At 39.1% G+C, this 115,343-nt stretch carries 96 protein-coding genes and 4 tRNA genes (2 of these 100 cut by a window edge); 38 read left to right on the plus strand and 62 right to left on the minus strand.

Annotated features, from left to right (window positions below; genetic code table 11):
- From DPX34_RS06845 to DPX34_RS06905, 13 genes are all read right to left on the minus strand, one after another.
- Positions 1-161: the start of a DM13 domain-containing protein gene (locus DPX34_RS06845; RefSeq protein ID WP_111977668.1), read on the minus strand. Its footprint begins 997 nt before the window's first position; only the first 161 of its 1,158 coding nucleotides appear in the window; the start codon lies at positions 159-161; the stop codon falls past the left edge of the window.
- Positions 162-248: 87 nt separating this feature from the next.
- Positions 249-1,619 carry an oxygen-independent coproporphyrinogen III oxidase gene (gene hemN / locus DPX34_RS06850; protein ID WP_111977669.1) on the minus strand — a complete coding sequence of 457 codons (1,371 nt, stop codon included), beginning with the start codon at positions 1,617-1,619 and terminating at the stop codon, positions 249-251.
- 126 nt (positions 1,620-1,745) lie between these two features.
- Complete coding sequence (gene moaE, locus DPX34_RS06855) at positions 1,746-2,195, minus strand: molybdopterin synthase catalytic subunit MoaE (protein ID WP_111977670.1); 450 nt, start codon at positions 2,193-2,195, stop codon at positions 1,746-1,748.
- Positions 2,196-2,444 (minus strand): molybdopterin synthase sulfur carrier subunit, encoded by a 249-nt coding sequence (gene moaD / locus DPX34_RS06860; protein ID WP_111977671.1) that lies wholly within the window; start codon positions 2,442-2,444, stop codon positions 2,196-2,198.
- Between the two features lie 9 nt (positions 2,445-2,453).
- Positions 2,454-2,933: a cyclic pyranopterin monophosphate synthase MoaC gene (gene moaC / locus DPX34_RS06865; RefSeq protein WP_111977672.1), complete on the minus strand. Its 480-nt coding sequence runs from the start codon at positions 2,931-2,933 to the stop codon at positions 2,454-2,456.
- 1 nt (position 2,934) lies between these two features.
- On the minus strand, positions 2,935-3,477 hold the full coding sequence (gene moaB / locus DPX34_RS06870) for a molybdenum cofactor biosynthesis protein B (RefSeq protein ID WP_111977673.1): 543 nt from the start codon (positions 3,475-3,477) through the stop codon (positions 2,935-2,937).
- A 34-nt stretch (positions 3,478-3,511) separates the two neighbouring features.
- On the minus strand, positions 3,512-4,072 hold the full coding sequence (gene mobA, locus DPX34_RS06875) for a molybdenum cofactor guanylyltransferase (RefSeq protein ID WP_111977674.1): 561 nt from the start codon (positions 4,070-4,072) through the stop codon (positions 3,512-3,514).
- 14 nt (positions 4,073-4,086) lie between these two features.
- Positions 4,087-5,343: a molybdopterin molybdotransferase MoeA gene (gene moeA / locus DPX34_RS06880; RefSeq protein WP_198673646.1), complete on the minus strand. Its 1,257-nt coding sequence runs from the start codon at positions 5,341-5,343 to the stop codon at positions 4,087-4,089.
- A 409-nt stretch (positions 5,344-5,752) separates the two neighbouring features.
- Entirely contained in the window at positions 5,753-7,153 is a 1,401-nt protein-coding gene (locus DPX34_RS06885; protein WP_111977675.1) for a sugar porter family MFS transporter, read from the minus strand.
- Positions 7,154-7,516: 363 nt separating this feature from the next.
- Positions 7,517-9,241, minus strand: a complete 1,725-nt coding sequence (locus DPX34_RS06890) for a tetratricopeptide repeat-containing sulfotransferase family protein (protein WP_111977676.1) — start codon at positions 9,239-9,241, stop codon at positions 7,517-7,519.
- Between the two features lie 150 nt (positions 9,242-9,391).
- Positions 9,392-11,923, minus strand: coding sequence for a TonB-dependent receptor (locus tag DPX34_RS06895; RefSeq protein WP_111977677.1), 2,532 nt, complete (start codon positions 11,921-11,923; stop codon positions 9,392-9,394).
- A 505-nt stretch (positions 11,924-12,428) separates the two neighbouring features.
- A complete protein-coding gene (locus tag DPX34_RS06900; protein ID WP_111977678.1) occupies positions 12,429-12,860 on the minus strand; it encodes a DUF3859 domain-containing protein in 432 nt (143 codons plus the stop codon).
- Positions 12,861-12,954: 94 nt separating this feature from the next.
- Positions 12,955-15,297, minus strand: coding sequence for a Tex family protein (locus tag DPX34_RS06905; RefSeq protein WP_111977679.1), 2,343 nt, complete (start codon positions 15,295-15,297; stop codon positions 12,955-12,957).
- Between the two features lie 112 nt (positions 15,298-15,409).
- Here DPX34_RS06905 and greB point away from each other — a divergent pair, with 112 nt between their 5' ends.
- Positions 15,410-15,886: a transcription elongation factor GreB gene (gene greB, locus DPX34_RS06910; protein WP_111977680.1), complete on the plus strand. Its 477-nt coding sequence runs from the start codon at positions 15,410-15,412 to the stop codon at positions 15,884-15,886.
- Between the two features lie 485 nt (positions 15,887-16,371).
- Here the strand turns inward: greB and mpl are convergent, their stop codons facing one another.
- Positions 16,372-17,754, minus strand: coding sequence for a UDP-N-acetylmuramate:L-alanyl-gamma-D-glutamyl-meso-diaminopimelate ligase (gene mpl, locus DPX34_RS06920; protein ID WP_111977681.1), 1,383 nt, complete (start codon positions 17,752-17,754; stop codon positions 16,372-16,374).
- A gap of 306 nt (positions 17,755-18,060) precedes the next feature.
- On the opposite strand from mpl, the gene DPX34_RS06925 reads away from it, so the two are divergent.
- The gene (locus tag DPX34_RS06925) at positions 18,061-18,474 is read left to right on the plus strand and encodes a hypothetical protein (protein WP_111977682.1); all 414 of its coding nucleotides are present in this window, start codon (positions 18,061-18,063) and stop codon (positions 18,472-18,474) included.
- A gap of 31 nt (positions 18,475-18,505) precedes the next feature.
- Here the strand turns inward: DPX34_RS06925 and DPX34_RS06930 are convergent, their stop codons facing one another.
- The 4 genes from DPX34_RS06930 to DPX34_RS06945 all read right to left on the minus strand — a co-directional run bounded on the left by DPX34_RS06930 (position 18,506) and on the right by DPX34_RS06945 (position 23,210).
- The gene (locus tag DPX34_RS06930) at positions 18,506-20,194 is read right to left on the minus strand and encodes a two-component system response regulator (RefSeq protein WP_111977683.1); all 1,689 of its coding nucleotides are present in this window, start codon (positions 20,192-20,194) and stop codon (positions 18,506-18,508) included.
- A 9-nt stretch (positions 20,195-20,203) separates the two neighbouring features.
- The gene (locus DPX34_RS06935) at positions 20,204-20,632 is read right to left on the minus strand and encodes a response regulator (protein ID WP_111977684.1); all 429 of its coding nucleotides are present in this window, start codon (positions 20,630-20,632) and stop codon (positions 20,204-20,206) included.
- The gene (locus tag DPX34_RS06940; RefSeq protein WP_111977685.1) at positions 20,625-22,169 is read right to left on the minus strand and encodes a sensor histidine kinase; all 1,545 of its coding nucleotides are present in this window, start codon (positions 22,167-22,169) and stop codon (positions 20,625-20,627) included. Before DPX34_RS06940 ends, DPX34_RS06935 begins: the two co-directional genes overlap by 8 nt.
- A 150-nt stretch (positions 22,170-22,319) precedes the next feature.
- Entirely contained in the window at positions 22,320-23,210 is an 891-nt protein-coding gene (locus DPX34_RS06945) for an aspartoacylase (RefSeq protein ID WP_332872824.1), read from the minus strand.
- A gap of 228 nt (positions 23,211-23,438) precedes the next feature.
- Here DPX34_RS06945 and DPX34_RS06950 point away from each other — a divergent pair, with 228 nt between their 5' ends.
- The 11 genes from DPX34_RS06950 to DPX34_RS07000 all read left to right on the plus strand — a co-directional run bounded on the left by DPX34_RS06950 (position 23,439) and on the right by DPX34_RS07000 (position 36,748).
- On the plus strand, positions 23,439-26,237 hold the full coding sequence (locus DPX34_RS06950; RefSeq protein ID WP_111977687.1) for a PAS domain-containing hybrid sensor histidine kinase/response regulator: 2,799 nt from the start codon (positions 23,439-23,441) through the stop codon (positions 26,235-26,237).
- Positions 26,230-26,568, plus strand: a complete 339-nt coding sequence (locus DPX34_RS06955) for an Hpt domain-containing protein (protein WP_111977688.1) — start codon at positions 26,230-26,232, stop codon at positions 26,566-26,568. Before DPX34_RS06950 ends, DPX34_RS06955 begins: the two co-directional genes overlap by 8 nt.
- Entirely contained in the window at positions 26,565-27,782 is a 1,218-nt protein-coding gene (locus tag DPX34_RS06960; protein ID WP_111977689.1) for a response regulator, read from the plus strand. Before DPX34_RS06955 ends, DPX34_RS06960 begins: the two co-directional genes overlap by 4 nt.
- Before the next feature lie 20 nt (positions 27,783-27,802).
- Positions 27,803-28,039: a hypothetical protein gene (locus DPX34_RS06965; RefSeq protein ID WP_232824684.1), complete on the plus strand. Its 237-nt coding sequence runs from the start codon at positions 27,803-27,805 to the stop codon at positions 28,037-28,039.
- A gap of 243 nt (positions 28,040-28,282) precedes the next feature.
- On the plus strand, positions 28,283-29,344 hold the full coding sequence (locus DPX34_RS06970; protein ID WP_111977691.1) for a LacI family DNA-binding transcriptional regulator: 1,062 nt from the start codon (positions 28,283-28,285) through the stop codon (positions 29,342-29,344).
- 88 nt (positions 29,345-29,432) lie between these two features.
- Entirely contained in the window at positions 29,433-30,794 is a 1,362-nt protein-coding gene (locus DPX34_RS06975) for an MFS transporter (protein ID WP_111977692.1), read from the plus strand.
- A gap of 12 nt (positions 30,795-30,806) precedes the next feature.
- The gene (locus DPX34_RS06980) at positions 30,807-31,967 is read left to right on the plus strand and encodes a glycoside hydrolase family 26 protein (RefSeq protein WP_111977693.1); all 1,161 of its coding nucleotides are present in this window, start codon (positions 30,807-30,809) and stop codon (positions 31,965-31,967) included.
- Between the two features lie 86 nt (positions 31,968-32,053).
- Positions 32,054-32,773: a phytanoyl-CoA dioxygenase family protein gene (locus DPX34_RS06985; protein ID WP_111977694.1), complete on the plus strand. Its 720-nt coding sequence runs from the start codon at positions 32,054-32,056 to the stop codon at positions 32,771-32,773.
- A gap of 424 nt (positions 32,774-33,197) precedes the next feature.
- The gene (locus DPX34_RS06990; protein ID WP_157964641.1) at positions 33,198-34,136 is read left to right on the plus strand and encodes a hypothetical protein; all 939 of its coding nucleotides are present in this window, start codon (positions 33,198-33,200) and stop codon (positions 34,134-34,136) included.
- Positions 34,130-34,660 (plus strand): polysaccharide biosynthesis/export family protein, encoded by a 531-nt coding sequence (locus DPX34_RS06995; RefSeq protein WP_111977696.1) that lies wholly within the window; start codon positions 34,130-34,132, stop codon positions 34,658-34,660. Before DPX34_RS06990 ends, DPX34_RS06995 begins: the two co-directional genes overlap by 7 nt.
- Before the next feature lie 3 nt (positions 34,661-34,663).
- Positions 34,664-36,748, plus strand: coding sequence for a GumC family protein (locus DPX34_RS07000; RefSeq protein WP_111977697.1), 2,085 nt, complete (start codon positions 34,664-34,666; stop codon positions 36,746-36,748).
- A gap of 371 nt (positions 36,749-37,119) precedes the next feature.
- On the opposite strand, the gene rodA is transcribed toward DPX34_RS07000, so the two are convergent.
- The 8 genes from rodA to leuS are packed head-to-tail and all read right to left on the minus strand — an operon-like array spanning position 37,120 to position 45,781.
- On the minus strand, positions 37,120-38,223 hold the full coding sequence (gene rodA, locus DPX34_RS07005) for a rod shape-determining protein RodA (RefSeq protein ID WP_111977698.1): 1,104 nt from the start codon (positions 38,221-38,223) through the stop codon (positions 37,120-37,122).
- Positions 38,220-40,127 carry a penicillin-binding protein 2 gene (mrdA, locus tag DPX34_RS07010; RefSeq protein WP_111977699.1) on the minus strand — a complete coding sequence of 636 codons (1,908 nt, stop codon included), beginning with the start codon at positions 40,125-40,127 and terminating at the stop codon, positions 38,220-38,222. The genes rodA and mrdA overlap by 4 nt, the downstream gene beginning before the upstream one ends.
- Positions 40,128-40,147: 20 nt before the next feature.
- Positions 40,148-40,618 carry a 23S rRNA (pseudouridine(1915)-N(3))-methyltransferase RlmH gene (rlmH, locus tag DPX34_RS07015; protein ID WP_111977700.1) on the minus strand — a complete coding sequence of 157 codons (471 nt, stop codon included), beginning with the start codon at positions 40,616-40,618 and terminating at the stop codon, positions 40,148-40,150.
- A 15-nt stretch (positions 40,619-40,633) separates the two neighbouring features.
- Positions 40,634-40,951, minus strand: coding sequence for a ribosome silencing factor (rsfS, locus tag DPX34_RS07020; protein ID WP_111977701.1), 318 nt, complete (start codon positions 40,949-40,951; stop codon positions 40,634-40,636).
- A gap of 48 nt (positions 40,952-40,999) precedes the next feature.
- Complete coding sequence (nadD, locus tag DPX34_RS07025; protein WP_111977702.1) at positions 41,000-41,635, minus strand: nicotinate-nucleotide adenylyltransferase; 636 nt, start codon at positions 41,633-41,635, stop codon at positions 41,000-41,002.
- 1 nt (position 41,636) lies between these two features.
- The gene (gene holA / locus DPX34_RS07030; protein WP_111977703.1) at positions 41,637-42,680 is read right to left on the minus strand and encodes a DNA polymerase III subunit delta; all 1,044 of its coding nucleotides are present in this window, start codon (positions 42,678-42,680) and stop codon (positions 41,637-41,639) included.
- A gap of 8 nt (positions 42,681-42,688) precedes the next feature.
- Complete coding sequence (locus tag DPX34_RS07035) at positions 42,689-43,189, minus strand: LPS-assembly lipoprotein LptE (RefSeq protein WP_111977704.1); 501 nt, start codon at positions 43,187-43,189, stop codon at positions 42,689-42,691.
- Entirely contained in the window at positions 43,190-45,781 is a 2,592-nt protein-coding gene (gene leuS, locus DPX34_RS07040; protein WP_111977705.1) for a leucine--tRNA ligase, read from the minus strand.
- 315 nt (positions 45,782-46,096) lie between these two features.
- Here leuS and DPX34_RS07045 point away from each other — a divergent pair, with 315 nt between their 5' ends.
- Positions 46,097-46,570 carry a zinc ribbon-containing protein gene (locus tag DPX34_RS07045; RefSeq protein ID WP_111977706.1) on the plus strand — a complete coding sequence of 158 codons (474 nt, stop codon included), beginning with the start codon at positions 46,097-46,099 and terminating at the stop codon, positions 46,568-46,570.
- Positions 46,571-46,611: 41 nt separating this feature from the next.
- On the opposite strand, the gene lnt is transcribed toward DPX34_RS07045, so the two are convergent.
- From lnt to DPX34_RS07080, 7 genes are all read right to left on the minus strand, one after another.
- On the minus strand, positions 46,612-48,150 hold the full coding sequence (gene lnt / locus DPX34_RS07050) for an apolipoprotein N-acyltransferase (RefSeq protein ID WP_111977707.1): 1,539 nt from the start codon (positions 48,148-48,150) through the stop codon (positions 46,612-46,614).
- 60 nt (positions 48,151-48,210) lie between these two features.
- Positions 48,211-49,092, minus strand: coding sequence for a CorC family transporter (locus DPX34_RS07055; protein WP_111977708.1), 882 nt, complete (start codon positions 49,090-49,092; stop codon positions 48,211-48,213).
- A gap of 131 nt (positions 49,093-49,223) precedes the next feature.
- Positions 49,224-49,688 (minus strand): rRNA maturation RNase YbeY, encoded by a 465-nt coding sequence (gene ybeY / locus DPX34_RS07060; protein ID WP_111977709.1) that lies wholly within the window; start codon positions 49,686-49,688, stop codon positions 49,224-49,226.
- Positions 49,688-50,746 (minus strand): PhoH family protein, encoded by a 1,059-nt coding sequence (locus tag DPX34_RS07065; protein ID WP_111977710.1) that lies wholly within the window; start codon positions 50,744-50,746, stop codon positions 49,688-49,690. The genes ybeY and DPX34_RS07065 overlap by 1 nt, the downstream gene beginning before the upstream one ends.
- An 11-nt stretch (positions 50,747-50,757) precedes the next feature.
- Positions 50,758-52,191: a tRNA (N6-isopentenyl adenosine(37)-C2)-methylthiotransferase MiaB gene (gene miaB / locus DPX34_RS07070; RefSeq protein ID WP_111977711.1), complete on the minus strand. Its 1,434-nt coding sequence runs from the start codon at positions 52,189-52,191 to the stop codon at positions 50,758-50,760.
- Between the two features lie 411 nt (positions 52,192-52,602).
- Positions 52,603-55,362, minus strand: coding sequence for a ligand-binding sensor domain-containing protein (locus DPX34_RS07075; protein WP_157964642.1), 2,760 nt, complete (start codon positions 55,360-55,362; stop codon positions 52,603-52,605).
- A gap of 28 nt (positions 55,363-55,390) precedes the next feature.
- On the minus strand, positions 55,391-55,825 hold the full coding sequence (locus DPX34_RS07080) for a hypothetical protein (protein WP_111977713.1): 435 nt from the start codon (positions 55,823-55,825) through the stop codon (positions 55,391-55,393).
- Between the two features lie 73 nt (positions 55,826-55,898).
- On the opposite strand from DPX34_RS07080, the gene DPX34_RS07085 reads away from it, so the two are divergent.
- Both DPX34_RS07085 and DPX34_RS07090 read left to right on the plus strand, forming a co-directional pair.
- The gene (locus DPX34_RS07085; RefSeq protein WP_111977714.1) at positions 55,899-57,089 is read left to right on the plus strand and encodes an FAD-dependent monooxygenase; all 1,191 of its coding nucleotides are present in this window, start codon (positions 55,899-55,901) and stop codon (positions 57,087-57,089) included.
- Between the two features lie 34 nt (positions 57,090-57,123).
- The gene (locus tag DPX34_RS07090; RefSeq protein ID WP_232824685.1) at positions 57,124-57,507 is read left to right on the plus strand and encodes a hypothetical protein; all 384 of its coding nucleotides are present in this window, start codon (positions 57,124-57,126) and stop codon (positions 57,505-57,507) included.
- Between the two features lie 90 nt (positions 57,508-57,597).
- On the opposite strand, the gene DPX34_RS07095 is transcribed toward DPX34_RS07090, so the two are convergent.
- The 4 genes from DPX34_RS07095 to DPX34_RS07110 form a co-directional block, all read right to left on the minus strand.
- Positions 57,598-57,672, minus strand: a tRNA-Gln gene (locus tag DPX34_RS07095).
- 26 nt (positions 57,673-57,698) lie between these two features.
- Positions 57,699-57,773, minus strand: a tRNA-Gln gene (locus tag DPX34_RS07100).
- A gap of 11 nt (positions 57,774-57,784) precedes the next feature.
- Positions 57,785-57,869 (minus strand) — tRNA-Leu (locus tag DPX34_RS07105).
- 13 nt (positions 57,870-57,882) lie between these two features.
- Positions 57,883-57,959 (minus strand) — tRNA-Met (locus DPX34_RS07110).
- Positions 57,960-58,909: 950 nt separating this feature from the next.
- On the opposite strand from DPX34_RS07110, the gene DPX34_RS07115 reads away from it, so the two are divergent.
- Complete coding sequence (locus tag DPX34_RS07115; RefSeq protein WP_111977716.1) at positions 58,910-59,458, plus strand: DUF1415 domain-containing protein; 549 nt, start codon at positions 58,910-58,912, stop codon at positions 59,456-59,458.
- A 374-nt stretch (positions 59,459-59,832) separates the two neighbouring features.
- Here DPX34_RS07115 and ychF read toward each other — a convergent pair whose 3' ends face one another.
- Genes ychF through DPX34_RS07135 form a run of 3 tightly spaced genes read right to left on the minus strand, consistent with a single transcriptional unit; the run spans position 59,833 to position 62,157 of the window.
- Positions 59,833-60,924: a redox-regulated ATPase YchF gene (ychF, locus tag DPX34_RS07125; RefSeq protein ID WP_111977717.1), complete on the minus strand. Its 1,092-nt coding sequence runs from the start codon at positions 60,922-60,924 to the stop codon at positions 59,833-59,835.
- Positions 60,925-60,939: 15 nt separating this feature from the next.
- A complete protein-coding gene (pth, locus tag DPX34_RS07130) occupies positions 60,940-61,527 on the minus strand; it encodes an aminoacyl-tRNA hydrolase (RefSeq protein ID WP_111977718.1) in 588 nt (195 codons plus the stop codon).
- Between the two features lie 15 nt (positions 61,528-61,542).
- Positions 61,543-62,157: a 50S ribosomal protein L25/general stress protein Ctc gene (locus DPX34_RS07135; RefSeq protein ID WP_438938510.1), complete on the minus strand. Its 615-nt coding sequence runs from the start codon at positions 62,155-62,157 to the stop codon at positions 61,543-61,545.
- 573 nt (positions 62,158-62,730) lie between these two features.
- Here DPX34_RS07135 and DPX34_RS07140 point away from each other — a divergent pair.
- Together DPX34_RS07140 and DPX34_RS07145 are read left to right on the plus strand one after the other, a co-directional pair.
- Positions 62,731-63,036, plus strand: coding sequence for an STAS domain-containing protein (locus DPX34_RS07140; protein ID WP_111977719.1), 306 nt, complete (start codon positions 62,731-62,733; stop codon positions 63,034-63,036).
- A gap of 22 nt (positions 63,037-63,058) precedes the next feature.
- Complete coding sequence (locus tag DPX34_RS07145; RefSeq protein WP_111977720.1) at positions 63,059-64,750, plus strand: ATP-binding SpoIIE family protein phosphatase; 1,692 nt, start codon at positions 63,059-63,061, stop codon at positions 64,748-64,750.
- 64 nt (positions 64,751-64,814) lie between these two features.
- Here DPX34_RS07145 and DPX34_RS07150 read toward each other — a convergent pair whose 3' ends face one another.
- Positions 64,815-65,219 carry an MAPEG family protein gene (locus DPX34_RS07150; protein WP_111977721.1) on the minus strand — a complete coding sequence of 135 codons (405 nt, stop codon included), beginning with the start codon at positions 65,217-65,219 and terminating at the stop codon, positions 64,815-64,817.
- 134 nt (positions 65,220-65,353) lie between these two features.
- Here DPX34_RS07150 and DPX34_RS07155 point away from each other — a divergent pair, with 134 nt between their 5' ends.
- From DPX34_RS07155 to DPX34_RS07170, 4 genes are all read left to right on the plus strand, one after another.
- Positions 65,354-65,818, plus strand: coding sequence for a Spy/CpxP family protein refolding chaperone (locus tag DPX34_RS07155; protein WP_111977722.1), 465 nt, complete (start codon positions 65,354-65,356; stop codon positions 65,816-65,818).
- Positions 65,819-65,928: 110 nt separating this feature from the next.
- The gene (locus tag DPX34_RS07160) at positions 65,929-66,633 is read left to right on the plus strand and encodes a response regulator transcription factor (RefSeq protein ID WP_111977723.1); all 705 of its coding nucleotides are present in this window, start codon (positions 65,929-65,931) and stop codon (positions 66,631-66,633) included.
- Positions 66,618-67,901 carry a sensor histidine kinase gene (locus DPX34_RS07165; protein ID WP_111977724.1) on the plus strand — a complete coding sequence of 428 codons (1,284 nt, stop codon included), beginning with the start codon at positions 66,618-66,620 and terminating at the stop codon, positions 67,899-67,901. Before DPX34_RS07160 ends, DPX34_RS07165 begins: the two co-directional genes overlap by 16 nt.
- Positions 67,902-68,310: 409 nt before the next feature.
- On the plus strand, positions 68,311-68,811 hold the full coding sequence (locus tag DPX34_RS07170) for a hypothetical protein (RefSeq protein WP_111977725.1): 501 nt from the start codon (positions 68,311-68,313) through the stop codon (positions 68,809-68,811).
- An 81-nt stretch (positions 68,812-68,892) separates the two neighbouring features.
- On the opposite strand, the gene DPX34_RS07175 is transcribed toward DPX34_RS07170, so the two are convergent.
- Positions 68,893-69,447: a hypothetical protein gene (locus DPX34_RS07175; RefSeq protein WP_111977726.1), complete on the minus strand. Its 555-nt coding sequence runs from the start codon at positions 69,445-69,447 to the stop codon at positions 68,893-68,895.
- Between the two features lie 157 nt (positions 69,448-69,604).
- Between DPX34_RS07175 and dgt the strand changes: the two genes are divergently transcribed.
- Positions 69,605-70,996: a dGTP triphosphohydrolase gene (dgt, locus tag DPX34_RS07180; RefSeq protein ID WP_111977727.1), complete on the plus strand. Its 1,392-nt coding sequence runs from the start codon at positions 69,605-69,607 to the stop codon at positions 70,994-70,996.
- Entirely contained in the window at positions 70,989-71,780 is a 792-nt protein-coding gene (locus DPX34_RS07185) for a hypothetical protein (RefSeq protein WP_111977728.1), read from the plus strand. Before dgt ends, DPX34_RS07185 begins: the two co-directional genes overlap by 8 nt.
- A 67-nt stretch (positions 71,781-71,847) precedes the next feature.
- Here DPX34_RS07185 and DPX34_RS07190 read toward each other — a convergent pair whose 3' ends face one another.
- The 4 genes from DPX34_RS07190 to DPX34_RS07205 all read right to left on the minus strand — a co-directional run bounded on the left by DPX34_RS07190 (position 71,848) and on the right by DPX34_RS07205 (position 80,448).
- A complete protein-coding gene (locus DPX34_RS07190; protein WP_111977729.1) occupies positions 71,848-74,421 on the minus strand; it encodes a carbohydrate-binding protein in 2,574 nt (857 codons plus the stop codon).
- Between the two features lie 197 nt (positions 74,422-74,618).
- Entirely contained in the window at positions 74,619-75,902 is a 1,284-nt protein-coding gene (gene fucP, locus DPX34_RS07195; RefSeq protein ID WP_111977730.1) for an L-fucose:H+ symporter permease, read from the minus strand.
- 71 nt (positions 75,903-75,973) lie between these two features.
- Positions 75,974-77,929, minus strand: a complete 1,956-nt coding sequence (locus tag DPX34_RS07200) for a vanadium-dependent haloperoxidase (protein ID WP_111977731.1) — start codon at positions 77,927-77,929, stop codon at positions 75,974-75,976.
- 17 nt (positions 77,930-77,946) lie between these two features.
- Positions 77,947-80,448, minus strand: a complete 2,502-nt coding sequence (locus DPX34_RS07205) for a glycoside hydrolase family 3 protein (RefSeq protein ID WP_111977732.1) — start codon at positions 80,446-80,448, stop codon at positions 77,947-77,949.
- 542 nt (positions 80,449-80,990) lie between these two features.
- Here DPX34_RS07205 and DPX34_RS07210 point away from each other — a divergent pair.
- The 8 genes from DPX34_RS07210 to DPX34_RS07245 all read left to right on the plus strand — a co-directional run bounded on the left by DPX34_RS07210 (position 80,991) and on the right by DPX34_RS07245 (position 92,064).
- Positions 80,991-83,348: a TonB-dependent receptor gene (locus DPX34_RS07210; RefSeq protein ID WP_111977733.1), complete on the plus strand. Its 2,358-nt coding sequence runs from the start codon at positions 80,991-80,993 to the stop codon at positions 83,346-83,348.
- A gap of 5 nt (positions 83,349-83,353) precedes the next feature.
- A complete protein-coding gene (locus DPX34_RS07215; protein ID WP_111977734.1) occupies positions 83,354-85,027 on the plus strand; it encodes a CRTAC1 family protein in 1,674 nt (557 codons plus the stop codon).
- Between the two features lie 35 nt (positions 85,028-85,062).
- A complete protein-coding gene (locus DPX34_RS07220; RefSeq protein ID WP_111977735.1) occupies positions 85,063-87,588 on the plus strand; it encodes a cellulase family glycosylhydrolase in 2,526 nt (841 codons plus the stop codon).
- Positions 87,589-87,770: 182 nt separating this feature from the next.
- Complete coding sequence (locus tag DPX34_RS07225; RefSeq protein WP_111977736.1) at positions 87,771-88,784, plus strand: LacI family DNA-binding transcriptional regulator; 1,014 nt, start codon at positions 87,771-87,773, stop codon at positions 88,782-88,784.
- A 63-nt stretch (positions 88,785-88,847) separates the two neighbouring features.
- Positions 88,848-90,002 (plus strand): MFS transporter, encoded by a 1,155-nt coding sequence (locus DPX34_RS07230; protein ID WP_111977737.1) that lies wholly within the window; start codon positions 88,848-88,850, stop codon positions 90,000-90,002.
- 547 nt (positions 90,003-90,549) lie between these two features.
- The gene (locus tag DPX34_RS07235) at positions 90,550-90,990 is read left to right on the plus strand and encodes a hypothetical protein (RefSeq protein ID WP_111977738.1); all 441 of its coding nucleotides are present in this window, start codon (positions 90,550-90,552) and stop codon (positions 90,988-90,990) included.
- A 55-nt stretch (positions 90,991-91,045) separates the two neighbouring features.
- Positions 91,046-91,573, plus strand: a complete 528-nt coding sequence (locus tag DPX34_RS07240) for a TlpA family protein disulfide reductase (RefSeq protein ID WP_157964643.1) — start codon at positions 91,046-91,048, stop codon at positions 91,571-91,573.
- A 158-nt stretch (positions 91,574-91,731) separates the two neighbouring features.
- Positions 91,732-92,064 carry a PBPRA1643 family SWIM/SEC-C metal-binding motif protein gene (locus tag DPX34_RS07245; protein ID WP_111977740.1) on the plus strand — a complete coding sequence of 111 codons (333 nt, stop codon included), beginning with the start codon at positions 91,732-91,734 and terminating at the stop codon, positions 92,062-92,064.
- A gap of 717 nt (positions 92,065-92,781) precedes the next feature.
- Here DPX34_RS07245 and norR read toward each other — a convergent pair.
- Complete coding sequence (norR, locus tag DPX34_RS07250) at positions 92,782-94,446, minus strand: nitric oxide reductase transcriptional regulator NorR (protein ID WP_111977741.1); 1,665 nt, start codon at positions 94,444-94,446, stop codon at positions 92,782-92,784.
- A gap of 227 nt (positions 94,447-94,673) precedes the next feature.
- Between norR and DPX34_RS07255 the strand changes: the two genes are divergently transcribed.
- The 4 genes from DPX34_RS07255 (at position 94,674) to DPX34_RS07275 (ending at position 100,005) form a co-directional block, all read left to right on the plus strand.
- Entirely contained in the window at positions 94,674-95,876 is a 1,203-nt protein-coding gene (locus tag DPX34_RS07255; protein ID WP_111977742.1) for an NnrS family protein, read from the plus strand.
- A 271-nt stretch (positions 95,877-96,147) separates the two neighbouring features.
- The gene (locus DPX34_RS07260) at positions 96,148-96,603 is read left to right on the plus strand and encodes a CreA family protein (protein WP_111977743.1); all 456 of its coding nucleotides are present in this window, start codon (positions 96,148-96,150) and stop codon (positions 96,601-96,603) included.
- An 857-nt stretch (positions 96,604-97,460) separates the two neighbouring features.
- A complete protein-coding gene (locus DPX34_RS07270) occupies positions 97,461-98,804 on the plus strand; it encodes an MFS transporter (protein WP_111977745.1) in 1,344 nt (447 codons plus the stop codon).
- Between the two features lie 55 nt (positions 98,805-98,859).
- Positions 98,860-100,005 (plus strand): DNA alkylation repair protein, encoded by a 1,146-nt coding sequence (locus DPX34_RS07275; protein WP_111977746.1) that lies wholly within the window; start codon positions 98,860-98,862, stop codon positions 100,003-100,005.
- A gap of 304 nt (positions 100,006-100,309) precedes the next feature.
- Here the strand turns inward: DPX34_RS07275 and DPX34_RS07280 are convergent, their stop codons facing one another.
- The 3 genes from DPX34_RS07280 to DPX34_RS07290 form a co-directional block, all read right to left on the minus strand.
- Positions 100,310-101,740, minus strand: a complete 1,431-nt coding sequence (locus tag DPX34_RS07280; protein ID WP_157964644.1) for a hypothetical protein — start codon at positions 101,738-101,740, stop codon at positions 100,310-100,312.
- A 66-nt stretch (positions 101,741-101,806) separates the two neighbouring features.
- Entirely contained in the window at positions 101,807-102,316 is a 510-nt protein-coding gene (locus DPX34_RS07285; RefSeq protein WP_111977748.1) for a hypothetical protein, read from the minus strand.
- Between the two features lie 425 nt (positions 102,317-102,741).
- Positions 102,742-103,752 carry a phosphotransferase gene (locus tag DPX34_RS07290; protein ID WP_111977749.1) on the minus strand — a complete coding sequence of 337 codons (1,011 nt, stop codon included), beginning with the start codon at positions 103,750-103,752 and terminating at the stop codon, positions 102,742-102,744.
- 231 nt (positions 103,753-103,983) lie between these two features.
- Here DPX34_RS07290 and DPX34_RS07295 point away from each other — a divergent pair, with 231 nt between their 5' ends.
- On the plus strand, positions 103,984-106,698 hold the full coding sequence (locus DPX34_RS07295) for a hypothetical protein (RefSeq protein WP_111977750.1): 2,715 nt from the start codon (positions 103,984-103,986) through the stop codon (positions 106,696-106,698).
- 84 nt (positions 106,699-106,782) lie between these two features.
- On the opposite strand, the gene DPX34_RS07300 is transcribed toward DPX34_RS07295, so the two are convergent.
- The 12 genes from DPX34_RS07300 to urtC all read right to left on the minus strand — a co-directional run.
- On the minus strand, positions 106,783-107,586 hold the full coding sequence (locus DPX34_RS07300) for a sulfite exporter TauE/SafE family protein (RefSeq protein WP_198673647.1): 804 nt from the start codon (positions 107,584-107,586) through the stop codon (positions 106,783-106,785).
- A gap of 282 nt (positions 107,587-107,868) precedes the next feature.
- On the minus strand, positions 107,869-108,057 hold the full coding sequence (locus DPX34_RS07305) for a hypothetical protein (protein ID WP_111977752.1): 189 nt from the start codon (positions 108,055-108,057) through the stop codon (positions 107,869-107,871).
- 15 nt (positions 108,058-108,072) lie between these two features.
- Complete coding sequence (gene ureG, locus DPX34_RS07310; RefSeq protein ID WP_111977753.1) at positions 108,073-108,705, minus strand: urease accessory protein UreG; 633 nt, start codon at positions 108,703-108,705, stop codon at positions 108,073-108,075.
- Positions 108,706-108,713: 8 nt separating this feature from the next.
- Complete coding sequence (locus DPX34_RS07315; RefSeq protein ID WP_232824686.1) at positions 108,714-109,502, minus strand: urease accessory protein UreF; 789 nt, start codon at positions 109,500-109,502, stop codon at positions 108,714-108,716.
- The gene (ureE, locus tag DPX34_RS07320; protein WP_111977754.1) at positions 109,492-109,965 is read right to left on the minus strand and encodes an urease accessory protein UreE; all 474 of its coding nucleotides are present in this window, start codon (positions 109,963-109,965) and stop codon (positions 109,492-109,494) included. The genes DPX34_RS07315 and ureE overlap by 11 nt, the downstream gene beginning before the upstream one ends.
- Positions 109,966-109,979: 14 nt before the next feature.
- Complete coding sequence (gene ureC / locus DPX34_RS07325; protein WP_111977755.1) at positions 109,980-111,683, minus strand: urease subunit alpha; 1,704 nt, start codon at positions 111,681-111,683, stop codon at positions 109,980-109,982.
- Complete coding sequence (locus DPX34_RS07330) at positions 111,683-112,042, minus strand: urease subunit beta (protein ID WP_111977756.1); 360 nt, start codon at positions 112,040-112,042, stop codon at positions 111,683-111,685. Before DPX34_RS07330 ends, ureC begins: the two co-directional genes overlap by 1 nt.
- 41 nt (positions 112,043-112,083) lie before the next feature.
- The gene (locus DPX34_RS07335) at positions 112,084-112,386 is read right to left on the minus strand and encodes an urease subunit gamma (protein WP_111977757.1); all 303 of its coding nucleotides are present in this window, start codon (positions 112,384-112,386) and stop codon (positions 112,084-112,086) included.
- A gap of 97 nt (positions 112,387-112,483) precedes the next feature.
- Positions 112,484-113,449: an urease accessory protein UreD gene (locus DPX34_RS07340; protein WP_232824687.1), complete on the minus strand. Its 966-nt coding sequence runs from the start codon at positions 113,447-113,449 to the stop codon at positions 112,484-112,486.
- Position 113,450: 1 nt separating this feature from the next.
- Positions 113,451-114,146: an urea ABC transporter ATP-binding subunit UrtE gene (urtE, locus tag DPX34_RS07345; RefSeq protein ID WP_111977758.1), complete on the minus strand. Its 696-nt coding sequence runs from the start codon at positions 114,144-114,146 to the stop codon at positions 113,451-113,453.
- A 1-nt stretch (position 114,147) separates the two neighbouring features.
- On the minus strand, positions 114,148-114,954 hold the full coding sequence (urtD, locus tag DPX34_RS07350) for an urea ABC transporter ATP-binding protein UrtD (RefSeq protein WP_198673648.1): 807 nt from the start codon (positions 114,952-114,954) through the stop codon (positions 114,148-114,150).
- On the minus strand, positions 114,954-115,343 hold the final stretch of the coding sequence (urtC, locus tag DPX34_RS07355) for an urea ABC transporter permease subunit UrtC (protein ID WP_111977760.1). 774 nt of this gene lie beyond the right edge of the window; the window shows 390 of its 1,164 coding nt (coding positions 775-1,164); its start codon lies beyond the right edge, outside the window; its stop codon occupies positions 114,954-114,956. Before urtC ends, urtD begins: the two co-directional genes overlap by 1 nt.

Raw genomic sequence — 115,343 nt, forward strand, 5'->3', positions numbered from 1 at the left:
GGCGGCATAGTGTCGCTTGGCGTTTCAATCGGGGCTTCAGTTAGCGTGTCGTTTACATTAGCATTATTATCCGCAACGGGTGTTGGCGCATTGCCAGAGCCACCACAACCAACTAACAAAAGACCAATGAGTAAAGTAAAAAAGTAAGCTATTTTGTTCATATCTAAATTCTTATATTTATTGCGTCTGAATAATAGACAGGCCAAAAACAAGAATCATTTCAATTTTATAAATTAAATACTCAATAATTAAATAACTCGTGAAAAACGCTGTTGATTAATATGTTGCTGCATATAGGCATCAAAACTCATTGCAATGTTACGTACAAGTAATCGTGCTTGTGCTTTTATTTCAATCGCTTGCGCTGTGTTCAACATCAATTCGTCATCAATAAAGGTCGTTAACGACTTTTGCTCTGCGATAAAGTAAGCATCAAAATCAATACCATATGTCTTACTAATGCGTTGCTTATCCACGTATAAATTGCACATAATAGATTTAATAACATCGCCTCTGATCACATCATCCAAGGTTAACATCAATCCTTTTTCAAGCGCGTGCTCATGTTCATCTATCGCTTGATAATATGCTTTAAGATCTTTTTTGTTTTGGCTGTAACTTTGCCCTATTGCACTAATTGAAGAGACGCCTAAACCCAGTAAATCACACTCAGCGGACGTCGTATAACCTTGAAAATTTCGGTGTAAATGGCCAGATCTTTGGGCGATGGCAAGTTCGTCATCTGGCTTAGCAAAATGATCCATACCAATTAACTCGTAACCATAGGCGGTTAAGGTTTCAATCGCCTGCTGCATCAAAGCAAATTTTAATTCACTGCTAGGCAGCCATTCATCTTTCAATTTGCGCTGAGCCGCAAAACGTTGTGGTAAATGGGCATAGCTAAATAATGAAATACGGTCTACATCCATCCCCTTCACCGCCGCTAATGTGTTAGCAAAGGTTTGTGAGGTTTGATGGGGTAAACCATAAATAAGATCCACATTAACCGATTTCATGCCAACTTGTTTAGCTCGTTGTATCAATTGAGCTACAAACTCGGTTGATTGAGTACGGTTTATGGCCGTTTGGACTTTTTCATCGATATCTTGCACACCAATACTTAAGCGGTTAAAACCAAGAGAGGCCAGTTGATTAATATAATCCAGTTCAATTTCTCGGGGATCGATCTCAATACTCATTTCCAGCTGCAAATTAAAATCAAACTCTTGTTTTAAAACGGTTATTAAACGCGTCATTTGTTCTATTGTTAAAAAACTAGGTGTTCCCCCACCTAAATGTAACTGCTTTATTTTATAACTCGAAAACAAAGGCGCTTGAGCGCTGATTTCACGAATAAGGTAATCAATATATTGATCGGCTTTGTGACGATGACGCGTAACGATTTTATTACAGCCGCAGTAATAACAAAGACTATGACAAAATGGAATATGCAAATATAACGATAAATCGGTTGTATTTGAGCCACCAACAGCGGCCAACAAATCAAGTTGTTGAAAATCAGAATGAAACTCTAACGCGGTAGGATAAGAGGTATAACGCGGGCCACTGGTATTATATTTTTTTAATAATTCGGGGGCAAAAATGCTCTGCGTCAACATGTTAAATCCTTTGTTTTTACGGCCTAATAAACAGGGCATTATAAACAAGCAAAGAATTTAAATGTTGATCAAGCGCAAAGGTAGGTTAATGAACCTAATCGAAACAAATGTCAACAAAGAATAGGGTTACAACCAACGCTGTGCGCTAATCGTGTCTTTGTTATTAGCGTCAACCCAATGTTCATCGCCTTTTTCCGTTTCTTCTTTTTTCCAAAAAGGCGCTTGGGTTTTCAAAATATCCATTAAAAATTGCGCCGCGGCAAAGGCATCTTCGCGGTGCTGACTACTAACGGCAACAAATACAATTTGTTCATTTAGCGTTAAACGCCCGACTCTGTGTATCAATCGCACCCGATCTAAACTCCAACGAGATCGGGCTTGCTGCACAATATCTTGCAGTACTTGCTCTGTCATCGCGGGGTAGTGTTCTAATGTAAGCGCATTCACTTTTTTATTTTGATTAAAATCTCGCACCAAACCCACAAAAAAAACAACGGCACCGGCCTTAGTATTACCGCGAGTCATTGCGGCATATTCTTCAGCAACACAAAAATCAGACTCTTGAACTTTTATCATTTACCCACCTGTAACCGGCGGAAAAAATGCAACTTCGTCACTGTCACATAGCTTTTCATCATCTTGTACCATGGTTTGGTTAACCGCACATAATACTTTGCCATTAGAAAAAGCCTGTTGCCATGAATCCCCCTTTGACATTAAAAAAGCTTTCAAGTCTGCAACCGTCGCGCTTTCATCGTGCGGTACTTCTGTGCCTGCACTGCCGAGTGTTTCACGTAATTGCGCAAAAAATAAAACTCTGATCATGTTGTTATCCTATGAGTTTGCTTGCCAGTGGCCCGTTTTGCCACCTTCTTTAGTTAATACACGTGTACCGGTAATAACCATTGCAGGATCAACCGCTTTACACATATCAAACAAGGTTAAAGCGGCAACGGATGCGGCCGTTAATGCTTCCATCTCGACCCCCGTTTGACCGGTTAATTTACAAGTACTGATGATCCGTATGCGCTGGTTATCGGCATCTACTTCAAAGTCAACTTGCACTTTACTCAGCATTAAGGGGTGGCATAACGGGATCAGCATTGACGTTTGCTTAGCCGCTTGTATGCCTGCAATGCGTGCAGTGGCAAATACATCCCCTTTGTGATGACCGCCCGAGACAATTAATGCCAATGTTTCAGCTGACATTTCTATAAATGATTCCGCACTTGCGACACGTTTACTTTGTTGCTTATCCGAAACATCAACCATATTCGCTTCGCCACTTTGGTTAACGTGAGAAAATGAACTCATATTAACCTCGACTCTTACAGGCTACAGCGTCAGACTTTTTAAGTTGCGCAACAAAATTACACGGTCCTTGCTTAGCATCTAACTGGGGTTGAATAATAGATTGCCAGCCTGTTTTGCATGCATTAGTTGAACCGGGCAAACAAAATAACACCGTACCATTAGCTAAACCCGCGACGGCACGTGATTGAATAGTAGACGTGCCAATTTCATTAAATGAAATTTGCCTAAACAACTCACCAAAGCCATCGATTGATTTATCAAATAATGGCGCAACCGCTTCTGGTGTTGAGTCTCTTCCTGAAAACCCAGTGCCGCCGGTTACAACAACAGCTTGAATATGTTCAGATGCGATCCAATTAGATAATGCAGCACGCATTTGATAAATATCATCAATGACAATTTTTTTATCTGCGAGCACATGTCCGGCTTCAGTTAAAGCACTCACCAGATATTGACCTGATGTGTCAGTCTCTTCGGTACGCGTATCCGATACGGTTAATACCGCCATGTTTAAAGGTACAAATTGCTTTACGGCTTTACTCATTTTTTTCTCTTTTTTTCCTAATTATGTATAGGGCTTAAATTCGTCCAATAGCTTGCCGCCATTGTTCAGGCGTATTGGTACTGATCAATTTTTCTGGATATTCGGTATCAAGCGTTTTGGCTTGTATGTGTTTTAAAAAAGCCCGAATTGAATTGTTAGTTTGCGATGCGAACACTTGAGCTAAATGACTGGCATATTCGGGTTGATTAATTAATGCTAACGGCAACATCTGCTCTTGAAAATAAACAGGCTCTTGTTTTAATTCCGCTTCGTTTAACAACGCATGGATCAAATCAACATTCAGCAACGGCATATCAACGGGCACAAACAAAAGAAGTTCATTATGCTCACACGCTTTAAGTCCAGCATGAATACCAGCTAACGGCCCTTGATGTACATACTCATCATTTAAAAAGCCCGTTTTATTTCGATTCACCAAAATGGTTTCAGCGCCAGCTTGCCTGACTATTGAAGTCATCAATTCAAGTAGCGTTTGACTGGGCTCACCATGGCGACGAGGTAAGCGTAAATCAGCCTTATCTTGCTCCATCCGGCTTGACCGACCGCCAGCTAAAATAACCGCAGTAAACTTCATAAAACCTCCGAAAACTAACTTATGTATTTATCGAATGGTAAAATATCAACTACGGCACCGGCTTCAACATGGCCTTGGTCTTGTGCTAACAAGATATAACAATTCGCTTGGCAAATAGACGTTAACATACCCGAACCTTGTGCGCCGGTACTGGTGACTTCAATTTCACCTTGCGCGTTAACAGTGTAATTACCGCGTTGATAATCCATCCGCCCTGGACGTTTTTTAAGTTTAGTTTGAGTTTTGGCTGCTAGGGTAATTTGTGCTGATTTTTTTTCGCCCATCAATGTTAATAACGCTGGAAAAACTAACTGATGACACGTGACAAATGAAGATACAGGGTTACCTGGCAATCCAAAAAATAAAGTTGGCTCGGTTCGAGTTGCACTTTGTATTTGACCAAATGCAAAGGGTTTACCCGGTTTTATGGCGAGTTTCCAAAAGTTTACTTGACCAATTTCATCTAACACGGTTTTAGTAAAATCAGCTTCGCCAACCGATACACCGCCACTAGTAATTAAGACATCCACTTTTTCTGCTGCGTTTGTTAATGTAGTTCGTAATAAATCAATATCATCCGCTAGGCAGCCAAAATCAATAATTTTGACATCAAGCCGTTGCATTAAGGCGACTAAAAAATAGCGGTTAGAATCATAAATTTGACCCGCTTTTAGTGGTTGCCCCAGTGCAATGAGTTCATCACCCGTCGAAAAAATACCAACGGTGATATTACGTTTAACTTGCAGCTTGGCGATGCCTAATGATGCAAGCAAGCCTAAATGCCCCGGTTGAATTCGTGTACCCGCACTCAACACAACTTGCGAAATGGCGATATCTTCACCTGCATAACGCACATTAGCCCCCTTGTTAGGTACGGCTAATAATTTGATACCTGCAGGTTCAACCATTACATTTTCTTGCATTTGAACGGTGTCAGCACCTTGTGGTAAAGGCGCGCCTGTCATAATACGAACACATTCACCCGGCTTTAATTCATCACTAAAATAATCGCCTGCAAAGACTTTACCCACTAACGTTAAATGCGTGAATTCATCAAGTCTTTCACTTGAAAACGCATAGCCATCCATTGCTGAATTATCAAAATGAGGGACCGCCATCGGCGAGATAACCGATTGTGCTAATACGCGATTTAACGCGCCCGATAACTCGACACATTCCGTTGTCGTTACACTTGAGATCGTATTTAACATTTGTGCCATTGCATCAGCAACGGGCATTAAGCCAGGGGCATCGCAGCAAGTCACCGCCATGAAAATATTCCTAAAAAACAATTTGGTTAAGCTTAACATAATTTATAAGCGGCAAAATCTGCTGTTACGCTATATCTGACAACATTATGATATAACTCAAATTTTCATGTGGTGAATAAGGTTTTATCCGTTTGTTTATTGGTTTTGTTTTATCGCTTTACTTAAACCCCAAATAATGACAAAACACGGCAGGTGAATGCTGGACAAACAAATAAGGCTCATCAATTGATGAGCCTTATTTTATACCCAAGCCACTTGGGTATAGTCAAAGCGATCGGGTTTTAGGGGAAGCAGTCAAGCTTCGAGACCCCATGAGCATATGCTCTATTATGTGATTGGGGCGAGTAAGCGCTGACAATGAACCATAAAACCTGAGCGAGAAGACTATATAAACGTTATCTAATAAAAACTAGCCTTGCATATCTTCAAGCTCAATGCCTTTTGTTTCGTGCACCAGTTTAAGTACAAAGAAAACAGAAATAAGCGCGCATATAGAATAGAAGCCATAAGCCCCCGCTAAACCGATTGACGTTAACATAATAGGGAATGTCATCGTGATCGCAAAGTTAGCCACCCATTGTGCTAAACCGGCAATAGCCAAACCAGAACCGCGAATTTGATTTGGAAACATTTCACCTAACATAACCCACATCACCGGCCCCCAAGATAAATTGAAGAAGAATACATACGCATTAGCCGCAATTAAAGCTAATGTGCCCAATGAGCCTAATATTAAATTACCAGAACTATCAACATCGGCATTAGCAAAGGCAAATACCATCGTCGCTAATGTGACCGTCATACCAATAGAGCCAACAACTAAAAATGGCTTGCGGCCTACTTTGTCAATTAAGAACATGGTGATCACACAAGCCGCAATACTCACCGCCCCTGAAATTACATTGATTAACAAGGCGTCGGTTTCTGAAAACCCAACGGCTTGCCATAAAACCGCACCATAATAAAATACAACATTTATACCAACCAGTTGTTGAAAAACAGCTAAGCCAATGCCAACCCAAACAATAGGTCTGACTTTGCCGGCCACCTTATCCAGTAAATCACCTAATCTTGGCGTATGATCAGCATCTAACGATTGAGCTATTTCAGCCACTTTTTCATCCGCAACATCACTATTATACAAACGCGCTAAAACGTGTTTGGCTTTATCGCGTTGGCCTGAAGAAACCAAAAAACGTGGGCTTTCGGGGATAAAAAATAAAGCGACAAAAAAGATAATCGCAGGGGCTAGTTCAATCCAAAACATCCAACGCCAAGCTTCATAGTTTAGCCATAATATATTTGAAGAGGCACCCGCAAAATCAGCCAATAAATAATTGCTCACAAAAGCCATAAACAAACCAAAAATAATAGCGACTTGTTGAATGGTGGTTAACATACCTCGGTATTTAACCGGTGCTATCTCACAAATATAAGCAGGCGCCATCACACTGGCCGCACCCACCGCTAAACCACCGAGAATACGATACACAATAAACTCAGCCGACGTGGTAGCGATACCCGAGCCCCAAGCGCTGACAATGAAAAAAGCGGCAGCAACAATTAATAATGTGCGGCGGCCAAACTTATCAGCTAACTGCCCCGCAAAAAAAGCACCAATTGCGCAACCTAATAACATTGAAGCCACGTTAAACCCCGTGCCCACGCTGTCAGAATTAAAAGCGGCTTGCAAGCCATCAACCGTGCCGTTTATTACGCCACTATCAAATCCGAATAAAAAGCCACCAATAGTGGCAACACAACTGATGAGTACAACAAATAAAAAATTGCTGCTGTCTGGGTTTTTCATTTTTTCGTCCTGTTTTTATAATAATAATGTCTCACTGAGGCTTCTTTAATTTTGTTATAAAAGTAAACCGCCAGTCTTTTTTACATGTGTGAGTATTGTTTTTTTATGTTTATTAAAAGTAAAAACGCAATACGATGTGCAGTAAACAATGAGCCTGTTTAATTTGCAATCACTAAATGTTACAGCGGCGTTAATAAATTGCGCAAGCAATGTCAAAATGCATGTTAAATCTATAGAAATGCGAAAACCGTCACTTGGCTTTTATACCCATCACCGTTAATAAGTGATCAAGGTTAGCGTAAGAAAGGAGCTTGAGGACAAAGTGATCAACAATTAACGGCGATGGATAAACAACGATGGGGATTAGTAAGGAATGCCAGCTTGCTGCAGTATCTGCTTAACAGGCGATAACACGGCATTGTATTTTTGCCAACGACCAATCGAGCGAGTATTAATCGGTTCTCTCACTTGTATGGCACTGGCTGTTGCTACGGGAGATTGATTGGTTTCAATTTGAAAGCAAGATGCTTCGGTTGATAAGCCACAGGTATTTAATAACGCCGTAATTTGGTTCTGCGGATCACGGACTAATTGCTCATAATTCACTATTTTAAAGTGCTGTGGAAATGCCTTTTGCCAATGATGAGCTAATTTATAAAACTCAACATAGTAATTCGCTAAGCTGATTAGATCATAAGCATAATTATAAAAAGAATAATTAACCGCAAACAACTGACGGTAGTTTCCCACAATCGTATCCAACGGGTTACGCAACAAACACACAACTTGAGCATGGGGCAAGGCTTTAATAATATGTCCCACATACAATAAATTTAGCGGCATTTTATCAATAAATAAGTCGGCATCTTGTGCATAAATTTGCGTACTGTTTAAGTATGCTTGCCCAAGTTGCGCATAATCAATGTTATTGGCTTGCATTAAAGTATCTTGATCCAACAAATCAGGCGTTGTGCTGCCCGACATTTTTTTTAATAACCAACCAAACTGTTGTAACTCACCAGCCGAATTCACCGTTGAATGATTAGACAATATCCGCTCGACCAACGTTGTGCCACTACGAGGCATACCAACAACAAAAATGGGCTTTGCAGGCGATATGTTAGATTGGTTTTGGCTTGGATTTTGACTTAGGTTTTGATTCAGATATTTATTTTCAGTTTCGATTTGAGCAGATCGCGAAGGTGAAGGCTTGCTCATTGATTTTAACTGTTTAAATAATAACTGGTCGCTTGAAAAATGATAATCAATTGCTGTTAATTGCGCTTTTTTACCTTGCTGTAATAGCGTAAAGGCCGTTATAGGTTGCTGTAACTTCTCAAAATAGAGCGCCAAACTGTGCGCTAAAAAAAGCTGACTTTCTGCCGTTTTAGCGTTTTCTAACTTTAATTGTAGTTGATCAATCCAAGCTTGATAATCGGTCTGGTGTAGGGTTAAAGCAGCGGTTTCAATGCCATCGATTTGTCTTTCATTCACGCGGTCATTTGTTTTTTCATGAATGGCGGCAAGGTGCTGGCAACGGATCGTCGCTAAAGCATATTCGGCTTTATAAAATTCAGGTTCAATAGCTAAAACATGCTGATAATGCACACTCGCTTGTAAAAACGCCCCTATAAATTTATAAGCCGCCGCTAAATTAAATTGAAATTGCGCATTATTAGGTTGTTGCTTAACGGCTCGTTCAAAGCACGTTACGGCATTTTTATGTAAGCCAATTTTACTGTATGTCACACCGAGCGTATCATGCGTTAATGCTGAAAGATCGGGTTGGTCCCTTGCATCATCCGCATATTTTTTAGCTTGCACAACATCATATTCATAAGCATAACACTTTGCTAAATGCGCTTGATACTCAGCATTATTTGGTGAAAATTTTAATGCACGGTGGATCACATCAATTGCTTTTTGATTATTCGAAAAAGTAAACGCAATCATCGCCAATAAAAAATAAGCATCTGCAAAATCAGGTTGCTGCTGCAATATTTGAATACAACATTGATGCGCTTCTTGATATTTTTGCTGATTTAAGAAAGTTTGCGCTTGTTGATGTAATCGAGAGATGTCGTGCATTCAATACTCTAGCTTTAAATAAGTTGGCTTTAAATAATTTGGCTTCAAATAATGTTGCTTCAAATAAGTGTAGCGAGAGTATTACGTAAATAAAAAGGGCTTAACAGCCCTTTTTATTAATATGTACTTTAGCCTGTGAATGATGGCGAGCTAAAAACTATCAAATTGATAATCAAATTTAATACCCATCATCCGCGGTTTTACTAAAAAATGGCCGTAGTTACGCTGAATTTCGCTACCGTGACTATTAAAGTCACTATATCGAGCTTCACCAATATCGCCTTTATCACGACGAACCCCTGTGTAAGCATAAGTGTCAAATAAGTTATCAATATAAAAAGTCACGCCCCACACATCACTTGATACTCGCGCCGAGATATTCGCCAAAGCATAGCTTGGTAATTTTTCGCCATCGGCTCTTATCCCAACTTTGCTATAAACATTACCCTGCCCAGTGTAACCAAAGTTCACATCAAGCATTAACGCCGAATTTAAATCAGTGCTGTATTGCCCACCTAAAGAATATTGATATTTTGGCGCTCCCGGCAAGCGATCACCCGCTTTACCATCGTACCAATCTTGTGTTTCGTCAGTCGCGACGTTAAATAAGTAAGGCGCATCATCTTTTAATTCAGCTTCGGTGAATGCAAATGTGGCATAAAGAGATAGCTCGTCGGTAATTAAACCACGACCGGCTAGCTCAAATCCTCTACTTTTAGCCCCGCCCGCATTGCTTGTAATGGGTTGTTGGCCACTTGCTGTCGCGCCTCCAATTTGAGCATCTTGCCAATCAACATAAAAAAGCGCGGCATTTAAGTGGAAGCGATTACGCAGCCAAGTCGACTTAAAGCCAAGCTCATAATTAGTGGTAGTATCAGGCTCAAATTGCATTTCATCATCTGTCGCGCACGTAACTTGTAAGCCTTTTTCTTGTTGTTTTTTAATTACAGGATCATCACATGATGGCACCACATTTGAACCACCAATACGATAACCTTCACTGATGGTAAAATAGGTTAACGCATCATCGGTTAAATCATAACTCAGGTTAATTTTGAATAGTGAGCCTGAATTTTTCGCTTGTTCCCATTCTTTATTGGCTAAATTAATCAAATTTTCATGGGGCGCTCGCCCATCATTATCAGGATCAATCGTTGTATACAATAATGGATAATCGACTTGGGCTTTCGTTTTAAGGTTATACCGATATAATCGAACCCCCAAAGTTGCAGAAAAGTCATGGGTTATTTGATAAGAAATTTCACCAAACAACGCCGATTCTTTTTTCTTTTCTTCGTTAGCCGAAAAATACTCTAAAGCATCAGGTCGAGGAGCACCTGTAACGCCCCACTCATTAATAGCAAACAGATCAAAGTTAGGCGTAAACTCTTTGCTGGTAGCCGAAAGATCTTTATTATAATAAAATGCGCCGGCAATCCAGGTTAAATTAGAATCGCTGGTTGAGACTAATCGAAGCTCTTGGGTAAAGATGTCGGTATCGGCGTTTTCTCGCGTAAAAGCGGTTAATGCTGGGAATTCTTCATAACCATAATCTAGGCGTACCAACAAATCAGTTTGGTCACGCGCGCCCGTGCTGTCACTCGCCGATATTGCGGTAGAAGAGGTTAATTCGGCAAACCCTAAGTCAGCAATCACATCTAAATTGGTTAATAAGTCTTCTCGTTCTAAGGGTTCGGCCACTCGATAAGCCGATTCATATTCACCGATTGTTGACGCTAAACCATGATCATCAGCGAGGCCTTGGCGATGTACGATAGAACGGCCGCCAATATCTTGTTTTTGAAAATGAACAGACAGTGTTGCATCTACTTTATCAGTAGGCAGCCAACGTAAAGAAGCTCTTGCGGTTAAGGTTTCTTCGGTGTTTGCGCCACGTATCGATTGTGTATGCTCACTCACTTGTGCTGCATCGCTCCAATCGACATCAGGCAAAGACACACCTGGTTTTTTCACCGTATAAGCGTAATCAACATAACCTGGCGCTTCGGTATAAGCAAAAGCGGTACGCAACGCTAATGTATCGTTAATTAAGGGTACATTAATAACAAATCCAGCATCCGAACCTAACTCGGTACTCGGCGCGTCAGAGACAAAACGCGAAACATCAAAATATGCAGAACCGTCGAGTGTATCCATTTCAGGTTTATTCGGTATATAACGAATAGCGCCACCTAACGTACCTGCGCCATATAAAGTGCCTTGTGGGCCAATCAAGACTTCTACGCGTTGTAAATCCAGAGGCTTTAAATCAATCAGTAAAGGCGTTTCGCCCAAATAGGTTGCAACCGTTTCTGCGTTAGCCCCAGGCCCCGATGAATTGGTATTTAAACCGCGCAATATAATGGGTTGATCGCTTCTTCCACCTTGGTCTGCAATACTTAAACCCGGCACCCAGCGAGCAATATCACTCAGTTCAGTTAAATTTTGCTTTTCTATTAAGTCGGCATCAATGGCCGAAACATTGATAGGTAAATCTTGGATAGAGCCTGTGCGTCGTGTCGCTGTTATTTGTATAACCTCTAACGACTTAGGTTTATTATTGTTTTTATTTTGATTATTGGTTTCGAGTGATTCATCCGCCAATGCCGATACAGAAGTACTAAGTGCAGCCGTAACCGCTAAGTTAATTGAATTCTTTTTAAATGACGAAGCAAATGACATGTGTTTAATTCTCCACGTTAGTCTTCTTATCTTTATAACCATCCTTTGGTTAATTTAGCGAACCACTAAATCGCAAAGCCCTGCGGCTTATCAATTAGATTAATCCTTGATTTTTTAAAGATTTACAGTTTCTTAAGTGCAACAACTGTTCTCATTGTAGTCATATAAAATTAAAATGTCTCAGCTGGTTATTAAGCACAAAATAGCACAAAGCGACAGACTCACCTTAGCGGTATAAACCCTAAATTTAACTCACTACAATCTGTACAAAATACAAACAATAATCGATAAATAAACACCTATTTATCATATTTAATCATAAATAGATTTTATATACTTTTTGGAAATAACTTAGTTTAAGGAATAAATAAAGCGAAGAAGTGGGTTTTAAATAGCGTTTTAACACATATACCGTATGTGATAACCCCGAGTAATTTTATACCCAGTGGAACAAGCTAATTTAAAAATGAGTTAGTGAAACGATCGTAACGTAAACACAAACGATTTAAAAACCACGTTTTTTCCAAAACATCGCTTCATTATTTTGCTCAGCAAAACCAACATTAAATGTTTTTTCAGCCAAAATCTGATCATCATGACTTATAGTCATACGCCACGGACCGGTTTTATTGTCGATAGGCAGCCATATAGTATCGCCTAAATAAAAGTCCCAATTATTCGTTCGTACATGAGCGATACCGGTAAAAGGAGCCATAACTTCACCGTCTTCATCAGGGATATCAGGGTGGTAAATGGTATAAACGAGTTTTTTACCTTTGGCTTTTTGGGCATTAAAAACAAAACCAAATTCGATATCTTCTTCAGCAGGGATCTCGGTCGTAAACTGCCGAATTTTAGGTAAATCTTTTGATTTAGCATCCCATTTGGTATAAATACCATGACTTACAATTGTATAAATAGACTTTAATTTAGACAAAATAATACCTGTATTAAAGGTTAAAACCAGAGCTTGCGCTCTGGCTTTGTCAACCTAAATGAATTGAATAAACCGTAGCGATAAATTAACCGTGCTATTTCTTTTTAGCTTTAGCAAACGCGTCTGCAAATGCATTTCCCATGGCAGGCGCGCCCGTATTTCCACCACCAAAGCTGGTTTTAGCTGGACGATTTGAATGATGACGAGCCGGACGAGATTGGCGGTTTTGCGTTGGATTAGCCGCGCTTTTTGCCGGGGCTTGAACATCGTCATTCAAACGCATGGTAAACCCAATACGTTTACGCGGCACATCGACTTCTGTGACTTTAACCTTAACAATATCGCCCGCTTTTACCACTTTACGTGGGTCATCAATAAACGTTTCAGACATCGCGGATATATGCACTAAACCATCTTGATGTACGCCTACATCAATAAAAGCCCCAAAGTTGGTTACATTCGTCACCACGCCTTCGAGCTTCATACCGACGGTTAAGTCACTGATCGTATTTACGCCATCTTTAAATGTAGCGGTTTTAAATTCGGGGCGTGGATCTCGTCCTGGTTTTTCTAACTCTTTAAAAATGTCAGTTACCGTCGGTAAACCAAATTTTTCATCGGTATAGTCGTTAGCATTTAACGCCGCAAGCTTAGTGCCATTACCAATAATATCGTTTACCGCAACTTGATTCGTCTCAACTATTTTTTTCACCACAGGATAAGCTTCAGGGTGAACAGATGAAGCGTCGAGAGGGTTATCGCCGTTACTGATTTTTAAAAATCCTGCACATTGCTCAAAAGCTTTTGGCCCTAAACGTGATACTTTTTTAAGTTGAGTACGGTTAGTAAAGCGACCTTCTATGTCTCTAAAATCAACAATGTTTTGCGCTAAGGTTTTATTAAGCCCTGAAACTCGCGCTAATAAAGGAGCTGAAGCCATATTTAAATCAACACCAACCGCATTTACACAATCTTCGACAACCGCATCCAACGCACGTGCGAGCATACTTTGGCTTACGTCATGTTGGTATTGCCCTACACCAATCGATTTAGGTTCAATTTTAACTAACTCGGCTAACGGGTCTTGTAAACGACGTGCAATTGAAACCGCACCTCGTAACGAAACATCCATATCAGGAAACTCAGCAGCCGCAGTCTCACTCGCAGAATAAACCGAAGCACCCGCTTCACTTACCATCACTTTTGTTAGCTTTAACTCAGGTTCCGCTTTAATTAATTCTGCAACCAGTTTATCGGTCTCACGAGAGCCCGTACCATTACCAATGCTCACTAATGAAACTTTATGTCTAGCCGCTAGATTAGCCAGTGTACGTTTTGATTTATCCCACGCTTTTTGCGGTTCATGTGGATAAATAACCGCGGTATCTAAAACTTTACCGGTGTTATCAACAATCGCAACTTTAACCCCGGTTCTAATGCCCGGATCTAAGCCCATTGTCGCTTTTGCTCCCGCCGGTGCTGCCATCAATAAGTCTTTTAAATTGGTGGCAAACACCGAAATTGCACTTTCTTCCGACACTTCTCTTATTTGTGAGAACAGCTCGGTTTCCATATGCGTGCTTATTTTTATGCGCCAAGTCCATTTAATAACTTGTTTTAACCATGCTTCGGCCGCTAAACCTTGCCACTGGTAACCTTGATGTTCTGCAATCATAATTTCGATTGCCGACGTTAAAACGCCCTCTTCACTTTGCGGATCGGCATTTAACGTTACATTTAGCACACCTTCATTACGGCCACGGAAAACGGCTAATGCACGATGCGAAGGTATTTTATTTAACGCTTCGGAAAATTCGAAATAATCAGAAAATTTGGCCCCTTCATTTTCTTTACCTTTCACGACAGCGCTTTCAATCGTGCCATATTGCCATAAATACTGACGAATTTTTTTCAGTAGCTCAGCGTCTACGGCAAAGCGTTCCATCACAATAAATCGAGCGCCATCAAGTGCATCTTTGGCTTCATTAATACCGGCATCAGTATTTAAATAATTTGCCGCAAGTTGCTCAGGGTCTTGTGATAAATCGGCTAACAATCCATCAGCTAAAGGCGCTAAACCAGCCTCTATTGCAATTTGACCTTTAGTGCGACGCTTAGGTTTGTAGGGTAAATATAATTCTTCTAAATCGGTTTTACTGCTGGCGTTAGCAATTGCATTAGCCAAAGCAGGGGTTAACTTTTCTTGTTCTGTGATATTTTTTAATATAACACTGCGACGATCGTTTAATTCACGTAAATAAATCAAACGCGTTTCAAGGGTTCGTAAATGGCCATCATCTAATCCACCGGTTACCTCTTTACGATAACGGGCAATGAAAGGCACCGTTGCACCTTCATCTAATAAAGCAACTGCGGATGCAACTTGCTTTGGCTGTACGTTTAACTCAGCAGCGATAAGTTGTACTATTTCTGACATCATGGGGTCCTAAATCGAATACCTGCCGTATTTCGACAGCAAAACTGGAAATTATGGATAATCACGAGTATATATGGGCGAAGATTTAATAATGCTAGTCTAAAAATAAAAAATGGTAAGAAGTAATCATATTACCCGCGATGGTTGGGAAAAGTTAGAGCAAGAATTACGCTATTTATGGAAAGAGGAGCGCCCTCGAATAACGCGTTCAGTTTCAGAAGCCGCCGCGCAAGGCGATAGAAGTGAAAACGCAGAATATATTTATGGTAAACGCCGTTTGCGTGAAATAGATCGTCGCGTGCGCTTTTTATCAAAACGCTTAGATGAATTGCAGGTTGTGTATCCTAACCCACAACAAGAAGGTAAAGTTTATTTTGGTGCTTGGGTGAGTCTGGAAGATGAAGAAGAAAACACATTTTGTTATCGGATCGTGGGCTCAGATGAGTTTGACCCTAAAGTTAATTTTATTAGCATTGATTCGCCCATGGCCCGCGCATTAATTGGCAAAAGAGTGGATGACGAAATTACCGTTAAAACGCCCAACGGTACAAAAATCTACTACATTACTCAGATCCGTTATCGTGAATAAGTTTTATATACAGCGAGGAGTAAATCACGCTGAGTAGCTAACCTTGTTAGCATAATACTAATCCGTAATAATAAGTGCCCACTCAGCGAGCGTTTAAATGCGCTTAAATAAAAGAATAGTGGTGTTCTTTTGAGTTCGAGCAACACAGAGTAAGCGCATTTAAAACTCGCCTGAAAGGAATGCCCCAGCGGCTTTTGACCTGCGTTATCGGTATTTGAAAGGGAACAACCATTCCTGTACACCGACGCCTTGTTCAAAAACCGCTGGATGCATTCTGAGAGATCACTTATTTATATGAATTGGTATATAGTCTTCTCGCTCAGGTTTTATGGTTCATTGTCAGCGCTTACTCGCCCCAATCACATAATAGAGCATATGCTCATGGGGTCTCGAAGCTTGACGGCTTCCCCTAAAACCCGATCGCTTTGACTATAACACATCAAAAAAGCCGCTAAATTAGCGGCTAGTAAAGCTTGCACAGTGAGTTAGACAAGCGAATCGAGTAATTTTTGGTGGATCCCCGCAAAACCGCCATTACTCATCACTAAAATAACATCGCCTTTATCTGCATCATTAACAACAGCTTGTACGAGTTCATCAATGTTTTGATATAAATAAGAAGGTTGCTTGTTTTGCTTACACACTTCATCCAAAGACCAACCTAAGTTTTCAGGTTGAAATAAATAAACCGCATCGGCATCACTTAAAGAATCACTTAACGTGGCGGCATGAACGCCGAGTTTCATCGTCGCAGAACGAGGTTCTAATACGGCAATAATGCGCCCTATTTGTCCTTGCGTCAGTAAACTATTTTTCATACCATCAAGTGTTGTGGCGATCGCAGTCGGATGGTGAGCAAAATCGTCAAATACCTTCACTTGATTAACTTCACCTTTTAATTCTAACCGGCGTTTAACATTTTCAAATTTGGCTAAAGACGCGATCGCATCTTGCGGCCTTACGCCGACATTACGCGCGGCAGCAACGGCCATTTGCGCGTTATTAGCGTTATGCTCACCCACTAAATTCCAATTAACGGTTCCTTGATATTCATTTTCAAACATAATATCAAATTCAGAATAATCGGCTTTATGCGCTCGTAATTGCCAATCGGCCGAGATAATGGTGTTTTCACCCACTAAACCGGTTGTTTGCTTTTCGCACCAACACCCCATATCAATAACCTGCTCTAATGCTTTATCGGATTCTGGCAGCAATACCATGCCATTGCTTGGCACAGTACGCATAAGGTGGTGAAACTGTTTTTGAATTGCCGGTAAATCAGCAAAAATATCAGCATGGTCAAACTCTAAATTATTCAAGATCAACGTGCGAGGGCGATAATGAACAAACTTGCTACGCTTATCAAAAAAAGCCGAGTCATATTCATCCGCTTCAATGCAAAAGAAAATAGAATCGCCTAAGCGTGCCGATACCCCTAGATTATTAGCAACTCCGCCGATCAAAAAGCCTGGTTTTAAACCGTTATCTTCTAATATCCAAGTTAACATGCTAGTAGTGGTGGTTTTTCCGTGAGTGCCCGATACGGCTAATACCCACTTATCTTTCAACACATGTTCAAGCAACCATTGAGGCCCTGAAACATAGGGGATATTTTGATTTAACACGGCTTCAACCGCCTCATTGCCACGAGACAACGCATTGCCAATAATAACCAAATCAGGTTTAGGGTTTAAATGCTCAACTTTATAGCCTTCTAATAAATCTATTCCGAGTTCAGTTAGCTGTGTGCTCATTGGGGGATAAACATTCGCGTCAGACCCCGTTACTTTATAACCCAGCTCCTTAGCTATAACCGCTAAGCCCCCCATAAACGTGCCACAAATACCTAAAATATGTATATGCATAAAACCCAAGCATTCAAAAGTAATAAAATTGTCACTAGGCTAATTTAATCTTGACCTGAGTACAACTAAGCACAACAAATTAAATAATTTAAGCTTAAAAACCGAGCAATTAACCTTGATTAATTTAGGGCTTTTACTATAAATAAAGTAAGCAACGGAATGCCTATCTATACTCAAGTGACTTCAAAGTACGCGTTTCTACGCTTGGAAATGACTTGGGTCTATAAGAATACAGATGTCGTGAATAAGCAGTGTTAGCTGCGTTTATAAATCTATGTGAGCAAGGGCTTTATAAAAGGAATTTATATGAAAACATCAGCATTAAAAAAAATATTGCTAGTGAATACCAGCTTAATTTTAATAGCAGGTTATTACTGTGTTTTTATCGATAACTATGTTGAACCCAGTTGGCTTATATTAGCGATAGGTTTAACCAATTTAGTCTTGTTTACTACATTTTATGGCATTCAGCGGTATCAAACATATCAAAATCCATTTGAACATATCAAAATAGAGCAAAACCTGTTTTATTTAGATAACCATGTTTTTCCGATAGCTGACATTAACGTCATAATCGTTAATCAAGTTGATGGCCGAGGCTTATTGCAATTGCCTTACATAGACGATGGCAAAGTATCTTATCAATTCGATCCGGCTTATATACGTAAATTACAACAATTTATCGCAAAAAAGCTCCCTCAAGCTGAGTTAGTCATATAAAAACCAATGATGATGCGGATTAACGCACGGTTTAGCTAAAAAACGTTTGTTTTAAAACCGAAAGCGGCTGTGGTTTTGATAAATAAAAGCCTTGTAAGCGTTCAATGTTTAACAAATCACATAAAGACACCGTTTCGGGATTATCAACACCTTCTGCGACGATATCCATATCTAACGAATGGATCATAAACGCAAGTCCATGGATTAATTTATTTTGTCGCTCTGATTGCGAACTCAACATAATCGATTTATCAATTTTAACTGTATTTATTGGAAAATCGATCAAATGCGAAATTGAAGAAAAACCGGTACCAAAATCATCTAATGCGATAGAAAAACCAATATCCGATAATTGTTCTAACGTATCTAAGCTTTCTTCTGTATTAACCATCAATGCAGTTTCTGTTATTTCGAGCTCAATATGCTTAGGTCGAAGATCATGCTTTATTAACTCTTGTACAATATGACCCGCCAACTGCTGATCAGTCAGTTGAACCGGTGAGATATTAATACTTAATACAAGTTCGTCATTATTCGTTTCATTAATTAATTGCTTAAATTTATCCATCGCGGCATGAAGTACCCAATAACCAATATCATTGATAATCGTACTTTCTTCTGCAATAGGAATAAATTCATCAGGCGGGATAAACTCGCCCTCTTTAATCCAACGAATTAACGCCTCAACACCAACAACGTCTTTTTTTACGTTAAAAACAGGCTGAAAGTAAATATCAAATTCATTGTTGTCTAACGCGGAGTGCAGCGCTATTTCTATAGCATATCGTTTATCAAAATAAGCTTGCATTTCGTCTTCGAAATAACAAAGGCGATTGCGACCGGAATTTTTAGCTTTAAACATCGCAATATCAGCACATTTGAGTACATCTTCTGATTTTGCATTGCCAAACGGAACAACCGCGACGCCGATACTAACTGAGGTAATAAACTCAATACCATTAACTTTGACACGATTAATATCATTGAGTAGAGATTTCAATTCAAGATCGATTGATTGCTGATGCTCATTGCATTTAAGTAAAATGCCAAATTCATCACCACCAATTCGCGCGATCAAGAGATTATCAGATATTAATTTAGAAATGTGCATGGCGACCTGGATCAGCAACTGATCACCAACATCATGACCATGACTATCGTTAATGTGTTTAAAATGGTCTAAATCAACGATAGCAACGGCAAGATGAGTATGAGCATGACCATTTAGACTCAATTCATCACGCAATGTTTGCTCAAAATGTCGTCGATTGGCGAGTCCAGTTAGACTATCTCTTTCAGCTAAATATTTGACTTGGCTAAAGCTATCAATAAGCTGCTTGCGTAATTTTAAACGTGCTTGCGAATGATATATAGCTTGCTTAAGGCGAGCAGGCGTAATTTCGGTTTTTGTTAAGTAATCTTCTGCCCCTGCCTCGACACATTGAATAGCGACATCCGGGTTTGCTTCATGGCTTAATACCACAATGGCTACTTCGTCTTCACCAAATTCGTGTTTGAAAGTCGTTATAAACTCCAACCCAGTTTGATCCGGTAAATAAAAATCTAACAAAATGATATCAAAAGCATCTTTTTTAAACAGCGTAAACGCCTCTTCAGATGTTGATGCTTTAACTAACCTAAACTGCATCGAACTTTTAGAAAAAGCGCGCTTAAGAATTTCAAAATCAAGCAAATCATCTTCTATGACTAAAATATCCATATTTAGCCTTCAATTGATATTATTAGTTGGTAAATATACAAGCTGCCAATAGCCATCGAGTAGCGATATTAACTCTAAAAATTGCTGCCCTGTTGACCCTTTAACAAAATACCCCGCCACAAATTTGTCATAACTTTGCATTATATCTTTTTCATCATCAGAAGATGTAAGCACAAAAACAGTCGTCTTACGCAAAGTGGCATCATGACGAATATAATCAAGAAATTCAAAGCCATTCATCACCGGCATGTTCAAATCGAGTAATACGATATAGGGCTTTGACTGCAAATCATTTTGCATTAATGTAATTGCTTCTTGGCCATTTACCACACGAATAATTTGATTACCAATTTTTTGCTTACGAATAGAGCGCTCAAATGACATCGCATCAATATCATCATCTTCAACTAATAAGATCGTTATTTCATGTTTATTCATTGATGGTCTCGACATTCAAATTAGTTAGCCACGATGTTTTAATTGTAGTGCCTTTAATGCCATTGGATATGACATTTAATTCACCACCATAAAATTCAACCGTTTTTTTAATTAACGCCAACCCCATGCCGCTACCTTCTACCTGATCTTTAGGTTTTAAAGTCGTAAACATTTCAGTTACTCGTTGCTGAAATTGTGAAGGTATACCAGGACCATTATCGGTAACTTCAATAATATTAAAGTTGCCTTCTTGATAACAATTAAGCATTAACTCAAGACGATCTTCTTCTATATGTTTGATTGCGTTAGAAATAATATTGCGCATGACCAACTCAAAAGAAACGCGGGGCAAACGCATTTGCGTTAGCGAACCAGCAGAAAAATCAACGCTAATTTTTTTATTGGACGCCATCAAACTAACAACATCTTGCACAAAGAGTGATATATCCAACAATTCTGGTTCGCATACACTCATATCTAAACGCGCATAATTAACTAAATCATCTAACAAATTTCGCATTCTTAAAATACGACCTTGCATTGTTTTTAAATAATCGAGTGCTTCTCCGGGTAATTGCTCAGCATGATCTTCCTCAATCCAACTCGCTAGATTATAAATACCATTTAACGGCGAACGTAAATCATGAGAGGCCACTTGAACAAATTTTGATAACTCATGATTAGAGCGTTCTAACGCTTTGCGTTCACGAGTTTGTTCGGTCGTATCCCAATTAGCCCCTAAAATGCGTTCAGCTTGTCCAGATTCATCAGAAAAAACAGAGCCGAGCATGCGGACTGTTTTTAACTTGCCTTTGGCAGTAACCACTCTAAAACTCGATTCAAAGTCATCATTTTTGGACAATGCACTGTTAAACTCAGCTAAAACGCGTTCACGGTCATCAATATGCAACATATTAATCCAAACAGCATGTGGAACATCACCTTGAATACCGTCCAACTCATACGTTTCGAACATTTCAGCATTCCAATATTGATGTTCAGCATGGCAATGCCATTCCCAAATGCCAATATTTGATGCTTTAATAGCAAGATCGGCTATTTCATTTTTTCGACTCAGCGACTCAGATAAGTTTTCAAGTTCTGATTGTGTTTGCAAAAGTTGAGTAATATTAGAATGAGCGCCCAACATTCGAATAGGTTTACCCAAATCATTACGAATAATTAAGCCACGACAACGCACCCAAACAACACTGCCATTTTTATGTTTATATTTTACGACTTGATCGTATGGGTGTTGCGGATCGGCTAAATATTTATTGTAATTATCAATCACACGATTTTTATCTTCACTAAATAAATGTGATTGCCACCAATGCGCTAATAGTGGTACTTCACCTTCTTGGTAGCCAAGCGTACTTAGCAGTGTAGGGCTAAACCATTCGTTATCTGGGTTTTCGAGATCGCGATACCACAAGCCATCCAAAACGTGATGGTCTATCCAATCAAAAATTTCACTATTTTCATTTAGTGCAATTTTTAATTCTTGTTTTAAATAATCAGCAGTCTGAGTGGGCATATAAGCTTATTAATATTTAAAGGTGTAAGGCTATTAATATTTAAAGGTGTAAGGCTATTAATAAGTGTAGTAAAAGGTGGGGAAATAACAAAAAGATAATAGGGCAAACAATAAAAATTGCCCAACGAACGTTGAGCAATTTAAACGAGTTTAATCAACCTGCGTTATGGTTACTTTTTCCATAAGCGACATCGCAAGATTATTATCATAATAAGCGGCTTCGTTTACAAACGCGGTATAAACCGTTTTATCACCTTGGTAATAAACCGTATCACCACTAAACAACTGAAATAAAGGGTCACCAGGGTTTAACGTCGTGAAATCGTTGTCTTGAATATTTTTATGCACCATGCCTAAACGCTCACCTTCTTGATTTAGTGGCAATTGTAAGCTCTTCAAAAAACGATAAGCCTCTGTTTTTTCGGGCAACATGGGCAAACTATCGGTATTGTAAGCCTCTGCAAAATCTAAAATATGCTGAACCATCATCTCGCTTTGCTCAAATACATCATGGCGTAAAACAGCTTGCGGTACAGGCCCAACTTCAACAATAACACCATAACGCCCGGTTGTAGCCAATAAATGATGCTCATCATTATCTTTATGATCTTCATCACGGAAAATAGTGACGTCTGGCATATTTAATTTTAAATACGCCGCTAACTGATTATAAAACCGACCGGCTTGTGGCATTAATAATGTTGGTCCCATATTACTCGTCGTCGTATGCAAATCGATAACCAAATCGGTTTTCGATGCGCCTTTAGGACCGAGCTCTTCATTAATCACTTTTGCACGGTTTTGCTCATAACCGCCTAATGTGGGATCCGTTAAATTCTTGCTTGCAAACTGGCGATTTAAATCTTGATCGACATAGCGACGGTTAATTTCAAACGCTTTAGGGTTAGCCAGTAGTGTTCGAGTGATAAAACTATCTCGTTTAATTAATTCAGGTGCTGCCTGCCATTTTTCTAACAGATAATAACCTGTTATTTCATTTCCGTGTGTGCCACCAACGACTGCGACTTGTTTTATCGACACAATAAAGCCTCGTGATTTTTAAAGTACCTTAATATGTGACGTAATTTAACAGAATAACAAATGGGATTTTAATCACATATCGACATATGATAGTTCGACTCTCTAACACTTCTTAAATGAAAAACGTTTTTGTCTAACAATAAGGTTCAATTTACTCTCTTTTTTATTTATTCATCTATACTGACACTAACAAAATATTAACGTTAATTTTTGATGAGTTAATTTACGATGGCCGAATCAGCTAGCCCAAGTATCAAAACATATACAAGCATACTCGTTGATGCACAAGGCAATATTCTGTCTGATTTAAATGAAATAAATAACCCAATCCTACACAATTTAATCGACCAAAAAGATTTAAAGAAAGCGGAAAAACAACTTACTTTACATCAAATCATAGGCTTACAAACGGCAACTGATTTACTGCTATCACCTGATGAACAAATAATCCCTATCCCTGTAGAAAATCATAAAGACAATGGCATCAAAGCATCGGCATTGTTTGCTTCTGCACAAGCAATATTAATCGGCAAAAAACCTATTTATATTATTCGATTTTTTGACCAAACCGATGCACACACACCTTTAACCGACTTTTCAGACACTCAATCTAAATATAAATTAGCAACCGATAGTATTAATTTAGGTGTTTGGGATGTTGATTTAATTCAAGTGGCTGATGAAAATTCAGCTGAACCGCTTGACCGTTTTTTACAAAGCACAGCGGTGTTTTTTTCTAATACCACAAAAACACTACTGGGTTTAAACAATGAAACATTAACCTGCTGGCAAGATTTAAAAAAATATATGCACCCACATGACCGGCCTATTTTTGATTCAGTTGTGAGTAATCACTTATCTTTTCAAACGGCCATGCATATTGAATGTAGATTAATTGATAAAAGCAAAGACTATCAATGGTTTGAAATAAAAGGCGAGTCAGTTAGAGATAAATATGATAGTGCAAAACAAGTTACAGGCAGTATTCAAAACTGTACAGCGCAAAAAGAAATGCTACAAGCGGTATTAGAATCTGAAGAAGCAAAAAAAATGGCATTAGACGCCGCTAATATCGGGATCTGGACGGGTAACTTACTCGACAGTACTTGGACATGGGATGAAAAAGTTGATGCCATATTCGAATTCACACCAGAGCAACAAGGAAATATGGACATTTGGAAAGACCGGATGCACTCAGAAGACCGAGAGATCGGCAGTAATGCACTGGATAACGCACTTAATGAAGCAATCCCCTTTGATGTAAGCTATCGAATTAACACGCCTTCTAACCAAATTAAACACATTGTCGCTAAAGGCATGGTTACTCAAAATGTGTTTGGTGATTTAGTGCGCATTGATGGCATTTGTTACGACAACACCATTGAAATGATTGCCAAAGCGAAAATGGAAGAAATAAAAGAAGATTTGGAAGAAAGAGTGCAGCAACGCACTAAAGAACTCGAAGCATCACGTGATTTAGCCGAAGCGGGTAGTAATTCCAAATCTAACTTTTTAGCGATGATGAGCCATGAAATCAGAACACCGATGAATGGTGTTATTGGTGCGCTTGATTTGGTCGATCAATCATCTTTAGATTCGGAACAGAGAGAACTCATTACAACGGCTCAGAATTCTGCCTTAAACCTTGTTAGTATTCTCAATGACATACTCGATTTAAACAAAATAGAAGCGGGTAAGTTACAAATTGAAAACATCGATATATCCGTCTCAAGCATCATTGATAATATCGTTAGCATGTATGCACCTATTGCACAAAGCAACGGCTTAGAATTTGAATTGATAGAGCAATTGGATTATATCGATCGTGTCAATTCAGATCCGGTACGCATTCGCCAAATCATCAGCAACATCGTAAGCAACTCGGTTAAATTTACCGAAACAAACGAAAACACCCATGGCAAAGTCACATTAACCGTACGTTTAAACCCTGAAAAATCATTGGGTCCAGTTCAACAAATTGAGTTTATTATTGAAGACAATGGCATTGGTATGAAACCCGAAGCGGTCGAAAAACTATTTACCCCTTTTACTCAAGCAGAGGACTCAACGACTCGAAAATATGGGGGTACAGGGCTTGGCCTTTCGATATGTGGGCGTTTAAGCGATATGCTTGGCGGGGAGATAAAGGTAGAAAGTGAATATGGTCAAGGTTCGAAATTTATTATTGGTTTACCTTTATGGCCAGCAAAAGAAGAAGATGAAGCTAACTTGTCTTTATTATGTGGAGAAGAGTTTACTATTATAAATCCATTTTTGGATTCAGAGCATTGGGTAACCGAACTGCTAGACCAGCAAGGTGCATTCTTAGAAAACGAGGACTATGACTCATTTTTAGCAAATGGATCCGATTTGGATCAAAGTGGCTTTATCATTATTAATGCACTCAATCTTGATAAATCAAAAATCCAAGCCTTAATTGAACACTTTAATGCAAATCAACTTAACCATACTTTTATCTTTATCGATAAAAGCATGCGTACTTGGTTATATAAATTAACAAAACATATAAATAAAATTATATCACCGCCATTAACCAGCTATAAAATTAAAAATATTTTAACCGATAAAGCGTATCCCGAGGTTGAAGAAACAAGAGAACAAGCACCTTCAAAACCGCTTTGTTCAACCAGTGACGATGCTAGTGTATTAATAGTAGAAGACAATCCACTTAATCAAAAACTATTAACCAAACAAATAACGCAGCTGGGTTATAAAGCCGACTTAGCCAGCAATGGACTTGAAGGGATCTCATTATTTAACAAACACCGCTATAAAATAATTTTAACTGATTGCCATATGCCAGAAATGGACGGCTACAGCATGTCACGAAATATACGCCAACAAGAACAAAAAACAGATGCTAATTCAACGCCTATTGTCGCACTTACCGGGGCAGCAATGACAGGCGATAAAGAAAAATGTTTAGAGGCCGGCATGGATGACTTTATTACCAAACCTATTCAAACCCATCAATTAAAAGCAATATTGGAGAAATGGCATGCCTAATGATTGCGCTATTTATGATCCAGCAATTCTCAGCAGTTTAATCGGTAACGAAGAGGATTTGATCAATGAATATAAACAAGAGTTTATTAAACAGAGTATCACCTCTCTCAAAACCATAGCTTTGAACTATAATAAACATGACTATCATGCAATGAAAGAAGATGCTCACTATTTAAAAACATCAGCAAAAGCACTAGGCGCTCTACAGTGTGCCCAGCGTTTACAAGCAATAGAAAATGCAGCGTTAAAGGAAGATAAAAATTTATTAAAACAACTAGTAATGGAATTAAAAACTGATGTGCAAAACATTAAAAAGGTATTTAAACCATGAAACCAGGTAAATCATTAGCATCCAGACACCCAAAAGTTATGCTATTGCACGAGCATGAACAAGATAGTGGTGTTTCTTCATTAATAAGCAGCCATATACAAGATTTTCGTGCATTTAAAATAACCGATGAAGCGATTGAAGCCATCAAAGAGTTTAAACCGAAAATTTTATTGCTAGAGACCGATACCATAGCGGATGCTTTACGCCATTATTTAACCATGGTTAAAGAATTTGAATTATTACAACATCCACATCAAGTTATTATTTTGTGCTCCAATAAAGAGGTAGGAATAGCTTATGATGTTTGTGCGCAAGGTATTTTTTATGACTATTTTGTCACAAAACCTATGTATGAAAAATTTCGACTCAAAGCCATTTTAAATAATTTAGCGTTATTATTTGATCAGGCCGATCTGCTGCTCGAAACGACCAATAAACATATCGATAATATGGATGTCGATTTAGTCGATTTAGTCGAAGAAGCTCAAGAGTTTAATGATAGTTTACAAGCTTCAATTGATGATTGTAAAACAGCACTGGCGGATTCAGAACAAGAAACGAGTAGCACGAGTACTGATGCGAATTTAGCGGATATTTTAAACCCAATTATTCACCAGATAGAATCTAATATCCATCAAAACTTATCTCAAATCCTACAAGGCTTAACTCAACATCAGCAAAAAAACATCGATACAAAAAGTCTATTGGCATCCGCTTTACAAACTCAAAATTCAGTAGATGCGTCGATTGACAAAGCACAAACAATGCAAAGTGACAATGCAGCAAACAATCAAGGTATATCACAAGACCTACCGCCTAAAGAAGAACAAAAAAAACAATACAAGGTACTGTTAGTCGAAGATAATCATATATACCGCGATATGATTAAGCGGATATTAGAAAATGCAAACTATCTAGTTAACGAAGCTGCCGATGGCATCGAAGCCCTAAAAGAAATTAAAAAAGATAAATATGACCTCGTTATCATGGACTTGTTTATGCCTAAGCTAGATGGTTTAAATACCACTAAACAATTTAGAAAAATATCAAATAAAAGTGACTTACCTATCATCGCGTTAACCAGCAATAAAAATAAAGATCTCGTTAAAAAATGGGTCGCCTATGGGATCAACAGTTACATTATGAAACCATCCAAAAAAGAACAAATCATTAGTGCCGTTGAAAGTGCGTTAGGCATTACAGAAACTAATTAATTCAATAAATGGAGAAGATAATGCAACATATAAGCAAATTAGTGGTGTTAACTAGCACTGTATTGATTATTAGCTGTGGCCCAGCCCCAGTGCCAAAAAGTGATTGCGCAAAAGTAGTCGCGCACGCAAAAAACGTTTTAGGCGATAAAGCCCCCAGCGCTAATAAATTATTAACTCAGTGCCAAGAAGGAAATGACGAGCAGCGAGGCTGCGTTATGGCCGCAGATAAACCCATGAAAATATTACAATGCATGTAATTATTTATAACTAAACGCAGTTGCTGCCCCCCACAAATTCACTTTTTAAATAGGCAAAATTTATCGTGAGATGTCTTTTGCCTTTATTTCTTGTTTTGTATACACAGGTAAGAAAAAGCTTACCCCAAATGCGTCACACGTGAATATTCCCCTAACATAACAAAAAAGTACACACAAGCATCCTTATATGCTACATTTGTTAACGATAACATATCGGGTTAATAATTAAAAAGTAGGTTTAGCATGAAAAATTCAGGAGAACGCTCAACAATACAAGATGTAGCTAAACTTGCTGGTGTTTCAACCATGACGGTTTCTAGGGCGCTTGCGCCTAATGCCAGTATTAGCATAAAAAGTCGCTTAAAAGTTGAATCCGCAATCAATGAATTGAATTATCGTCCCAATGTATCAGCAAGAAGACTTGCCAGTGATAAATCATTTTTTATAGGTCTACTCTATGACAACCCAAGTGCAGCTTATGTAAGTCAGTTTATTAGTGGTGCGATGCGTAAATGTCGACGACTTGGCTTCCACCTCGTTGTCGATGAATGTAATGGCGATGATGAAAACATCTTAGCAACCGCTAAAAATTTGCAAGATGAACTCGCACTCGATGGTGCCATATTACTGCCGCCATTATGTGATAATGTTAAACTGGTTGACTATTTATTAAGTCGTTCAATTTCGGTTGTGCGTATCGCCCCAGATATTGATATTAACCGCACCCCTTATATTTGTATAAATGATTACGAAGCCGCTTTCAAAGTCACTGAACATTTAATAAAACTCGGTCATCATAAAATTGCGTTTATTAAAGGCGACCCCAAAATTGGAGCCAGTCGCTTAAGACTACAAGGCTACATTGATGCAATGCATTCGCAAAATTTGACCATTGCTGACGAATACATCCAATACGGGGCATTTACTTATAAATCAGGCCTAATAGCCAGTGCAAACTTGCTCAACCTCTCAACGCCTCCTACGGCTATTTTTGCAGCGAATGATGATATGGCAAGTGCCGCTATTGCGACGATTAACCGCCTCGGGTTTTCAGTGCCTGAAGATATTTCAGTTGTCGGTTTTGATGATTCGCCTATTGCCACTACGATGTGGCCAAGTTTAAGCACAGTGCAGCAGCCTATGACAGATATGTCAGAAAAAGCCATCGAGTTATTTAGCCAAGGTAAGATCAATCCTGAAGCGTTAACAACCGACCGTATACGCAACGTTTTAAACTTTACCATTATGCAACGAGAATCCATTGCGCCTGCGCCCGCTTTGCTAGATCAAAAAAAACAGCCATAAAAAATAGATTTCATAATCACACATTTGCATAAAAGGCGCTAACATTAACAATTAGTTATCGATAACAATACTGAGTTGAGTGTAATTTATGTTGTCATTCAAAAGAAAAGTAGGCTACGGTTTAGGCGATACAGCGAGTAACATTGTATTTCAAACCGTTGCTAACTTTATGTTGATTTTTTATACCGATGTGTTTGGTATATCAGCCGCTGCCGCTGGCACACTTATGCTTGTTGTCCGTTTATTTGATGGGTTTACCGACCCTGTTATGGGCGGTATAACCGATAGAACGCGCACCAAATGGGGAGTGTATCGCCCTTACCTTTTATTTTTGGCCGTACCTTATGCACTATTAGCCGTTCTCGCGTTTACAACACCTGATTTTAGTGAAAGCAATAAACTGATTTATGCTTACATTACCTACGCTGTATTAATGACGGCTTACACGGCGATTAATATACCCTACTCAGCCTTGGGCGGGGTGATGACAAGCGACCCAAAAGATCGCGCTTCATTACAATCATATCGATTCGCGATGGCGATGGCTGGCGCCGCGGTTGTCGTTTGGGCCGTTCCTGAATTAGTGATTAAATTAGGACAAGGCGATGAGGCATTAGGTTATCAACTCACGATGGCCTTTTTAGCCATGATTGCACTTATCTGTTTTGTTGCTTGCTTCTATTTAACAGAAGAAAAAATCCAAACAAAAGTCAGCAGTGATGAAAGTATGTTCAGCGACTTTATCTCACTATTTAAAAATGACCAATGGCTTATCATTGCTGCAATTACGGTATTACTCCTCAGTTTAGTCGGTATGCGATCAGCGGTTACCCCTCATTACGTAAAGTATTATATGGGGGATGAGTCATTAACCAGTTCATTTTTATTACTCGCCACCTTAGCTTCTTTTATTGGTGCTTTATCCGTTAGTTTTTTCTCGAAAATAGCAGAAAAACGCACTTTACTCTTTATAAGTGCTTTAGGTACTGCTTTATTTAACACCTTACTTTTTGCATTGCCTGGCGACCTCACCGCTTTAATATTCAGTTGTAATATGGCGGCTAGTTTTTGCCAAATGATCATGGTGCCAATCATTTTTTCTATGGTTGCTGATACAGTCGATCACGGCACGTTAAAAACAGGCAAACGCATTATGGGAATGACATTTTCAGGTCATTTATTGATGGTTAAGTTAGGGTTTGCACTTGGAGGTGCCGGCGCAGGTTGGATTTTAAGCGCTTACCATTATATGCCCAATCAGGCTCAAAGCACCGAAGGATTAAATGGAATAATACTCGCTTTTGCCATACTCCCTATTGTCTTCTCCGGGCTTTGTGCTGTACTCAGCTTGTTCTACAAATTAGATAACAACCGAATAACGACAATACAAAAGACACTAAATCAGCAACAGAACTTGGTCAAACAACCTCGTTTTAGCCACCACGAATAGCAGGAAATGACAATGAAATTACGATTATTAATTATTTTATCACTTGCTACAGCCATTATAAGTTGTGCAGCAACTTCCGATTCAAATTTTATTTCAGGTAAGTTTACGCCGCCTGATGGTAAAATTTTACTGTTTATTGGACAAGATTCAGACACGATCACTGATTATATAAAGTCAGTACCCGAAGATAATATTGAAGGCATCACTCTTTATAGTAGTTTGAAACATGCTGAACCTAACAAAACATTAAAAGCCATGTTCAAAAAAGATAATTGGGGGTCAGGCGATGTTGATTTTGCATTATCTTTACAAGAGTCTAACCAAGCAGCACTCGCTATTGGTTTAGCCTTTGATTCCTGTAATCAACCTCAACATGGGCAAGCGATAACAAAAGGCGAGTATGATAAATCCATCGATAAAATGCTGGTTTATTTGTCTTCATTAAGCCCACGCAAAGTATTTTTACGCATCGGGTATGAATTTGATGGGCCTTGGAATTGTTATAAACCAACCAGTTATATCAGTGCGTTTAGGCATATCGCCCTAAAAATAAAAGCAAAAAAAATAGAAAACATCACCACTGTTTGGCAATCTGCAACTTGGCCCGAAGCCAGTATTGCCGGTGAAAATACTCACCTTTACGATCATGCAGATCCTGAACACTTAAATAAATGGTACCCAGGCGATGATGTCGTTGATTGGATTTCAGTTTCGGTCTTTTATCGCGATAAATCGCAATGGTTATATCCGCCAGCCATTGATCCAGCACTCGCTCAAGAAAAATTACTCACATTTGCACGTCTGCATAATAAACCGGTCATGATTGCCGAATCGGCACCTCAAGGTTATCGAACAGGTGTCGCGACTAAAAGCCCGATCCATATGAACCAACAAGAACAAGTCGATGCAGAATATATTTGGCAAAACTGGTTTCAAGCCTATTTTGATTTTATCTACGCTAATAACGATGTCATCAGAGCCGTTGCTTACATTAATACCCACTGGGAAGCTCAGCCCATGTGGCAGTGTGAACCCAAAATACCGGCCGGCAGCCAAGGATGCGCTCAAGGAAATTGGGGTGACTCTAGAGTGCAAAGTGATCCCGAAATAAAAAAACGTTGGTTAGCAGAAATAACAAATGAAAAATATTGGATCCAAACAAGCCAATATTAATAAAGACTATACCCAAGAAACTTAAAAAATAATTAAACCTATTAAGCTAATTAGGGTATATAAAACACACGATAAAAGGCTCAATTATGAATTATCAAACATTAGCAGAACAGTTTTGGCAAGAAGGTTACCTTGTACTAGAAAATTTTTTTAGTGATGAAATAATGGACCGATTTAATACACAAATATTTGATTACTTTGGTGAAAACCCTGAATTTTTTCATAATGAAGAATTTCTAAAAAAGGCTAAAACTGAAGTAATCCCCTGGTTCCCGCAACGAGAAGGTGTAAAAGAATTTGACTATTTCGATACACATTCTGAATTGGTTAACTTATCAAAAGCAATTTTAGGTGAAAACTGGTCATCACTTTACAGTATGGTCATGTTTTCAAAGAAAGGCACAACAGGGCAATCTTGGCATCAAGATTGTCCACCTGAAGATAGTCGTCAATTTAATCTGAATCGTCTGATTTATACAATGGATATCACTGAAGATATTGGAGGTTACACGCTAGTTGTTCCTGGAAGTCATAAAAGCGGCCCTGTTCCAGCATCTGAAGAAACCGACACATTCTATGAAGGGCAAGTTGTCATTCAACCTAAAAAAGGGACCTTAGTTTTATTACATGGCCATGCTTGGCATCGAGTTGAACCCGTCATAGGTAAATATCGAATTTCAACAAATTTTAGAGCGATCCCTCAGGGAGTCCCGGAAGATGTGACCGATATTTGTGTTTATCCGACGATGCGCTATCAATTTACTACCAATACGGTAATAGAAGATAGGCTTTTACAAAAAGCATAACAAACAAGTCTCAATAGCCAACGCAGCGAACTCACCGGTCATATAATGAGTTCGCTCTGCATTATAGCCAAATCATTTGACTATATATTCTCTACGTAAAAAATTTAGTCGGTAATTAACCACTTAATTTATACCTATTCTAATCAATATCTATTTTTATGATGAATCATGGTGCAAAATCTAATAAAATGCATCGCTTAATAATTCACTAACATAATAATAAAAAGAGCATAACTTGAATAAAACATTCATATGCTGCTTATGGCTAATGTTGTTAAGTAACAAGGTAAGTGCAAACACTGTTTGGGATAAGGAAATCAATACTTTAGTTAGTTCTCTAACATTTGATCATAGTAGTAATATATACAATCACCCCAAAGATAAAATCAGCGATCAAAGTAATAAACTTTTGGTTAATTACTCATTGCTTAAACTTTTTGAAGGCTATGGCCTTAAAATACCCCTTACTTATACACGAAGTAATTTTGTAAACGAATCTCATTTAAATTCAAGTCAATATGCACTGACACCTCAATTGCGTATTTTTTTATCTGATTACTCTAATGTTAATGTTCATTTATCTAAACAAGTTAACTATAGCTTACCAGGTCAAAATAATGCGGAGTTTGTTAGCAATAAAGCGTTGAGTCAGATCGAAACACAAACATCAGGTGTAAACTTAAAGCTTGGGCGTTCACCCAATCAACGCTTTATTGATGTTAGTCTCGATCAAGCTAATCGAGTACTCAGCAACCCTGCACAAATCAAGAGTGAAATAAGCTCGTTGGGCATCGATTTTTTATATGGACATAAAGTCTCAGAAGACACCTACTTACTCGTTGATCTAGGGTCAAGTACAGAATCAAGAGCTGACTCCAAGTCAAATATAGATAAAATCGGCGGCGGTTTTTTGACTAAAGCAGGTGGTAATCACCAATTACATTTTTTAGCGGGGGGATTTGATCGCACTGGAGACAGCAAACAAAGCGGACATTACTGGCAAGTAACTGATAAATGGAACATTTATGAATACTTGGCATTAAACCTGCAGACCTATAAACGATCAGAAGTCGCGTACTCTCAAGAAACATTAACACAAATAAGAACACAACACAGTGCAAGCCTCATCACAAAACTCAGTAGTGATCATCAATTAAGTATGAACCTAGAGGTTAATAAGATTATTTTTGACAACAATCAAAGAGGCATTAAACGCCAAGCTATTCAATTAAATTGGCATTGGCAAATATTGGACTATTTAACGAGTACCTTAAATATAGAAAATTCAACATTTGATGATAGCCACTTAAATAGCCGCAGAGATCAAAATAAGGTCAGCTTTAATTTGGGCTGCACATGGTAAAAAATAGATTATTAATCTGCTTTTTGTGGCTCTGCTTTTGCTCGACTGCGATATCGGCTGATGAATTAGGTCACCGTTATCAATTTGGTCCGGGAGATCACCTTAAAATTAAAGTCTATCAAGAAACTGATCTCGCATTTGATGGCCAAATAAGCCAACAAGGAAAAATAGACTTTCCGTTACTGGGCAGTGTTCACATAGCCGGATTAACTCAATTTAATGCCAAAGAGATGTTAGAAAACTTGTTAAAAAACGGCTATTTAGTGACACCTAATGTCTCTATACAGGTAACCGATTACCGCCCGTTTTTCATTTACGGTGAAGTGCGCAACCCTGGAAGTTATAAATACCAACCCGATATCACATTAGAGCAAGTCGTCGCACTGTCTGGCGGGTTAAAAGACAGAGCATCGCGCACTAAGTGGACAATTCAACGAGGAACCGATAAACAAACCTTTACCGCAGATGCGAATACGATAATTTTACCTGGTGATATAATTAAAATTGATAAGAGCTTTTTTTAAGCCATGAATCAGTACGAAGGCAACTTTAAACATGCAGACGATGAAATTGACTTATCGGAGTTAATCTCTTACCTGTGGATAAAAAAGTGGTTTATCTTACTGATCACCTCAGTGGTATTTGCAGCGGGTTTGGTCGTATTACAAAAACTGCCAACCGTATACCAAGCCACCACCACGATTATGGTTAAAAGTGACAAGGGCGTTAATCCACTTAAATCATTATTACCGAGTATGGGATCCGATAATAATGAAATGGATACCATCATAAAGCTATTAAAATCACACCAATTTGCCAACGAAATAGCCGAGCTAATAAAACCGCCACTCAGCTACCACCCAAATACACCATCAAGCACTTGGCACAGTGGCACGATCCAAAACAACCTAAGTGTCAACTTAAGCAAGGGCAGTAATTTAATTGAGCTTTCATTCCAAAGCCATGACCCTGAGTTTACTGCGATTGTCGTTAACCGTATTGTTGAGTATTTTATTTCTTACCAAGCTAAAATGATGCAACCACGCGGTGAGAAAAATAGTGATTGGCTAGATGCAAAAATTGCCGAAGTTAAAGCTAATGTCCAAATAAAAGAAGATGTACTTAACGCTTTAAAAAATAAAAATGGCGTAGTCGATATCACTAGCTTTGTTTCACAGCTTAAACGAGAGATACAACTATTACACAATGAATTACGTACATTAGAAAAAGAGCAAGATAACCTAAGTCGACTAAACAAAAAAGTAGCCGCAGCACAAGCAGATCCCAGTATTATTCATCCAAATCACGAATTAGCCGAGTCGCCTTTATTAAAAAAATTACTCCAAGATCTAGCGATTCAAAAAACTGAACTTTCGCAAATTAAATTACGTTATTTATACAAACACCCCAAGTATATCGAAACTGCTAATAAAATTTCTGACACTGAAGTTCAAATCACACATGCACTCAATAATTTAGCCTTGAGGTTTAAAGCACGAGAAACTGAATTAGCGATACTCATTTCAAGCATAAAAGCCAAACAAATTGAAATAAACCAACAATTAGAAGATGCCATAAATAAAGATATCGAATTAAAAAAAGTCGTTCGTGTGCTGGATGCTAATACGCAGCTATTAGAATCTATAACGTCTAAAAAAACCGAACTCGATTTATTAAAAGATATTGATCATTCGATGGGGTTAGTCGTGATCGATCCTGCTGTGATACCAACTCACCCGATAAAACCTAAAAAAGCGTTAATAGCGGTATTATCTTTTATGCTCGGCCTTATGCTGGCGATTGTTATTGTAATCGGTTGGCGTTTTATATCAGATGTGCATATGCGCTATAGGCAAATAGTCATTCATAATGGCTATAAAGTGATTGGCGAATTACCAAGGCTAAAATTAAAACGAAAAAATAAAGAACTCCCTATTTTAATGGGATCAGGAAAATATTTTGAAATTTACCAAGAGTGTATTCATGCAATACGAACCAAATTTGCTTTAGATAGAACGCTCAGTAACCAAAAATTAATTGCGATAAGCTCACTTATGCCTCATGAAGGTAAATCTACGACGTGCTTGCAGTTAGCAAAATCATTTGGTGAATTAGAGAAAGTCATAATTATTGATGCCGATTTGCGTGCGCCTTCCATTGCCGTTGCATTAGGCCAACCCAAAGATCGCATTGGTTTAACTAACTTAATGGCACAGACTCATCTTTTTGATGAATGTAAATTTTATGATTTAAAGCTCAATGCCGATGTCCTTCCCTCTGGCGTCAAACCTAAAAATCCGTTGTTATTTTTATCTCACAAGCGCTTTGAGCGATTACTACAGGTATTGCAAACTAAATACGATAGAGTCATTTTAGAATGCCCACCGATTCTATCAGTGAGTGATGCTTTATTAGTGAGTAAGTATGTTGATGGATTGATTTTAGTGACTGACGTAACCAAAAATTCAGTTGCCAAACTTAATCACGATTTACAATTATTAAAACATTCCGATACTAAGATTAAAGGCATTATTTTAAATCAAATTAAGAATGACAGCTCTCGTTACTACTACGGCAGCACAGCCGGAAATTATTCAGAAGCAAAAGTGTAAACCCGAATGTCTCCCCGTAAAACCCTTATACTCAAGTGACTGCAAGATGCAGGATTCAGTGGGAATTTAAATTGATTTAGGCACAGCTTCCGCATCCTGCTCTCGCTAAGTACCTACGTCCTGTAGGCAAGGCAAACAGGTGCAAGTTTAACGGGTTAAATTAAGCCTGTTTAACACCGCATAAATCAATTTAAAACCCACCGGAACGGAGCCCTTGAGCGATATTACTTCTGTGTTGTATTAACTTGAAAGGGAATGCCATTCCTGCATTAATACGCCTAGAATTAAAATCGCTCAAGGGCTCTGAACGAGCATCTTGAAGTTACTTGAGTATAAACCCATATACGCGTTTTGGTTTAAGCTTAAAAAAGTTATTGCTGTAAAAATCGTCGATGAGTACTGATCGCCATTAAAACGCCAAATGCCGCCATCAACGTTACCATTGATGTTCCTCCATAACTCACAAGGGGTAACGGTACCCCCACCACCGGCAACAAGCCAGATACCATACCAATGTTCACAAACACATAAACAAAAAAGGTCAACGTAATACTGCCAGCCAGTAACTTGGTAAAGGAATCTTGGGCTCGGATAGCAATAGTCATGCCTCGTCCCACAATATAAAGATAGATAGCAAGCAAAACCAAAATGCCAAATAAACCAAACTCTTCACTAAACACAGCAAAAATAAAATCGGTATGCCGCTCTGGTAAAAATTCGAGTTGCGATTGTGTACCTTCAAGCCAACCTTTACCCGTTTTGCCTCCAGAACCAATCGCGATTTGCGACTGAATAATATGGTAGCCAGTGCCCAAAGGATCGGTTTCAGGATCAAGAAACGTTAATACCCGCTGTTTTTGATAGTTATGCATGATAAAAAACCACATGACAGGCATAAATGCAGACATCGAAAGAATAAAAGCAAAAATTAAGCGCCAGCTTAACCCGGCTAAAAAAAGAACAAATAAACCAGACGCCGCAATTAATAAAGAAGTACCTAAATCAGGTTGTTTAGCAATGAGTAATGTGGGGATCATCACTAAAGCTAAACCAATAAACGTATCGGTTAAGGTAGCAGGAATAGGTTTACGGCTAATAAACCAGGCAATCATAATTGGAACAGCCAGCTTCATAATTTCAGACGGTTGAAATTTAGTCACCCCTAAATCAAGCCAGCGCTGGGCACCTTTACCAACATGACCATACAACAATACGGCAATCAACATTCCGCACCCCACTAAAAAGAGGGGTACCGCCCAGCGTTGATAAAACGCGGGGGGAATTTGCGCAACAAATAACATCACAACAAGGCCAATGCCTAAACGTGTGACTTGGCGATAAATGAGCGCTATATCTTGACCGCCTGCACTATAGATCACGATCAAACCTAATAACATAAGCGCTAATAACCCTGATAATAAAGGCAAATCTAAATGAATACGGCGCCAAATATTTCTAGACTCTTCATTTCTCATGGTAATGGACTCAGAATGGGGATTAAAGAATCAGCGGCTAAAGGATGTTTAGCAAAATAAGTATCCATAATTTGTCGAGCAATAGGTGCGGCATTAGAACTGCCACCACCGGCATTTTCAACCACAATAGCAACGACAATTTTAGGGTTATCAAAGGGAGCAAAGCCAACAAATAACGCATTATCTCGATGCCGTTCTGCTATTTTATCTTTGTCATACTCTGCATCTTGGGCGATTGCAATAACCTGCCCTGTTCCTGTTTTACCGGCGGCTTGATAAGTCGTATCAACAAATGCTTTATGTGCAGTACCCGTTGGTTTTTCAACGGTATTGCGCATCGCTCGTTTTATTATTTTCCAATTATTAGGGTGCTTCAACACAATCGGAGGCCGATCTTGCGCGGGCGAGTTAATTTTTCCGGTTGACGATTCAATGGCATTTAATAACTTAGGTTCAAAAAATTGTCCTTCGTTCGCCAAAACACTGGTTGCTAATGCAATTTGCAATGGTGTAGAAGTCCAGTAGCCTTGGCCAATACCAATTGATACCGTATCACCTGCGTACCAACTTTGACGAAAACGCCCGGCTTTCCAGGCACGAGAAGGCATATTAGCAGAAGACTCTTCAAATATATCAACGCCGGTCATTTCACCGAAACCAAACTTAACCATTTTTTCTGAAATAGCATCAACCCCCAATCTTAACGCTAAATCATAAAAAAAAGTGTCACACGATTCTTCCAGTGACTTATATATATCCACATGCCCGTGACCCCATTTCTTCCAATCTCGATATTTATGCTCAAGATCATTGATTTGATAATACCCAGGATCCCACATCTTGGTTTTTTCGGTTATTAAACCTTGCTCCAAGCCGAGAAGGCCTATCAATGGTTTAATGGTTGATGCAGGCGGATACTGCCCTTGAGTACTTCGGTTTATTAATGGACGGTCTTTTGAAGCCAGTAATGCATTATAATTTTTACTGCTGATGCCATGAACAAATAAATTAGGATCGTAACTCGGATTTGAATACAATGCTAAAATACCGTTATTCACCGCATTTAGCACAACAACGGCACCACGGTTCCCCAATAATTGCTGTTGAGCCACTTTTTGCAATTCAATATCTAAATGCAGGTGCAGGTTATTACCCGGCGTTGGCGCTTGAGATTCCATTTCTCTTAGTACCCGCCCTCGGCTATTAACTTCAACTTTGCGATAGCCAATGTCACCATGCAATAAATTTTGGTAATATTTTTCTAAACCTAATTTACCAATATCACGTGTTGCCGCATAATTAGCATCTAGGCCATCCGCTTCAATTCTAGCGGCATCTTTAGGGTTAATTTTTGCCACATACCCTAGCGCATGGGTTAATAAATCAGCATAAGGGTAATCTCGCTTTAAACGGGCGTCGATTAACACACCATCTAATAAATGCTGGTTGACCGCAATGATTGCGGTTTGTTTATCCGTTAAACGGTCGATAAGCGAAATAGGTTTAAATCGGCGTCGTCGGTTTTGTTTTAAGGCTCGACGAAATGATTTCTCCTGATCGGCTGATACCTCAATTAGTGTTTTAATACGCACTAATAAAGCATCAATATCTTTCACATCTTCAGCGATAATATCTAAGCTATGAACGGGCGTATTTTTGGCAAGTAACACACCTTGGGTATCAAAGATCAAACCGCGGTTAGGGGCTACGGGTTGAACCTTAATTCGATTGCCGTCGGCACGTGTTTGATAATCACTGTATTTATTAACTTGTAAGTTATATAAATTCGACAGTAACAACCCCACCATTATCACAACCAAAATTAAGGCGATAATTGCTCGACGAGCAAAAAGATTAGCTTCTGCAGCATGATCTTTTATCGCAATTCGTCGTTTAATCCACATAGCAATTACTAACCTAAATTTTATTCGCGGTGATAAGGATGATTATTGTTTAAGCTCCAAGCCCGATATAAGCTTTCTGCTACCACAATACGCACAAGAGGATGAGGCAAAGTCAAAGGCGATAATGACCATTTTTGTTCTGATGCGGCAATACATTTAGGCGCTAAACCTTCTGGTCCACCGATCAGCAAGCTGACATCACGTCCATCATGCTGCCAAACATCAAGCTGTTTAGCAAGATCATGGGTATCCCAAGGTTTACCGGTTACTTCAAGTGTAACAATACGATTGCCTTTAGGAATAGCCGCTAAGGTGCTCTCTCCTTCTTTTGCTAATATACGCGTAATATCTGCATTTTTACCCCGCTTACCCGCGTTTATTTCCATTAATTCTAAGCTACAATCACGCGGAAAACGTCGTTGATATTCAGAAAAACCGGTCGTGACCCAACTCGGCATTTTGCTGCCAACCGCTATCATTTGTATCTTCATACGCTTAAATCAACTTTATTGCCAAAGCTGTTCAAGCTGATAAAACTCACGTGTATCGTCTAACATCACGTGTAATACAATAAAACCAAAATCCACTAACACCCACTCACCCACACTCGAACCTTCAACACCTAACGGCGCAATGCCGGCGTTTTTAGCTTCGGTTGCAACATGGCCGGCAATCGATTTAACATGCGTTTTAGAATTCCCAGAACACACAACAATCGTGTCCATAATAGTCGACTTCTCAGATACATCGATTACTTCAACATCTCGGCCTTTTAAATCATCAATCTTATCGGTAACAAAGCCTAAAAGTTCATTCGTTTGCAAAATAACTAAACTCCAAATTTAATTAAAATTAAGTAAATCCACTCTACATTAATTTTGGTATAACTGCTGTTGCACTATGTAATCATTTACGGGTGCCGGAATTAAGCAACGACAATCTAATTTTTGATTAAATCGCTGCTTGATATAAGTTGATGAAATCATCAACTCGGACGTATCAAATAACAAAACATGCCCATTGGGCTTATCGTGTATATCGTTTATTTTCGTTGTTTTACGTAATGCTAACCAATCACGTACCTCGGGGGTTAATTGCATTTCACACCCGCCGCGTTTCATCACAATAAGATGGGCAAATTCAGTAAGGTGTTGCCAGTTATGCCATGTATGCAATGTGTTTAATGAATCCATACCAATAACAAAACATAGCGGCTGTTTTCCATAATGTGTTGATAACTCGACCAAAGAATCATATGTATAAGAAACACGTTCTGCGCGTAATTCCATATCATTAACGCTAAAACAGTCAAACATTTCGACCACGAGCTCACACATATTTAAGCGGTCTTGATCAGCAATATTTGGCGTTGCTTTATGTGGCGGTATACGATTAGGTAATAGGCAAACGTGCTCAGCATCTAAAGCTTCGGCGATTTCAAGAGCCGGTTGAATATGACCAAAATGGATAGGGTCAAAAGTGCCCCCGAATAATAGAATAGGTTTCATTTTAAGCCGCTACAATTTTAGATGTTAATTTGATCAATCGAGGATCAGCACCAAAAAGTAAACAGCAATGCGCTAGCAACGTGTAAGGATTTTTTATACCCGAGGTTTTATATTGCATATCAAAGTGCGCAAGCGACATTAAAATAGTCTCGAGCGTTGGCAAATCAAGACGTTGTAATGCTTGTTTATAAGCGGCCTGCTTTTGTTGCCAGATGCGTAAGCTTTTAAAGGTAGCCTCTATACTTTGGCCTTGTTGTTTAGCCAGTTGTAATTGCGTTAAAGTATCAGCTTCTTTTTGTAAAGCCCAGCTGATGATCACCGGCTCTAACTCTTCACCTTCTAAGCGTTGCAATATATGCATTGCTTGTTCAAATTTACCCTCAAGTAAATCATCAACCAATTGAAAAACCGTAAAACGGGATTGGTCAGAAACAGCATGACGTATTTCTTTTACATCAATTTCTTGATTTGGAAATATCAAACTAAGCCGGGTGATCTCTTGTGATGCACTGAGTAAATTACCTTCAAATAAATGCGCTAATAACCCAATCGCATTATGCGTAATATTCAACCCTTGCTGTTGGCATTGTTGCCTTAACCAATTAGGAAGTTGTTCACGCTCAATATCGTAAACAGGAATATACCAAGCCGTTTTATCTAACAACTTAAACCACTTGCTATTGGTTTGCTCACGCCCTAACTTGCCGCCCCACAATAATAAGATATGTTCGTTATCAGCAAGTTCAGCCCAGGCTTGCAGTATTTTGCTGCCTTCACGCCCCGGTTTAGCGGTTGGAATTTCCAATTCAATTAATTTTTTTGTCGCGAATAATGATAACGCTTGAGCTTCATCTAGTAATAACTGCCAATTAAATTGATTATCATGCGTCCAACGCACTCGTTCTTCACATCCCTGCTCTTTAGCCACCTGTCGGATACGATCTAGCGCACTTTGTAACTGAAAAGGCTCATCACCAAATACCATAATTACATTGGGTAATGATTGTTTTAATTGCTTTTCAAGTTGGTTAAAGTAGATCCGCATAAAATGCCTTAATAAAACCGGACTGAAGAAAGTTGACGAACAATACGATCGGCCGCATCTATTCTCATTTCTTGTAAAATAAGATCGCGTTCACGGTTTTTAGCTAATACAGCGTTAGGATTATCTTGGTAGTCTCTTAGAATTTCAATGGTATAACGTTGCTCAGGATGCGGCGCTAAATGAACAGCAAATGTCACTTTATAAATCAGTTCATACTCTGCCACTTGACCATTCGGAAACAAAGAAAGCGTACGGCGATCTAAATGTTCGTTAACAATATCAAGATTGGCACATGATTCTGGCTGATCCACCGCAACACTATTTTGCTTAAGTCTTTTAGTTAAAGATTTAGCCAACAAGTTTTCACTGGGTGTGTTTAAGCAGATGCTTTTCAAATAAATAGGAATTTGATAACTACCACGTAATTGAAAACCACAAGAAACAACTAAACCCATTAGCAGTACCGTGCTAATGAGTTTAGCATTATAAGCCATTGCAAAAAGCGGCATTTAGTTAGCAACTATATTTAAAAGCTTACCTGGAATATAAATAACTTTACGTATCGTTTTACCATCAGTAAATTTAGTTACATTCTCTTCTGCATCAGCCAAACCTTGCACAAACTCTTGGCTCGCATCGGCTGGTACGGTTATTTTTGCACGCAACTTGCCGTTGACTTGCACGATAATCAACTTTTCATCTTCAACTAACGCACTTTCATCGGCAATCGGCCAAGGCGCAACTTCAACCTTAGAGTCATGACCTAAAGCTTGCCACAAGGCATGAGATAAATGAGGAGTAATAGGCGTCAGTAATAACGTGATGGCTTCATAAGCTTCTTGCAAGATCGCGCGATCTTGCTCATCTTTGTTATCTGCTTTAACTAAACGATTAAGTAATTCCATTGTTGCAGCAATAGCGGTATTGAACGTATGACGACGCCCCATATCATCACTCACTTTAGCGATGGCTTTATGCACTTCTCGACGTAATTGTTTTTGTTTAGCGGTTAATTTAGTTGTGTCTAGCGCGGCAACCACACCTAACTCAGTATGCTCAAACACCGCACGCCATAAGCGCTTAACAAATCGATGTGCGCCTTCAACACCTGAATCAGACCATTCAAGTGTTTGCTCAGGCGGTGCAGTAAACATCATAAACAAGCGAACGGTATCTGCACCATAAGTATCAATAACTTGCTGCGGGTCAATACCATTATTTTTTGACTTTGACATTTTGGTCACACCAGCCGGTAAAACTTCTTTACCGTCTGGTTTATAAATGGCTTTGGCTACGCCACCTTTTTCATCATATTCTAAATCGATATCAGCAGGTGAATACCATGACTTTCCACCGTTCTCATCTTCGCGATAAAAGGTTTCTGCTAATACCATGCCTTGACACAATAAACGCTTAAAGGGTTCGTCAGAATCCACCAAGCCCACATCACGTAATAGTTTGTGAAAGAAACGAGCATAAAGTAAATGTAAAATAGCGTGCTCAATACCACCAACGTAATGATCAACCGGTAACCAATAATTGGCTTGGGCTGGATCTAGCATTTGTGTATCACTATCAGCACTGCAATAACGAGCGTAATACCAGCTTGATTCCATAAAGGTATCAAAAGTATCAGTTTCACGTAATGCCTCTTCACCTTGGTAGGTTGTTTTAGCCCATTCTGGATCAGATTTTATTGGCGATGTAACACCGTCCATTTGCACGTCTTCAGGTAAAATAACCGGTAACTGGTCTTCTGGTACCGCAACGGCATCACCGTTGGCCAAATTAATGATTGGAATTGGCGCGCCCCAATAACGTTGGCGTGAAACACCCCAATCACGTAAACGATAATTAACGGTAATTTTACCTTTGCCTAGTGATTCAAGTTTAGCGGCGATGGCTTTAAAAGCAGCATCAAAATCTAAACCATCAAATTCACCAGAGTTAACGAGAACACCCCGTTCGGTAAACGCCGCTTTTGATATATCTGCGATGCTTTCACTTTCGTCTGTAGGTTGAATAACCTGTTTAATGTCTAAACCGTAATTTAACGCAAATTCATAGTCACGTTGGTCATGGCCAGGAACAGACATAACCGCACCCGTGCCGTAGTCCATAAGGACAAAATTAGCAGCCCAAACTTGTACTTCTTCACCCGTTAAAGGATGAGTCGCCGTGAGTCCGGTAAAGACACCTTTTTTATCCATTGTTGCCATATCGGCTTCAGCAACTTTCGTATTTTTACATTCTTCGATGAAGTCGGCTAATTCAGCATTTTCTTTAGCCGCAGCTAAGCAAATAGGATGCTGCGCAGCAAGGGCGACATAAGTAACACCCATAACGGTATCAGGACGTGTGGTATAAACCGTAAAATCTTGTTTAATTTGCGCAATATGAAAATCGATTTCTAAACCTTCAGAACGACCAATCCAGTTACGTTGCATCGTTTTAACTTGTTCAGGCCAGCCATCTAATTGATCTAAATCTTTTAATAAATCTTCTGCATAATCAGTGATTTTCACAAACCACTGTGGAATTTTTTTCTGTTCAACTAAAGCACCAGAACGCCAACCTCGTCCATCAACAACTTGCTCATTAGCCAATACCGTTTGATCAACCGGATCCCAATTAACCGTAGACATTTTTTTATACACTAAGCCTTTTTCATAAAGCTTGGTAAAAAACCATTGTTCCCAACGATAATATTCAGGCGTACAAGTGGCTATTTCTCGTTTCCAATCGTAACCAAAACCCAATTGTTTAAGTTGACGCTTCATTTCATCAATATTGGCATATGTCCATTTAGCCGGAGCCGTGTCATTTTTTATCGCTGCGTTTTCAGCGGGTAAACCAAATGAATCCCAACCCATAGGTTGCATTACATTTTTACCTTGCATACGTTGGTAACGAGAGATCACATCACCCAAGGTATAGTTACGTACATGCCCCATATGAAGCTTGCCACTTGGATAAGGAAACATAGATAAACAATAAAATTTCTCTTTATCAGGGTCGACTTTTACTTCGAAAGTCTTGTTTTCTTCCCAATATGTTTGTACTTCTTGTTCTATTGCCTGTGGGTTATATAACTCTTGCATGAATACTTATCCGACCAAATTAACTGTTATGCTGATGAGCCTAGATCACGTTTAGCCATGTTTAATACTCACTCAAATTACTCACTTGGCAACTCAAGCGTTTTGCGTATCAATGTCGCAATAAAGTATTTAACAGACTTATGTTTTAAAGTTCGTGATCAGACCTAATAAAAATGCCGTCTATAATACCCTAGATTAGTAAATCTGCACAGGTCTAACTGTATACGGTTAATGTCTTTTCAGCGTTGAAAATGCAATATTGCACTACACTATATAATAAGCCTAAATAGTCAGTCATATTTTGAGGGATGTAACATGAGTGAATTAAATACTTATCAAAAATTAATACAAAAATTCGACAATTGGCTAAATGATATAGAGCAACACGAAGTTAAAGACATTGTCGAGGGTATCGACTTGCTTAAAGACTGGGCCCAAACAGGGATCAGTGTAAACACCGAAGATGCACAAGAACAAGTTAAGTGGCTACAACGTGATTTATTGACTTTTTATCAAGATTATCGAGCCGAATTAAAAGAATCTGCTTATGTAAGATCGTTAAATGATCACTTATGGCATACCCTCGCACAAATAACAGATAACACCCAATTAGAATGGCGCAACTTAGCCAGTGATTTTCAGCATGATGGTATTTATAGTGCGGGTGAAGAAATAGCCATTGGAGAGCTCCAATGTCAACACTGTGCCGCCACTAAAACCATTGAATATGTGCAAAAGCTAGCACCATGTGCAAATTGTAATCATCAGCACTACATCAAAACCAACTAGCCTATAGAAAAATCGAAACAAGTAGCCTGATCGGGTTTAGCCTAACCGCAGCGTTTTGCTATGTGATTTTTATACCTAAACCCAACATACAAAAAGGCAATACAGATAAAGAGGTATATAGGGTTATTTCCCCAAACGGTATAAGGCGTTTGGCTACGTGAAATAGGTAATTTATATTGTAAAACCGATTCTTCAAACTGCGGAGCCTTTGCAACGATACCGCCCGTTTCATCAGCGATAGCCGTTAAGCCATTATTAGTGACTCTAACAACAGGTAGTGCAAATTCTAAAGCTCGCATACGCGCTATTTGTAAATGCTGATGCGGGCCAACGGAATGGCCAAACCAAGCATCATTGCTCACGGTTAAAATAAAATCAGTTTCGGAAGTAATGTTAGCTCTAATTTGTTCTGGAAAAACAATTTCATAACAAATAGCTGATAAAATAGAAAAACCATTGGCTACAATATTGGGTTGTACATAGTCACCACGTTTAAACGAAGAGTGCGGTAAATCAAATAAAGGCGCGATAGGCCGCAATAATTCTTGAAAAGGGACAAACTCACCTATAGGCAATAAGTGATGTTTTGAATAACGATTAGGGTGATTATAGGTATACTGAGTTGAGCTCGCATTAGGATCGGCTTTTCCAAGTACTATCAAACTATTAAAATAGTTTTCACTATCAAAATTATAATCGACAACCCCCGTGATCAACGCTGAATTTTGATAGCCAAGTGCATTGTCAATCGATACTAAATAATCTTCCGCATGCTTTTCAATAACTGGGACAGCCGCTTCAGGCCAAATAATAATATCGGAACTATTGTAATAGGGCCGACTTAAATCTCGATACTTATTCATCGTTGGCCACATTTTTTCTGGCATCCAACGGTTTTCTTGCTTAATGTTACCTTGTACTAGCGTGACATTAGCATGCTTAATGACCCCTTCTTGCCAATTGATCAATTGCATGAGCGGTATCAGGGTTAAACTGACTAATACGACTATTGCGCCTTGTTTATACTGCAAACGACATAGTAATAAAACAACCACGGCAACCAATAAAATGAGAACAAAACTAGTCCCGTATTCGCCAATTAAAGGCGCAAAAACCTGCATAGGGCTGTCTAATTGACTGTAGCCAACAGATAACCAAGGAAATCCGGTGAAAAACCAACTTCGCAACCATTCAAATAACGCAAAAGAAAAGGGGAAAAAGGCAACACGACTGGCAAAAAAATAAGGGCTAAAGCGACACGATAACCACGTTGCGCCCGCAAAAAACAAAGCTAAATATAAGCTCAACACTAACATGAGTGCTAATGTGACCAACAAAGGCAAGCCGCCAAACTGATCTAAACTTATATGCACCCAGCTAATACCAGAAGCAAACCAACCTAAACCAAAAGCCAATCCCGCTTTAAAACCAGACAATGTTGGCCACTTTTCAATAGCAAAAAGTAAAATAAAAAACTGTACAAAAGGTAAAAACCAAACATCGTGTGGAGAAAACGCAAAAGGGCTTAATACACCAACAATAATGAGTAAGGGTAAAAGCCAATTTGGATGGAATTTCATGTGTTAACGCTCAAATACATTATCAATTAAGATAAAAACACTTAAAATAAAAATCATGTATTAGTTCTCTTCTGCGCAGCCCTGGCTCGTTTTGGGTGCAGTCACTTGTAATTGCAAAATACGACGCGAATCCGCATTAGTCACTTTAAATTGATAACCTAAAATTTCGGTAATTTCGCCCCGTTCAGGTAAATAGCCAAAACTATGCACCACCATGCCACCAATGGTATCAGCGTCATCATCTAAGAAACTTTCAGAAAAATAGGTATTAAATTCTTCAATGGTTGTTAATGCCGCCACAGAAAATAAACGATCACCCACTTTGCGTATGTCATCTGGGTCTGGGTCTTCAACGTCATGTTCGTCTTCAATATCACCCACAATTAGCTCTAAAATATCTTCAATTGTTACGAGCCCTGAAACACCACCAAATTCGTCAACAACAACGGCCATGTGCGAATGTTTGGCTTTAAATTCGTTAAGCATGGCATCAACGCGCTTACTTTCAGGCACAATAACAGCTGGGCGTAATAAATTAGCGATCGCGACATCGTCACTTTCTTGCTTAAATCCGTAAGGTAATAAATCTTTTGCGAGTAAAAAACCTTCAACATGATCTTTATCTTCACTCACAACCGGAAAACGCGAGTGCGCAGATTTAATAATTATCGGTAAAAATTCATCGACAGATTGGCTTAAATTAATTGTCACCATCTGTGAGCGTGGGATCATGATATCGCGAACACGCATTTCAGATATATCTAAAACGCCATCGATCATCAGTTTTGTTTCGTTATCGATTACTGATCGTTCAGTAGCAACACCAAAGATTTCTTGTAAATCTTCTTTATTTTTAGGTTCTCCAGCAAAAATTTGGCCAATTTTTTCTAACCAAGTTTTCTGAGAAGAACCGTTGCTAGAGTGAGGGTTATCTTCGCTCATTGCGCCTCAATGTCTCCATTTATATTAATTAATTGTTTATATAACCCGTAATTAAAAGTAACAACAAGTCATATTTCATAAAATGAATATACTTATCGGTACTGACTCGCATTAATAAACGTTCTTTTTAGTTAAAGCTCATCATGTAAATAAGGGTCAACAATAGAAAAACAAGCTAAAATGTCACGTTCTTTTTGTTCCATCTGCTCTGCTTCGTGTTCTTCAATGTGATCATAGCCAAGTAAATGCAAACATCCGTGAATCACCATGTGCGCCCAATGTGCTTCTAGCGGCTTATCTTGCGCTATCGCTTCTTGTTTAACAACCTCAACACTGATAATTAAATCACCTAATAAAGGCAACTCAATTCCGGCAGGGCCTTCAAAAGGAAATGACAACACATTAGTCGGCTTATCTTTACCTCGGTACTGCGCATTTAAAGACTGGCTTTCAGTATTTTCAACTAATCGAATGGTTAATTCGATATCTCGTGTTATAGATTCAGCATCAAGAACCGCTACCACCCATTTTTCAAATTGCTCAAACTGAGGAATAGAGGAAAATTCACCCGCAATTTGTAAATCTAAATCAAGCATTAGGCTTTGCCTGCAGCCAAATAAGCTTGTTTTTCAGCTTCTCTGGCTTGTGCTTTTTCAACTTGCTCACGTTGATCTTTTTCATCCCACTTGTCATACGCAACCACAATACGCTGCACAACAGGGTGCCTTACAACATCATGAGATTGGAAAAAATTAAAGCTAATATCTTCAACATCTTGTAAAACTTCAATAGCATGGCGTAAACCAGAACGCGCCCCTCGAGGTAAATCAATTTGCGTCACATCACCGGTTATAACCGCTTTAGAGTTAAACCCAATACGCGTTAAAAACATTTTCATTTGCTCTAACGTCGTATTCTGGCTTTCATCCAAAATGATAAATGCATCATTTAACGTTCGGCCACGCATATAAGCCAGTGGGGCTATTTCAATAATATTGCGTTCAATTAAACGCTCAACTTTTTCAAAGCCTAGCATTTCAAATAATGCGTCATAAAGGGGGCGTAAATAAGGATCGACTTTTTGTGATAAATCACCCGGTAAAAAACCTAACTTCTCACCCGCTTCAACAGCAGGTCGAGTTAATAAAATACGTCGGACGTCTTGACGCTCTAAAGCATCAACGGCACAGGCAACGGCAAGGTATGTTTTACCCGTACCCGCAGGGCCTACACCAAACGTAATATCATGATTTAAGATATTGCTAACATATTGGCCTTGATTAGGGTTGCGGGGTTTAACAACACCACGTTTAGTTTTGATAAATGTTTCAGCACCAACAAACTCTTCATCTTCAGATTGCTCAAGCACTTTTAAGGCCTGAATAGCCAAATGAATTTGTTCGGGCTTAATATCAGGTAATTGACCTTTAACTGGCTGAGTTTCTACGTATAAGCTTTTAAGTAAATCAGCAGTCGCGATAACCGTGTGGTGTTTACCTACAATTTTAAATTCATTTTGACGATAAGTAATTTCAACACCTAAACGACGACCAATGTGCTTCAAGTTATCGTCAAATGGCCCACACAAACAGGCCAAACGCTTGTTATCAGAAGGTTCTAAAAATAACGCTAATGTTTCTATTTTATGGGTCAAAATATACTCTTTTATATAGAAGGGTTATAAACCGTTGCGCCATGGGCGCCTTCAGACTCAGGTGAACGAGCTAGTATTTCAGAAGGAGCAACCGCTACACGCAAATTCATTTCATCTTCACCACGAATAAACTCACCACGTAAAGAATTAGAAAAGACATCGACAATTTTCACATCAACAAATTGGCCAATCACGTGGTGAGGCGCTTCAAAGTTGACGACTCGATTATTTTCAGTACGACCGCGCAATTCCATTGGATTTTTCTTAGATGGACCTTCAACAAGAATACGCTGTTCAGTATCAAGCATTTTTCTAGCTATATCTTGCGACTGCTGATTAATTCGTTGTTGTAATAGGTATAAACGTTGTTTTTTCTCGCTTTCTTCAACATCATCCGGTAAATCAGCTGCTGGTGTGCCTGGGCGTGCGCTATAAATAAAGCTAAAGCTCATATCAAAGCCCACCGAACTGATTAAATCCATAGTCGCTTCAAAATCGGCTTTGGTTTCACCCGGAAAACCAATAATAAAGTCAGACGACATACATAAATTAGGTCTCACTTTACGCAATTTTCGAATTTTAGATTTGTATTCGATTGCGGTATGGCCACGTTTCATCATGGTTAAAATACGATCAGCCCCCGATTGAACAGGCAAATGTAAATGATCAACTAATTCAGGGATCGTCGCATAAGCTTCAATAATATCGTCGGTAAATTCAACCGGATGAGAAGTTGTATAACGAATGCGGTCAATACCATCAATCGAAGCAACTAAATGTAATAATTCAGAGAAATGACATTCAGAGCCATCATCTTGATCGTAACGATAAGCATTTACATTCTGCCCAAGCAAGTTAACTTCACGTACGCCTTGCTCTGCTAATTGGGCAATTTCGTAAAGCACATCATCAACCGGACGAGAGACTTCTTCACCACGGGTGTATGGAACAACACAGAAAGTACAATACTTCGAACAACCTTCCATGATAGATACAAACGCACTAGGCCCTTCAGACTTAGGCTCGGGTAAATGATCAAATTTTTCAATTTCAGGAAAACTAATATCGACAATTGAAGTATCGTTTCCTTTAACTTGATTTATCATTTCAGGTAAACGATGTAATGTTTGTGGACCAAACACAATATCAACAAATGGCGCACGTTGACGGATAACATCACCTTCTTGTGAAGCGACACAGCCACCAACACCAATAACCAGATCAGGTTTTGCATCTTTCAGGTTTTTCCAACGGCCAAGCTGGTGGAATACTTTTTCTTGTGCTTTTTCACGAATAGAGCAAGTGTTTAATAATATAACATCTGCGTCTTCTGCTTCTTCTGCTAATTTAAAACCGTGGGTTGAATCTAATAACTCCGCCATCTTTTGCGAGTCATACTCGTTCATCTGACAGCCCCAAGTTTTAATGAAAAGTTTTTTACTCATTCAATCGCCCAAAAAATAACCAAAACCAAATTATAAGCCGCGTATTGTACCTAGATAAAACCCCGCTGACCATGCTCTAGGCAGAATATTTAAGCACTGACAAAACGAAATAGATATATAGCGAGATGAATGACAAGTAATGGGGAAATAACGAGATATAGTCTTCTCGCTCAGGTTTTATGGTTCATTGTCAGCGCTTACTCACCCAATCACATAATAGAGCATATGCTCATGGCGTCTGGAAGCTTGCCTGCATGGATGCAGGTAAGGGGCGAGAGCAGGACGCGGTAGCTTTGACTGCTTTGCTTACATGGATGTAAGTACTTCGGTTTCGTCTGGAACTAGAAACCTGCCCCCTAAAACCCGATCGCTTTGACTATACAAAAATCAATTAGTCGCTGTTTTCGCTTATTACATTTGACTTATTTTGGTATGGATCGCAAGCGTAATCGAGTTCCCATGCGATTTACGGCGACTAAACTCCAGTCGAGATTGATATTTATCAGCGATCTGCTTGAGTAAAAGCATGCCCACATCAATATTTATATGGGTGTTTAATTTAGAAAAGTTGGCACCATCATCATGGCAAATCAACCAAATTTTTTCATTGTAATAACGCAAAACAAGATCAATATTTCGACTTCGTGCTTCAAATATAGACAGATGCGCGATCTCATATAATGCTCTATATATATCCGCTTGCATTTCATATTCTAAAGATTCAGGTAAAGTGACCTGTGCATTCACTTTGCAGTTAAACTCGCGCTCTAAATAATCCACTAAAATAGGAACCGCCGTTTCGATACTGCGGCTACCTATAGTATCAGGCACCCCTTGCCTATTTTTAATGGCTAATTGCTGTAAAGAAACCTGAGTTAGCTCCGCTATTTGAGCTAAAGTATCTTCGTTTATCGGCTCTTCAGTTAAGGCTTTAATTTGTTTTAAGTTCAAATTAATCAACGAATCTGTTTTTTGTTTCAGCAATAATTCGCTATGAATTAATTTTTTTGCGCTGCGTAAACTATGTGCTCGCACATTGAAATACCAGATTGCCGAAACCAACATGGCAAATATAGCCCCAGCATAAATAAATAAACTGAGCTTACTTAAATACCATAAAGGCTGTACTGTGATTTTAAAAAGTACATCTTTTGCACTCCAGTAACCTAACGAGTCAGTCCCTTGAATTTCTAGAATATGCTCACCGCTTTCTAAACCAGTCAACGACAACGTGTTACCCGCAATAATTTGCCATTTATTTTGGCCAATGCGATATCTAAATTTATGATTGCCTAAATTTCTAAAATCGAGCACCGCTAAACGTAAACTGATTAGTTCTTTGCTAGATTCTAGAAAAACATCATTAACATTGTATTCTATACCTCGTATGGTTGTAACCGATGAAACAATCACATTAGGGTTACTTGCCGATTGAGATGCAATCGGTAATCTTATTAATCCTCGCATTGTTGGCACATAAAGCATGTTATCCACAATAGCGACGCTGGCATTTACATCCCAGTTTTCCGTATTATTCACAAGGTGTACTTCATCAATCATCGTATTAACACGGTATAAACCACTTTGCGTACTAACCCATAAATCATTATCTTTTAGCGTAAACCCATATACCACCTTACCCGCCAAAAATTGATTAATGATCTTACCTTCATGATCTAATACCAAAACACCATCACCTAACGTGCCGACATACATTTTTTGATAACTTTCAGTGATACAAATATATTTATACGTAGTGGGTAAAGATAAAACCTGTAATGCCGAACGATTATTACGATCTAAAACAAGGCCTTGTGAGGTGGCATACCAAAATCGATTACGCTCATCTTTATAAATATCGATGATCTCATTGGCTGGCAATTGATGCGTTTCTCGATTGATTGGGCTTAACCATTTTGCCGAATTGAGGTCATAACGCAAGATCCCGCGATGATTTGAACCGACATACAATATATCATCGGTGATCATGCCCGTTAAATAGACATCACTTGGGGTCGCATCTATTTTTAATAACACTTTAGTTTCAAGCGAAAAAGTATAAACGCCATCAAACGTAATGATATAAAACAACCCTTCCCACATTAATATTTTCGCAATGCGCTTAGCATAAGGCGTCGGTAATTGCGCATTGAGCAACGGCATTGCTTGGCTCAATTTAGTTTGTGTATCAATTTGATATACCCCCGCACCATAAGAGCCTAGATACACTGAATGATCATGTGTAAATAACGTCATATAATTATATTTGACGGGGTTATCATATTGAATATCTAAAGGTTCATATTGATCAGCCGTATATTTATACAAACCTGAATTACCGGCGATCCATAAAACGGCATGCTCATCTTCAAATAGCGTATGCACAAAATCGCCTTGTGTGATCGGCACTGCATAAGATGAAGTAGCCGCGAGCGTTAGTTTTAATCTCGCTTGTAAAACATTATTTTCGGTAATTGTCCAAAAAAGCCGAGGATCTCGACTAGGGAGCATATTAAGAATGGGTTCGGCAGTTGCTATACAGATTGGGGAATTAGATTGCAGCTTGCAAAGTTGATCCAAGCTTGCGATAACAAGTTCATCATCAACTAAAATAGCGCTATTTATTGGCCCTGTATAAACTCGCGTTAATTTTTCATTAAGCACTTGGTATATTTCAGTTCCTGAATAAATATAAGTCAATTTATCAGAGACTAATAGATGCCAATGCCCTTCAGGTAAGTCGACTGAACGAAAAGATTTATCATTCAATTGATAATAAAATAATTGAGACTTTGTTAACGCAAGTAATTGTTCTTGTTGTATAGCGACATATTCAACACTGTGCTGAACAATATCGTAAGACAAAAGTAATTCAGCCTGCCTAGATAGCACATCAACTTGCCAAACACCGGATTTTTCAGTCGCAACATAGACTTGATTATTTAATGTCGCTATTTGGTGAGCCCAATCAAAAGGTCTATCAGGTAAAGCAGATAAAACATTCCTAATCTCGACGCCATCATATTGATATAAGCCCGATTGACGAGCAAACCACATGGTGCCATTTTGATCTTGTTCGATATCATAGATATCTGAATAACTGAATAAGCGACTCTCTTGTGCGGTGCTACAGAATGATAAAGTGGATAAAATGATAAATGTCAGGCACAAAAAAGCCTGACATAAAAAAGAATTTAACTTAGAAATTAATATTTCTGTGGTTGCGACTGCCGCACGCAACAAAGACTTTAGGCATGCCACCTTCTTTCTCGGGTTTTTTAACAAATAAGAATGTAGGTTTACGTGGATCATCCTTGTTTTCTCGGTTATGCCATTTAGTTAAAATTTCTTGACCTGCCGCATCACCATAACGAAATGAAAAAGCATCTGCAATCATCTGCGCGCCATCATCATCCATCACAATAGTGGCAGTGCCGTTATAGCCGCTTTGGTTATCAAAGTCCATATCGACTTTCAAAATACTATTATCCGGTAATAATAATTCGGCATTTAAACGTGCTACTGTCGCGCGTTCCGTTTGCGGGATCAACGATGTGTCATTTGGATAGACGGTTTCATCGTAAACACGAGAAAATCCCAAATCAAAATCATATACTTTAGCAGTTGCTGCCATAGACTTATCTCCTTAATATAGTCTGAGCCAGTGACATACTGACCACTTTCTAAAATAGTTAAGGAATAACCAAATGGCAACTGATTTTTATTACGATATTGTAATTATAGGCGCAGGAATGGTCGGCGCAAGCTTAGCGGCGTCACTTAAAGATGAAAAAATAAATATCTTACTTATCGATAAAATATTGCCAACTGCAGCTGACTTCGCAACCCCTGAACCTCAAGCTCGGGTTTCTGCAATCAACCTAGGTGCTATTCGGTGGCTTAAACAACAAGGGGTATGGCAACAATTAAACGCCACAAGAATACAAGAATATAATCAATTAAAAGGGTTTGAAGGTAGTGGAGCGAGTTTGCTATTTAAAGCATCTGACATAAATGAAACAAAGTTAGGTGCTTTTATTGAAAACAACCATTTACAACTAGCTGCACTAAAAGCTTGCACCTGTGATATTGAGCTCAGCCAACAAATACAAATCGTTAAACAAGACGATAATTGGCAATTAACGCTAGACAACAAAACAGTCATCACCCCTTTTGTAATTGGTGCAGATGGCTCACGCTCTCAAGTCGCTAACCAATTAAATTTCACATCAACCCGTTGGCAATATCGTCAAGCCTGTTTATCCATTACGGTGAAAATGGCAGCACAAGCGCATAGTGAGCAATTTAACCAAACATGGCAAGAATTTAGACCTGAAGGTCCCATCGCCTTTTTGCCACTTTATGATCATTTTGCTAATTTAATTATTTATGACACGCCTGAGCAAATAGCACATTACAAAACATTGTCACATACTCAATTAAAAACAGTGATCACCCCTTTATTTACTCACCTAAACGCTGACTTTACGATTATACAGGCGGCCAGCTTTCCGTTAACACGCAAAACGATTCATACTCCAGCAAAAAGTGGAGCCTTGTTAGTGGGTGATGCTGCCCACAGCATTCATCCTCTGGCTGGTCAAGGTGTTAATTTAGGGATCCGAGATATTGCGGCAGCAAGTCAGTTTATAAAATCCTGTATTGCCAATAACCACACTTTAACGGCAGAAAATACGTGGGATCAATATCTAAAAGACAGACAACAAGATGTCTGGCTAACCAGTACAAGCATGGATTTAACTTATAAATTATTCAGTAACAACAACCCATTACTCAAAACAGTACGCCGTTTAACGCTAAATAATATAAATAAAATAACACCAATCAAACAAACCGCGCTAAAATACGCTTTAGGTCTTAATAATACGTGTGTTTAATGTGTATAAATCTTTAATAGTCACTCTCGTTCTTATGCAAAGCTCAATTTCTATCGCTGCTAATAAATCAGACGACAGATCTGACGATATTGTTGCACAATGCCAACACGCGAGCTCCAGCAAGGTTAAGTATTCGATCTGTTTGGATGAAAAATTAAAAAAAGCAGAGTTATTTTATAAAGCTTGGGTGCAAGGACGAGAGTTAGAGTTAGATGAGCTGGTTAAACAAACGGGTCGAGATTCTATTTTATCTGAATTTATTAAAGCAAATAAATTTTATGAACAATTTATGGAATCACAATGCCGACGGGTATTTTTTGAAAATCAAAGTGAAGGTAACGCGGCGGATCAATATCGAGTATGTAAAGTAAATCAATACAATGCTCGCATAAAGCAACTGAAAGCGGAAGCAAAATAAATAACAGACTGCGTAATCGATTGCTAATAAAAAAGATATAAATATTAGATAAAGATAAGAATTATTCGATGAATTAAACAAGAAAAGAAGTGGCTGGGATACCAGGATTTGAACCTGGGAATGGCGAGATCAAAACCCGCTGCCTTACCGCTTGGCGATATCCCAACTGTAAAGATAGTGCAAAAGGAAAATGGCTGGGATACCAGGATTTGAACCTGGGAATGGCGAGATCAAAACCCGCTGCCTTACCGCTTGGCGATATCCCAACATTTTTAAATGGTGCGGACGGAGAGACTTGAACTCTCACATCTTGCGATACTGGAACCTAAATCCAGCGCGTCTACCAATTCCGCCACGTCCGCATTTTTTAGTTATTGGTGGCTACGCCCTGATTTGAACAGGGGACCCCATCATTATGAGTGATGTGCTCTAACCAGCTGAGCTACGTAGCCAACAACCTCGCCTTAGCAAGTGGCGCGTATTATGCTGATACAGGCACTGACCGTCAATAGTTTTTTTAAAAAAAATGTCACTTTTTCATGTTTTTTTATCGGTTTTTAATATAAGTGCAATAAGAAAACTAAAGTCGATTATTTTATGAACGTCGCATTCTCAATTTAATAACGCAACACACTCAATTTAAGTTTTAGGCATCGTATATAGCCTCACTTATTTTTTATCACCGTAATCATTAATATTCGATAAGCGTATTTTTTATAAAAATATTGAGGTTAAACTGGATCTTAAATAAGCTAACTTAAAATCTTTTTATCTGTACTCACTCTCCTCCCCCTGATAAGACCTGATAAGTCCTATTTGCTGAATTAACGCATTACTATAAACAATGGCGTACCCTGAAATAGAATCGATTACAGTGGTTAGGGTGTGTTTATCTTTTGTGTATGCTTTTGTAGCGGTATTTGCACGATTTATACAAGGCAGAGCGATTACGGTGTCGTTATTCTACATAAAAGAGCGATAAAGACTTTATGCTCCTGCAAAGTCACCTTACCCCACATCCATGTGGGGCAAAGACTTTATGCTCCTGCAAAGTCACCTTACCCCACATCCATGTGGGGCAACATAGTAGAAAGAGTGCAAATGCGCTGCCCTTTGGGTTCAATCCAAAACGCTTTGCTCTTTGTTATTGGCTTTTGACGTAGAACCACTATGCCATCAAGCCAATGCCGCGATCAAAACGCTTTGGAATTGAACAAAATCTATACGACAAAGATAAACACGCCCTAGGTTTAATTATTTTAATAATGCGTTTTAACGTTACTATCGCTATGTGCGAAACATTTTCTTATTGTGTTTACCGCAGCACCGTCGCTAAACGGCCATTACTTTAAATAAGATAATGATATACTGACTTTTATTATCTCTTAAATTAAAGCATGCTATGAATTCTTCCGACATCGTGACTAAAAAAGTTCAAACATGGCTAACAGAAGTCGTTATCGGCTTAAATTTATGCCCTTTTGCTAATCAGCCTTACATACAACAAAAAATAAAGTTTCAGGTCAGCTCAGCTCAAAATTTAGAGCAGTTAACTGAAGAGCTTGAACAAACCATGCAAACACTGCATAAAACGCCAAGTGATGAAGTAGAGACACTTTTATTTATCGTGCCTCGCTTACTTAAAGATTTTTATGAATATAATGATTATTTAGAAATAGCCGACCAAATGCTCGAAAACAACCAATTAACGGGTATATTTCAAATTGCGAGCTTTCATCCTAACTATCGTTTTGATGGTCTTGTGAGTGGTTCTGTAGAGAACTTAACAAACCGAGCTCCCTACCCTATTTTCCATTTTTTGCGTGAAGAGACTTTAACCAAAGTAATTGATAGTTACCCAGATGTTGATGCGATCCCTGATAACAATATTGAAAAAATGCACGCACTGTCAAAAACACAAATTCGTACGCTATTTCCGTTTTTAAATTAATAATCGTCGTTAATCACAGTGATGACTAAAACAGCTCAATAGATTTAATACCAATCCGTTATAATAAGGCCCACTCAGCGAGCATTTAAATGCGCTTAAATGAAAGAATAGTGGTACTCTTTTGAGTTCCAGCAACACAGAGTAAGCGCATTCAAAACTCGCCTGAAAGGAATGCCCCAGCGGCTTTTGACCTGCGTTATCGGTATTTGAAAGGGAACAACCATTCCTACACACCGACGCCTTGTTCAAAAACCGCTGGATGCATTCTGAGAGAGCACTTATTTATATGAATTGGTATAACAGTCAATTTATTAAGCAGTAAGATCAAAAAAGCTCGCCGTAGCGAGCTTTAATCAGGTAAGTTAAGACTTAATCTATACGTTAAACCTAAAGTGCACTACGTCACCATCTTTAACGATATATTCTTTACCTTCAAGACGCCATTTACCCGCGTCTTTTGCGCCACTTTCGCCTTTGAAATTAACAAAATCATCGTAGCCCACAACTTCAGCACGAATAAAGCCTTTTTCAAAATCAGTATGTATTTTACCCGCCGCTTGTGGGGCCGTTGCATTAACCGGTATCGTCCATGCGCGTACTTCTTTAACACCCGCGGTAAAATATGTTTGTAAATCTAATAAATTATAGCCTGAACGGATAACTCGATTAAGGCCTGGTTCTTCAATCCCTAGATCGGCGAGGAACTCATCACGCTCTTCATCTTCTAACTCAGCCATTTCAGATTCAATTGCAGCGCAAACCGGAACAACGACAGCATTTTCTTTTGCTGCAATCTCGCGTACTAGATCTAAATGCTCATTGTCTTCAAAGCCATCTTCACTTACATTCGCAATATACATGGTTGGTTTAAGTGTCAAAAAGCTTAAATATTCAATTGCCGCTAGCTCTTCTTTAGTCAAATCTAAAGAACGCAACATACCACCGTCTTCAAGCGTTGGCTTAATTTTCTCAAGCACTTTAATTTCAACTTTAGCTTCAGCATCGCCGCCTTTAGCGCGCTTAGCTTGACGGAAAATAGCACGCTCAACTGAATCAAGATCAGCTAAAGCTAATTCAATATTGATAATTTCAATATCTTCAGCAGGGTTAATTTTACCCGCAACATGGATAACATTTTCATCGTCAAAACAACGTACAACGTGACCAATTGCATCAGTTTCACGGATGTTAGCTAAAAACTTATTACCTAAGCCTTCACCTTTAGAAGCACCAGCAACTAAGCCCGCGATATCAACAAATTCCATTGTCGTGGGTAAAATTTTCTCTGGTGATACAATGTCAGCAAGCGCATCTAAACGTGTATCTGGAACAGGAACAACACCGGTGTTTGGCTCAATAGTACAAAATGGAAAATTAGCGGCTTCAATACCCGCTTTAGTTAATGCATTAAAAAGAGTTGATTTCCCGACATTGGGTAACCCCACGATGCCACATTTAAAACCCATAGTTATTTCCTGTTATTAGCCTTTGAACGAATGAAGACGATTCATCGCTTTAGTTAAACCATCTTGATACCAAATAGACGTACAACGAAGTGCTTCATCAATTGCAGTATCAATTAATTCTTGCTCAGTACTCGGCGCTTTACCCAGTACGAAACCTGAAACTTTGTTCTTATCACCAGGGTGACCAATGCCAAGTCTCAGACGTAAAAAATCTTTATTGTTGCCTAAACAACTTATGATATCTCGCAAACCATTATGACCTGCGTGCCCACCACCGCGTTTAAATTTTACGATCCCCGGTTCTAATGCTAATTCATCATGCACAACCAGTATTTCTTCAGGTGAAAATTTAAAAAATTTAGATAAACTCGCTACGGCTTGTCCGCTGCGATTCATGAAAGTGGTAGGAATAAGTAATCGAACATCATGCCCTTGAATTAATAAACGGCAAGTGAATCCATGATGTTTAGGATCTAATCTAAGCTGAGCACCATGATCTTCAGCTAACTGCCGAACAAACCATTCACCCGCATTGTGACGTGTTTTTTCATATTCTGAGCCTGGATTACCCAGGCCCACAATAAGTTTAGCAATATCAGCCATATGGCAAGTTATCGCTTATTCTGCAGCTGGTTCTTCAGACGCTTCTTCATCTTCAGAGCTTGCTTTAGGCTTATCAATCGTTACAACAGCAACGTCATGACTCTCACCTTTTGCTAATTCAACTGAGCTTACGCCTTTTGGTAAAGCAACATCAGATAAATGTAACGTGCTACCCACTTCAAGGTCAGCAACATCAACTTCGATGAACTCTGGTAAGTCAGCAGGTAAACAAGTGATTTCAATTTCATTTGCGTGATGAGCGACAACACCACCCGCTTTAACTGGAACTTCTTCATTTACAAAATGAATTGGAACTGAAGTGTGAAGTTTTTGAGAAGCATCTACACGTTGAAAGTCTAAGTGCATGATTCTCGCTTTAAATGGGTGACGTTGAATATCTTTAACTAAAGCTTCAACTTTTTCACCATCAACATTAAGCGTTAAAATGTGTGAATAAAAACCTTCAAACTCAGAAGCTTGAAAAACTTTGTTATGCTCAAATGTGATTGATACAGGTGCTTTATCGCCACCATAAATGATAGCAGGTACTTTATCAGCGTGACGAAGGCGGCGGCTCGCACCTTTACCTAAATCTGTACGTACTGATGCGTTTAATTCATAAATTGCCATTGCAATTATCTCCAAATAAAAGAATATTGTGTTATCTTCGCGACCAAAAATAACATCGAAGCCCAAAAAAGGGCGGCGAATTCTACCATTACCCTTACCCCTACACAATGATTAAACACAATACAGTACAGTTTTTATTCTTCTAATGGCCTTATTCAAAAAGGATACTAAGCTTTTTTATTATAGTTTTAGTAGCTTTAGCTATAATATAAGCCACCAGTAACAAATTAATCATCTTTAAAAACAAGCATTTGTAGGGAATAATGGCTATTCTAAAAAGAAAGGCGAATTTTGATTAATATTGAAATAAACTAACGTACTTGAACTCAAATATAAAAAGATTGAATTTAATCAATTTTTTTAACAAAAAGAGTGGCAAGAATACAAAATAGGGTCAAGAATAAGTGTAATGCTCCAATTATCTTCAATAAAATGATTTTTGTGGGTCGAGGACGGACTGGTAACAGTAAACTCTCTATTACACTGGATGTATTTTCCTTCCAAATAATACATCATCGAATTTATAGATATAATTTAAACAGCAGATAACTAATCGCTAATGAGGATATAAAAATGAGTTTAACCAAAAGCTTAGCGGCAGACGGTTCTTCCTTCACGATACAAATAAAAGGTAAATTTGACTTTAATCTAGTGCAAGATTTTAGAGCCGCTTATGCCGATGTCGGAGATAATACACCTAAAGTCATTATTGATTTACGTGAAACTGAATATATGGATTCTTCAGCCTTAGGTATGTTACTTAACATGCAGAAAAATTTAGGTAGCAAAGTCTCTGGGATCCGTATTGCGAATTGTCGTCCACAGATTAAGAAAATTTTACAAATTTCTCGTTTCGACAAAAAGTTTGAAATTGACTAAATTTAACTTAGAAGATTAGCAAATGCGCATTCTCGTTGTAGATGATCAAGATTTGAACAGAACCATGCTCAAATTTATGCTTGAATCAGAAGGTTATGAAGTTATTCTTGCCGAGCATGGTCAACAAGCCGTTGATATCTTTGATGAAGCACAACCGGACATTGTTTTACTTGATGTCATTATGCCTATATTGGATGGTTATGAAACAGCCCCACTTTTAAAAGAAAAAGCGGGCGACTTCCATTTACCCATCATTTTCATTACGGCATTGGATGATCAAAAATCTATGCTTAAATGCTTAGAGGTAGGCGGAGACGACTTTTTAGCAAAACCGTTTGATAAAGTCATTTTAACCGCCAAAATACGCGCACATCAACGTACACGAGAATTATCGCAAAGTGTAACGGCACAAAATGAAGCTCTTCTCTATCATCAAAACCAAACTAATCGTGAGCACCAAATAGTTGAGCATATATTTTCAAATGCTTTAAACAATAATGAGTTTGTTAAAGATGTCGTTAAGTATCACCTTTCACCGGCATCCATGTTTAATGGCGATTTATTTTTAGCTAATCGATCACCCATGGGCGGCTCATACATTTTACTAGGTGACTTTACAGGTCATGGTTTAGCGGCAGCAGTCGGGGCTTTACCGACCGCACAAACTTTTTTTGCGATGACAGCCAAAGGGCTTTCGGTTGGCGATATAGCAAAAGAAATTAATACCCAACTCCTCAGGCTTTTACCTGATGATATGTTTTGTGCTGCTTGCATCATCGAACTATCAACTCATGGCAAAGCGCTTTCTATTTGGAGCGGCGGTATGCCAGATATCTTGCTAATCAACCAAAAGGAAGGCATTAAACAACGTATTCCTTCACAGCATATGGCAATGGGTATACTTGAAGAAGACGAGTTTGATATTGGTTCATACAGCTTCGAAGTTCACCCAGAAGATAAAATTATCGCATTTACCGACGGTGTTATTGAAGCGCACGACATAAATGATGAAATGTTTGGGCAGGAACGTTTAGAAGCGATATTCGAAGCCAGTCCCTATGCTACCATTGAAAATGTCATTGATAATTTAAACCAATTTTGCGGTGATATAGAACAACAAGATGATGTTTCAATGTGTCAGGTTAACTGCTTGCCAATTAATGATGAAATATCAGGAAATGACCACGAAATAGCCCCTCTACCTTGGCATTTTAGTTTACCGGTAAAACCAGATGAAATTCGAACGACAGATCCCGTATCGCACGTACTCGATATGATCTCAGGAATAAAGGGCATGAGCAAACACCGCTCGACACTCTTCTTAGTGTTAGCTGAACTTTATAATAATGCAGTCGATCATGGTTTATTAAACCTAGATTCATCCATAAAAGATGAAGAAGAGGGCTTTTTTAATTATTATATCCAAAGACAAGATGCTCTCGATATTCTTGCAAATGGTAAAGTGGATATTAGCGCTGAATATGATCCCGACAATAAAATAGTCTCTTTCATCGTAAAAGATAGCGGCAAAGGCTTTAACAATAAAAACCAAGATCTCAGTCCACAGACTGAGTTAGAGTTACCTCACGGCAGAGGCATAAACTTAATTAAAGAGCTATGCCAAAGTATTCAATACACAGATAATGGTTCACGTGTCGAAGTTCATTATTCGGTGCTATCACAAGCACCACAAGAGCTACATTACGCCATTTAAAAATGAAATACATCGAGCTCCGCGCTGTTGTCTATTAAAATGAACAACATCAGCGCATCATTTTTTACATTTGTTGAATAAGCACATCACACCATAAAACCAATATGCAAATAGCTCCAAACCAAAACGCCAGTAATCGATGTAAAACATGATTGTACGAAATATGAATGAAGCTATGTACATAGCGAGAAATAACAAATAACCAAGCCGTAATAATTGAAAGGTCAGTTTGAATATTCAAGCTGATAAATAAACAGCCAACGACATAAAACAAGACGGGAATTTCAAATAAATTATTAAAGTTACGTGTTGTTTTAATCACTAATTCAGGGGTAGCATCGCCACCTTGCATTAATTTAAAATCACGAGCACGCATTTGACCATTCTTTACGCTGGCAAACCGAACTTTAACGGCGATGCAACCAACAATAAACGTAAGTAACATCATTAAAAATAGGGGATAAATCAAAATGCACTTCCTTATTTAATACTTAATTTAAAGTAAATCAAAGTTTACTTTTCTTTACACTTTCGCAACCCAACTATGCAAATTGCTATGCCAAACTATCACTGTCAACAATACATAATATAAGAGGTTATATCATGACAAATAGCATTAAAGCATTATTCATTGTAGCAACATTTATTTCTACCACCGTTTTTGCGTCACCTAATATGTCATCACATCATAAACATGAACAACGTTTTGAAAAGATGGTCGCTAAATTAGCGTTAACTGAAGCACAAAGCGAAAAAGTGCGACAAATAAAAGAAGACGCAAAATCAGCAGCGGAAGAACATCGAGTTGCTTTGAAAGCGCTAAAACAACAGCAAAAAGAGCTTGACGTAGACGCACAAGACTATTTAGATTCAGTAAGCGTATTAGTTGACGAAGAATCAACTCATATACTTGAATTAACTAAAATCAAACGTTTAGCTTTTGCTAAAATAAAACAATCGCTAACGGTTGAACAGCGTAAAAAGTTTGCCAAATTAAAACGTAAATTTGCGCACAAAAAACACAAGCGTCGCAATAAATCTGAAGCTTATAGTAAAACAGAAAATTAATTTATATCGTAAGCACAATGCGGTGGCCAAAAATAACCTGAGTTCAACACCTCGACGAATGAGCTCAGGTTAATACCTCCATACACAGTGATTATAACTAGGTAAATAATATGACAGAGCAAACAACGATTGCATGGTTAATAGATGACGACACCGCCTTAACGAGTTTGCTGCAAGAATTTTTAGAATCTAATCAATTACGTGTTAAAACATTTGAGCACGGTCAATTAGTATTAACTGAATTAAAAGATCAACAGCCGCCGGATATTATGATTCTTGACATTATGATGCCTGGATTAACCGGTTTACAACTATTACCCGCGATCCGCGCGCAAACAGACGTCCCCATCATTATGTTAACCGGCAGAGGTGACGAAATAGATCGCATTATAGGTTTAGAAATGGGAGCCGACGATTACATCCCTAAGCCTTGCAACCCAAGAGAATTATTAGCCCGTATAAATGCCGTTACCCGTCGCCACCAATACACCCCAAAAATAGAAACAACCCAAACAAAACTTTCATTACATGGCTTAGAAATCGATCTAGGCATGCTGACTTGCCACTATAATCAACAAGAACTCGAATTAACCGGTATTGAATTTTCTGTGTTAGTTGAATTACTTCAACAATCAGGCCGCCTCGTGAGTAAAGAACATTTAACCGAAAAAATTCTTCAACGTAAATTAACGGCCTATGATCGCAGTATTGATGTGCATGTCAGCAGAGTCAGACAAAAATTAAAACAAGCAGGTCTTGATAAAGAGATAATTAAAACCGTTAGAGGACAAGGCTACCAATGCATAATGTCATAAAAAAAGTAAAACAGACTTTGTTTTGGAAAATTTTTCTACTGGTATGGTTAAGTTACCTCGCAATTGCACTATCGGCCGCGCTCATATTTACACTTGACTTTGAACAAGAAAAATTTCACAAAAAACACGAGCGTCATATAGAAAGGCTCGTCTTACCCCATTTATTAAAGTATGAAGATTCAGGAAAAATAACACGTCGACAAAATGGCTTTAAACGCCAAGTAACGATCCAAAAATTACCAAACAAAGAGTACATTTTTGGTAAAAAAAGTGAATCAAACGATAAAAGAACTAACCAATTTATACTGACGACCCCTTCAGATAATCAATATCAAATATCTTACCGAATCCCTCAATTTCAGCATGAGTTTATGCGCTCAATCAGCGTGCATTTTTCACCTATGCGCGTGATTTTTAGCGTGATCATTCTTAGTCTGTTTAGTTTACTTATTACTGAAATGGTCACTCGGCCCATTCAAAAATTGCGAGAGCATGTTTCAACACTTTCATCTGGCGATTTAAATTCACGTGTTGCGACAAAAATTACAAAACGTAACGATGATATTGGACTTTTAGCCCGCACGCTTAATAAAATGTCAGCACGTATTTCACAGCTTATCAATGATAAACAACAGCTGTTATATGATGTTAGCCATGAGCTAAAAGCACCATTAGCCCGTATGCAAGTCGCGAACGCAATCACTCATCAGGCAGCCGAACAAAAAAAGTTACCCGTAAAACATTATCAACAAATAGATAGTGACATTAGTTTATTAACCAAGATGATTGATCAGCTGTTATCGCTCGCTCGTATAGAACATTCTGAATATGATCATGAATTACAAACCATAGATTTACACCAATTATTGCAACAAGAAATACAAAACTGTCAATACAACTGGCCAAATAGAGAAATCGAGCTACAAGGAGATAATCTAAAGTTAACTATTGCAAGTCGATTACTATGCACGGTTATTAATAATATTTTGATTAATGCACTGAAATATACTAATGGTGAAATACAGGTTTTAACAACAACAAACAACAACAATTTGATGATAAAAATAATAGATGCGGGTGAAGGCATACCTGAAACGTTAATAGATAACCTATTTACACCTTTTGTGCGAGGAAAAAACCAAAGCTCCGGTTATGGCCTCGGTTTAGCGATAAGCCAAAAAGCGATACGTCAATTACACGGCTCTATATCGGCAAAAAATTTAAAACCAACGGGCTTAGCAATAGAAATTAATTTACCCCTTAATTAAAAGAATATAAATTATAAACTCTTATTACCAACTAATGATAACATTTGATTATAAAAGATAACTTTTGATCGTTATTGTAAATCATAATAACTAAAATAAAATACACTAATTAATTCAATACATTACAAGGGAAAAACGAATAAAAAACAAACTAAATGTATATCTCTATTAATAGTCAATATCTAAAAACACGCTAAATCACCTTTTTTTGAGCATTACGTCACTTTTTATATAAATTTTTTATAAAGCGTGCCGATACAGATTGGTAATAATTGTTAGACATTATGGCTAGGTTTGATATAGTAATAATTCTGTAGCATTTACCATTATCTTTTTGTTAACATTTCTGTTACTTAGCTACAAAATAATTAGATATTTTAATCATCTTGCGATATTCGAGGTTTGAACTTTGCGTTTATTAATCACACTCTTATCATTTTCAGCACTTTTACTGCTGCTAACGTATTCGACGGATTCGAATGCGGGCGTATACAAGTGTAAAACAGAAGGAAGATATGAATATCGTGATACCCCTTGTTATTATCAAAACCAAGGTGACAACAAAGGAAACCGCGTAAAAGTTAAACCAACCGCTAAATCAGGAACAAATATCAAACTAAATGGTTTATGGTGTCAATATGCAACAGCAACCTCTAAACACTCTCGACGCTCTGTAGTTGATCCAAAAGAATGGGTATTTAGAAGTAATGGCAGTGTTGAGTTTTACTCACCGGTTACCACACGCGATGTGCCCATTAGAGCAACTTACACAATCGCCAGTGATTATTTGCAAACATCGAGTGGCAGATTAGGCAGTTGGTTTGTAGAAGACTATCAAGAAAACACATTAACACTATCAAATACCAACGCAGGTGTTCGTTATTTAAAACGTGGCCGCTGCTCAAAATAGAAATAAATTAATGACATACAAAAAAGGAGCTTCTAGCTCCTTTTTTGTTATCTTCGCTCAGATTTTGACTACACCGTTTATCTAAAATAATTCAATATCATCTCCATCATCATCACTCTTTTTATTTTCTAATAAACTCTTTTTATATAACTCCATGGCTTCGTGTGCAGTCGAGCCTTGCATAATACTCTCAAACATTAAGTGCTCTTCTTTCATTGTATACTGTTTTTTGATCGTATCTCTTAAGTGGATCCAACCTTCTAAATCGGTAAATCGTTCATCTTTAGCCAGTAAATCAGAAAGGTCTTCTAAACTCGTCGCGACATGCTCCATACGCTGGCATAAACGATCATAAAATTGAAAAGCCATTATTGCAGAATTAATTTGCTCCGACATATCGCCGACTTGATCAACAATATCGGTCATTTTGGCTGTTGGATTATTTTCTGCAACTTTTTCAACATTTAAACAAATATTTGCCAGTTCCTGAAAAGAAGCAGATAAGGTATTAATAGAATTATCACCTTCCGTTAAGCTCATATGAATTTGAGCTATTGAAAGAGCTAATAAAGTTGTGGTTTCAGATCTAAAATTTAACTCACTATCCCTATCGTGAGTAGCGCTTAATTTACTCATGGATGCCCTATTCCGTTTAAGTTAATCATCAGTATCCATTAAATATAAATGCAAATGCTTAATAAACAAGAAAAAGACCGACAAAACCTTTAAGTGTATTGCGAATTCAAAAAAGGCCACATAACATAACGTAAATAAAATGATTGGAGACGGGTTGATGTTGCACTGGGATAAGCTATTAAGTGGTAAGAGACGTAAGGATAAATTCGGTATTGCCAGCCAAGTTGCATCTGCAAATGGCCGCGTTGAATTAGAACGCGATTACGATAGAATATTATTTGCCACCCCAACCCGCCGTATGGCAGATAAAACCCAAGTATTCCCTTTAGAGCGTAACGACAGTGTTCGTAATAGATTAACTCACTCACATGAAGTATCGAGCTTAGCCCGCAGTATAGGCACACGTTTGGCTTTCGATCATGGCAACACAATTTTTAAAGACAGTGATGAACGCAGCATCATTCGCTGTGTACCGGCTTTGCTATCAGCAATCGGGTTAGTTCATGATCTTGGAAATCCGCCATTTGGCCACCAAGGAGAAGCCGCCATACGCAGTTGGTTTGTTAAAAACAAACAAAGTGTATTTGGTGCACAACCTGATTTAGCAAATGATTTTGTTAACTTTGATGGTAACGCCCAAACCTTTAGGTTAGTCACTAAGCTACAAGTATTAAACGATAGCTTTGGGCTAAACTTAACCTACGCGACATTAGCCTCAATGCTTAAATATCCAACCTCAACACAAGAGCAAGGAATAAGTGGTTGGAAAAAACACGGTTATTTCCTTTCTGAACAAAAAATAGTTGAAGATATTTGGCAAGAGACAGGGTTACACCAAAACGTACGCCATCCTTTTACTTATATCATGGAAGCTTGCGATGATATTGCTTATTCCATATTAGATGCAGAAGATATCGTGAAAAAAGGCTTTGCTTCTTTTTCTGATATTGTTGATCACCTTGACGCACTCAACCAACATGACGAAGTCACTCGGTGGGTTATTAAGAATGCCAAAAAGAAAAATACCGAATTTAAAACCGCAGGGCTTTCACCAAAAGAATTAAATGATGTATCTATGCAAATGTTTCGGGTTTATTCAATTACCGCCATGGTAAATGCGGTAATTGAACAATTTATCCAAGATATAGATTTTATTATGTCTGCGACCGCTCCAGCCAGTTACGACTTAATCACAGCATCACCAGCGGCGCCATTTTGCCAAGCGATGAAACAGTTTGATAGAGCGCATGGCTATAATCATAAAAGTGTTTTAGAACTTGAGTTAAGTGGTAATAACTATATCCACAATATGATGGACATGTTGTGGCAAGGTATTGAAGAACAAACCCATAATCAAAAAAATATGAGTTTATTTAGTAAATATGCTTATCAGCGAATTTCTGAAAATTACCGCCGGATTTTCGAGCAACCCAATGAAGAACTGCCGATTGAATATCGAAAAGCTCAACTGCTATCTGATGCTGTGTCCGGTATGACAGACAGTTATTTAATCCATATACATGACGAGTTAAAAGCACTACATGACTAAAGTAGCCGCGTCGCCCATTATTTTAAAAAAACGTTTACAGCGCTTTTTTAACTCAACCAATAAAGGTCGGCAGCAAGTTCAATCCATCACCGTACAACTACAAGCGATTGGTCAAGTTTACTTATTTGGTGGGGCGATCCGTGACATCGCACTCGAAGGCATGCGAAATTTTTATGCCGACCTGGATTTTGTTATTGATGCCAAGCCCGATTTACTAGATAAGCTCATGGCTGAACTGGCATTAAAATACACTGTGCATAAAAATAAATTTGGTGGTTACCGCTTGCTGTGCGATAAATGGTGGTTGGATATCTGGGCATTAAGCAATACCTGGGCGTTTAAACAAAAACACGTGCAATTGGATAATATAGAATCCCTGCTTAAAACCACTATTTTAAACTGGGATGCAGCTTTATACTGCTTAAATAGTCAGCAAGTGCTTACATCGGGTAGCTTCTTTACACACTTAACACAAGGTTACGTCGATATAAATTTAGCCACAAACCCCAATCCGCTGGGGGCATATGTAAGAGTATTACGCACACTGTGCAGCAAAAAAGTAACAAGTTTTAGTGTAGATTTAGCACGCTACCTTTTAAATGCAAATACCGAATTTTCAATAGAAACAGCGCTAAGTTATGAAACATCGCATTTTAAAACAGCTTATTTGAGTCAGTTTAATCTATCTCAAATATTACAAGCGAGCCAAGCTCATCACATAAATCCGATTCCTTGGCATATAAGCATGACGACATTACCCTTGCTTTTAGAAAGCGATCGCTAATAAAAAGTGGCTAATAAAATTAGCCACTCGGTACTTTAAAAATAAAGCTTAAAAGATACAGCTTGCTTTAATTAGCAAGCTCAAATCGCCATTGCTGATGACTTTGACTTGTTCCCGTGGTTGTGATGAGATTAGCTCCGTTATCCGAGCTTCCGCTTTCAACGGTTAAAACGTCATTGCCGACAAAAGTTCGAACGGTAAAACCGCCCTCTGATAAAGGTTCAACAATCCATTTCTGATTGTCGTTAGCCGAGCAACTCCATTGATGTACATTGTCGCTACCACTATCTGCATCAAGGCATTTACCTGAATTTAAACTAACAAACGTGTATACATTCGCTTCAACTAAATTAGCTTGCCAAATTTGATTAGCGTTTTGGTGAAGATCCCATTGATGTACATTACCACCATCATGAGTTGAAACACCTGCCACATCAGCCGCTTTCCCGCTTAATTTATTAACAAAGATATAATGATTACCCGAAACTAAATCATTATCAGACGGGTCAACCGGAGGATCAATAGGGCCATGATCGGCAACAAATTCAATCCAATTTAGATTAAAACCACCTTGGATAAAATTAAGCCTTACGTTATGCTCACCAGCTGATAGCGTTAAAGGTAAAGCAAGTGATTGCCATGATTGCCAGCCTTGCGTATTTGAAACATCGATACCGCCAACTATATTCCCATCAACTAACAGCTCAACACGTCCGTTATTTGCATTACTAGCAACTCTAAAATTAACAACAAAATCAGTTAAATTGGCTACATCGATTTTATATTCAGCCCAATCACCACTATCAATCCAACCTATATTTTCACCGCCGCCAACGTCAGCCGTTGTTTCGGTTTGTAAGCCCGCCATATTACAAAATGATTCAGCTTCAATTTTTGCGGGTAGGTTAGTTGCGGTCGCGTTGTCACAAGGGTCAACAACCACAAAATCATTAACCACCTCTAACCAATTTAAATTAAAGCCTCCGCCGTTAATAACAACCTCTAACGTATTCGGACCCGCTTCTAACCAAACCGGTTGTGAAATCGACTGCCATTGCTGCCAATCTCCGGTTGACGGCACAGAAAACTCAGCAACGCTTTGCTGATTAATTAAAACAGAAAACTGACCCGTTGCGTTTGCCGAAGCTATACGCGCAACTAAATCATATTGCCCCGCCTCAGTAATATTAACGCGATATTCAGCAGAATCACCGGCATCAAGCCAGCCAATATTTTTACCACCGCCAACGTCAGTCGTATCTTCAAAAAGAACCCCTTCGTTAGCACAGTAATCTTCTGCTTCTAATTTTCCTGGTAGCAATATTTGCACATCATCTTCATCACAAGTTGGAGCCGGAGGTGGTGGAGGTGGCGCGATAGTTAATGGGCTAACCGCTTCATAAAAACCTTGATGCCACTCATGACTAGCATGCCCGTTTAAGATATTGACTTGTGCAAACTCAATCATTGCATCATACAATTCAGGCGCAGCTGTACCCCCATTATTAATATAGGTTTTTAATTCAGTGTAAGCCGCATTAGGAGGAATCGTCCACAATGTTTTATCGTGTGACATTTTTTTAAAAGACCAAGGGTAATACCCTGATAAATTGGCTTTAGCCCAATCCGTCATATCTTTTAAATTACCATTATCACTTTCACCATATTCGCCAATAATTAATGGAATATTTAAATTATTAGTAATATTTTCACGACCATAAGTACCACTGGCGGGGCCATAGTGGTGTAATTGATAAACTAGGTTGTCATCCCATTGTGATGTAACACCTGTTGCATCTTGTACCAATGGGTCGCTCCAATCAATTTTAGTTAAATCAGATGACCACCAAGAGCCTTCAGCAACAATAACGTGATTAGTATCAACTTCACGTATGGCATCTCGCATTTCGATTAATGAGCCCAATAATTCCATTTCACGTCCTGGTTGGGGAACAGGCTCATTAATTAAATCATATCCCCAAACAACGGGTTCATCTTTATATCGAGCAGCAATATGTCGCCACACCGATTTAGCAATGTTGATATTCTCAGTGCCGTCCCAAAATTCAACCGTATCACGTGGTTGACTAGCATTAGAATTAACATTATCCGCATGATCACCTGGATTTTGATAGCCTGGTGCCGCATGCATATCAAGCAACACATACAAACCGTGAGTGCGACAAGATTCGATTAATTGATCAAAATACTGAAAACCATGATCACTTAATTGGCCGTTTTTCCAAAAAAGATTGAAGTGAAAAGGAACACGTACTGAATTAAAGCCCAATGCTTTTAAATCAGCTATCGCTTTATCATCAACATAATTCAACCGCCATTGATGCTCAAATTCTGCGGCTTTAGCTTCACTACCAAATGTTTCAATTAGTGAGTTATAAAATTGAGTATGTGTACGGTAGTTAAAGTCTCCCATCATTAAGTAACCTTCCCATAAAAGCCAGTTACCTAAATTAATACCATTTAGAAAAAGGGCATCCCCGTTTTCATCAACAATATTTTTTCCATCAGTATGCACATAATCCGCTAAGGCGCCAAAACTACAACCTCCAGCTAAGGCCAAGGCAATTGCTGATTTTTTGATATGACTCATTATTGTTTTTTTATACGTTTTTTTATTCATAATTTTCTCTTATGATTATTGTTATATTTAGTCATAAAAACATATTGAATAGTTTATTTAGGCTTGAATTCACTATATTTAGAACAACGACTAATGAAATACAGCGTTGTTATAACGCTGTATATTTGATGTATTTACATCAAATTAAATAGCTAACTCTCGTTAATGAATAAACAAGAACTAGACGATAATTAACATTAATTTAAGCGTTGCTGATAGCCTTTGTAGCCGTAATAGAAAATATAAAGGTAACAAAGGCCCGGTAAAATAAAAGAGAGCTGAATACCCAATGCATCCGCTAATACACCTTGCATTAACGGTACAATAGCACCGCCAACAATAGCTAAACAAAGCAAGCCAGATCCTTCACTCGTGCGCTCTTTTAGTCCTGTTAATGCCAAACTAAAAATAGTTGGAAACATAATTGAGTTAAAAAGCCCAACCAATAAAACAGCATATAAAGCGATATAACCTTGACTCAAAATAGCTAATAATACGAGCAGAGCGGCGGCCAATGCATTGAATGACAAAATTGATGAGGCCTTAATTCGTTGCATTAATAATGCACCAATAAACCGCCCTACCATTGCCCCTCCCCAAAAATAAGTAAGATAACTCGCCGCTTCAGCTTCTGATAACCCCGCTATATCGGCTTCACCAAAAAAGTTAATTAAAAAACTACCAATAGACACTTCAGCGCCTACATACACAAAAATACCGATAGCCCCCAGCGTTAACGCACGATGAGAGAGTAGAGGCACTTTTTGTATAGTTGATTGCGCTGTCACTTGGTGGTTGTCAATAGACGGTAATTTTAAAAAAGAAAAAATCCCAGCTAAAAGCATTAAACATATTGCAATGCCAATATAAGGTAATTGAACAGATTGCGCTTCATGCAACTTTTGCTCAGCTTCATTGAGTTCAGATAAACCAGATGCCGTTGCCCCTAATATGAGTAAGGCGCCAAACATTGGTGCAACGGTTGTACCTAATGAATTAAAGGCTTGGGTCATTGTTAAACGCCCCGATGCAGTCTCTACCTTACCTAACGCTGCAACATAGGGGTTGGCCGATACTTGTAAAATAGTAATTCCGGCAGCCAGTACAAATAACGCACTTAAAAATACAGGATATGAAGGAACAGCCGCGGCAGGATAAAACGCAAAGCAACCTAAACCGGCAATAAAAAGACCGGTCACAATCCCTTTTTGATAACCCATTTTTTTAACCCATTTTCCAGCCGGAATAGAAACGATGAAATAAGCACCAAAAAAACAAAATTGTACCAACATTGCTTGAGTATAATTGAGCGAAAAAACACTTTTTAAATGTGGGATCAGAATGTCATTTAAACTCGTCAAAAAGCCCCACACAAAAAATAAACTGGTTAATATTATCAGTGGTAATCTAAAATTTTGAGCAGCAGAATCTGATGATCCCGTCTTTTGATTAGCCATATTATCTACAAATTGAGTTGCCATATTAATTAGTCTCTTATAATTGAAGTTGTCGCATACCATCGGCTGCCAACGATCGACAACCGATCGTTGTATTAGTTATTAAAATAATGTTGTGCTTTTTCAAACGCCCCTTTACCGATCCGTTCACCCATCAAGCGCCCAGGAATATCATCAGCGGGTGGATGAATGCCGCCCCAAATACGAGACAAGCTACATTGATCCGACGCATCACGGTAAGTCGCCCATTGCAACGTTAAATCGCGACTCGGTCCTTGCTCAAAAACTAAAAACGCGTTAGCTTTAATATGAAATTCGCTCATCCCTCCAGGAAAATATTCATCGCCAGTAATAGCCGTTAGTAACTCTGCCGCAGCACGTGAAAAAGTTGAATGCCCTGATACATAGCCAGCAAAAGGCGGTGTAACAAAAGACGGACGTTGATAAGGCCACCAATTTTCAGCTAAAATCCAACCGACACCGGCTTGGTCATTTTCAGGATCGTTGACAAAACGAGGGCCACGCCAAGCTTTGATTTTAATTTTATGTAGGTTTTCTTGCGCGGGTCCAACTAAAGGATCGTCAAATTGCACCAGCTCAATGTAATTTTCATATAAAGGAAGGCCATTAACATGGTAAGCAGGCAAAGCAGAGTCACTACTCTGACCTAGCTCAGCCATGGCACGAATAGCAGAGACAGGTCTAATATAATCATAACGCCCCTTAACGCCCCAAGCCGCAATGGCCGAATCGTGCAAGGCGCCGCCTAAAGCAAAGTAACTTTTAATATCCCATTCTAAATTCGTTAAAACAGAACCTGTACCAGCCCATTTTTTTGTTAACTCAGGATGATCATTAACCATATTTAAAATAACAAACCAATGGCCAGGTGGTGTTTCAGAATCAGGGCCATCAGCCCAAAACTCAGCTAATACACGTGTATAATCACCTCGAGGTACCCATTGCGCTTTATAAGGTTCACCCGTTTTAGGGTTAATAGCATATCCCTGACCTTTATCCCCGCCATCAAAAAAAGAATAAAAGTGGGGATGATCTTTAAAAGAATCCGGTAAAGATGAAATATTCCCTAAACGATTAGGTGAAATATCCCAAAGTACGTTATCAGTTTGATCCAATTGAGCAGACCAAATAGCCACCATCGCAAACGTCCATTTATATTCATCACTTAACTCCCCTGTAATCAATGGCGGCATACCAGGATCAAAATACAGTGGATAATCAATACCATTATCTGAAAAAACATGTTTATCATTTTCAGATAATGAAAAAGGTTGAACGTTGCCCCACTCTGCCCCTAGAAATGCAGGAGGTTCCGTTATCGGATTACCGGCTTGGTCAATATAACCAGGGATATCAAGCGGCTGCCATCGATTAAAATCAACAAGATCAGGGTTACCAACAGAATCTAAGCTTAAAATAAGCGGCGGGTTTACAGGCTTATAAGATTGGTTAGCATAATCATTCTCTTCATTCGATCCATCTTGTAAACCAAAACTTAAATAACAAGCCGCAATCGAATTACCAACAGCAGCAGCTGTACTAAAACCTAAACTATCTAAGTTTGTGTCATAGCCTAAACTGGCCATTAAAGTGTCAGCTTTTGCTTTGATGACCCGAGCACCAGGCGAATTAGAAAAACGCTTAATAATTATACGATAAGCAGCATAACTAATTGCCTCTTCTTGAGCACTACGTACAGAAGTAGTTATAGGAACCGGCTCTGCCAGACATGAAAAATGGCCAACTTTATTACCCAGTAAATATTCTGTTGTACTCGATTCATAAAATGACCAAGCATCATACATAGCAGCCGATACATGCCACAAATTACGCGCATGAACAGTCGGTCGAGCAAAATCATTTCTAATCGCCTCTAATAACACTTCATTCCACATACGTGCAATAGAATGCTCTGTTCGCTTAGAAATATCGCGATCTGAATTAACTTCTTCATTACTTGTAGATTCAAGGCCGTTATTGCAGCCTAATAGAAATACAAATAAGATAACGCCAGTAAAATGTTTGATCATTTTAGTCACCTTATTGCTTACTTAGCGCACTGAATATCGGCAGGCTTATCAGCGATATTGATACTGCCACCCGCCAAGTTAATAGAAAGCGCATCAGAAGCGGTAATAACGAAAGGAGAAATAACTTTCCTTAAATCGGTACCAGGAACATAACAAGCAAGATCAATACTTAAAGTTTGCCACTCACCGACTGAGTTCCGTTGCAATGCGTCGGTAATATCAACATCGCCAGAGCAAGGTAAACCACAATCAATCCTCGCTTTTACATTCCCTTTAAATGGCGAATTAACTCGAACTAGCCAATTTAACGTGGCGTTATGCGCTAAATAAGGCAATAAATTAACGAGCTCATCACTGCGTATCGATATAGTTGATTGGCTATTCGGGTTGAAATTAGCCGTTACACTCATGCCCGTTTGATCTGGTTTTACCGTAACATCAGGCGTTATAATTTCGTTATGATCTACAGGGGTGTGTTGACCTGCAGCAGAATCAATAAACACCTGCCACTGCGACGTCGTTAAATCAACCAATAATGGCGATTTAGGTTTACCAGACTGTAATTGGCAACCTAATAACGCAGCCCCTTTTTCACTTAATAAATTAACCGTATGCTTATCTTGATAAGTTAAGCCGTAGCCATATTGAAATAAAGGGTTGTAATCAGCATCACCTACATTAACGATCGATTGACAGGCATCACCCGGCCAACTAAAACTTAACTTGCCACTAAAATCATGATTAACATCACCAGAGTTAGTTTTAAACAGCACATCAGCAATAGCGTCACCTTCGGTTCCCGGTAGCCAAGCCGCAACAAAGGCATCCGATTTATTAATCTCTTTATTAACCCATAAAGGTCGTCCCGACAGTAAAACAGTAACCGTCGGAATACCTTTTTCTTTTAATGATTGTAAAAGGCGCAACGTTTTTTTATTTTTTTGTTCAAACTCTAGACTTTCTAAATTTTGAATGTCACCTAAAAACTCAGTGTAAGGTTGCTCACCAACAACGACAACCGCGACGTCAGGCTTAGTAATATAATGACCATCTTTGCTTAAAAGGGCTTGCCCACCTGCCGATTCAACTTTATCTTTAATACCTTGATAAATTGAAGATCCACCAGGGAAGTCACCATTCACATTGCCGGTACCTTGCCAGCTGATCGTCCAACCACCGTTCTGCATTGGAATATTATCAGCCCCTTCACCTGCGACTAAAATGTTAAGTTCAGGGCTTAAAGGCAAGGTATCATTGTTATTCTTAAGTAAAACAAGTGATTCACGCACCGCTTGTTTTGCCACTTCACGATGCGCAGTTGAACCCACAAGCTCTGAACGCCCAGCTAATTCACGAGTGCTTGGAGCACCAGCTTCAAATAATCCTGTGCGCAATTTAACGCGCAATATACGTGTTACAGCATCATCAATGCGCGACATCGGCACAATGCCACTTTTGACTTGCGATAATGTATTAGCGATCCACGTTTTCCATGTATCAGGCACCATAAACAAATCAATACCCGCATTAATTGCAGCAGCACAATTGTCATTGGTGCACCCAGCGACTTGCCCAATACCATTCCAATCACTAACAACAATGCCATCAAACGCCATTTTATTTTTAAGGACATCGGTAATTAAATATTTCTGGCCATGCATTTTTTGGCCATTCCAACTGCTGTATGAAACCATCACGGTTTGTACATCGGCATCAAGCGCAGTGTAATAACCTTGTGCATGGATCTTAAATAGTTCAGATTCACTTAACTGAGTATTGCCTTGATCATCACCAAATTCTGTACCACCATCACCGACAAAATGCTTAGCCGTTGCAACAATATGGTTTGAGCTAAAAGCATCTGAAGCTCTACCTTGTAGGCCTTGGACCATACTTTTAGCATATGTTTTAACAATCGCAGGATCTTCAGAATAACTCTCATAAGTTCGCCCCCAACGGTCATCCCTAACAACCGCTAATGTGGGTGCAAAGGTCCAATCTATCCCCGTTACAGCAACTTCTTTCGCGGTGATCTGTGCAATTTTTTCAATCAACGCAGGGTTATTTGCAGCACCTAAACCAATATTATGAGGAAATAACGTTGCACCAATAACATTATTATGTCCGTGAACAGCATCTGTCCCCCAAATAATAGGAATAGGCGTACGACCCGGTTTACGACTCATTGATGCGTGGTAATATTCATCTGCTAAAGCAACCCATTCTTGAATAGAGGCATGCTTATTGTTAGCAGGGAAGGCTCCGCCTCCATTAAGGATCGAGCCAATATGGTATTGCTCGACTTCAGCTGGTGTTATCGATCTAATTTCTGGCTGTAACATCTGGCCAATTTTTTGCTCGAGTGTCATTGTCGACATAATCGACTTAATTTTTTGCTCAACATCGTCAACCTGTTTAACAGGCATTGCCAGTTGATCATCTTGAACTGAACAAGCTTGTAGCAACATAGCAGATAATACAGATACAACGCTCATCTTATTTAAACTGTGATTTTTCATACACCTTTACCGATAAAATACAGGCTTATAGCCAATAACCTAAATAGCGTTTGTATTCATAAATAAATACAAACGTTAACATGCCTAAAAATGATTTCGATTTCATTTTAAAATATAAAAAAAGAAACCAGAACACAAAATGATTTCGATTTCATTTATAGTATTAACAAATAAAATTATTAATGTAAACAGACAAAACAAGTTAAAAAAAATATTAAATAAAAGATAAAACTAACTAAAAGATAAATAAATACACTAAAAACAATAATTTAAATAAAAAAACACTATATTTCATAATTAATAAAACATCGTTGACCGATCTTTTTTTAATATTTTTAGTTACAAAGTGTTTACATAAACACAAGGCTATGGAAGAATGAAATCGAAATCATTTGAGAATTTAGTAAATGAAAGCCGTTTTTTAACCAATTGTAGATAGCGTCATAAAAAATATAACGATGGAAGACAATCAAATGCACAAACCAAACAAGAAAAGTATATTAAGTCAATCAATCACCTACGCCTTAATAGGTGGTCTTACGATGTCAAGCGCATTTGCGGCAGAAGAACAAGCAGATGATAGCGACAGAGAACTCGAAGTCATTGTCGTATCAGCCGAGCGTAAAGTAGCAAACCTACAAGAAACACCAATTGCCGTAACCGCTTTAAGCCAAGAAAACCTAGCAGAGCAATATATTGCTGATGTAACAGGTTTAACCGGTTTCGTTCCCTCTCTTGTTATTTCCGGCCAAGAAGATCAGTCAGATATAAAAATATACATTCGCGGCGTAGGCACAAACAACCCAACAGAAACAGGAGACCAAGGTGTTGGTGTTTATGTTGATGGGGTTTTTGCGGCGCGAGCCCAAGGCGCTTTAGCCCTAATGTATGATCTCGAAGGTATTCAAGTATTACGTGGCCCACAAGGCACCTTATTTGGTAGAAATAATACCGGTGGCGCACTTTTACTCGACACTGTAAAACCAGGAGATACCTTTGAAGGTGATTTCCAAATGACATACGGTAACTATAATCGCCAACAATTATCAGGGGGTATCACGCTGCCAGTCACCGATAATTTATCTTTTCGGGTTGCCGGTTATATGGAACAAGATGATGGATGGGTTAATGCCATCGATGTTGATCCTCGAGGCTCGATGCATAATTACAGTGGCCTTGAAACCGGCCGTGTAGCCAATACAAACACAAAACTAAATAATAAAGACGTACGGTCAGCTCGTATAACGGGAGTGTGGAACTTAACTGACTCTTTAAATTGGACCGCCAGTTATGAAACATTTTCAGATACCGGTAACCACGGGGTTTTACTTAACCCAGTTGAAGTCAAAAAAGGTAACTTTAATGCCTTTATCGATTCACCCTACTCACTTGACATGGTAAGCAACGTATTTCGGTCTACCGTAAGCTACGATATTTCAAACAATGTGAATATTGAATACATTACGGGTTATTCAAAACTCGACCGTCATCAAATCGTGGATCAAGATGCAGGGGTTCTTTCTCGCTTTCAAGAAGCACGAACCGAGTATCAATATTCAAGTGCTAACAGCCACGAAATAAAACTACAAAGTATTGGTTCAGGTAGTCTTAGCTGGACAACAGGTGTTTATTATTTCGCTGAAGAAACAGATATTCGATTTGATTTTGATGGACAAGGATCTTGGTTACAAGGCGGTGCAACGTTTATCCAACCTGCACGAGGAACAGAATCAGCCGCAGCATATTTCCAAGCCAATTATGCACTGACTGACGATTTAAATGTAACCGCCGGTATACGTTATACAGATGATTTAAAATATGACCGCGGAGGCAGAAATATTACCGATTGCGGGGGTGAATTTATACGTCCAACCTTAGGTGGAAGCGACCTCTCTGTATTTGAAGACTTTTTGATCAATTCAGATGGAAGCATTGGCAAAGATAGATTAGATGATAACACCGGGTTAGAGCGAAAAAGAGGCCAATGCGCGGCAGGTGTACGTAACGATATTGAAGCCGAATCAGACAAGTTAACTTATTTGTTGAGAGCCGATTATACCGTTAATGATCATTTGCTTTATGCCAGCATAGGCACAGGTTATAGAGCCGGTGAAATTCAAGATGCAGGTGAATCCACTCGACCAGAAGAAAGTGTTAGTTACGAAATAGGGACAAAATCAGATTTCGACACTGACTTAGGTGATATGCGTTTAAACTTATCAGCATTCTTTATTGATTACACAGATCTAATCCGTTCAGGTTGGGATGAAGAGAAAAAACAAGTCATCAATAGCAACGTAGCCGCTGCAGAAATTGCGGGGTTTGAAGCAGAATTAACCTGGTTAATTGGCAGCGCAGGTCAACTCGATTTTTCAGGTTCTTTATTAGATGCAACCTATACCGAATACTACTCAGCTAGTGGGGGAGATAACCCAGGTAACCCACTCGTCACCGAAGGTGAAAAAGCGGGCTTATATAATTTAAGTGGAAATAATCTGCCACAATCACCTGAAGTATCATTTAGCGCTAACTTTAGTTGGGACTTCTCAACTGAACGAGGCGACATTCAACCCCGTATTAATGTTCGTTATGTCGATAACGTCTTTTTTAGAGATCAAAACGAAATATCATCACCAATTAACAACACCGTAGGCGATGTAGAGCAAAGTGGAACCTACTATGGCACCGATGCTTACGGCCAAGATGCGCATTCAAAAGTGAATGTTGGCTTAAAGTACTTCCCTGCTGAAGGTGATTGGTCATTAGATCTCTATGTTAATAACTTAACCGATGAAATGACGCGTTCAAGCTCAACCACCGATAATGGCACCGTTGAAGGTGCGCCGGGTCGTTATAGTGAACCACGAACGTTTGGCATACGTTTTAATACAAGGTTCTAATTTCGATGAAAACGTTGTCAAAATTACATTTAATTAGCCTATGTTATTTACTCGGTGCCTGTGGTGAATCAACTCAGCAAGCAGATAACACTGAAGTAAAAACAACAGAGCAAAATACTGTCGCCAGTAAATTGTTCACTAATATTACCGCAACAAGCGGCATTAACTATGTTAATGGTTATGAGCGTATGACGAACTTAACCGAAGTACAAAAGTTTTGCGGGGGTTTAGCGGTAGGTGATTTTGACAACGATCAATTACTCGATGTCTTTATTGTACGGGGTGATATAGGTCATCATCTTTTATACAAAAACTTAGGTAATAATCAATATAAAGAAGTCAGTCTTGATGTCGGCCTCAATATTCAAAAGCATTGGGGCTGCGGCCCTACTTTTGCTGATATCGATGGCGATGCCGATTTAGATTTATTTATTGGCGGTATAGAAGGTCATCCAAGCTTTTTGTTTGAAAATACACAAGATCAGCAAGGTAATATTAAGTTTGAAGATATAACCGCAAAAGCAGGTTTACATGAAATAACCGCAAGTAATACGATTTCTGCGTCATTTGGTGACTACAACAAAGATGGCTTACTTGATCTATTTTTAACCCATTGGGGAGTACCAGCCAGTGCACCAAAGCAACATCTCTGGCAAAACCAAGGAAACAATCAATTTATTAATGTCTCTGAAGCAAGTGGTATTGCAACTCAAATCATCACAAAACCCACTAGCACCGCCATGTTTGGTGATCAGACTGATTATTCGTTTGCGGCTAGCTTTAACGATATTAATAACGACAACTACCCTGACCTTTTAGTTGTTGCAGATTACGGTACTTCACAAGTTTTTATCAATCAAAAAAACGGTCGCTTTAAAAATGCAACAACACAAGTCATTAAAGATGAAAATGGCATGGGTTCAGCGATCGGCGATATTGATAACGACGGTGATTTAGATTGGTTTGTTAGCGCAATTTATGGCTTAAGCTCTCCCGGTAATCGCCTATACATTAATGAATTCAATAACGTAAACAGCGATGAAATTTTTAGCGATGCAACAGACCAGCTCGGTTTAGCAGATGGCGGTTGGGGATGGGCGGCCTGCCTCGCTGATTTTAACGGTGATGGATACTTAGACATATTTCATGTTAATGGCTGGTCGGCTGGCCTATTTGATATCGATTATGGTCAAGACCATTCTCGCCTATTTCTATCTGATCGTGCGCAAGCACAAAAAGACAACGCCTTTATTCGTTTTAATGAAGAATCATTTGCAGCGGGCATTACGGATCAAGAACAAGGCCGTGCTATCAGCTGCTTTGATAGTGACCAAGATGGCGATGTGGATATTTTAGTTTTGAATAACGATGATACCAGCGCGATCCTTTATCAAAATAATAGTCAAGCCAATAATTTTGTAATTAATTTGCAAGGAAAAGAACCCAATACACAAGCTATTGGCGCAAAAATATTTGTTACCGCAGGAGACTTGACTCAAATGCGAGAAGTCTCTTCGGGCAATAATTTTACGTCACAAAACCCTACACAGCAATACTTCAGCCTAGCCCAATACACTCGGATAGATGAATTACGAATTGAATGGCCGGATGGTCAAATAACATCCATCAAAGAAATAAATGCCAATCAAACATACACAATTAAACACCCAAATAAATAATTTAAACGATCACAACAAGGTAATTAGAGGACTCTATGAAAAGTAAAATAACAAGCTTAAAACTAAGCGGCATAAGTGTTGCTTTAATCATGGCATTACAAGGTTGTAATAGCGAAGCACCCGCACCTAAAACGCCAGTGCAATCACCTATAGTACAACCAAAACCAGGTCAAGAATCGTATTCAATGCTAAAACAAGACGGTACGATGTGGATGAATCAAGAAAATCAAAAAGTATCTCTGCGTGGGATCAACTTAGGTAATTGGCTCGCCATGGAAATGTGGATGTTTGGTTCTGAAGCCCCCTTTGGTGATGGCATTACCGATCAATGTACTTTAGAAGCCGCATTAGAATCTCGATTCACAGATGATGAAATAAAAAACATATTTACAAAATTTCGCGATAATTGGATCACCAGTAAAGACTGGGATGTTATTAAAGCAAGCGGTTTTAATGTTGTTAGAGTTCCCTTTTTATACGATCTAATTGAAAATGATGATATGCCTAAAACATTAAATGAAGATGCTTGGGTTTATCTTGATCGTGCCATCGCAGAAGCTAAAGAACGCCAGATGTACATTATCCTCGATTTACACGGTGCAGTTGGCCGCCAAGGCGAAGAGCAACACTCTGGCTGTGCAGGTAAAAATGAACTTTGGAATAATAACGAATACCAAGATCGTACGGCGTGGTTATGGCAACAAATAGCAGCAAAATACAAAGATGAAGCAACAGTTGCGGGTTATGGCTTACTAAATGAACCTTGGGGTACTGACTCTGAAACATTAAAAGACGTTTCGGTTGATTTATATAAAGCCATTAGAGCTATTGATACCAACCACATCATTATTTTACCAGGACATAATTCTGACGGGATAAAAGCATATGGCGACCCTTATGATTTGGGCATGGAAAATGTAGCCTTTGAAATACATCAGTATCCTGGACTATTTGGCTGGGGAGAAACAGGGTATGAAGTTCACAGAGATTGGTTAACTTGTGGTGAAAATGGCGAAACAGGTGTTTGTGATTGGGCCACGCGTTTAAGTAAAGTTTACACCCCCGTTTTAGTCGGCGAGACTCAACCTTGGCTAGGCTTGGGTGATTTAGGCGGTGATATTACACGAGCGACGTTTGATACATTTAATGATTTAAATTGGGCGGCAACAGCTTGGTCATATAAAACATTATCAAATGCAGGCGGTCAAGGTGGCGGCCAATGGGGCTTAGTAACCAACACCGGTGATCAATTATTAGTTAAAGCACAAACTTGGGCTTGTAATGACTGGGAAAGCACATTTGCTAATGCCTGTGACGGTGCCGCCCGTAGCACAACCCCTTATCAAGGCGAAGGCAGTAAAACGATGTACCTTGTTATTAAAACAGGGGCTTTCAATGGTACCGATGTCACTTACGACAATATTAAATTAACCAATGACACCACTGGCGAAAATATTCTCATAAATGGTGACTTTGGCAGTGATGATTCATGGACGGAAGTTTCACTTTGGGGCGATCCACGCACTTACGATTTTCAATATGCCGCCGGTGAATTTGCGGGTAGTGATACAGGCCATGGGCTCAGAATTACATCTCCTGCAGGTAACCACAGTTTAATTTACCAAGCCGTAGAAGTAGAAGGTGGGCAATCTTACACCATCTCAGGTAAATTTAAAGATAATGGTGACAACAACAACGATATGTGGGCTGAAATCTACTTAGTCCCTGATATGCCGCAAGAATGGGTAGATGTAACCGGTCGTTCACTACCAAGTATCGATGTAAATAATTCATCACTTAATGATATTAATACCTTCTTCGAGTCATTTGGCACGATGGATTATGTTATAAATCAAGGTGTTGTCGATGCATTAACCGCTGACGAAAAACCGAAAATTTTCACCAATATCCCAACAAAACCAACAGATCTTAATTTAACCGTTACAGACAATTCGGTCGCGTTAACATGGCAACCAAGCACGGGTGATATAAATGGTTATAAAATATTTAGATCCACGGCACCTCGTTCGGGCTTCAAAGCTATTGGCAGTGCCGATACAACCCAATACCTTGATGAAAGCATTAGTAGTGGTATTACCTACTATTACTATGTTGCAGCCTACAACGATATAGACCAAGGTTACGGTAGTAACATTGAAGCGAGCGGTGATACCTTCTACCCAATCCCAGGTAAGCTAGAAGCTGAAAGTTACAGTGCCGCCCACCCTGGTGTAGAAACCGAAACAGCAGGCGACGAAGGCGGCGGATTTAACATTGGTCACTTCGAAATTGATCGCTGGGTAAGCTATGATGTAAAAGTTTTAGAAGCAGGTGAGTATACGGTTTCATATCGCTTAGCCACGTTACCCGGAAGTGATGGCTTTGAAATGCAATTTGATGGCACAACAGTAGACACTGTTACCATTCCTTCAACAGGTGGTTGGCAAGACTATGTCACGATCACCTCAAAGGTGACATTAAGCGAAGGACAACAAACGTTACGTTTTGTATCACAAGGTAAAGAATGGAACTTCAATTGGATTAGCTTTACAAAAGATTAATCATAAAGACGATAAAGATACCCAAACAATTAACGTTGTTTGGGTATTTTATTATTCAAGCCTAATGAGGTTCCCCCTATGTACATCGTCAAAATAAAAAGGTATTTAATTAAGTCTTTCACTGATAAAATACCAAATGAAATCGAAATCACTATTCGTTTAAAACGAGAATATCATTCACTATGTCAAATCTAAGAATCAAGGATATCGCGCAAAGAGCGGGAGTATGTCAAGCCACCGTATCGAGAACATTACGTAATCCAGATATAGTTTCGCCTAAAACACGCAAAAAAGTGATGGCTGTTGTAGATGAACTTGGCTTTACGCCAAATAAACTCGGTGCTAGTTTGCGTAATGGTCGTTCAGGTAATATTGTTGTCATCACACCCGATATAACTAACCCCTATTTTTCACCTATTGTTCGCTCTATTGAAAAAGTCGCGATGGCTAAAGGTTACTCTGTTCTACTCGGTGATACTCAAGAAGATCCTTCACGTGAGTTCCAGTTTGGTGACTTATTAATGAGCAGCCAAGCAGATGGGATCATTATTTCGTCACAACGTTTGCCTTTTAACACTAAAGTACATAAAAACATTATTAACAATCTTCCACCCATTGTAAGTACTGCAGAAGTCGTTGAGCACGCTGATATACCAAAGGTTGTGGTAGACAATGTTGCAATTGCCGAAACCGCAGTTCAGCACTTAATTGATCAAGGTCATACGACTATTGCGGCAATAGCAGGCATCGAATCACATCGCAGTACAGTTCAACGCTTACAAGGTATGAAAAACGTATTATCGGCGGCCGGTTTACCCTTTGAAGAGAAGTTAGTTTACTACGGCAATTACACAACAGAATCGGGGGTTGCAGGGGTAAAAAAGCTACTGCAGCAACGGCAAAGGCCCACCGCTCTATTTTGTTTTGGCGATATGATGGCAATAGGTGCAATGCATGCGTTAAGAGAGCTCGACTTTTCAATACCGGACGATATATCTGTCATTGGCATTGATGATATTTTATTTGCTCAGTATTGCTACCCGCCTTTAACCAGTGTTGCCCAGCCACTAAGCACAATAGGTGAAACTTGTGCCAACACCTTAATTGATCTTATTGAAGGCCGAACGCCCGAAAAACAGCTTAATATTATGCCGCACAAATTAATGCAGCGAGGAAGTACCAAAGCGCCGCGATAAATTAGCTTTTATCATGTTCATCATGAATGATGATTCAAACATACAATAGAGGATTAATTACTTTTGTTGATAAAAAAATACCTTTCATTATCTAGTTTTTACTTCTTTTATTGTGCCATATTAGGGTCTATTTTACCTTTCTTCGGCGTTTACTTAAAAGCTAACGGCTATTCAACGTCATTAATCGCATTAACCAGTGCTATTCTATTAGCCTCTAATATTGTAGCGCCTAATTTTTGGGGTTGGTTAAGCGACAAAACGGGTCGCCGTGGTAAAATAATTCAACTAGGTAATTTATTAGCCTGCTTTTCTTTTGCGTTATTATTTTGGACACAAAGCTATTGGAGCATTATTTTTGTCGTTGCCACTTTTAGTTTCTGCTGGCAAGGTCTTATTGCGCAATTTGAAGTGGTAACACTAACCAGTATAAAAGGAACCGCCATCAGTTACGGTCGAGTTAGGATGTGGGGCTCAATCGGTTTTGTCGGTGCTGTATCTTTGTTGGGGTTGTTTTTCGAACAGACCTCTATTCATTATTTCCCACATGTCACGTTATGCTTATTTATTTTGCTTTGGATAAGCACACTGCTTATTCAAGACTCAACACAACAACAAGAAAAGCAAAGCTCAGGCGGTTTACTTAACACATTAAAAAAACCAACAATGGTTTTATTACTTACCGCTATTTTATTCGTTAATATAAGTCACGGCATTTATTACACTTTTTTTAGTATTTACCTAGAAGCGTTAGGTTACAGCAGTGGCACAATAGGTGCCCTGTGGACAACAGCCGTAGTCGCTGAAATACTTATGTTCATCGTTATTAATAAGTTATTTAAACATCTTTCTTGGCATTTTATATTACTGATTAGCTTAGTAATGGCAATTGTTCGCTGGGCCAGTATTACCTTTTTTGCTGATTCATTAATTGTACTTATGTTTTCACAAACTTTACATGCATTTACGTTTAGCGCTATTCATTCAATTATGATGGAACGCATTCAAGTTGAATTTAAACCGGAACACCAAGGCCGTGGACAAGCCATTTATAATTCAGTTTGTGTTAGCGCTGGCGCAGCATTAGGAGCGGGTATAGCAGGATTAACATGGGATTGGAGCCACTCTGGAACGTTTGGTATTTCGACTGCTTTTGCATTAGTGGCCTTATTTATCGCGATTTTAAGTGGGCTAAAAATGATGCAAACTCAAAAAATTTAAGCGCAAGTTGCCCCCGCTATCAAATTGGCACTAGCGCACCGAACAATGTTATTTACCCCCTGAACGAGGCTATTTTAGGTGGCTCTTTTCGGGCAACACAGCCCCCTTATACAGAGTTAAAGCATTTCTATTTGGCGCAACTAGATCATTAAAACGTTGCCCAGCCTAAAGATAGTTTTTGTATCAACGGGGGTGCAAAATTTATTCATCTCGAGAACTAGAACATTATTATAGTCAAAGCGATCGGGTTTTAGGGGAAGCCGTCAAGCTTCGAGACCTCATGAGCATATGCTCTACTATGTGATTGGGGCCGCCTAAATGGATTTAGGTGTTAGAACGACGCAGGAGCCAAAGTCGAGAGTAAGCGCTGACAATGAACCATAAAACCTGAGCGAGAAGACTATAGAATAAAAATAGATTAAAGATAGGCTAACAACACTTAATCTAACCTATGCTAAACTAGCAACAATCAAGGCCATATCACCTTTTAAAATTGCATCATCCAAATGATTTTAGCTATTACCCTTATTAATTTTTAGAGAAACACATGATAAACCAAATTAAAACACGCTACTGGTTGATTGCGTTAGCCGCTTTATTTGCTGTACTCACCTATTTTTCATTTTATTTTTGGTGGCAAGATAATCAACAACAACTCACCAATGGCATTAACGATGCACAAAAACAAGGTGAATTATTTGGTAAAAACAATACCCAATTAGCGTGTTTAGAACGTGTAATAAAAGACAGTGAACCTTGCAGAGAACTTGCTTGCAGCAATGCACATAAAGAATTTTTAAGTGCCTGTTTTGCTTACGCTCAACACTCAACTGAGATATGTGATCATACACCTGAAACCAGTGATTATTTTAGTACGGTGAGCTGGTCTGTGTCGAATTGTAAAAAACGCAAAATACGCAATGGCAGTTGCCCTAATATTATTAAAATTGTGCCGGCGCTATGCGAATTAAAAAACGCTGAGCAATAAGCCACATCTTAATTTTAAACGCGATATGTTGAAGCGACATAGGTTGAAAAGAGATATGTTCAAAAAATTATTAATTATGAGTTTCGCCTTACTGGCATTCGTTGCGGGTATGGCTTTATCGCAATGGTTTGAACAACAAAAAGTCGATAACAAAAATAGCGCTTGGCATCATCAATTTGATTCTAATGTGGCCAACATTAATACATTAAATGACATTAATAGCCGCTTGATTGTTATCGACTTTTGGTCAAGCTGGTGTAAGCCTTGTGTAAAATCATTACCCTATTACCTGGATTTTTTTAAACAATTCGATGAAAAAGAAATCACATTCATCACCATTAATTTAGATGTAGATAAACAACAAGCACTCGATTTCATCACTAAATACCAACTAGAGGCTTTAAACGTTTTTTATGATACCAACGGACAAGGGCAAAAGTTATTCTCTATTTCGGGTTTACCGGCCTTATTTATTTATGATCAACAACGCTTAGTCCATACAAAACTGGGCTTTAAAGAACAAGACAAACCGGAATTTGAAGCCTTAATTCAAAAACACCTGCTATCAAACAAACCTTCATAAACGCATTCATTTACGCTGTTAGTCTACCCATAAGGCTTTGCTTACTTGAACCGTCAATTCCCCCGATTAAAAACAAACATCACTCGATACGATGTGATCTGTTAGACTGCCCGCCTAAAACGTAAGCACAGCTATATTCCTAGCTTTAAGGTAGAAACATGCATAATTTATATTACAAAGGTCGCATTGAAACAGTACAAAAATATGGGACAAGTGGCTACAATCCTAATCGAAAAGCTAAACCAGGAACAGTGGATAACCCGCTCAACTTAACCGTAAAAACACAAGCCAGAGCAGATGAAGTAAACACAATACTGATAGAAAACAATTTAGTTGGCAACATCAGTATTGATGAAAGTGCAGCCGAAAATATTCTTGATTTAACCGGTTTTTTAAATAAACCAAAACCACAAACTGCAGCCATTAAACACGATAGAAACGCACCTTGTTTTTGCGGTAGCGGTAAAAAACACAAAAAATGCTGCGCTTAGTTTAGGGTTAAATAGGCACATATCACAACCCAGAAAATCGAAAATAACGCGGGATCATTAGCAATATACTTCGATTAAAACACAAACCCGGCAAGCTCCAAATTAAACCTGAGTTGAACCGGGCAAGCTCCCCCCCCTTTCGACAATGACAAATCAACACAAACGACGTGTACATTAACTTTAAATGATCTATACCGACTCAAAGATAAATGAGTAAACTGCAAAATATATTGAGAACATCATTTTAAAATGATTAACCACTCACCTCTACTCTCGTCAAGTTATTAATACCAATCCGTAATAATAAGTGCCCACTCAGCGAGCGTTTAAATGCGCTTAATCAAGGCGCTTGAATGAAAGAATAGTGGTGCTCTTTTGAGTTCGAGCAACACAGAGTAAGCGCATTTAAAACTCGCCTGAAAGGAATGCCCCAGCGGCTTTTGATCTGCGTTATCGGTATTTGAAAGGGAACAACCATTCCTACACACCGACGCCTTGTTCAAAAACCGCTGGATGCATTCTGAGAGATCACTTATTAATATGGATTGGTATAAGTCAGGTTATTTTGAAAAATATCACCAATGGCATCACTAATTTTAATGCGGTTAAACCCATACATTGCCCCTATTAGCATATCGATTTTTATGTAAGCCGAGCAAATCCTGCATCAGCTCATTGTTACTCGCAAGAGAGGCGAATGAGCAAGCTAATCAATATTTAACCCACTCGTTTTTTAATAACAATGCCTAACTTTTTAGCTAAGCGGCTCAAGTTAGCACGGTCGGTTTGCAAAATACGGGCGGTTGCCGCCATATTATGATCTTGCTCAACCAAAGTTTGCATAATCAATTGCTGTTGAAAAGCTTGAGTGGCTTCTTTTAAGCTTTTATTGGCAGAGAAGGAAGACGAATAAGAGTCGACTAAATGCGGAGCCAAACGGCTTGCATCGTGATTGGCAACCGACGATATCGAAGGCGCATCATTAACTTCATGTGCTAACAAAACAGCTTCAGATTGATCTTTTTGCATTAAATCAACCGACGCACCCTCTAAGGTGATCGTTGAAGACATTTGCGCTTCTCGTGCTTTAATTGCCGCCCGATCAATTACGTGCTCTAACTCTCGCACATTACCTGGCCAAGCATAACGCGACAATTGAGTTAATAAATCAGTCGTTAATTTAACTTGGCTTAAGCCTAACTTGCGGCGAGCAGATTCAGCAAAATAACCCGCTAATAAAATAACGTCGTTTTCTCGTGCTTTTAAAGGCGGTACGTTGATAGGATAAACACTTAAGCGATGATACAAATCGGCTCTAAACCGCCCCCGTTCAACTTCTTCTATTAAATTACGATTAGTCGCCGCGATCACTCTTACATCCACGGTGCGAATTTTATCTTGACCCACGGTTTGTATTTCTTGGTTTTGCAATACCCGCAATAGCTTGCTTTGTGCTGCTAACGGTAACTCCCCTATTTCGTCTAAAAATAACGTACCGCCGTCGGCTAATATAAATTTACCGCTGCGATCTTTATCAGCACCGGTAAACGCACCTTTAACATGGCCAAACAATTCACTTTCTATTAAGTTTTCGGGTAACGCAGCGCAATTAACATAAACTAAAGGCTTGTCTGATCTAGATGATTTATGATGAATTTGACGCGCAACCAGTTCTTTACCAACGCCTGTAGCGCCACTAATAAGCACCGTAAAAGGTGATGCGGCCACAATATCAATATCTTTTTTTAAGGCTAGCATTAATGGGCTATCGCCAATTAACTCGCCGCTATCACGCAGCAACACAGATTGGCTTAATTCTGCAACGACCTGCTTAGAATGCAAAGCTTGATGCTCCATCAACTCAATCATTAAAGCGGTATTTAAGGTCGCTGACGATATAGCTGCAATAATTTCGAGCGTATCTTGAGCAATGGTATCAAATGCGTTTGGCGTAAAACTATCAAGCGTGAGTATACCGATTAACTTATCGGCAAAATATAACGGGATCCCCATACAAGCATGAATCGGTAAATCACCTTGCATATCGACCACCAAACCATCGTAGGGATCAGGTAAAGGGCAATCAGCAAAAAACCGTGTGGGCGTTTTAGCTTGGCATATTTCCACAAACCGAGGATGCTCAGCAACCACAAAACGTCTACCCATTGTGTCTTGGCTTAACCCTTTTGTAGCTAACGGTTTAAGAATATCACCCCGAAAAGCCAAAATAGCGATTGCATCACATTCAATCGTTTTGCTGATGGTATCGAGCAAACCATGATAGCGTTCTTGTTCGCTTAAATTATCCGCTAAGCTATTAGCGAAATTTAAACCTAAATTAAGCACTAAATTAAGTAACGATTCAGAGGTAATAGCTTGCATTAAAACATCTTTTTATAACGAGAGAAGTTGATAGCATACATAAAAAACACACAAGAGTCATTTTAACATCAAAATACACGAGTCATAAAGACTCATATTTTTTAACTTAGAAAAACAAAAAACGTCAACCTATTGATAATTAATTACTTTATTAACTTGGAACACCCTTTGCAATTTCACTATGAGTACGCTGATGAGTCACCCAAAACGATAAGGTTTTTAACCAAATGATCCAAATAAATGAACCCAATGTGCAAACGAATCAAAAGATCACATTCAACTCAATTTTTGCTTTAGCCTTTAGATCTTTCTTTTTACTCGCGACCATAGCGTCTGTTGCTGCGCTCGTAAATTGGAGCTTGATCCTGAATGGCATGCTTAACTATTCCGTCTCAGGTCTTAACCCTGTTGTTTGGCATTTACATGAAATGTTGTTTGGTTTTGCCGCGACTGTCGCTGCCGGCTTTTTATTAACCGCCGTACAAACATGGACCGGACTACCCAGTATACAAGGTACAAAATTAGCCTTATTAGTGGTTATTTGGTTAAGCGTACGCGCCGCTATTTGGGTAAATACCCCTGCAAGTTTATGGCTAGCCATGATCTTACAATTCATTTGGTGGTTAAGTGTTATTGCCACAATGAGCCGTATGGTTTGGCTGAGCAAAAATAAGCGTAATTATTTATTTGTTCCGCTATTACTCATGATCATGATGATGAACGTTGGTATTTTATTAGCGGATATGACTAACCAACCCGAGCTGGCATTACATATTGGCAGAGTAACCATTTTATTATTTGTGGTTATGATGACCATTGTAGGCGGTCGCGTGATCCCCTTTTTTACGGCCCGCGGCGCTCAAGTCGCTTCGGTACTGGCTAATCCAATGATCGAAATAGCCGTTATTACCGTTACATTAATGGGTTTATTTAGTTTTGCGGTCGGTTATTTTTTCAGTGAAATAAAATGGCTTGGTTTTATCGCACTGGGTGTAAGTGGCATTTTACAACTCATCCGCATTAAAAATTGGCACACGATAAAAACACTCAATGTTCCACTACTTTGGTCTTTGCACTTAGCCTATATATGCATGATTATCGGTTTGGTTTTATTTAGTCTTTCAGCTTTTATTACCGCTATTACCCTAAGCTCGGCTATACATACGATCACGATAGGGGCGATCTCATTAATGATTTTTGCCATGATGGCCAGAGTTTCATTAGGCCATACCGGTAGGCCTTTACAGGTTTCTTTTATGGTTAGTTTGCTCTTCATTTGTATTGTGATGGCGTTAATCGCCCGTGTGGTATTGCCTGTTTTTATGAGCCCGTTAATAGCGTGGAATATAAGCGTTAGCTGTTGGGGTTTTGCGTGCCTGTTATTTTTATGGCGTTATCTGCCAATTTTGTTAAAACCTAGATTGAACTAGCATCGACCAAATATTAAGGCATTACGCCTTATTACACCTGAATACGATTATAAAAAGCACTGAGTTTAGCGATAACATTAGGCTGAGTGCCCTACACCTTTCAAAAACTGCATACTGACAACCCAATGCTACCAATGCCACTTACTTAAAATAATTTGTGATAAACTCAAACTCTTAAAATTTATAGCCAAGAGACTTAGAGATAAACCCAAGTCACTTGGCTATAAATAGCTAAAAGCGCAGTTTAAACACGTCATATTAAGGATTAATCATGAAAAAATTATTATTAGCGATCGGTTTATCAGCACTCATAATAGGCTGTTCAGACAACGAAGTGGGTGATGTATCACTCGGTTTATTTACGATGCAAGATATCAAATTAGACCAAATGATCGATCCTATTGTCACCGGTGTTACCTGCCATGTCGCTTCGGTAGAAGCCAATTTAAGTTTGTCTGACCCAAGTGATAGCTCAATATCATGCCGGCAAACCGGTGAAATAACCGCTGAAATGATAGCGCAAATTGATAAAAGTAAATCTGGAGATGTCGTGTTTAAAAAGTCAAAAAGCATTTTTTTTAAAAACATGAAAATTAGACGAATATTTGATGCTAAAAATCAAACGCTCATGTATTTATCATACTCAACTAAAGAAACAGAAGGCAGCTTTAAACATAGCTTATCGACAGTGCCACTTTGGGGCACAAAAGCTTATATCGCAATGTAATATTAATCGCCGTTGTTAAAATGAGCCACTATTAAAAAACCGTAATCAAAAACAAATAAAAAAGGTGATTAACTCAGATACTCACTAATCACCTTCATTTTATTAATACCAATACAGTGCTTGGATCACAAAAAATACGAAATACAGATCACAGACACCACACTAAACACAATCCCAACAACAATAATAAAAAGCTCATCATCTTCAACTTTATTACCTCGCGGGTAACGGCCAAGCGTGATCATCAACAAAAAAAGACGGCCAATCCAATAAAATAAAAATTCGCACATGGCTTCGATTAATATACCCAAGTCACTTCAAGATACTAGTTCAGAGCCCCTGAGCGATTTTAATTCTAGGCGTATTAATGCAGGAATGTAGCCCCCTTTCAAGTTAATACAACGACGAAGTAATATCGCTCAGGGGCTCCGTCCCGGTGGGTTTTAAATTGATTTATGCGGTGTTAAACAGGCTTAATTTAACCCGTTAAACTTGCACCTGTTTGCCTTGCCTACAGGACGTAGGTACTTAGCGAGAGCAGGATGCGGAAGCTGTGCCTAAATCAATTTAAATTCCCACTGAACCCTGCATTTTGAAGTGACTTGGGTATACAGATCGAATAAGTCGAAATAAGCCCTTAAATAAACCTTCACTTAACTCTTCCATCACCATCCTTATTATTTTAATCGCGCACAAGTAAACCAGAGTTGAGGTAAGTTAAGATATTCGCCACTAAAAGACAATTAATACAATATACTTAGCCTAAACAAAATACACATTCACCGACCCTATTTTCAAAGAAAGTATCAATAGAGATATCAATGAAGCTATCAATAAAAGTAAAAATGAAGGTATAAATGCCAATCACGCCGGTTTCTCGCACCGCAACAGCCGCTTTAGGTATAGGCCAGGTTTCGTCATTTTTTGTTAATAATGGTATTTGGATTTTAGCCTTACCTTTTTATCAAATGACCTTAGGGCTCGACCCTTTTTTACTGAGCTTAGCCTCGGCCATTCCCGTATTAATCGCAACGTTTATTGGCCCTTGGGTGGGTAATGTAGTCGATCGTTATAAACATCGGCATGGCACGCGCAAGCCTTTTATCGTTGGCGCTGGGGCAATTTGTAGTGTGTTATTTGGCAGTGTTTGGATGGTGCCGATTGACTGGCCTAGCAATTGGCAATTTGCCTATTTGTTTATTATCGCGCTCACTTTTTATATCTCTTCAACCTTTTATACGATCCCGATGACATGCTTACAATATGAAATAAGCACAGAGACTCGGCAGCGAACTAAAGTGATCGCCATCACTGCCGTCTTTAGTAAATTATGTGCCATTGCTAATCAGTGGGCCTTTCCTATTTCTCAATTAGCCATCTTTAGCTCGGCGGTTGCTGGGGTGCAATTTGTGGGTTGGTTTATTGCCCTTGTGTTAATCGCACTTTGTGGTTTAGCACCAGTGATAGGCGTAAAAGAAAGCCCCAACACGGTAAAATACGAAAAAATAGAATCGTCCTCACTGAGTAAAAATATGTTACGCACCCTTAAAAATAAACAGTTTTTAGTCATATTGGGCATATCTTTTTTTGTGATGGCCGGCATTTATTATTCTGCCAGTGTTGATTATTACCTCATTGTTTATTACATGTGTAACGGTGATATTGCAGAAGGATCAATTTGGAAAGGTGTTTTGTCAACCTCGTTTGCCATTATGGGCATTGCATCTATTCCGCTTATTGTAAAACTATCAAGTCACGTGGGTATACCCAAAGCATTACAGATTATATTTTTGTTAAATGCGTTAGGCGGTTTAATTAAATGGTTTTTATTTGTACCCGAAGTGCGTTGGTTAATCAGTTTAGATGCACTTTTTTGTTGTTTAGTTTGGTCGGCGATGGGGGTGTTAATACCTTCACTTATCGCTAAAATTTGTGACGAAGAACAAAGCAAAAATAATGAAGATAACAAAGGCTTATTTATATCAGTGCAAGCATGGGTATTGCATGTAAGCAGCAGCCTAGCCATTATAGCCTCGGGTTATACTTTAAATTTAATTGGCTTTGACGCTAATTTAGGGGCCGAACAAACCGAGTTTTCATTGCAAGCTATGCGCTATATTTTGTCCGGTGGTACTATTTTATTTAGCCTTTTGGCTTGGGGTTTATTAACCGCATCTAAGCTATCGTCAAGCAACACCTAATCAAAAAAATGATGAGGTGTTAAGCATTTTTTATTATCAATAACAGAGATTTTTCATGGCTGATACGTCAAAAATAGAACCATTTAAAAATTTATTAAATGAAACGGTCATTCGAGAAATGGCAGCCTATTTACAGCAGAACTATGCTGAATTTAATCAAGCGCAATTTATTAACGATGCTTTAACGCAATTTGACACATTAGAATTAAAACAACGCACCGATCGCATCACTCAATGCATGGTAACCCACCTGCCCGCTAACTTTGAACATTCCGCTCAAATAATTAAAGCCAGCTTAGGCCAACCACTCGGCGATGGTGATATATCCGCAACCGAAACCGATGGAACAGGTATATCGGGTTGGGTGATTATCGCCGTTGCCGAATTTGTTGTAGAACAAGGTCATAACCATTTTGATTTAACCATGTCATTATTAAAAACGTTAACTCAGCATTGCACCGCTGAATTCGCTATTCGCCCTTTAATATTGGCCAACCAAAATGCCACACTTGATACCTTACAATCTTGGATTAATGATAAAAATCATCATGTGCGCCGTTTAATTTCTGAAGGCACAAGGCCCAGGTTACCTTGGGGTATTCGTTTAAAACCCTTTATTGATGATCCAGATCCCGTGATTAAATTACTTGAGCAATTAAAAGATGATAGCTCAGAGTATGTACGCCGCTCAGTCGCTAATAATTTAAACGACATCGCTAAAGATCACCCTGATCGCGTCGCAGATATTGCAGAGCAATGGCTGCTCAACGCCAGCAACGAACGCATAAAATTAGTTAAACACGCTTGCCGAACACTCATAAAACAAGGCCATAAAAAAACACTGCTGATATTGGGCTACGGCCCCGCCGCAATAAAAAATGTCAATTTAACCTTAGATTCAAATGTTGTTGAATTCGGCACCGCGTTAAATTTTAATTTGACCTTGCAATCAACCAATCAACAACCACAAGCATTAATGATCGACTATATTATCCATCATCAAAAATCGAACGGTTCAACCAGTCCAAAAGTGTTTAAGTGGCGAACCACATCAATAACACCCACTAAAACATTACAAATTGAAAAACGTCATGCCATCAAAAAAATAACCACCAGAACATACTACCCCGGTAAACACAGGCTCGAGATCGTGATCAATGGTCAATCAGTTGCGCAAGCCGATTTTGATTTAAAGATGTAAGGCGGGGTTCGTTTCCAAAAAATATTATTATGCAAAAGCTATCGTGCAGGGCCGTCATCAAAGCTATCGTGAAGAACAATCATCATAACCCCACTCAAGTAGGTTGGCGCTAAGCTTGCGCAGCCCAACGTAACGGCACGTATGATATATTAAAATGGCGGTTTTTGAGTTAGCAAAGAGTGTTGGGCTTCATGCTTCTGCCCAACCTACTTGGCTATAAATAATATCTTCTGCTCCATCGGGCTTGTACAGCAATTTGATTAAGTGCCAGCTTCGCGACACCTATCCTTATTTATTAGGTGAATTATGCGTAAGTAACTAAATTATTGTACCTTGCTAGAATATCAGGGTGTTTTCTTAGTCGCTCTTCTACATCAAATGAGTTCCACCAAACAATTGAATTCTGTTCCTTACGATCTTTTTGCCTCTCGAGCATTTCCGTTAGATCTCTAGTTATTTGAGTGTTTACTACTAGCATATAACCATCAGGTCGATAGTCGAAAATGGTATCAGCTACATCAACATCAGCTTTACCAACAGACGACTTCTTGGATGTACTTAGATTCGTTTTACATTGAACAATCATTTTTCCGATTTGTATAGAACTTACATCTTTCGATACTTGGTACTCGTTGTGTAACATATTGTATTCACATATTAGATCGCGACCATTATCCCCCTGATTAGTTGGGGCTACTTTTTTAACAGAAAAAACCCAAGCTTCTCTGTTCAGAAGTTCAAGAATCAAATCTTCAAATTCAGCACTTTTCTTCCGGTCAGATATGTTCCACTCAAATTTTTGGCTACCAAAAAGTAATTCTATTTCATGTTGTTGCCGAGCCCTTATGAGCTCTTTTTCTGAATTGACGGAATCTAAACCACTATTCGTATACTTCATTACTACATGTGAGTCAGTAATAAATACCAAATGATTTTCTTGTGGTACAACTTCAATATCTGATACATCACCGATGGATTCTAGAATTGTTTTTACAAAACACGTTTCCTCATGAGAGATTGTGTTATGCATATCATTGTGAATCTCAATAGTTGATTCAACACCATCAATCTTACTAATTTCGTTACTATTTTTAGTTAAAAAGCCTTTCAAGGTTTTTGCTATGTGTGGATTTTTGCAAACAGAGAAGCCAGCTGAAAAACTTCTGAAATAAAACCAGTCTGGGTTTTTACGGAGGTTTGATACATGCGATTCATTATCACCAATTGCTTTAACAATAGAGTTAACCCAAGATTGAAGTTCTGGTGAATCATACGAGAAGTCGTCTTCGTCTGAGTCATTTGCACCAAGTAAGTCTCCTTGATACATATGAAAAATATAAAGATCAAACAAAATTCCAAACAGAGAATCAAAGTCCTGCTTACTATTTTTCCTTATTCGCTCATTAAGTGGCTGTGAAGGAAACCAATACATCCCATAAAGTTCATCATCTATTCCGCTAAACTCATTATGCTGCCCAAGAAAGCGAAAAGAGCCATGGCCATTGCATTTTGTAATCGTGGTTAAAACGGTTGGAATCATATCGTGAAGGTCGGTAACTTCTTCAATTCGCCTTTTACGAAGATAAAAATATGGCAACATTCGTTCGTCATCAAGATCATGCAGGATGATATGCCAGAAGGGGCAACACTCTAAGCCAATTTTTATATTTCCATCTTTAAATTTTTCAGCGCTAAAGCCTAGGGTTTCAATTTTAGTTATAAATTCTTCGATCATATTAACTCTTGTTTTTAGATCCTCTGCATTCACTAGCAATTTACTTTTGAGTCACTTATAAGAAAGTTAATACTTTTTATAACCATCAAGAGACAAGCCACCTTCCCCTGATATTTTTAAAATATTGCAAACAACCTCGAAATAATGAGGTTGGATACCAGGAATATCTTTATGTTTCCCGTGGTCATTTAAAGATCGAATTGTTTTGAATTTATCCCAATCATTTCTTTCAGTAATTATATCGTTTACTTCGTGATGTTTTGTTAAATCATGGTCACGAAATATTCTAATGTATTCATTTATCTCATCACTTTCGTTTTGTGAAAGTGGTTTGCCTTTAATTACAGATTCAGAAACGTCTTTTCTTGATGAATATTCCCGATACAAGTACACCATTTTACTAAACCTATCAGCACCACTAGAAACAAGTAACTGCAATTGTTGCCATGATAGTCTCGTGATATTAGTGATTTGAATTGTACTTCTTTGTCCCTTTCTATTTGAAACTTGAACAAGTTCATTGACCTTGAAGTTTGCTATTTCTTTATAAAGCTTTACATCATATTCAATTTTCACAAACACCTCTGGTACGATATTACCGATTCACCTAACGTTTAGCATTCATGCGTCACGTAGTGTGTGATCGCATAATGCCTTGTTGAACGAAGCTGATGCCTTCGCCCAACTTAAATTGGTATGTTTAATGCTATAGGAAATTGCTTTTTAAAGGAAGCTGGCTTCAGTATTAAACCCGTAATTGGAATCATGTGCGTTAATCACATGCAGCGTGCATGGCCGTCATCATAATCCCACTCAAGTAGGTTGGCGCTAAGCTTGCGCAGCCCAACGTAACGGCACGTATGATATATTAAAATGGCGGTTTTTGAGTTAGCAAAGAGTGTTGGACTTCATGCTTCTGCCCAATCTACTTGCTGCGTTCAGTAAAAAAATATGTAATTTATTCAACGCTGTTCATCTCACAAATCCGTTAAGTCGCATTTTTAAAGTTGCGCTAACCCTAATGCGGCTTGGTGTTTCATGTAGTCGCTTATCTTCCAACTTTGTGGGTTCCAACCAAGTAAAAAGCGATAAAAATCGGCCCAAGCTATCGGATATAACGTTTTGGTTTCAGTGGTTAATGCCATAAAATCAATCGGTTTTTCATAAAGCGTTAAGGCTTGTTTAAGGTGAGTTAAATAGGCTTCAACCACGCGTTCGTCATAATCAAAGAGCTGTTGGTTTTGTAAGCAACTTCCCACTAAATAGGCTAAATCTTTTACGCCAGCCCCCATGCCCACATATTGAAAATCAATCGCCGCAACTTTATACCCAAGGCCGACTTCAGGGTTATCGCTTGTCGCATCAAACGTAGGCAAAAAACACAAATTTTCAAATTTAGCGTCACCATGTACCAAGGTCTTAAATTGCGCTTGTTGCAATCGGCAATCAATGGCTTGCGCTTGTGTTTTAAATTCGCTTGCCGGCATCGCTGCTAGCTCATCTTGCCGCGTTGCTAAATGCCAATAAGTGCCTATCGGCCATAAATTAAAACCGTTATCAACGTGGTTAACGCCCATAAATCGCGCATGAAAAAAAGCGAGCCAACGAATAGCCGCATTGAGCTCTTGCCAAGTTGCTAACGTTTTACGTTCGGTATAACCCTGTTCATCTAAATCTTCCATCACCAATAACGTATCGGCATGAGTTACTTTGCTAGCGATCAAATTAGGTATTTTGCAATTTAAATCGGTTAACGGCGCATAGTGTTGATAAAATGCGGCCTCAACTTGATAAGATTTAACTTTACGTTCGTGGCTTGCACTTGTATTCCAGCCTCTAGGGTGGCGGCTCGCATTAGCTGGCGCAATGGCTTTAACAATATAATCTTGATGAGTTGATAACGATCGACAACGCACTATTTGCCCATAACCGCTCCACAATGATTGCACTTGTTCTGTGATAATCAGCTCAGAATCATTGAGTAACATTTTGAGTTCGGCTAATAAATCCATGGTTTAGTTCCTATTTTACACTTTTCATTTTTTGCAACAATGGCCATCAACTACAGCATATTATGTATTTTAAAAGCTAAATGATTTAAACAATATTTGTCTTGATTTGTGAACTTGGCCTTTTTGTTATTAACAGAAGCATGTTAGTTTGTTCTTTCATCTCAATTAGCTATAACTGCCAATTTAAAAATAAATCTGTTAAATATTGGCACTCACTATATGGATATAAAAATGTCATACAATAAAGGTTTTATAAAAAACCTGTTTAGCTTCGTTTTGTTGCTGTCAGCCACCTGTATTGCAGCACCAAGCTCAACTATTTTAATCGAAGTTCCAAGGGTTACCCTAGCAGGTCCGACTCCTAATTCAATTCAAATTCTTTATTCAGCCGACCCATCAACTGAAATAGGTATTAACACCGCCACTTTTGATACAGCCGATATATCAATAACTGGCCCCGGTGGTGCAATATCAATAATAAATAGCTCGGTGATGAGCAATGACGTTATGGGCTATACCGTCACTTACACATTTGCCCCTCCGGGAGGCGCTTGGTCACAAGCCGACAATGGGGTTTATCATATTGCTATGGTGCCCAACCAAGTATTCGATAATGACGGTATTGCCGTAACCAATCAATCAATCTCAAGCTTCGATGTTAATATTGATACAACAAAACCGATTGCGGCTTTAAATACATCATTTACTGATATAACAACACCCGGCACTAGCCCTAACACCATTCAAATTACCTACACTGATGCCGATTCGAGTATCGATTCAACGAGCTTTGATAATGCCGATATAAGCATTGTCGGTCCAAGTGGCGCACTATCAATAATAGGTAGTGATGTAAATAACAATACAGTCACCTACACGTTTTCTCCACCAGGAGGGGCTTGGGCACAAGCCGATAACGGCGAATATACAATAAATGTTGTGCAAGGTGCTATTCGCGATCAAGCGGGTAATACGAACAATGCAAAAACACTCTCTAGTTTCAACGTTAATATTGATACAACAAAACCGATTGCGGCTTTAAATACATCATTTACTGATATAACAACACCCGGCACTAGCCCTAACACCATTCAAGTTACCTACACTGATGCCGATTCAAGTATCGATACAACGAGCTTTGATACCGCAGATATAAGCATTGTCGGTCAAAATGTTGGCTCTCTAACTATTTTAGGCTATACCGTTGAGGGTGATACTGTCACCTACACGTTTGCTCCGCCAGGGGGTGCTTGGGCACAAAGCGATAATGACGAGTTCTTTATCAATGTTGTGCAAGGTGAAGTATTTGATATATCAGGTAACACGCTTAATGCTCAAATGCTTTCTGCTTTTAGGGTTAACATCGACCAAACGAAACCAACCGCAACACTATTAACAGCCGCCATTAACATTGATGAAGTAAGCAGAACCCCCAACACAATACGTGTTGATTATTCAGATGGCGTTAATTCGATCGATCCAACAAGTATAGATGCAGGCGACCTCAGCGTGGCGGGCTGCGAAATAACACTCATTTCAGTAGAAGGTCAGATCGCGACTTATTCTATTTTGCCCGTTGACGGCGAATGGGGCATTGAAGATAGCGCGGTAAAAACAATCATCTTAAATGCGGCTGAAATAAGTGATTATTCTGGTAATGTTAATACGCAGACGGTACTTCAATCGTTTAATGTTGATATACCCACTGAAACGTGGACAGGTTCACAACCTCACCTCATAGAACAAGATATACAGATAGCAAGTGGACATGAATTAACGATAACCCACTTTGCTCAACTCGAAATAGCCGATGTTGATAAATCGGGAGCAGGCCTAGATGATCAGCTAATTGAATTAACCGTCGCGGGTAAGGTGTTATTTGATGAAACCGAAAACCGAGTTGACGCAAAAAACACTTGGCGTGGGTTTGAGTTATTAACCGGTGGATATATTGATTTTGGCCGTAGTTTAATAAACGGTGATATATATGCCAACAATGGTGCCACCGTCAATCTAAATAAAGCCACTATTAACGGTAACCTAGGTTTAGATTCAAGTGCAATATTCCAAGTCAACCTAAACTCAGCCAACGAGCACACACAAGCCAGTATCGATGGTTTAATCGTTTTAAACGGGTTATTAGTTCTTAATTCCAACACCTTCACGATCAACACTGAATTAGAAAATAGCACGCTTGTAATCGTTGAAAACAATGGCTCACATAACATACAAGGCAACTTTTCCGGTTTACCTGAAGGTGCCTTAATAAGCGACGACAATTATGATTTTAGGATATCTTATACAGCAGGTGATGGTAATGACATTGCCCTCACCTTAGATTGCGGTGTGGGTTATTTTGCAGATATTGAAGCCTGTGCGGTTTGCAATAAAGGATATTATTGTCCAGACAATATTAATCAAATAGCCTGCCCTATTGGCAAGTTTTCTAGCGAAGTAGGACAAACTCAATGTCAGACCGCTTCACCAGGCTTTTTTGTTACCTACACGGCTGCCGATACACAGCAAGCTTGCTCAGCAGGCTTTTATCAACCGAGTTACGGAGCCCAAACGTGTGTTCCGGCACCAGAAGGATCGTTTGTAGACACGGTAGCCGCCACACAATTTAACGCGTGTGTAGAGGGAACATATCAACCCCACCCAGCACAAACGACTTGTATACAAGCATCAGCAGGCCATTATGTTGATCTGATGGGGGCAATAGCAGAAACCGCATGCCCTGAAGGTACAACTTCAGATGCGGGCGCTTCAAATAGTGAAAGTTGCTATGATTTACCCGTCATCATTGACGATAAACCAAAACAAGATAAACCCTTTTTGAAGCAAATTAAGCGTATTAAAACGTTATTCAACAAATATAAATCGCGCTTTAAATTAATAAAAAAGAAGTTAAGAAAAACTCGTCGTTTAGCGCGTAAACGTAAATAACCACTGAAAAGTGCTATACCTGAATGACTTCATTGACATGGTATAGCACACTCAAGTCAATTAGGTCTGTAGACGACTTTACGCTTAAACTATCGTTATTAACATTTTAATACTGAGTGTAATTAACAATAAAGCAAAAACCTTTTTTAGCACAGGAACCGGTAAATAATGAGCGAGTTTTACACCATAAGGGGCACAAAAAAAGCTAGTAATAGAGATTAATAACACCGCCGGTACATAAACAAAACCAAGCGTATAATTGTCTAACGATGTATTTGACCAACCATTAACTAAGTAACCAAAAGTACCCGCAATTGATATAGGTAATCCTATCGCTGCAGAGGTACCCACCGCTTTTTTAATATCAATATTTTTCCATATTAAATAAGGCACCGTTAACGAACCACCGCCAATAGAAACTAAAGCCGATATTGCACCAATACCTGACCCCACTACATAAAGCTCTTTATTGCCAGTCACCCCTTTATCAGCTTGTGGCTTTTTATTTAAAAACATCTGAATTGATACATACGCCATAAAAACAGAAAAAAAGATGGCCAGATAAAGCGCGTTAATTTGAGCCGCTATAAACGTCGATAAAAACGTGCCCAATACAACACCAACCCCCATGACTTTAACTATTGTCCAATTTACCGCACCATTAGTATGATGCGCCCGCATACTCGATATTGAAGTAAAAATAATAGACGCCATCGACGTGCCTAGTGCTAAATGAACCACTTTATCTACAGGCACGCCTTGAGCTAAAAATATACTCGTTAGCATTGGCACCATGATCCCGCCTCCGCCGATACCGAGCAACCCTGCCATCACCCCAACAACAGAGCCTAATAACAAAAAAGATAAAATCCATTCGATTTCTAACACGTTAACCTCAGAATACAGTTTATGTATTGGCTTTATTTTAATGGTGAGTTTACTAAATAAACCACTTGAATACATGATGCAGGGGTTTAAAGATAAATGGTTTTAAAAGATAAAAGTGTGTAACAACGGCATTTTTAATAACGAAGAGGTATTTAATTGAGTGAAACCGGAAAAGTGACTTGGGTATAAATAAAGGGCAAACAGAACGTTTGCCGCTTTATTTAGCGGTAAATAAGTAGATTATTTATCGTGTTCTTTATTTACGATATTTATTTACGATATTTATTTACGCTCTTTATTCACGTTACGGCTTCGGATCCACATTGCACCTTTAATCGCAACAAGCGCCACTAAAGTCCAAAAAGCGATATGATAAAAGGTATGAAAACTACCTTCGCCCATTGCGTGATCGGTATGTGCCGCCGCTACGGTTGATAAAAATAAGCCAATAGTAAGTAAAATAAATTTCATGTGTAAGCTCCTTTGCTAAGCCACAGGCGTGGCAGTTACAGTTAACATGCCTTCAGTTTCGATAAATTCTATGATTTGGTCAAGTCCTTGCTTGGTTTTCATGTTAGAAAAAACAAAAGGTCTATCACCTCGCATTTTACGAGTATCTCTGTCCATCACATCTAATGATGCCCCAACTAAGTCAGCAACATCAATTTTATTAATAATAAGTAAGTCAGATTTGGTAATGCCCGGCCCACCTTTACGTGGGATTTTGTCGCCGGCAGACACATCAATCACGTATATCGTTAAATCAGATAACTCTGGGCTAAACGTTGCGCTTAAATTATCACCGCCACTTTCAACTAATACAAAATCTAAATCTGGGTGGCGCTCTTGTAACTCGTCAATTGCAGCTAAATTCATTGACGCATCTTCTCGAATTGCCGTATGCGGACAACCTCCGGTTTCTACCCCCATAATGCGATCTTCTTCAAGCGCGCTATGGCGAGTCAAAAATTCAGCATCTTCACGAGTATAAATATCGTTAGTCACAACGGCCATGTTATATTTTTCGCGTAATGCTAAGCAAAGTGAACGCAGTAATGCGGTTTTGCCTGAACCGACGGGTCCGCCAACACCAATTCTTAAAACTTGTTTTTTATTCATTTTTTCCTCTACGAGCGAAATAGTCGCGTATATTGTTCTTCATGCCACGCACTTGCCATCGCGAGTCTGGGTAAACTACCGCCGATATTGAGGTCGGTCGTATCATCTGCGATATGAATGGCTTGTTGCACAAAGTCTGTTAATTCAAATAATAAATTTTGCGCTTGGGTTTGGCCAAGCGGAACGAGTTTTGTTGCAGCAGCAACTTGATTATCGATATATGTCCAACAATATCCACTGAGTGTACTCTGTTGATCAAGCCCAAATAAATAAGCAGCTAATGTAAATGCGCCGACAAAACTAATCTCTTTACGTTGTAGTAATTCACTAACGTTGTCTGTATTAATTGCGTTTAAGTTAGAAAGCAAACGAATTAAAGCTTTACCCATTGCCACTTCAGCTAAACGTAGTTCAGCACTTTCACGGCAAGCAATTACATGTTGATCCCACACTTTGAATTGCGTGATATCTTGTTGCGCTAAACTGCGATATAAGCGTTTCGATAAAGCTAAATCCGTTGTTGCTACGGCATCTAATAAATTACTTTTAATCCATTGATGTGTCGTTTCTACGCCATTAACCCATTGCTCTTCAACGGCATATTCAAGCCCTTGTGAGAATGAAAATCCCCCCACGGGCAAGTTCGCACTACACAATTGCAATAAACGATTACAGGCAATAGCAGACATCGGCGATTCAACCTGAGTATCCAAGCTCGTGGTTTCAGCGCTGCTTTTGCTCGTGTTACTATCCACATCTCTCACATTAGCCACATTAGCGCTCACGTTAGTGTTCATGCTCGTGCTCATGGCCATGTGAATGCGCGTGAGTGCCTTTATGACCATAAGCACCGCTTTCGGGTGCAAACACAGCGGGTTGATCGTTAATGGTTAAACCATACATAGTCGCGAGTTCTGCCAGCACATGATCAGGTTTAAAGCGTAACCATAATTCACCAATCTGTAATGATGTATGGCGATTACCTAAGTGATAACACACTTTACTAAAGGTTAACCAATCATCGGCAATCGCTGTATTCACCGGTTCAGCTAAGCCTTTAACCTCAATCAATTGGCCACATTCAGTTTTAAGAATTTCACCAATTAATAACGGGTGACCACGCTCAACAAAAATACCGATATCGGCACCACCGTCCGTTACTCCTTTAATACGTGCTTTTTTGCGCGTATCGAAATCAAGCGTAATACTGTCGTTGATGGCTTGATGTGTATGATCTAAGCGCTCATAAACTTGTAACATGTAAATACCTATTTTTAAAACAAACAGTAGCGCTGGGCTAGTGGTAAAGATTCTGCGGGTTCGCACGTGAGTAATTCACCATTGGCGCGAACTTCGTATGTTTGTGGATCAACTTCAACTTTTGGCTGCCAGTTGTTGTGGATCATATCGTCTTTGCCAATGTTACGGGTATTGCGACAAGCCCCAACCAGGCGTGTCATGCCGACTTGCTCTGGTATATTTTTATCAATCGCCGCTTGCGATAAAAAGGTCATTGATGTTTGAGCAGCGGCTTGGCCATGCGCACCAAACATGGGGCGATAATACACAGGTTGCGGTGTAGGTATTGATGCATTCGCATCTCCCATCGGCGCGGCGGCGATAAAGCCCCCTTTTAAAATCAGCGAAGGTTTAATACCAAAAAAGGCAGGTTTCCATAACACTAAATCAGCCAGTTTACCCACTTCAATCGAGCCCACTTCGTGGCTAATCCCGTGACTTATTGCGGGGTTAATGGTGTATTTAGCCACATAACGTTTTATTCTAAAGTTATCATTGCGCTCGGTATCGGGTGCTAACGGTCCGCGTTGTTGTTTCATTTTGTGCGCGGTTTGCCAAGTGCGCGTGATCATCTCACCAACTCGACCCATCGCTTGCGAATCAGACGCGATCATACTGATAGCCCCTAAATCATGCATGATATCTTCTGCCGCGATGCTTTCTTTGCGAATACGTGAATCAGCAAAAGCCACATCTTCAGGAATTGAAGGATCAAGATGATGACAAACCATTAGCATATCTAAATGTTCGTCAATGGTATTGATCGTAAACGGCCGTGTCGGATTAGTTGAAGACGGCAGTACATTTGATTCACCACAAGCGCGAATAATATCGGGAGAATGCCCGCCACCTGCACCTTCGGTGTGATAGGTATGAATGGTGCGCCCTTTGAATGCCCCTAACGTATCTTCAACAAAGCCAGATTCGTTTAGCGTATCGGTGTGGATCGCAATTTGTACATCATATTCTTCAGCAACCGATAAACAAGTATCAATGGCCGCGGGCGTTGTACCCCAATCTTCATGTAATTTAAGCCCACAAACACCGGCTTCAATTTGCTCGGCTAATGCTTGCGGTAAGCTCGCGTTGCCTTTGCCTAAAAAACCAAAATTCATTGGCATGTCGTTAGTGGCTTGCAGCATTTTAGCAATATTCCACGGCCCTGATGTACACGTTGTCGCGTTTGTTCCTGTTGCGGGTCCCGTGCCACCGCCAATCATGGTGGTCACACCTGACATTAAGGCTTCTTCTATTTGCTGCGGACAAATGAAGTGAATATGGGCATCAATACCACCGGCCGTTAATATTTGGCCTTCACCGGCAATCACTTCTGTGCCAGCGCCTACCTCAATATCAATACCATCTTGAATATCAGGGTTACCGGCTTTGCCAATAATAGCGATACGGCCATCTTTAATACCCACATCAGCTTTTACAATACCCCAATGATCAAGAATTAAGGCATTGGTGATCACTAAATCAACGGTGTCGTGACATGATGCTTGGCTTTGCCCCATGCCATCACGAATGACTTTACCCCCGCCAAATTTAACTTCTTCACCGTAAACGGTATGATCTTCTTCAACTTCAAGCCATAAATCAGTATCAGCTAAGCGCACTCTATCGCCCTTTGTTGGGCCAAACATATGGGCATAAGCGTGTTTATCTATCGTCGCCATTATGTATTCTCGCTATCGTTATTGGTGCTTTGTGTCTGGGTTAAAGTGGGCGACTCTAAATCCCCCATAACATCACCTCTAAAACCATAAACACGACGTTTACCGGCATAAGGGATCAGTACTATTTCACGTTGCTGGCCGGGTTCAAATCGGACCGCAGTGCCCGATGTGATATCAAGACGTTGGCCTTTAGCTATTTCGCGATCAAAATGTAATGCCGGGTTAACTTCATAAAAATGATAGTGTGAGCCAATTTGGATCGGTCTGTCGCCATGGTTAGTCACTATTAGCTTGGTTTTTACTCGGCCAACATTCAGTTGATGTTCACCGGGATCAGTTTTAATTTCGCCTGGGATCATTGTAAATCCTTCTAATCAGTTTGTGCCTTTAATGGGCAAAGCTAAACAATTGGGTTGTGTACGGTGACTAATTTTGTGCCATCGGGAAAAGTCGCTTCTACTTGTACATCCGGTATCATTTCAGCGATACCTTCCATCACTTGATCGCGAGAAAGTAAAGTACGACCATAATCCATCAATTCAGCGACTGTTCTGCCATCACGAGCACCTTCAATGATTTCCATTGAGATATAAGCCATCGCTTCTGGGTAATTCAGTTTTAAACCCCGGTTTAAACGACGCTCAGCGAGTAATGCGGCCGTAAAAATCAACAGTTTGTCTTTTTCTCTTGGCAATAAATCCATGCGTTCATCTCTTATCTATAACAAGGTTAAATAAATGTAACCTTTAATTAAGTGGGTTAGGCGTAAATTTGGTTTAACACTGATGCGTTAATGTGTTTTAGGTATACCAAATACGCGGTTTTAATGCCGGTTTATTTATACAAGCCGGTCGAGCGGTTTGCCATAATGCATTAAAATATTGCTTACATTCTTCACTGTGATGCCCCAAATAGCGGATCACCAACACACCGCCAATATCCGTTACACTGACTTTGCGCTGTGCTTCAAGGTCTATTATTTTTTCGCGCAACTCTGTGACCAATAGTTTACGCTGGCTTGCTTCGGCTAACGCTTGGGGCGCAGCCACAATAAACGTAGCAAAAACGCTATGATTAGCCAACCCTGCCGCTTTGTGCAGCAATTGATTCTCGGGCGTTATCGCAATGCGATCATGAAACACCAATTTGTCATCGACATATAAACGGTTAAGTTGGGTAAATCGACCTAACTCAAACGGCTTATTCGTTAATGGCGAACCTAAACAGCTAATATCCCAACCTAAGTAAACACTGCTACGGGTCATGTGAATATCAACTTGATTTATGGCATGTGCGCCTTCGTAAATAAGCGTTTCGAGTGGTAGGTTTTCAAGTATGGCGTTTTCTTTTAAATAATAATGCCCGACTTGTAATTGCTGTGGGTCACCAATTGAAAAATCGTCTCGTGCACGATAAAAACGATTAGCGCCGGGGGTCGTGAGTAACGTATGTGCTGATTGTTCTATGTTTAAAGCAAGGTGTAATTCATCACCTGAGACGATGCCCGCAGGCGGATGTAAAAGATAAACATGAGCACAATCACGCCCTTCAGGATAAAACGCTTTTTGCACACTAAGCGGCCCTTTTCGGGTAGTGCGGTGTAATTGTGTACCTTGAGCTGAATGGCAAAAAGTTAATTCAAGGCTCGCCAGCCACTGGTTTTTTAGGGTTGGCGAGAGCGGTACGAGAGGCGATGCTAAGTTATGTTGGTTCATTAAAGTATCGTCTGTCGCCATGGTTTTTTCAGGTATTAATAATGCTGACACGTTATACCGCTAGATACTTAGCGACTAATTCGTCAGTCAATTCTGCCATCGGACCAGATGAAATAACCTCACCTTTTTGCATTAAGTGAAAGGTTTCGCCAACGGCTCTAGCAAACGGCAATTTTTGTTCAACTAACACTATCGTCATCCCTTGTTCTTTATTCAGTTTTAACAATACATCGCGAATAAGCTGAACAATATTAGGCTGAATTCCTTCATTGGGTTCATCTAAAATTAAAATATCAGGGTTTAACACTAACGCTCGCGCTATCGCTAACTGCTGCTGTTGTCCACCCGATAAATCACCACCGCGACGATGTAACATTTCTTTAAGTACCGGAAACAATTCATAAACGTGTTCAGGAATTGTTTTACTGGTTTGTCGTTTGCAGTTTAAGCTAATTTTCAGGTTTTCTTCAACTGTCAATTGCGGAAAAATATCTCGACCTTGTGGTACATACCCCACACCAATTTGCGGGCGGGTTTCAACTGAGCTTTTAACCACGTTTTGATCATTAATAATTAACTCACCATCACTAATGGGTAATAAGCCCATAATGCATTTAAGCAAGGTGGTTTTACCCACCCCATTGCGGCCCATAATACAGGTGCGAGAGCCTTTTTTAATTTCCATATTCAAATCCCAAAGGATTTGAGTTCCGCCATATTTTTGATTTACATTGCTTAATTTTATCATCTTAGCCTTGCTCCTCGCCTAAATACACTTGAATAACATCTGGGTTAGATTGGATCTCAGACATTGTTCCTTCGGCTAATACCGAGCCTTGATGTAATACCGTTACTTTACGGGCAATTGAACGCACAAACGCCATATCATGTTCAACCACCACCACCGAATGCTTACCTGCGAGTGAGGTTAATAGTTCAGCGGTGCGTTCTGTTTCTTGTGCTGTCATGCCCGCAACAGGTTCATCAACTAACAATAAACGGGGTTCTGCCGCTAATAACATGCCGATTTCGAGCCACTGCTTTTGCCCATGTGACAATGCGCCAGCTAATTGTGTTTCATTGGCGGTTAAACCGATTGTTTTAAGTATTTCGGCGATGCGATCTTTTTGCTCACTATTTAATTTATGAAACAACGAAACCCAAATGCCCTTATCACCCGCTAAACTCAATTCAAGGTTTTGAAACACAGTGAGTTGTTCAAATACCGTGGGTTTTTGAAATTTACGGCCAATACCCGCATTTGCTATTTCAGATTCATTTAATTGTAGTAAGTCGACTTGTTGACCAAAGCTAACTCGGCCCGTATCAGGTCGAGTTTTACCCGTAATGACATCCATTAACGTGGTTTTACCGGCGCCATTGGCACCAATCAAACAGCGTAATTCACCGTCATTAATATAAAGGTTTAAATCGTTTAAGGCTTTAAAACCATCAAAACTAACACTCACGTTTTCAGCGTATAAAATCACACCATGACGCGTATCCGGTGAAATGTGATCTTGCGCTAATAAAGGCGAACCTGCTTTGTTGTTCATTATTTACTCTCCACAGGTGTTGATGTTTTTACATTATTTGTTTTGCCAAATTTTTCGTCAAATTTGCTTTTAAGTTGCGGCAACATACCCGCAATACCTTTAGGCAGTAATAAGGTAACTAAAACAAATAACCCACCTAAACCATACAACCACGCTTCTGGCATAATCGCGGTGAAACGTGTTTTAGCATAACTCACCACAATTGCGCCAATGATGGCACCATATAATGAACCACGTCCGCCCATTGCCACCCAAATAACCATTTCAATTGAGTTTAATGGCGAAAACTCACCCGGATTAATAATGCCCACTTGCGGTACATATAATGCACCGGCCACACCGGCAATCATCGCAGAGACAACAAATATCCAAACTTTATAGTTTTCAGG

It is taken from the genome of Algibacillus agarilyticus (assembly GCF_003286125.1).
Lineage (GTDB): Bacteria > Pseudomonadota > Gammaproteobacteria > Enterobacterales > Alteromonadaceae > Algibacillus > Algibacillus agarilyticus.

Coding starts and splice junctions, on each gene's coding strand:
- moeA (WP_198673646.1), bottom strand. CDS start 5,343: ATGGCGGTGACTTGCTGCGATGCCCCTGGCTTAATGCCCGTTGCTGAT.
- DPX34_RS07280 (WP_157964644.1), bottom strand. CDS start 101,740: ATGATCGAAGAATTTATAACTAAAATTGAAACCCTAGGCTTTAGCGCT.
- norR (WP_111977741.1), bottom strand. CDS start 94,446: ATGCAAGCTATTACCTCTGAATCGTTACTTAATTTAGTGCTTAATTTA.
- DPX34_RS07245 (WP_111977740.1), top strand. CDS start 91,732: ATGCATAATTTATATTACAAAGGTCGCATTGAAACAGTACAAAAATAT.
- lnt (WP_111977707.1), bottom strand. CDS start 48,150: ATGAAATTCCATCCAAATTGGCTTTTACCCTTACTCATTATTGTTGGT.
- DPX34_RS07200 (WP_111977731.1), bottom strand. CDS start 77,929: ATGATCAAACATTTTACTGGCGTTATCTTATTTGTATTTCTATTAGGC.
- DPX34_RS07190 (WP_111977729.1), bottom strand. CDS start 74,421: ATGAATAAAAAAACGTATAAAAAAACAATAATGAGTCATATCAAAAAA.
- DPX34_RS07035 (WP_111977704.1), bottom strand. CDS start 43,189: ATGCCGCTTTTTGCAATGGCTTATAATGCTAAACTCATTAGCACGGTA.
- DPX34_RS07115 (WP_111977716.1), top strand. CDS start 58,910: ATGAATTCTTCCGACATCGTGACTAAAAAAGTTCAAACATGGCTAACA.
- DPX34_RS06905 (WP_111977679.1), bottom strand. CDS start 15,297: ATGTCAGAAATAGTACAACTTATCGCTGCTGAGTTAAACGTACAGCCA.
- DPX34_RS06995 (WP_111977696.1), top strand. CDS start 34,130: ATGGTAAAAAATAGATTATTAATCTGCTTTTTGTGGCTCTGCTTTTGC.
- nadD (WP_111977702.1), bottom strand. CDS start 41,635: ATGAAACCTATTCTATTATTCGGGGGCACTTTTGACCCTATCCATTTT.
- DPX34_RS07165 (WP_111977724.1), top strand. CDS start 66,618: ATGCATAATGTCATAAAAAAAGTAAAACAGACTTTGTTTTGGAAAATT.
- DPX34_RS06970 (WP_111977691.1), top strand. CDS start 28,283: ATGAAAAATTCAGGAGAACGCTCAACAATACAAGATGTAGCTAAACTT.
- DPX34_RS07140 (WP_111977719.1), top strand. CDS start 62,731: ATGAGTTTAACCAAAAGCTTAGCGGCAGACGGTTCTTCCTTCACGATA.
- DPX34_RS06985 (WP_111977694.1), top strand. CDS start 32,054: ATGAATTATCAAACATTAGCAGAACAGTTTTGGCAAGAAGGTTACCTT.
- pth (WP_111977718.1), bottom strand. CDS start 61,527: ATGGCTGATATTGCTAAACTTATTGTGGGCCTGGGTAATCCAGGCTCA.
- dgt (WP_111977727.1), top strand. CDS start 69,605: ATGTTGCACTGGGATAAGCTATTAAGTGGTAAGAGACGTAAGGATAAA.
- leuS (WP_111977705.1), bottom strand. CDS start 45,781: ATGCAAGAGTTATATAACCCACAGGCAATAGAACAAGAAGTACAAACA.
- urtE (WP_111977758.1), bottom strand. CDS start 114,146: ATGATAAAATTAAGCAATGTAAATCAAAAATATGGCGGAACTCAAATC.
- DPX34_RS06895 (WP_111977677.1), bottom strand. CDS start 11,923: ATGTCATTTGCTTCGTCATTTAAAAAGAATTCAATTAACTTAGCGGTT.
- DPX34_RS06950 (WP_111977687.1), top strand. CDS start 23,439: ATGGCCGAATCAGCTAGCCCAAGTATCAAAACATATACAAGCATACTC.
- moaC (WP_111977672.1), bottom strand. CDS start 2,933: ATGAGTTCATTTTCTCACGTTAACCAAAGTGGCGAAGCGAATATGGTT.
- rodA (WP_111977698.1), bottom strand. CDS start 38,223: ATGAGAAATGAAGAGTCTAGAAATATTTGGCGCCGTATTCATTTAGAT.
- ychF (WP_111977717.1), bottom strand. CDS start 60,924: ATGGGTTTTAAATGTGGCATCGTGGGGTTACCCAATGTCGGGAAATCA.
- DPX34_RS07215 (WP_111977734.1), top strand. CDS start 83,354: ATGAAAACGTTGTCAAAATTACATTTAATTAGCCTATGTTATTTACTC.
- fucP (WP_111977730.1), bottom strand. CDS start 75,902: ATGGCAACTCAATTTGTAGATAATATGGCTAATCAAAAGACGGGATCA.
- DPX34_RS07055 (WP_111977708.1), bottom strand. CDS start 49,092: ATGAGCGAAGATAACCCTCACTCTAGCAACGGTTCTTCTCAGAAAACT.
- DPX34_RS07295 (WP_111977750.1), top strand. CDS start 103,984: ATGTCATACAATAAAGGTTTTATAAAAAACCTGTTTAGCTTCGTTTTG.
- DPX34_RS07090 (WP_232824685.1), top strand. CDS start 57,124: ATGCAAAGCTCAATTTCTATCGCTGCTAATAAATCAGACGACAGATCT.
- DPX34_RS07225 (WP_111977736.1), top strand. CDS start 87,771: ATGTCAAATCTAAGAATCAAGGATATCGCGCAAAGAGCGGGAGTATGT.
- DPX34_RS07210 (WP_111977733.1), top strand. CDS start 80,991: ATGTCAAGCGCATTTGCGGCAGAAGAACAAGCAGATGATAGCGACAGA.
- mrdA (WP_111977699.1), bottom strand. CDS start 40,127: ATGTGGATTAAACGACGAATTGCGATAAAAGATCATGCTGCAGAAGCT.
- DPX34_RS07085 (WP_111977714.1), top strand. CDS start 55,899: ATGGCAACTGATTTTTATTACGATATTGTAATTATAGGCGCAGGAATG.
- DPX34_RS07270 (WP_111977745.1), top strand. CDS start 97,461: ATGCCAATCACGCCGGTTTCTCGCACCGCAACAGCCGCTTTAGGTATA.
- DPX34_RS06975 (WP_111977692.1), top strand. CDS start 29,433: ATGTTGTCATTCAAAAGAAAAGTAGGCTACGGTTTAGGCGATACAGCG.
- DPX34_RS06955 (WP_111977688.1), top strand. CDS start 26,230: ATGCCTAATGATTGCGCTATTTATGATCCAGCAATTCTCAGCAGTTTA.
- DPX34_RS07330 (WP_111977756.1), bottom strand. CDS start 112,042: ATGATCCCAGGCGAAATTAAAACTGATCCCGGTGAACATCAACTGAAT.
- DPX34_RS07160 (WP_111977723.1), top strand. CDS start 65,929: ATGACAGAGCAAACAACGATTGCATGGTTAATAGATGACGACACCGCC.
- DPX34_RS07220 (WP_111977735.1), top strand. CDS start 85,063: ATGAAAAGTAAAATAACAAGCTTAAAACTAAGCGGCATAAGTGTTGCT.
- DPX34_RS06960 (WP_111977689.1), top strand. CDS start 26,565: ATGAAACCAGGTAAATCATTAGCATCCAGACACCCAAAAGTTATGCTA.
- DPX34_RS07305 (WP_111977752.1), bottom strand. CDS start 108,057: ATGAAATTTATTTTACTTACTATTGGCTTATTTTTATCAACCGTAGCG.
- DPX34_RS06930 (WP_111977683.1), bottom strand. CDS start 20,194: ATGGATATTTTAGTCATAGAAGATGATTTGCTTGATTTTGAAATTCTT.
- DPX34_RS06935 (WP_111977684.1), bottom strand. CDS start 20,632: ATGAATAAACATGAAATAACGATCTTATTAGTTGAAGATGATGATATT.
- ybeY (WP_111977709.1), bottom strand. CDS start 49,688: ATGCTTGATTTAGATTTACAAATTGCGGGTGAATTTTCCTCTATTCCT.
- DPX34_RS07185 (WP_111977728.1), top strand. CDS start 70,989: ATGACTAAAGTAGCCGCGTCGCCCATTATTTTAAAAAAACGTTTACAG.
- DPX34_RS07145 (WP_111977720.1), top strand. CDS start 63,059: ATGCGCATTCTCGTTGTAGATGATCAAGATTTGAACAGAACCATGCTC.
- mpl (WP_111977681.1), bottom strand. CDS start 17,754: ATGCATATACATATTTTAGGTATTTGTGGCACGTTTATGGGGGGCTTA.
- DPX34_RS06925 (WP_111977682.1), top strand. CDS start 18,061: ATGAAAACATCAGCATTAAAAAAAATATTGCTAGTGAATACCAGCTTA.
- DPX34_RS07275 (WP_111977746.1), top strand. CDS start 98,860: ATGGCTGATACGTCAAAAATAGAACCATTTAAAAATTTATTAAATGAA.
- DPX34_RS06940 (WP_111977685.1), bottom strand. CDS start 22,169: ATGCCCACTCAGACTGCTGATTATTTAAAACAAGAATTAAAAATTGCA.
- DPX34_RS07175 (WP_111977726.1), bottom strand. CDS start 69,447: ATGAGTAAATTAAGCGCTACTCACGATAGGGATAGTGAGTTAAATTTT.
- DPX34_RS07235 (WP_111977738.1), top strand. CDS start 90,550: ATGATAAACCAAATTAAAACACGCTACTGGTTGATTGCGTTAGCCGCT.
- miaB (WP_111977711.1), bottom strand. CDS start 52,191: ATGAGTAAAAAACTTTTCATTAAAACTTGGGGCTGTCAGATGAACGAG.
- DPX34_RS07000 (WP_111977697.1), top strand. CDS start 34,664: ATGAATCAGTACGAAGGCAACTTTAAACATGCAGACGATGAAATTGAC.
- DPX34_RS06965 (WP_232824684.1), top strand. CDS start 27,803: ATGCAACATATAAGCAAATTAGTGGTGTTAACTAGCACTGTATTGATT.
- rlmH (WP_111977700.1), bottom strand. CDS start 40,618: ATGAAGATACAAATGATAGCGGTTGGCAGCAAAATGCCGAGTTGGGTC.
- mobA (WP_111977674.1), bottom strand. CDS start 4,072: ATGAAGTTTACTGCGGTTATTTTAGCTGGCGGTCGGTCAAGCCGGATG.
- moaB (WP_111977673.1), bottom strand. CDS start 3,477: ATGAGTAAAGCCGTAAAGCAATTTGTACCTTTAAACATGGCGGTATTA.
- holA (WP_111977703.1), bottom strand. CDS start 42,680: ATGCGGATCTACTTTAACCAACTTGAAAAGCAATTAAAACAATCATTA.
- hemN (WP_111977669.1), bottom strand. CDS start 1,619: ATGTTGACGCAGAGCATTTTTGCCCCCGAATTATTAAAAAAATATAAT.
- urtD (WP_198673648.1), bottom strand. CDS start 114,954: ATGAACAACAAAGCAGGTTCGCCTTTATTAGCGCAAGATCACATTTCA.
- moaD (WP_111977671.1), bottom strand. CDS start 2,444: ATGATCAGAGTTTTATTTTTTGCGCAATTACGTGAAACACTCGGCAGT.
- DPX34_RS07260 (WP_111977743.1), top strand. CDS start 96,148: ATGAAAAAATTATTATTAGCGATCGGTTTATCAGCACTCATAATAGGC.
- moaE (WP_111977670.1), bottom strand. CDS start 2,195: ATGATAAAAGTTCAAGAGTCTGATTTTTGTGTTGCTGAAGAATATGCC.
- DPX34_RS07290 (WP_111977749.1), bottom strand. CDS start 103,752: ATGGATTTATTAGCCGAACTCAAAATGTTACTCAATGATTCTGAGCTG.
- ureG (WP_111977753.1), bottom strand. CDS start 108,705: ATGAATAAAAAACAAGTTTTAAGAATTGGTGTTGGCGGACCCGTCGGT.
- DPX34_RS07155 (WP_111977722.1), top strand. CDS start 65,354: ATGACAAATAGCATTAAAGCATTATTCATTGTAGCAACATTTATTTCT.
- DPX34_RS06885 (WP_111977675.1), bottom strand. CDS start 7,153: ATGAAAAACCCAGACAGCAGCAATTTTTTATTTGTTGTACTCATCAGT.
- DPX34_RS07255 (WP_111977742.1), top strand. CDS start 94,674: ATGATCCAAATAAATGAACCCAATGTGCAAACGAATCAAAAGATCACA.
- DPX34_RS06890 (WP_111977676.1), bottom strand. CDS start 9,241: ATGCACGACATCTCTCGATTACATCAACAAGCGCAAACTTTCTTAAAT.
- DPX34_RS07205 (WP_111977732.1), bottom strand. CDS start 80,448: ATGAAAAATCACAGTTTAAATAAGATGAGCGTTGTATCTGTATTATCT.
- DPX34_RS07315 (WP_232824686.1), bottom strand. CDS start 109,502: ATGAACACTAACGTGAGCGCTAATGTGGCTAATGTGAGAGATGTGGAT.
- DPX34_RS07240 (WP_157964643.1), top strand. CDS start 91,046: ATGTTCAAAAAATTATTAATTATGAGTTTCGCCTTACTGGCATTCGTT.
- DPX34_RS07335 (WP_111977757.1), bottom strand. CDS start 112,386: ATGGATTTATTGCCAAGAGAAAAAGACAAACTGTTGATTTTTACGGCC.
- DPX34_RS07080 (WP_111977713.1), bottom strand. CDS start 55,825: ATGGCAGCAACTGCTAAAGTATATGATTTTGATTTGGGATTTTCTCGT.
- DPX34_RS07135 (WP_438938510.1), bottom strand. CDS start 62,157: ATGGCAATTTATGAATTAAACGCATCAGTACGTACAGATTTAGGTAAA.
- DPX34_RS06980 (WP_111977693.1), top strand. CDS start 30,807: ATGAAATTACGATTATTAATTATTTTATCACTTGCTACAGCCATTATA.
- ureC (WP_111977755.1), bottom strand. CDS start 111,683: ATGGCGACGATAGATAAACACGCTTATGCCCATATGTTTGGCCCAACA.
- DPX34_RS07045 (WP_111977706.1), top strand. CDS start 46,097: ATGAGTGAATTAAATACTTATCAAAAATTAATACAAAAATTCGACAAT.
- ureE (WP_111977754.1), bottom strand. CDS start 109,965: ATGTTACAAGTTTATGAGCGCTTAGATCATACACATCAAGCCATCAAC.
- greB (WP_111977680.1), top strand. CDS start 15,410: ATGGTAAGAAGTAATCATATTACCCGCGATGGTTGGGAAAAGTTAGAG.